Genomic DNA, 115,343 nt, shown 5'->3' on the forward strand with positions numbered 1-115,343 from the left:
CGATGAAGATGGAAAACTCGGAATAGCCCCTCGTCGTGATTTTGTGGTAAAGAATCAGAAATATAATCTTGCTGAAAGCATAAAGGAAGGTTTTAATTATGGATACTGGACCTTGCATGATTATGTAGCTCAGTTTAAATATGTATTTACCCAAAAAGGAGCCACGCAATTAGGTGGTTTTGGAGCTATTGGCGGAATGTTTCCCGATGCCTGGAACTGGCAGCAATTTTGGGCCACCACGGCGCTTATTTCTATTATCCTGGCGTTTATGAATATTTTACCTATCCCAGCTTTAGATGGGGGACACGTCATGTTTTTGTTATATGAAATGGTAACCGGTAGAAAACCGAACGATAAATTTATGGAAGTAGCACAAATGATAGGTTTTTTCATCTTAATTGCATTAGTACTTTTTGCTAATGGAAATGACGTATATCGTTGGTTATTTGAGTGATAGAATTTCGATGAATTCCTTAAATAAAAAAACCTAAAAAAAATTCAATTTTTGTTTTGTGGTGATTTAAAATTTGGTTTATATTTGCAACCGCAAAAGAGCGATACACTCCTCCTTAGCTCAGTTGGTTAGAGCATCTGACTGTTAATCAGAGGGTCCTTGGTTCGAGCCCAAGAGGGGGAGCTTAGTAAAGACAAGCCATTCAAGAAATTGAATGGCTTTCTTTTTTTACTGGGTACAACATAGGTACAACATTTTTTAGAAAAGGTATTTAGTCTTCATAATATATCTCAAAAGTTAAGTCTATATCTAATTGGTGTTGAGAGCCAACTATGTCTTCGAGGGCATAAGCAATCTTTAAGGCATAATTTTTCATATCAGCGGCTATGTTCTGATCTAAATTGCCATATAAAGTTCCCGTCATTGGGCTTTCCTCGAACGAACCAGGATAGGCATCACCAATCACATCAAATGGATACACAGTTTCATTTGGATTTATATTTTCATCGTATCCTATCATAATTCTTTCAAAAGGATTTTGCCCATTTTCCCTGAAAGTTTTAAAAGTAATTGTAAAACCTACAATATTTACTATTCTAATTTTTTCGTATGCAATATCATTAGAATCCGCGATATCTATAAGTCTGTAGTTGGGAATTGTAGTAATTCCTGAATAATAAAAGTGATTTACCTCTTCTGTAACGAAGTTTAAATTATAGGTATCAGAAACGGTTTTCTTATTCAAAAATGAAGTTGGTACAATAGTAAATGATTTTACCTCTGTCCATAAACTATAATCCTTTACCATCTTAACATCGGTAGATCTCGCTCTATAACTCACGAATATTGAATCCTGGAATGATAAGCTTTGAGGACTGTTGTAATAATGAACATATTGATTGCCGTACCCATACCCATCATTATTAAGTTGGTGAAATAAATAATAATAATCACAACTATAAGGAGCATTTGTCTCTATAAATTGTATTTCTGTATTCCATAAATCTCCGGGTAAGCTCCATTCAATATCCATTCTTTCATTGGAATAAAAAATATGATTCTCAGGCAGCATAATCATAGGCTTATCATAAATCGCTTTAAACCTTAGACTATCTGGTGTTGGGGTTATTAATTCACAAGAATCAGTAGAAAAAGGAGATAGTTTTTCGTTTTCTTCATCTGAACTACAGGAAAATAGAATGAATAGGAATAAGAGTAAGATTGGCTTTAATCTTAATTGGCTTTTTTTCATCTCGGATAAAATTAAGTGAATGTTGATTTTGAAAATCTTTTACTTCTTAATCAATTTCATCCTCTTTTTTGAATACTAATTATTCTAGAATTTGGCTAAATTCACCTACTTTGGATATTAACTCAAAAGTAATTCTATCGGCAATTTGAAGAAGTCTTGGTTAAGAATTTCGAAGACGGAAATTAGATAAAAAAACGATTGATTTTTAAAGCATTAAAATTTTTTAAGAGCTCTTGTTTATTACTATTAAGATGTGATTTTAACAGTTCTTTCCGCCGTGTGAATAGGATCAAATTATTGTTTTTGAAAAATCTATCTTTGATAATTTCTCAGTAGCGTTCCGCTATTTACCACTACTAATTAAGAAATACTCTCCATCAAATTATTTTTTTTAGCTATTTAAGAGCCGGATTGAATGTAGACAAAAGAGAAATTTATTCTATAACCTAGAAAAAATATACTGGAAGATGATTGCTCGATTAAATTATATCCTTGAGTATAAAATTGGGTGGATTGCGAAAAATCTTATTCTATTCTTTTTTTGGGATACTATCTTGGAAAGTAGAAAAGCAAAATACCAGGGGTTAGACTTCACAGATTAATATCGGGAGTAAAATCTGGCCCCTTTTTTAGATCGATGGGACCTAATTTAAAATGATACCTTGGTTTCTGCTATTCAGTCATCAAGCTAGTAAACCCTGCTCCTTGTAATTCAAAGTTTACCGTACCATTTTCTACTGATATCGTTTCTATTAATTCATTAGAGCTTTCTATATTAGTAAGGTAAACGTTAAGCCCGCTAATACCTTCTGGAAGCCCGGTTAGGCTTACTTCCCGGGTTGCGCCTTTATTAACCAGGTGAATGGCATAGCTGCCTTTATCCTTATCTCCCAATGCAGCGGGGGTAATAGCTTCGTTGCTGGTAGTTATGGGGAGTGCGAATAGACCTTTTGGGGTATTTCCTAATTGCTGAAGGTTGAAAAAGCGTTGCGTAGGATGCAGTTCTTCCTCATCGTTCCCAAAAATTCCGCCACCAGACATTGGCGAATAATCAGCAGTCAGTTGCCATTGTAAAATTGTTAGAGGTTGAGCTTTATTCAGGATCTTTAAATACACATCAATTTCATCCAGGGCATAAGTAGGTTCTTCCAAAATTTGCGGATAACGCCACGCACCGGCATCAATACTTCCCTCCCCAATAAAGAGTGGTTTGTTTACGCGGTTGGAAATATCGTTCCACTTTGTAAGGTTTTCATCGGTCCACCCTCTCCAGGAATGAAAGGATACACCTCCAATATAAGGCCTGCTTTCAGGATCGGTAGAAGCTTCGGTGGTAAAATCCCAGCCATTGGCATCGGCGGTATCGCCCAGAAGAAAATCGGTTTCCAGCCCGTTTTCTCTGAAATAAACACCCAGTTCCTTGATCATTTCATTGTGCTCTTCTTCCGTCTGCCTCACATCAATACCTAAATCAGCCTCATTAAAAGAAAACATCACTGTTTTGACCCCATATTCGTCCTTTAGATATTTAATATAGGAAGTAAGGGATGCATATATTTCTTCTTTACGTTCAAGGTCAAGTAGATTTCCGCGATTTCCATCCATATCAATTCCGCTGGAAGGTTCACCAATTATTGCCCAACGCGGTGCAAACCATGCAGCCAGGATTACTGGTATCCCTTTTTCGTCAAGCCGTTGTGCCATTTTCATAGCGTCTTCCACTTTCGGGTCCAGATTCCCGTTTTTAGCCTCCTCAATTGGATCTTTAGCAGCATCTGGATGCCATTCCCTCCAGGGCATTTCTACGCGAGACCAAGCCACCCTAAGGTTTTCTAGGCTGTAATCTATCACCTGCGGATCGGTTGTTGGATTTTGTAACCTGAAATTCCCGCCAATGCCATCAAATTTCTTTCCTTCCTGTTCAGGAAAAACCTTTAATTCAACTACAGAATCATCGATATCCCCTGTAGCTTCAATGCTAAATGTATTGCTGAAATTTTTCCCTGAAGGGATTTCGCCTGAAGCGATTTCAAAATTTAATTGAAATGTTCCGTCTTCATTTTTTCTAATAATAACATTGGTTTGTTTTTCAAAATCTATTTGCAGCTGCCGCGAAGCAGAACTTACTAACAAACCTTTGGCCGGGGCATTGTATAATCCACCTAAATTTCCGGAAAAATCATTTCCAGAAATAGATTCTGGGTTTTTAAATTCAAAATTTGTTTCACTCCCAAAGACTGGAGGTAATTCTATTCTGAAAAAAGCTCCAATAAGCGCTAGGGAATCGGGAGATTTGAAGTCGATTTTCAATTTAGCCTTTCCTTCCCCTACATCGCTAATGCTTTGCACCCATTGGGTACTATCCATTTTATAACTGAAAATTTTTGTATCCTTATTTCTTTCAAAATCGATTTTCTGCCCTTCTTTTCGGGTTATCCAGGCGTTATCCCAATCAGACTTCATCAAAACCAGGCTGGAATTGAATTCCATTAACTGATTGTTTACCCGAATTCCGGTCATATTCCCCCAGGTGGTAAATTCGGCCTGAGCGAGGATTGGGGAAATATTTAGAACTAGTAATAGTAGTAAGAGAGAGTAGATTTTATTCATTTTTAGAGTTTATTCGTTTAACAATTTATCGGCCGCCAGCACTAAAAACAGGTAATCTGTAGTGCCGCCGCCTAATACATATTCGGTCTGCTGCCAAAGGAATGGCCATTCCAGTAATTCCGGAAAATCAGGTCGAATCAATGCCGTACCTGAACCAATTCCGCCGGGAGTAAAAGAAAAATCCCCACGGTTCATTCCATACGCCTGGGTCAACGAGCGCGAACCAACTCCCGATGCAAAAGAAGAAGTATTTACACCGGGATGTGTACCTAAAACGAAGTTAAGTGCATTCAGCATATATTCCTTTGGAAAAATATCAGGAAAAGCGGTATGTAAAAAATACTGTTTCATCCCAAAATTCTGAATTCCCCAACCGGCACCCCAAATATCCGGTTCGTAAGGCATTCCATAAGGGGTTTGCGCCCCAAGTTTTTCCACTTCCTGAAAATAATTTTCTACGGCAGTTTTTATTTTATTTCTGAAATTTTCATCCTGGATTTTATCAAAAACCGGCGCGAGAACCCAGCCGGTTTGTGAAATATTTTCTGAGAAAATATCAGTGTTTTCAGTAATGAATTCTTCATATTTCGATTCCGAAGTACTTTTAAAAAGTTCTACACTTAAACTGAGTTTATCTACCGGATTATCGGTGGTCGTGTTTTTCCAGGTTTGTTTGGCGATTTCCAAAGCATCTTCGGCAAGTTCTGGATTAAAATCTTTTAGCGTCCTGTAAGTCGCAGCCAGTGCCGCAGCACTTTGCAATTCCCTACCCGGATTTTCTTCGGTAAACACCCAACGATCATCTGGCGCGCCTTCCTGTCCTAAAGGAATTTCTGCTGAAGTTTCCGTTTCTTTATAAGTTTCTCCATCAGAATGATTTACCGGGTCTCCCAGCAAAACATATTGATCTAAAGTGGGGACGATTACCCCGCGATAAAATCTGCCCAAAGATTTATAGCCATTTACAATATGAATGGTTCCGTGTTCAATTTGCTGAAGAAAATCTGGCTTTCCATCGGGTTTTAGAATATCTACCGTTTTTGTTTCCTGGTTTATCGTGGTATTGTCGTAATCTTCCTGAAAAATCTCGTAAATATGGGAAAGTCCCTGAATGGTAGAAGCTTGTGACTCTATTCTAAGGTCAAAGTCGCCGGCATCGTGCCAACCTCCGGCATCAAGTCCGGGAACGTGTTCTCCGGGTTCGAAAGTGGTAAGGGTTTCGGGGCCTTGCAGGTAGCCATCAAAATGATTGGTATCTACGGGGGCCATTCTTGCATCATCTAAATGGCAGCGGCCGTGCCAGATTTTATACCTATCGTTTACTAACATATGGCACATTTGCACCGGTAAAAAATATTCTAAAGTGGGTTGCCAAACGTCACGTTTGTAAACATCCTTATTAATTTGGAAAGCTTCGGTAGTATAATCGCCATACTTTACCACATACATCCCGGGCTCTTCGATATTTGTAAAATCCAGCTGATAATATTTATACCTAAGAAATTCACCCCATTCTGAAGGATCTTCTGAAATAATTTCCGTGAAACCACCTTTATTATCAAGCCTTAATAATTTGGCTTCTTTCAGGTTAGTGTGATTTTGATCGGTCTCTATAACCGCAATTTTTTCCTGTCCCGGATGATAACCCACCTGGGAAATTTGCACCACGGGCTCATATGTGTAATCTTCTAAAGTATTTGGGGTAATAAGCCATTCTATGGCATTTTTTGTAGCGCCTGAGGGCACCAAAGACCTTACAACATACCAGCCGTTGCTATGTTGAGCCCGGCCGTCAATCAACTGTAACTGATTTCCTCTTAGGTTTTCAATGCGTAAAGTTTGTTTTGGTGTCCCAGGTGCTATAGTAAGTTCTTTACCTGTGGCCATTGGTTCAATTTGATATTCATCTTCACCGTCATAGGATCCGGGTCCATTTGCCTGTCGGTTAAAAAGGCCAAATTCGTTATCCATATAATAGGATTTGCCAAAAAGGTAGCCGGGGAAGAATTCTATATTCATTCCAACTTTTCCAATCCATTCTTCTGGCAAGGCTTCGTCAAGGTCTACGATGATTTTAAAAGATTTTCCCTGCGGAATTATTTTTAAGTTATAGGAAAATTCCAGGTCGGGATATTCAATAGGGTTAAAGCCTTTTCGGTTTTTGGCTTCATCGGGATAAGCCATTTTCACACTAATAGTATTCTTTTCCCTGTCTACAACGCGTTCCCCAACTTTTGGAACGGGTTGCCACTGCCCCGGTGTAGGTTCCAACCTTAAATCGCCATTGGTTGCGACTCTGATTCCATTTTGGATAATTCCAACGCCGCCCTGATGACTTTCCGGGTAAAAATCGTGCGCAAGCATTACGTTTAGCCCACGCATTTCCAAATATTCCTGTTCGTTAATTCTAAGACTGTCTCCAACATTCTGCGCAAAGGAAGATGAGATTGCAAAACAGCAAATTAAAGAGGCGAGTACTAGTGATTTCATTCTTAAAAGATTTAGCTATAAAACTATGGAGATAGGTTTATAAGGATTTATACTATTTTGTCAATTCATTGTATGAATTTTTCAAAACTGTGTAAAACAGGGCTTTTATTCTATCTTTAAATTATCAATATTAAAATTTAACTGTATTAAAAGTCATCAATGAAAAAGCTTATAATATTAATTTGTTGTTTAAGTGTTTTGATCGCCTGTAAATCAGAAAAATCTGGGAAAGACAATGGAGAAGAACTACAAAATCATCCGGATCAAGCACTGATTACCGAGTTTGAAACTGCTGCAAACAAAGATTTATTACAACGATGGTATCCATTAGTGATCGACAAGGAAGACGGGGGTTATTATAGTGAAGTAACGCACGACTTTAAACTGGGAGAAAAACATGACAAAATGGTGGTAACCCAAGCGCGACATATCTGGACGAATGCTAAAGCGGCCGAACGAAACCCAAAAGATTCCTCATATCTGGCAAATGCCGAGCACGGATTTGAGTTTTTCAGAGACGTGTTATGGGATAAAGAAAATGGCGGATTTCATAACCTGGTAAATAAAAAGGGGGAACCCATTATTAAAGAAGGTGAGTCTAAAACCGCTTATGGAAATTCTTTCGCTATTTACGGTCTGGCGGCCTATTATGATGCTTCAGGAAATGAAGAAGCACTCGACTTGGCAAAAGAAACTTTTAACTGGCTCGAAAAACATAGCCACGACAAAAAGTATAAAGGATATTTTCAGCATATGGAAATGGACGGAACGCCTATAGAAAGAGCAGCGAAAATGGCTTCAACTTCAGATATTGGGCATAAAGATCAAAACAGTTCTATACATCTACTTGAAGCATTCACTGAATTATACCGGGTTTGGCCTAATGATCTTCTAGAAGAACGTTTAGAAGAATTACTGGTGATAATCCGAGAAACTATTGTAAATGAAGATAATTATATGAACCTGTTCTTTGAGCGAGACTGGACCCCTGTAACTTTTAAGGATAAGTCTAAAGAAGAAATCGAAACGCATTATTACCTGGACCATGTTTCTGCCGGGCACGATGTGGAAACCGCCTTTTTAATGCTTGACGCTTCCGCAGCACTGGGTTTAAAAAATGATAGCCTAACCTTACAAATAGCGAAAAGAATGGTAGATCACAGCTTAAAAACTGGTTGGGATGCTGATGTAGGCGGGTTTTATGATGGTGGATATTATTTTGAGGGAGAAGATGGAATTACTACGGTAAACGATAAAAAGAACTGGTGGGCCCAGGCGGAAGGTTTAAATACCTTATTAATTATGACTGAGAAATTCCCAGAGGATGAAATGAATTACCGAAAATATTTTGACGAATTATGGAGTTACACGAAAACCTATATGATGGATGAAGAAAACGGTGGCTGGTATGAATGGGGCTTAGATAAATCTCCGGATGCCAAAACTGCTTTAAAAGGACATATTTGGAAAGCAACTTATCATAATTACAGAGCTTTAACTCACGTAGCAGATAGGTTGAAGGAAATGAATTAGAAAAATGAGGATGAAGATTATTTAATTTTCGTCCTCATTTAAAATAGGTTTTAGTTAGTAGATGTTACTTCTTGCTAAGCCTTAAACTCAAGACATCATGTGGATGCACGATGGTTTTAAGCTCTTTCCTGGTAGATTTTAAGTTTTTATTAGCCCAGATATCGTTCACTTGAAATTCTTCTTGCTGAAAGTTTAAAGTGTAATCGAAATCTGGGTCTTCAATAAGGTGTTTTTTCCAATCAAAATTCAGTGTTTTTTCATTGTCTGAACGATTAAGAAAAGTAATAGCCCAATCTCCATTGGCTAAAGGCTTCACCCAGATTTCCAAACCATCTTCAGCTTGGTATTTAAAGGCTTGTACACCTAAAGAATCCTGATTAATCGCAATCATTTCTTTATTGGTAAGAATCTCTATAGTTTTCTTGCTCATGGAATTTAGGTCGTTTCCGGCCATTAGTGGAGCGGCAAGCATTGCCCACATACTAAAATGTGCCCGGTCTTCGCTGGTAGACATTCCATTTCCAACTTCCATCATATCAGGATCGTTCCAATGACCCGGGCCTGCATATTTACGAATTCCTTCCTGCATATCAAGAATTTGAAGTACTCCCCACGAAGACCAGTCGCCATGATCTTCTTCACAATCCCAGCAGTTATAGATATCGCCAGTGGTTCTCCAAAGATGGCCAATATCCTGTGCCCATTCCCATGGCTCATTTTGTCCCCATTCGCAAATACTCAAAACTATAGGTCGTTCTGCTTCATATAAAGCGTTTCTCATAGTTGTATAAGCTCCCTCGGCATTGAGTCCGTCGGTATCACACCAGTCATATTTTAAATAATCCACACCCCAACGAGAATAAGTTAAGGCATCCTGATATTCGTAGCCCCGGCTTCCTGGTCTGCCAGCACAAGTAGTACCTCCTGCATCAGAATAAATTCCAAATTTTAATCCTTTTGCATGAACGTAGTCTACCAAGGCTTTCATTCCAGATGGAAAACGCTCCTTATTGGCAGAAATAAATCCATCTTCATCACGTTCCCCGTGCCAGCAATCGTCTATAACAATATATTCATAGCCCGCATCTTTCATTCCACTAGAAACCATAGCATCTGCAGCTTCTTTAATAAGATCTTCATCTACCTCGCAACCAAATTTGTTCCAGGTGTTCCACCCCATAGGCGGAGTTTGTGCCAATTCCTCAAATTTCTGGGCAAAGCTGTTTAAGCTTAAAAGTAAAGCTAATAATATGTAAATTTTGGTTTTCATTTTTATTAAAATTTATAATGGCAGTAAAAAATATTCCCTGAAAAATTAATCCCAGGGAATATTGGCTAATTTGATCTGAAGTGTTTTAGCGTTCCTCAAATCGAACATTGTCGATAGCAAAATTGAGTAGCACATCGGCGCCTTCAAAAGCCATCCCAAATTCTGCGTCCACCAAACTAAAATCAGGCTGATTTAAAACTGATGCAGGAATACTAACGGTAGTCCAGCTTCCTCCAGTATCAAAGGCTTCTCCCGTTTCGTTCCAAGGATTCCAATCATAGAAAGCGTCAACTCCAGATGATGCATTAAACCTGATCCTAAACATTCCTTCGCTTATGGGTTCTAAAGTATAGATGTCGAATTTCAGATCATAATCATCTAAATCTGCACCTACCATATCGGCTCCATAAAAAGTATCGTCATTTCTCCAAAAAAGGTCTTGCCAACCTGTTCCACCGGTTTGAAAATTAGCTCTTCCGTAATTACTTCCGTCAAGGCTTATAGATGGATCGTTTTCTGCTTCTACACTTCCCCAGTAAGGGTTTTTGCCATCCCAGTCAAAAAATACAGCTTCAGTATTGGCCACCGGCTGCGGGCCACCACAGCCTGGAGTATCGAAACGCACATTATCAATAGCGAAATTCAGTAAAACATCGGCACCTTCAAAGGCCATCCCAAATTCAGCATCTATAAGGCTAAAATCTGGTACTCCTAGTGCAGAAAGTGGAATTTCAACGGTTTCCCAACCATCTGTAGTAAATGGCTCTCCGGTATCATTCCAGGGTTGCCAGTCGTAAAAAGCATCAACGCCATCCGAATCATTAAATCTAATTCTAAACATTCCTTCACTAAATGGTTCTATCACATTGATATCGAACTTCAATACATAATCTTCCAGATTATCGCCGACAATATCTCCCCCGTTAAGGGTGCCACCGTTTCTCCAGAAAAGATCCTGCCAGCCGGTTCCTCCAGTCTGGAAATTAGCTCTTCCGTAGCTACTACCATCAGGACTTAAGGCAGCATCATTTTCTGGTGCCACATTACCCCAATAAATACCTTTATCATCCCAGTTGAAGAAAACGAGTTCTTCATCTCCTACCGGACATTTACCACCTTCATCTGAAGGAATTCCTAATACGGCAACGAGATCATTTGGTATTAAAACCCTATTAATCTCATGAATTAAACCGTTTGTTGCTCCGATATTTGCAGCACTTATCCCTGAAGGTATCGCCTCTGCAAAAGAAGGTCTTAATCTTGCATTTTCCCCACTTAGATCTGCTGTGAAAACATCATCGTATAAAGTAGATATTTCTCCACCATCTGTAAGTTGGCTACTCATTAAATTACCTTCGTGCAGGTGGTACATCAATAGATTTGCCAATGCTTCCAATTCCTCTTCAGATTCAAAATCATCCAGGCTTTCAAAATTTGTAATTTGTGCAAACAAGGCTGTAAAGGCATCGTTATTTGGCACAAATACTGTTAGTTCTTGCTCTTCATCTTCTAAAATACTAGTTAAACCAGCTTTTTCAACGGCAGCTAGAAAGGAAGAATATCCCCTGTCTTCACTACGCTCTTTAAGGTTTAGCGTAGCTCCTAAAATTTGTTGAAACACATCTTCTGGCAATAGCACCTTATCTACACCGTGTACAACGCCATTTATGCCCTGTATATCGGTGGTGGTAAAATTGGTATTAGTGTAACTAGCATCAGATATCACTGCATCAGCACTAATTGTTAGAGTTTCTCCTTGAAGGGTTGTTTGCTCGGTTTCAGCGATGACCGCTGATAAGGTATTAGCTCCTGAAACCACATGATGTTCTAAAACTTCCTGCAGGATGTCAGCAGGGATATCGCTAAGGTTTTCCCAACCAAAAGCTCCGTTAAGTTGCATCATGAAATTTTCAAAAGCTGCATTTGTAGGGGCAAAGACCGTAAATGGATAAAGTTCATTCTCTACATCGGTAGTTGATAAAGCTTCGTCCAATCCGGCGAGCTCAATAGCTTCAGCAAGCATAGAAAAATCGGGGTTAGCTTGAGTATGATTAAAAACCGTTGGTGGTAAAAGAACCGCATCTATTTGATGTAAAACCCCATTGGTGGTTCCAATATCAAAAGAATTACTTACCAAAGTGGCCATACCGTTAAAGCTGGCATCACCATCGGTATTTATAAAAAGGCTTAGGTTATTGCCTTCAGGTCCTGTAGCCATTGTAGGGATGTAACCGGTAGCTAGAGTAGATGAGAAATCGGCAGTGGTCGTGCTAAGCACGTGGTTTAGCAGAGTGTTTGTTAGCTCTTCTTCTGAAAGCCCTCCCAGATCGACCTCACCGAATGCAGCATTATTTGGCGCAAAAACTGTGTAGGTAGATGTACTTCTTAAGGTAGAATCCAGTCCAGCATCGTTTAAAGCCTGAGAAAGCGTAGATAAATCCTGTGTTTCTTCAATTACTTCGCTTAAATTTCTTGGATCATCTCCTAATTGCGGATAAATATCATCGTCATTATCACAAGCACTAAAGCCTGCTATTATGACAATTAAGAGTAAATAGTATAGTTTTTTCATCTGTGGTTATTTTATTATGAAATTTCAGATGGAACCTCCAGTTTGGAACTATCCAGTTTTAAGTGAACAGTTCCAAAGTCTATCAGTTTCATATTTTATTTAAGAGCATTTATAATCAGCATTGAGTCTATAGAAAACCAAAGTCATCTACATAGAAAACATACTGTGCTTTTCCGGTATTAGAAGATTCCTGGAAATCTATCCTGTTTATTACTGCGGGAGCTCCTCCATTAGGAAAGAAATCTGCCAATGGAATAACAACTTTAGTCCATTCTCCGGGAATAAGTTCTACTGTTACCTGGCCTGCAAAATCGTTTATAGCGATGTTTACGGTTTCCCCGGGATCTCCTGTTCCATATAAAGAAACAGTTATATCGCTATATTCATTGAACGGAATATTTGGAGCCAGGAATGTTAATCCAGACCAGGCTTCTCTAACACTCTTAATGGAATATTGACCTAAGGCCTGCTCGGTAGATTGTACATCAAAAGTACCGCCCCATTGGCTCATTTCCCAATCTGGGTTAAGCTCGTCTATATAAATGGAATAGCTAAAGCCATAAGAATCTGATTGGGCAGAAGCACCTCTGGAAGTTTCCAGGTGTATAAATGCTTGCTCAATTCCATCAGGAACTGCTACTGTAACTTCGGTTTCGTTCACCGATAGAATTTCGGCTTCCCGCTCTACTAGTGTTCCTTCTTCCTCGCTACCCGATGCGAATATTACTGCTGATGTTTCTGTAAAATCCCCTCCAATAAGAGTTACTGTTTTTTCACCGGCTTCAGTAGTACTTTCAGTAAAATCTGTAATCGTTAATAATGAGAAATCATATTCTGTAGTACCACTAAGGTTTTCTACCAACATAATGTTATCCTGCCCAACATAAGGAGCTGTCTCTGGAATTGTAACAAAAGCCAATTCATCTGTGCCCAGGGCCGGATTGAAACTTGCTCGTTCCCCATTAAAATATATACCTATTATAGAACTTAGGTTTTCACCTCTTATAATATAGGTGTTTTCTAAAGTACCTTGTGTTACGGGAACATCTTCTCTTGCTTCGCTAACACTGGTAATTACTGGTGGCGCATTGCCTCCTTCAGTTTCTTCAACATCAAACTCACTATCGCAAGAGACTGTAAAGATTGCTGAGAATACCAGCAAAAGCAGACCGAGACGGTTTTTTAAATTAATTTGTAGATTTTTCATAATATTTTTATTGAAAATTTTATTATTCCTCATCAAAATCATAAGGTACCGGTGCCTCTAGTAAAGCCGGGTTGTTTTGTGTTTCGTTACTTGGGTAAGGAAACAATAGATCATCCATATTTGGGGTGAAAGTTTCAGACGCTACAGTAGGAGGTGTGGTATCGTTATTAAAAGTTCCTCGTTCTGTTTGTGCTAAGAAATTTATCGCGAAATCTGGCCCGCGTCTTACCACATCATACCAGAATTCGAACTCAAAAGCTAATTCGATTCTGCGTTCCTGGAAGACATCATCTATTGTAGGGTTTTCTATATTTTCAAGCCCCGCTCTTCTTCTAACCTTGTTAAAAGATTCTGTCCCTTCTGCAACTGAACCGCCTCCCATAAGGGCTGCTTCAGCGTGAATAAGCAAAAGTTCTGCATACCTTAGAATATAGGTGTTGTTGGGGTAGCTTTGCATTCCGCCGCCGCCATTAGAGGCTGCGTTACCTACTACATATTTTTTAATCCCGACATTGGTTCCCTGGTGGTTTACATTTTCTGAAACCGTATAACCATCGTTAAGATCTGGATATACAGCACCTGGGTCCATAATTGTGGCATAATAACGTAGATCTTCTTCCTTATCTTCATAAGCTTCTTGTAAATCTAAAGAAGGTCCAATGGCTGAATATCCATCTGAAAATCCAGTAATACCTGCCTGGGCAAAAAGTGATTGTAACCCATTTCCTTCTGCATATTGTCCGGAAGTACTCCACTGTAATGCAAAAATAGATTCTGGGTTATTATCATTTTCGGTTAAGAAAAGATCGTAATAACTACCTGAAGGATCGCCATCTTCAGCATCGCCACCATAAAGTTTAAATTCTCCTGAATTAATAACTTCATCTGCCAGTCTATATGCTTCTGAGTAATTCTCTTCGTAAAGATAGATTTTCGCCAGCATGGCTTTTGCTGAACCACTGGAAACCCTTGCGTTCTCTTCATAATTTGACCCCCTGGTATTATCGTCCAGGTTTTCCATAGCAAACATCAAATCCCTTTTTATAAATTCATATACATCTTCCTCGGGGTTTCTTGGAACTACAGGCTCTAATACATACTCTGTGTTATCTGCAATAATTGGAACAGAACCAAAGATTCTAACTAAATAGAAGTATGCGGTAGCCCGAACAAATCTTGCTTCTCCAATGGCATTGTTGGTTACCTCCACAGAAACGTCTTCCCCTACAGCTGTGGGTAGTGTATTTATAAGACTGTTAGATTGCGCTATTACTGCATATAAAGATTCCCAGGCCTGTGTTAAAGTACCATGCTCACCGGTAATGGCAAAATTACCAAAATCTGCATTTCGTGGATCCCAGGTTCTTCCATTACCCGAACTTAATTCTCCAATCCCCCAGGCTACGTTACTAATAAAATTGAACCAGGGTTTGGAATATAGGTGGTTGGTTGAAGATATTACCTGATCGTCTGTTTTATAGAAATCTGCTACACTGTAAGAATCTTCTGGCGGCCTTTCTAAAAATTCTTCACTACAAGAAGGGAAAAATAAAAGTAATGCTGCTATCGCTATAATTTTAGCGTTATTTAGTTTCTTCATCATCATATTTTTTATAGTTCAACATTAAGTCCCAGGGTAAAAGTTCTCGGAGAAGGATAGCGTCCATTGTCCAAGCCCATTAATAAGGCATTTTGATTATAAGATCCTACTTCAGGGTCGTAACCTGAGTAGTTGGTAAAGGTGTACAGGTTTTGAACACTACCATAAATTTTTAGTTTATTCAAACCTATTCTTCCTGATAGATCATTAGAAAAGGTATATCCTAGAGTAACATTCTGAATTCTTAAATAAGATCCGTCTTCAATATATCTGTCTGAAATATTAATGTTTGGAGTATCATTTCTTGCCAGCCTCGGGGCTGATGCATCTGGATTATCAACCGACCAGTAATCTAATACTGAAGGGGACTGATTAACGTAATAAGCATTAGCGGCCGTTAGGGTTCGGTTTACGGCGTTGAAAACATCATTTCCATAAGATCCTTGTAGAAATGTAGAAAGATCGAAATTCTTATAACTTACAGAGTTTTGAAATCCAAAAGTAAAATCAGGATGAGGGTTTCCAATTACAGTTCTATCATCATTGTCTATTACTCCGTCGTTATTTATATCGCGGTACTTTATATCTCCAAGCCAGGTTGTGCTAAACAGTGCATCTTCAAACGGTCTTCCAAATTGAACCGCTGCACCCTCGAAATCTGAAGTAGTTCTAAAAAGTCCTTCTACCTGATATCCGTAGAACATTCCCACAGGGTCTCCCACTCTTGTTAAGGTAATGTTTTGATTTGAATCATTTAGGCTTATATCTCCATTAATGGTTAAGTCGCCCAAAAGTTCTGTAACTTCATTCTTATATCTTGATAATGTAAGAGTAGAACTAAAGTTAACATCAGAGTTTCCTAGGGTTTTATAAGATAAAGTAAGATCTACCCCTCTATTTACCATTTCGCCCAGGTTTACCCAGGGAGCCGTAATTGCTCCGGGAGAATTTCCTCCGGTAACAAAATCGGTCACGGCAAGTTGGTATAAGAAGTCTTTAGATACTTTATTATAAACTTCTACAGTAGTACTAAGTCGGTTTTCAAACATAGTGAAATCCAGACCTAAGTTGGTTTGTGTAGATGACTCCCAGGTTAAATCGGGATTTCCGAAATTAGCATATTCGAAGCCAGTTCCCATTCCTGTATTAATGGTATTTAAACTAACTCCGTAAGCGAAGTTTGGAATTGCCTGATTACCAACTTCACCATAACCACCGTATAGTTTAACATTCTCAATAGCCTCTACATCGCTCATAAAAGCTTCGTTGGATAGTCTCCACGCAGCTGAAATAGAGGGAAAATATCCCCACTTATTACCTTCTGCAAATTTTGAAGAACCATCTGCACGAATAGAAGCTGTTACATTATACCTATTATCGAAAGAATAAATAGCCCTACCAAAATAAGATTCGAGAGCATTACTACCCTGATATTGATCGGTGAAATCGTTAGCGTTACCTGTACCCAAAATAGGGACATCATTTCCTACAAAATTACCATCCTGGGCAATTACTCCTTCCCAGGTAGATTGCTGCACTTCCTGACCTACCAGTGCAGTAAGATCGTGCTTATCACCAAAGGTATTATTATAGGTCAAAAGGTTTTTGATTACCCAAAAATCATTGCTTTCCCTTCTTACATTAAGAATGTTTTCTCCACGATTAATAGCTCCATAGCTAAAGGTCGGTTGAAAGCGGTCACTTTGGTTATATCCAAAATCGCCACCAAATTCAGATCTAAAACTTAGGTTTTCGTGAAGTGTGAATTCCGCAAATAAATTACCAAAAAGTCTGTTTCGGGTAAGGGTGTTATCAATATTTAAAGCTTCAGCGATAGGGTTTCTAATGGCAAAAGCGATTTCCTGCGGGGTTTGTGGCCCTGCAAAAGAACCATCGGCATTATAAACGGCCGTAGCAGGATTATTCAAAAGCGATAGTGATATTAACCCATTACTGGCATTGTTAAGTGTAATTTGATCGTTGGTTCTACTTCCGGTTAAAGTTACTCCGGTTTTAACCCAGTCATTAATTTTAGCATTAATGTTGGCCCTTACTGTTGCCCGATCAAATCCGGAACCAATTACAGTACCTTCCTGATCTGTATAAGAAGCTGAAATAAAATAATTTATATCCTCACTTGCTCCCGAAAAGGAAAGCTCATGGTTCTGCTGCATTGCATCATCAAAAATTTGTGCCTGCCAATCTGTACCAGGCCCTAGGAGACTTGGATTTAGAAATTCAATTTGCTCATCCAATCCATAAATTTCTCCGATGGTATTTTGAAGTTGAGCATACTGCTGCAGATTCATAACATCTATTTTATTGGTAGGACGTTGGATAGCCGCATAGGTATTGTAGGTTAGTTTTGCTTTTCCTTTTTTACCTTTTTTAGTAGTAATTATTACTACCCCATTGGAACCCCTCGAACCATAGATTGCAGTTGCAGAAGCATCTTTCAAAATATCTATAGATTCTATATCATTTGGGTTTATGGAAGAGAGCGGGCTAACGTCTGTAGATCCACTACCTGCTCCAATACCTCCATCTGCAACCGAGCGGCCACTTGTTGAAATGTTTTGGGAATCTCCGGAAATTGGAACTCCATCTATAATGTAAAGAGGTTCGCCGGAACCTGTAATAGTGTTCACCCCTCTTATTTTTACTGAAACTGCACTACCTGGCTGGCCTGAGTTTTTAGTAACCATTACCCCTGCAGCACGACCCTGCATAAGTTGGTCTACACTTACTTGCGGAATATTTTCTATAGCCTCGGCATCTATTCTAGATACAGAACCGCTTATATTCTCACGAAGTTGAGAGCCGTAACCTATTACTACCACCTCATCAAGACTGGAAGCATCTTCGGAAAGCGTGACACTTAAATTTTCACCACCGCTTACTTCAACTTCCTGGGTAGCAAAACCTACAAAACTGAATACCAATATTGCATTTTCTCCAGTGGTTATTTCAAAATTGCCATCAAAATCTGAGGTAGTGCCATTGCTGGTGTTTTTTTCTATGACGTTTACGCCCAAAAGTGGCATGCCGTTCTCGTCGGTAATTGTACCGGTAACTGTTTCCTGTGCCTGGCTAAGCTGCGCGGCAGAGCAAAACAGCAAAACCAGTAAAATTTTGCTATAGCTCCATAAACTATAGCAGGAATTAAGTAAAAGTTTGTACATAAATACTAATTTGAATATGATTTTAACAATTAAGGTTTTAGTAATTTTTAAATACTCCTGTTGCAGTATTTAAAATAATAAGCCTAAAATCTAACATATTCAAAATTACACTATAGGTTAAGAAAGTGTTAATAGTATTTTATCATTTAATGATAATATTTTTTCCGTTTATGATTTACATTTATTAATCAGAAAATTATAAGTCAGACTTATTGAGATTTAGGTAGATAAAGCAATACAATTTTGTGAGATTTCTAGTTTTTTAGGCTTGTAAATAAAACCTAACTGTAGAAATTACAATCTAATACTTTAATTTTTCTTTGATGAAGTTCTTAAAATAGACTTAATAAATAAGCCCGATTCTGAGATATTTTTATGTTCTTTTAGTCCTGATGGCAGCGTACCGGGTAATAGGGCTGCCGAAGCTTCGTCTTTATCGGCTATAGACCAGTTGCACCAGGAAAGATTGTGTGTATCCATAAATCTCATCCATTCTTGCGTTTCTTCTTTATAAACCTTTCCGTCACCATCGGCTTCTGTAGTTCCAAATTCGGTAACAAAAATTGGAAGCCCTGCGTTTATCGCCTCTTCTGCTTTATGCATAAGTCCTTCCTGATGTGTGCCCGCATAAAAATGAAGGCCATATGCAATATTTTGTTTCTTTATTGGATTTTTTGCTGCCTCCTCTACATCCTGGGACCAGTTAGGCATTCCGCAAACAATAATATTATCGGTATCAAATTTTCTAATTTCTGCTATAATTTCTTCGTGATAGGGTTTTAAAACCTCATCCCAGGAAACGTCTAATGGCTCATTGTAGGTTTCATAGATAAGGTTTGGATAATCACCATACTTTTTAGCTACCTCAGCAAAGAATTTTTTAGCCTCTGCGGTATGTTCTTCAGCATTATGATCGTGCCAATCTACAATAACATATATGCCATTGGCAATAGCTGCATCTATCACGTTAAATATTTTTTCCTTTTCAATTTCGGGATTTTCCAGATATCCGCCATGCTCTATCCCCATTGCGGCACGTACCACGGTGACATTCCAATCCGCTTTCAAAATATCTATACTTATAGAATTATAATATTGCGGTTGCCACTGGCTCCAAAATAACGACATACCTTTTAACTGGACAGGTTCACCTTGTTCATTCAAAAGCTTTGTGCCCTCAATTGAGAGTTGCCCGTTTTGTGCCACAGCTGAGTTTGAAGATTGCGCAGCAATTTCCAGGCAAGAAAAAAGTAATATTACAAGAAAGCCAAATGATCTGTAAAAATATTTCATAGTTTGATTGTTTTATAGTACTCGTTTAATCCCGCTAAATTCATCACGATATTGACTAGGGGTGCAATTTTTACTCTTTTTAAAAACCCGGTTGAAATTGGCAATATTATTAAAGCCACATTTAAAAGCGATCTCTGCAATGCTTAGATCTTTTTCTATTAACCAGCGCGCCGCATAACCAATTCTGGTATCATTGATATATTCAATAAAGGTTTTTCCGGTTCTCTTTTTTATAAAACGGTTAAATGAAACCTGGCTCATATTAACGAGTTCAGAAATCTCAGCCAGGGAAATTTTATTATGATAATTTTCCTGGACGTAATCGTAAATTATCCTTATTTGATCGCTGTTTTCAAAATCTTTATTGTTCGAAGTGTAAGTTGATAATAGGCGCTGATTCCTGGAAGTAGCAAGATCATGCAAAATAGAAATTAACTCCAGAAAGTAATCTATACTATCTATTTTGGAGAGTTTAAGAAGCTTGGGTTTTATTTCAGTAGAGATTTTCTCTGAAAATAGAATGCCATGTGCAGAACGCTCAAACATATCTTTTATAGGTTTCATAATTCTGCGACTAAGTAATCTCGTATCAAAAAGATCGTCATGAAACTGTATGGTGATCTCGTGTATCTTATCGCTCTTACAATTATGTAACTGCCACCCGTGCTGAATATTGGGTCCTACCAAAACCAGTTCTAAATCACTTATTTCTTCCATACTATCTCCAACCACCCGTCTTACTCCTTTGCCGTTTAGGACGAAATTGAGTTCATATTCCGGATGAAAATGAATTGGAAAATCAAAATCGTTTTTAATTCGGTCAAAAACTAGGAAACTGTCTTCAGGAGCTAAAGGTGTGATTTCGCGATGTATATCTTTATTCATAATAAAAGGACTTTCGGAATAGAGAAAATTTCATCAATAAATGACAAAATCATATTAAGTTAATAAATTGAAGCGTATTATTTTTGGAATTCCTTAACAACTGACTACTTAAAAAATGCAATCACTAATTGGATGGGTTAAATATAAAATAAGATTTAGTAAATCCTAAATCATTTAATCAGATCTATAGTATTAAATAATCTTTTCAATGAATAAATTAATCAAAATCCTGACATTGCTAGTTTTCGGTTTATCTATTTTTTCGTGTAAAACAGCCAAGGATATTGATTTTGATAAAATTCAGCTTGCAGATAAACAAGCCACCAAAGAGACAAAAATCTTATATCAAAGAATCCAGGATATCGCTAAAGAGGGGATCGCTTTTGGGCATGAAGATGCAACAGCCTATGGGGTAAACTGGAAAGATGATGGTAAAAAGATGAATAGTGATGTAAAGAAAATTACCGGAAAATTCCCGGCTGTTCACGGTTTCGATCTTGGACATATAGAATTAGGTCGATCTACAAATCTTGATACGGTTTCTTTTGATCTCATGCGAAGGCATATAAAAAAAATAAATAGAAAAGGGGGTGTTATTACAATGAGTTGGCATCTTGATAATCCGGTAACCGGTGGTGATTCGTGGGATACAGCAACTGCCGTATCTCAAATTCTGAAAAACGGCGGGGAACGTGAAAAATTTGAATTATGGATAAAGCAGCTTTCAAATTTTTTTAAGTCACTAAAAGATGAGAAGGGGAATTACATCCCTGTAGTTTTTAGACCATATCACGAAATGAACGGCAGCTGGTTTTGGTGGGGAGAAGGTATTGTAAGTAATGAAGATTATAAAAACTTGTGGCGGGAAACTATTGCATTGCTTCAGGAAAATCAGGTGCACAATTTACTTTATGCCTATTCACCAAATACCGTAGGCTCTATAGAAGAATTTAATAAATATTATCCGGGAGATGAATTTGTTGATGTTTTAGGAATAGATATTTACAACCATAGTGGAGATGAAGCCTTTACGGAAAGCCTTAAGCAAAATCTGGAAATTTTAAAGAACAAAGCAACTGCCAGCAATAAACCCTATGCACTTACCGAAAGCGGAAACAATAAATTTGGGATGAATGCCGAATGGTGGACCGAAGCGCTTTACCCCGGAATTAAAGATTCCGGTATTGCGTGGGTATTGGTATGGCGTAATGCCCGGCCAGATCATTATTTTGCTTCCTATAAAGGCGATGTTGCAGAGGAAGATTTTAAAGCATTCGAAGCCCTGGAGGAAATACTTTTTTTAAAAGAAATCAGCAAAATTAACTACTAACCAATTTCAATTTATGCTACAAGGCCTGGATATACTTATTATCTTACTTTACCTTACCGGAACTATTTTAATAGGCCTTGCGCTTAGAAAAAAAGCCCAAAAAAGTAAAGATGATTACCTAATGGGAGGCAAAAACCTTCCCTGGTATATGATGGGTCTTTCCAATGCCTCGGGTATGTTTGACATTTCCGGAACAATGTGGCTTGTAACATTAACTTTTGTTTATGGCTTTAAAAGTATCTGGATTCCCTGGCTTTGGCCGGTTTTTAACCAGGTGTTTCTTATGGTTTATCTGTCGGCCTGGCTTAGAAGGTCTAATGTAACCACTGGAGCAGAGTGGATCTTGTTTAGATTTGATAGCGGGCGCGGTGGCCGCTGGTCTCACGCCATAATAGTGGTTTTCGCCATTTTAAGTTGTCTTGGTTTCCTGGCCTACGGCTTTATTGGGTTGGGTAAATTTGTAGAAATATTTATTCCCTGGGATATTGTTTCCGTTTATATCCCTTTTGACGTTCCTCCTTCTTACTTGCCTCATTTCTACGGAATAATCTTTACGCTTTTTGCCGTGTTTTATTCGGTATTGGGTGGAATGTCTGGTATTGTCTGGACAGATGTACTTCAATATGGAATTATGACCATTTCTTCTATTGCCATCGCGGTAATTGCCTGGCAGGCTATGGGAGAAAACACACTTAATGTGCCAGATGGCTGGATGAATCCATTCTTCGATTGGGAGCTAAATATGGACTGGTCTGGAATTATAAGCGATGTTAATACCAAAATCGCTTCAGATGGATATTCCCTTTTCGGAATCTTCTTTATGCTCATGGTTTTTAAAGGTATTCTCTCCAGTATTGCAGGCCCCGCCCCAAATTATGACATGCAGAAAATCCTTTCTACAAAATCCCCTTTGGAAGCTGCAAAAATGAGTGCGTTTTCTATAGCTGCGCTTATACCTACCCGTTATCTTATGGTGGGAGGATTTTCAATTTTAGGAATACTCTTTTATGAAGATCTAAAACTGAGTACAGCGGGAGTTATAGACTTTGAAAAAGTTTTGCCCGCTGCCATAGAACAATTTGTGCCGGTAGGATTACTCGGCTTGTTGCTTGCCGGTTTACTTGCTGCATTTATGTCAACATTTGCAGGTACTTTAAATGCTGCCCAGGCCTATATTGTTAATGATATTTACTTAAAATATAAAAATCCGCTTGCTACATCTTCTAAAATTAAGTTGATGAACTACAGTAGCGGTATAGTGGTGGTTTTAATAAGTATTGTGCTTGGCTTTTTTGTACAGGATGTAAATTCAATTCTGCAATGGATCGTTTCCGCGCTTTACGGAAGTTATGTAGTATCCAATGTTTTAAAATGGCACTGGTGGCGCTTCAATGGAGAAGGATATTTCTGGGGGATGCTTTCAGGAATAATCCCGGCCCTTATTTTCCCGATTTTTACAGATACACTGGATCTATACTATTTCCCTATCATCCTTTTAATATCAATTGCCGGAAGTATTATAGGAACTTATTCTGCCCCGCCAACCAATAGAGCTTTGCTCAAAGATTTTTATAAGAATACAAGGCCCTGGGGTTTTTGGGGACCCATACACCGCGAAATTACCGCTGAAGATCCAAATTTCACCAGAAATAACGGGTTTAGCCGTGACATGATCAATATAGTCGTGGGAACCCTTGGCCAAACTTTACTGGTTGTCATTCCTTTATACCTCATTCTGCATGAAACCCTACCCATGCTGGTGTGTATTGCAATATTAATTGTTTGTATCATTTTTCTTAAAAAGAACTGGTGGGATTATATCAAAAAAGAACCAAACATTACCAATAAATAAGATCGTCTTATGGACACAAAAAACCAAACCCGAAAAATTCCCGGATACGATAAAATTAGGCAGAAACATACAGAATTGCTCGAAACCCCTAATATGCCGGTAGCAGATTCCAATGGAGTATTTATAAGATATCAAAATCCTGTATTAACAGGAGCTCATGCCCCTTTAGAATGGCGGTATGATTTTGATACAAATACCAATCCCTTTGGAATGGAGCGAATAGGAATTAACTCCACATTTAATCCCGGTGCCATTAAATGGAAAGGAAAATATCTTTTAGCTGTTAGGGTAGAAGGTAACGACCGTAAATCTTTCTTTGCCATAGCCGAAAGTCCTAACGGCTTAGATAATTTCAAATTCTGGGAAAAACCTATAGAATTACCCCAGACTGAAATTCCGGATACGAACGTTTATGATATGCGTTTAACACAGCACGAAGACGGTTGGGTTTACGGTATTTTCTGTACGGAAAGAAAAGATACCAAAGCGCCCCAGGATACGACTGCGGCAGTAGCAAATGCAGGAATAGTGAGAACAAAAGACCTTATTAACTGGGAAAGACTGCCAGATCTTATTTCAAATTCAGGACAGCAACGTAACGTAGTGCTTCATCCTGAATTTGTAAATGGAAAATACGCCATGTACACTCGCCCACAAGATGGTTTTATTGAGGTGGGAAAAGGAGGCGGAATTGGTTTAGGCTATATAAGCGATATGGAAAATCCGGTTTTGGAAGATGAAAAAATCATTAATCAAAAGGCCTACCATACGATTTACGAAATGAAAAATGGTTTGGGTCCAGCACCGATTAAAACGAAAAAAGGTTGGTTGCATCTGGCTCATGGAGTAAGAAATACAGCTGGAGGATTGCGCTATACCTTGTATCTTTTTATGACAGATCTTCACCAAATTGATAAGGTGATTTACCAACCAGCAGGCTATTTTATGGCGCCAAATTATGAAGAAACGGTAGGAGATGTTCCTAATGTGCTTTTTGGGAACGGTTGGATTACTGATGATGACGGGAAAGTGTTTATTTACTACGCTTCCTCAGATACCAGGTCTCATGTAGCCGTTTCCTCGGTAGAGAAGTTACTGGATTACGTGATAAATACCAGGCAGGATAAATATACTTCTGAAGAATCGGTTAAAGCAATCCTTCAGCAGGTTGAAAAGAATAAACTGATCACAGAAAAATAAATGCAGGCAGTAACGGGAAAGATTCAACAAGAGTTGGAAATTGAACTTCAAAATATTTTATCCTATTGGAGGGAGTATAGTATTGATGAAGCTCATGGCGGATTTGTGGGCAAAAGAGACCACTATAACAAGCTGGTTGAAAACGCAAATAAGGGTATAATTCTTAATACCCGGTTGCTATGGAGCTTTGCTGCAGCCTGTAATTTTAATGATGATTCCCGATTAAAAACGCTGGCAGATCGTGCTTATGAATATTTGGAAGCCCATTTTTATGATAAGGTAAATAAAGGGTTTTTCTGGAAAGTAGATTATTTAGGAAGTCCTGTAAATAACAGGAAGCAAATTTATGCCCAGGCTTTTAGCATTTATTCTTATGCTGAATATTTTAAATTGTCGGGAGATGAACAGGCAAGAGAAAGAGCGCTGGAAACTTTTTTCCTCATTGAGAAAAACGCCAGGGATTTAAAGGAGAACGGTTATTTTGAAGCTTTTCAGGAAGATTGGAGCCCTATAGAAGATGTGCGTCTTAGTGCGAAAGATCAAAATGCTCCTAAAACAATGAACACCCATTTGCACATTCTGGAAGCTTACACCACTTTACTGCAAATAACTGGTAATACTAGGGTTAAAGAAGCTTTAGAAAACCTGGTGAAGCTTTTTCTTTCAAATTTCCTCGATAATAGATCAGGACATTTTAGATTATTTTATAGCAAAAATTGGTTGTTGCAAAGCCCGGTTATCTCTTACGGCCACGATATTGAAGCCACCTGGTTACTTATAGAAGCCGCGAAAATGACCGGCGATTCGGGATTGATGGATCAAACTACGCAAGCTGCAATTCTTGTAGCAGATAAATTTCTAGAAGAGGCCTATGTGGAGAACAAAGGAGTTATTAATGAAAAGAACCTGGAAACCGGGGAAACTGATTTAGACAGGCACTGGTGGCCGCAAGTAGAAGCTATGCTGGGTTTACAATATGCTTTTAATATTTCTGGAGATAAGAAATACCAGGCTGCGATATTGGATATCTGGGATTTTACTCGAAACAATTTAATAGACAGGCAAAATGGCGAGTGGTTTTTTAGAATAGACCAGACCAATAAACCTTATACACAAGAAGATAAACTAAGCATGTGGAAAGCACCTTACCATAATTCCAGGGCGCTAATGATGCTTTTAAAAGAAAAAAGATGAAAAAACTTAGCTATTTTTTATTGGTATTTGTGCTGTTAACAGCCTGTAGTAAGGATGATGAGATAATTAACGAACCAGACGAGGAACAGGAAAACCCTGAAGAAGAAATTCCAGAAGAACCTGAAGAAGAAACTCCAGAAACTTATGCTTTTGCGCCGGAAGAAACACTAAGTTATATGGTAGATGCATCGGCAACTGCTGAAACGGTTGCTTTATTTTATAACCTAAAATCGGTTTCAGATAATCATTTTATAGTAGGCCAGCAGGATGCATTCAGCTCGTTCTTTGAAGGAAATGATGGTTTTTCTGATATGAAAAAAACAACACTAAGCGATCCCGGCTTGTTGGGTTCAGACTTTATGTTTATAACCGATGATCAAAACGATGGTACTGCACAGAACTGGTTTTTTCAGCAGGAGCAACAAATTATAAATGATGCCTTACGCGCTTATAATAGCGGAATGATTAATGCCTTCACCTGGCATCTTAGGGAGCCCTATGAAGGAGAGGCCTTTTATTCCGATGAAATGACCGAATTTCAAAGGCAAAATGCTTTTAAAAGTATTCTTCCCGGTGGCGCAAATCACGACTACTATAAACAGAAACTGGATAAGGTTGCTGAAGTTTCTCTGAATATGATAGGAGAAGACGGTACGCTTTCTCCCATTATTTTTCGACCATTTCACGAGTTTGAAAAAGACTTTTTCTGGTGGGGTGCTGCTTACAGTACTCCAGAAGAATTTAAAACCGTATGGCGTTTCACGGTAGATTATTTAAAGAATGAAAAAAATGTTCATAACCTGCTTTATGCATTTTCTCCCGATAATTCTTACTTAACCAAATCTGCTTACCTGGAAAGATACCCCGGCGATGAATATGTAGATATTTTGGGAATGGATAATTATGGCGATCTTATAGCCCAGGATGGTTCCGGTTTAAATGCTGCCAACCAAAAATTACAAGTCGTTTCAGATCTTGCCAAAGAGAGGGTAAAAGTGGCTGCACTTACAGAAACGGGTTATTTTGTAACCCCTTCCCAAACCACCCTGGCCGAGAAGTTTTATTCTGAAAACCTTTATGGGGTACTCACAAATAACGAGGTGAATATTGGGTTTTTAATGTTCTGGCAAAATTATCAGGATTCATATAACGTACCGGTGCCCGGAATGGATGGTGCTGAAGATTTTATGGCTTTTATAGAAAAGGAAGAGCCATTGTTATTAGATGATATGCACGATTTCTACAGTCTCCCAAACTAATTTTGTGTCGTAAAACTTGAAGCTGGCAAGCCTGCTGCGTTAAAAATATTGGAGCTTGCTGTATTCTGCCAGGAGTACCTTACAAAAACAGGGCTCCTGATTGCTTTGGCTTTTAAATGAATTATATTGTTTTTAATTTCCATTCTGGCAGGATAGAATTCTTTATTTGATCCGGCAATCTCAAACTGAGATTCTGGATTTTCCGGATCAATTTTTAGTCCTTCTGAATACTTAAAATGTACTTTCACTATTTTTCCTTCAGTGGTTATATGATCAAACTGAGGGGCGTGGGCTTTAATCTTTTTTCCGTAAACTTCAGCTAAAGCCAGGTTAGCAAACCTTATTCCAGGTGTGAGTTTATCTTGTGGATGGATGTCGTGAATATTTCCTACATCACTGGTCATCACCATTCCTGTTTTAGATAATTTTAAAACCTTTCGTTGCGCATCTCTTACCTTTACCCCGGCAAATCCCTCGCCATAATCAAAGGGTGCAATTTGAGCATAGTAGAAAGGTAGATCTTCTTCCCATTTGCTTCTCCAGCTTTTAACTAAACTGGAAAAGATCTTTTCGTAGTAATCAGCATTAGCGGTATTAGATTCTCCCTGGTACCAGAGTATCCCTTTAATCTTCATGGAAGTTAAGGGGTGGATCATAGCATTGTATAACAGGGCAGGTTTGTTTGGGCCCCATTCATTATCATCCAGCATTGCAGCAGCTTTCTTTAAATTTTTATTTTCGTGGAACAATTCCCCGGGCATCCAGACTTCGGCTGGTGTGCCTCCCCAACTGGAATTTATAATTCCAATGGGTACATCCAGATCTTCCTGTAATTTTTTAGCAAAAAAGTAGCCAATTGCGCTAAAATACTTCATCGTTTCCGGTGAACTGTCTACCCAACTCCCTTCTAAATCTATTTGTGGTGAATCGGCTGTTCTGTGATCAACGCTAAAAAACCTAATGTTTTTATTCGTTGAATTTTCAATAGCAGTTTCAGCATTGGTTATACCGGCGGAGGCACTCCATTCCATATTAGATTGCCCGGAAATTAACCAAAGCTCACCCAGTAACAGGTTTTTTAAGCTGACCTCATTATACCCTTGAATAATCAATTCTTGTGGGCCTTCTTTTGAATTCGTTTTAATTTCCAGGCTCCATATCGCATTTTTATCGGCTTTAGTAGTGAAAATTTCATCACTCCAGGTAGAGCTTATTTCAATCTCTTCTCCCGGTTTCGCCCATCCCCAGATTTTTACGTTGGCCTCACGTTGCAATACCATATTATCTCCAAAAATAGCAGGTAGGCTAACATTCGCTCTAGCCGGGAACTGAAAGAAAAGACACGCGGCTAAAAAGAATAATAATTTCTGCATCACTTACGATTTTAAAAGATTTGTAAAAAATGGAATAAGTTGCCTGGCCATTGCTTCGTGATCATTGATGTCCGGATGCCCGGTACAACCTCCTGGTGCAATATTTGTAAATTGAAAAATTGCAATCTCTTTTTCAGAAAATTCATTCTGTATTTCTTTAAAGACTTCGGCAAGCACAGCTTTCTGTTCAGGGTTTAGCATTGGGCTGTCCAATAATGAGATTTTTACATCAGGATATTTTGAAAAAAGCATTTCAACAAAGTTGATATAGGAAGTGGTAAATTTTTCCCTGCTAAAGGTTGTGCGTTCTTTTTCCCCGTCACCCAAAGAAAAATCGTTTGTTCCAAGGGCGATACTTATAATATTAGGGGAATCTTCAAAATTTGCTTTTTCTTCAGAATTGGCGTTTAAATAAAGATTTTCATACACATCTGGCATTACCGGTTGATCCTCATCGTTCCAGTTGCGATACATTCCCATTCCCGAAACACAATTTAGTTCAAAATCAGTATCCAGTGCCCGCGCAATTCTGGGTCCATAAGCCATATAGGCATTGTGCTGATCGTACCATTCTCCATCGCCGCAAGGAATTTCAAGGGTATCTGCGCCCATTCCGCAGGTAATAGAATTGCCAATAAATTCAATTTTCGGCTTTTCGGCAACCTTTATTTCATCAATATCAAATGCTTTTATTTTATTTATAATTAATGCCCCAATAGTAGCTTCTGTAGCTTTGAAAATGGATATTTTATGAAAATCGGTAGTATCGGGAAGGGAAAATTTTAGTGGAATACTGTCTACTTTAAACCTGCCTTTATAGGTTTCATCAATTTCAAGATTGATATATGCATGATCTGTTCCAGTTAGATCGAAATCAATAATCAATGTATCAGATTTTGCTTTAAAATGAATGGCCGAAGCCGAGTTAATCAATACCAGGCTGGAATCATTCTGGACTGAAGTCCTGCCCGAAACTGAAATTTCCTGCAAGGTGGCACTAAAGGAAGTACGTTTTTTTTCTTTTGTTTCATTGCAACTTGAAAGGCTAATAATTAGAGTCAGAAAAGTAACAAATTTATTCATTTAGGCTGTTTTAAGCGAATTTAAAGCTTTTGAGCTATAGTTTTCAGTACGATTTTTTCAATCTTGAATAGCATTTTTTCAATTAATATAAATCCCACTACCACCAAAGTGTTTTGAAAAAAATCATTTTTAAATATTTTTCAATAATTCCAATCATTTACTGATTATATCACACTGTTTTATTTCTTTTGCTGTTAAATATTTCCTCCAATAAGATTTGATTTCTTTTTCTCAATTAGTTTGTTTTCTAAACCAATATTTATTCAAAATGGAAGAAAACAAAAAAATTGAGGATCTCTTAATGGATATTAAAGGCCTCCTGGGAACCAACAAAAAGGTAATGAACGTGGAAGATCTGGCACAATACACCGGACTCTCCAAAAGTAAGATCTACAAGCTTACGCATCTGCGGCTTATCCCGATGGGGAATAATCCTAACATTCGTCAGAAATTTTTCGACAAGGAAAAGATCGATGCCTGGCTCCTGGGAGAGCCGGACCTGTCCGATGCCTTCCTGGAAGATCAGTTCAATAAGGGCCTGATAAAAAACCGGAAATAGGCTCTTGCCTTTTACTCATCCTTTAAAAATTTTAAGATGAAAAAGCTAACCTATATCCGGGTGGGTACTTGTTACTATAAATTAGTTCAGCTGCCCACTATTGCCGGGGATTTTAATGAAATTTTGGTTCCGTGGAGTATTGAGGCCTTGCGTAATGATCACGGAAAGGGTTTTATTGGAAAAATTAGAAAATATGATGGCTTTACCTGTATTCCTAGCCACCTGGATTTTAAGCAAGAGGTCTTTGGGTTTTATAACACCTATGCTCCTTTGCCTCACACGCCGACAAATGGTTCCATCGACTATTCATTGCGATTTGTCAATCATATTTTCGGAAACCAGTTTGAATTAGGACTGGATTATTTGCAGCTTTTATACCTGAAACCTATTCAGATCCTGCCCATCTTGTGTTTGGTTTCAAAAGAAAGGGTGACCGGAAAAACTACTTTTCTCAAATGGTTAAAGGCTATTTTTGATAGTAACCTGACCTACCTTACCAATGATAACTTCAGCAGCCAGTTTAATGCAGACTGGGCAAACAAAATGCTTATTTGTATAGATGAAGTACTGTTCAATAAGGAAGAACTTACCGAGCGAATTAAATACCTCAGTACTACCGATTATAATAAAATGGAGGCTAAAGGCAAAGATAAGCGTGAACTTGAATTTTTTGGAAAGTTTATCCTCTGTAGTAATAATGAAGATAACTTCATAAAGATCGATAGCGATGAAACCCGTTTTTGGGTGCTTAAAATACCTTCCCTTAAAGCTGAAGAAACCCAATTTTTAGAACATCTAAAAAAAGAAATTCCGGCTTTCTTGTTTTACCTGCAGCACCGGGAATTAGCTACAGCCCATAAAACCCGAATGTGGTTTACCCCGGAACAGATTAGGACCAATGCCTTGCAAAATTTAATGCGCAATAACAGGAACCGGGTAGAAAAGGAACTTGCCAGTATGCTTCTAAGTGCTATGGAAACTTTTGATTTGGAAGAAGTACATCTATGCCCTATGGATGCGCTCCAAATTTTAAACCACACCCGGGTTAGGACCGATCTTACCCAGTTGAGACAAATTCTTAAAAATGACTGGAAATTAAAGAACCAGGATAATTCCCGGACCTATCAAAAAATGGTCATGTGGACGAATGGTCTGGCACCAATTCCCGGTAAAGGTCGCTACTATACAATTGAGAAATCATTCTTGCTTGGGAATTTTGAAGATTTGGAAAACGATGAAACGATGCAGAAGTGATGCGGGCCGTGAGATCAATGTTATTAAGGCTTACGGGAAGATCTGCATCAAAGCAACAAATTTTGTATACAACAAAGGAGAAAAGCCTCCGGTAATTTCTTCTTTTTTTGATGAATTGATGCAAGATAGAAATAAGACCAGTAATACTGGGGATTTTCAGCCGCATCGTTTCCGCATCACTTTGTCATCAAAAATCAAACGATGCGGAAACTTGAATCTATATGATAGTATCTAATGGGAAAATGAAAAGTAATGGAAAACACAGAAATAACAAAAAGCTGGGAAAAAGCCCGTAATATTTGCATCGTAAAAACGCTTGCAAAATTAGGGCACTTTCCCAGCAGGATATCGGAAAAAGAAGCTTGGTTTCTGAGTCCCCTGCGGTCAGAAACACAAGCCTCTTTCAACGTCTCTTTACATAAGAACCTGTGGTATGATTTCGGAATTGGAAAAGGAGGTTCTATCATAGATCTTATAATGCTAATGAAATCCTTTTCGATAAAGGAGGCGTTGGAATATTTAAAGAGCGATATGGAGTCATTTTCCTTTAGCTCTATAAAACCTGAAGGTCGTTTGAAACGAGCAAAAATTCGAATCCTGGATATTGAATTTATTTACCTGCAGGGGTTAATTGATTACTTGAAATCCCGGAATATACCTTTTGAGATCGGCAGAAAATACTGCAGACAGATTTGGTATGGATTTAAAACAAAACGATTTTTTGCCATTGGACTCCAAAACCATCTGGGAGGTTGGGAACTTAGAAATAAATACTTTAAAACTTCCAGTAGTCCTAAAACCTTTTCACTTTTTGAAAGAGGAGCCAAACAGCTACTTATCACGGAAGGGATGTTTGATTTTCTTTCCCTGGCAACCATCGATGAAGATTTGGTACAAAACTCAGACTGCATCATTTTAAATTCCCTGGCTTTTTTGGAAAGGATTAAAATGTTCATCCCTAAATATGAAAAGGTCCTGATTTATCTGGATAATGACCCGGCAGGCAAAAAAGCAGCTGGTTCGCTTTTAAATCAATTTGAGAATATTACAGATTGTAGTAATTCCTACTCTGGCTATGTAGATCTAAATGAGAAATTGAAAGCTGAAAAATCCTCGATTTTAAAATAATGATGCGTTGGTAATTGGTAAATGCCTATCGGAGAATTTCAGTTGAAAGGGAAAAGCAAGATGTGTCATTGTAATGACAATCTTGCTTTGCGCCCGATGGTTGCAAAGGTTTTAAAAAGAAAAAAATGAAAAGGGAATACATCCAGGTTCGATGCTCGATCTACGAGAAGAAGCTGCTCCAAAGAAGAGCGGCCAGGGCAGGAATTTCCCTTTCAGAATATATCCGAGCTACGGCCTTTGATAAAAATATTGTGGAACGGATCACTCCGGAACAACTGGAGACTTACAAGATGCTGGTCCAGTACAAGAACAATTTTACCCGCATTGGAAATATGTTTAGAAAGCGAGATCCAAAGCTGGCCAGGGAAGTGGAAGACCTGGCGAAAGAAATCAGAACGCACTTAAAAAACTTTAAAAAATGATTGGGAAGGGACACGCCGTTTCCGGCACCAGGGTATCGATATCCTATGGCTGGAACCAGGAAAAAGAGGCTGAAGTCGTGCTTAGAGAACACGTGGCCGGAGATACTCCCGCTGAGATAGCCGAAGAGTTTAGGATTATCCAGTCGCAAAACCTGCGATGTACCAATAACACCTTAAGCTTTATCGTAAGCCCGACGATTGAGGACGGAAAAGATTTAAGCAAAAAGGAACTGGAAGAACTCGCTAAAAAATTTTTAAAAGAGATGAACCTGCAAAACAATCAATCTATTGGATTTGTGCATCGGGATAAAGCGCATACCCACGTTCATATTTATACCAATAGAATTGGTTTTGATGGTAAAGCCTATAACGACAGCTTTATCGGAAAACGAAGCCAGATCGCTGCCGATAATGTAGCAAAAGAATTAGGGCTGACCAGGGTTCGAGAAGTACAGCAGGAAAGACTTAATGAGTTAAAGGGCCTCAGACAGGAAATCAAAAATATACATGACCGGGTACTTCAGTCGAGGCCAAAATCGCTAGATGAATATATAAGCAAAATGAAAACGCAAAAGGTAGATGTAATCCCAACCATCAATAAATCTAACCAGCTGCAGGGCTTTCGGGTGGAATACAAAGGGGTAAACCTTAAAGCAAGTGAAGTGGACCGATCAATGAGCGGGAATAGGTTAATTCCCGCGATCTCGCAGAACAGAAGTTTAACAAGAGGAATGGAAGCACCAAAAGACCTGCAAGTTTTAAATAAAACGGTAGAATTAAGCAGCAACTTGTCCACCAAAATAGCCAAAGAGCTTATAAAAGGAGCTGTAAAAATAGTAAGGGATACCGGAATAGGATATGGATATTAAAAAGTTGAGTTATGAAAAAACTAGATGAAATTATGGAACTGATGGCCGATGAGATGAAGGATTTCAAAACGGCAGTGCTTGAGCTTCAAAAGCTTTCGGAACAATTAGAAAAGATGAGCATTCCAATTAGCACGGAAGCTTTGGAAAAGAACTTAAACACATTCCTGATAAAGCAGCATGAAGAAAAAGAAAAAACAGATGAAATCCTGAAGGAGATAGACCGGAAATTAAAACACGCTAGGATCATACCCAATTATCTGCTTATCCTTTTCGGGATATTTGGAATTCTTGCACTGGGTTCAGTGGGTTATTTTGGGTATACCTCGAAAGAAAAAGTAGAAGACAATTTTGAAGTTTACCAGACTATTATGGAATCTCAAAATAAATCGTACAAAGATTATTTTGCAACATATCCGGAAATCCACGAGGCGTACTGCGAGTGGCTACAGGGTGGATACCAGGGTTTGTAATGACAAATGACCTGTATCAAAAATTAGTAAAATTGCGGCAAATGCCCTTAAACCCTCAGTAAAACCGTTGAAATTTGCGTCAAAAATTTAGTAAAAAATTACAGCAAGTTTTTAAATCAGTGGATAATGAGTGGATATTCCAGTAAATGAGCTCAAGGGCTCTGATAACAGGTTGAATTTTACTGGTTTTGTAAAAATAAGTAGGTTGCGCCCTATGCTGTTTTTACTTTACGCTTAACTTCCCGTACACTATAAAAACAGCATAGGATCCAGCGCAGGTTATGGTAGATATGGGGGCAGGAGGTAATTAAAGAATTTAGCAACACATTTCAAAGAATCTAAGAATTTTGAGATAAATTACTGAAAATTTATATTTTTTTCAGTTTTCCTTTTAACCCAAAAGTATAAGCAAAAGGCCTTTTTTCTTGATGAACCTTTTCAGAAATTTCGGGCCAGTTCTTTGCCAATGCTTCAACCATTTGCCAGATGCTTAATCCCTGCTTTTTACTAGGACCTCTTAAGAAAAACATCCCGATTTTATTCTTATTGTATAATTCCAGCTCGTGTTTTCGACGATGGATATTTACATCCTGTGTAATCACGCAGGCTCTTTCTTTACCAACTTTTGGTATCCAGTCAACATCTTTTACTCCTGCCCCGTAAATGGTTGGTATATATCGTACCTCAATTAATTGCTTCTTCTTAAAACCTTCAGGATATTGAAGTGTATGGAAACCTTCGGCAAGATGACGGGGCATATTTTCATCCAGATAAATTTTCATGCGGCATCCATATATTCAATCGCATCCCGCACCTCCTTTTCCGTTAGTTCATACACATAAGAAATATACTCTATAGGATCACCTGCCTTGAAATGGTTGAAAATGGTTTCAGGATAGATGTTCTTCATGTCAAGGATAGGATGGCCAAATTTTCTTGTCGGGTCAATAAGAATTGACTTTTCCTTACCAAGCGGCCAAAGTTTAGATGCCAGGTTATTAGCATCAAATTCAAGTTTCTTGAAGAACAGTTTAATAAAGCTAAGGTTTAATTGTTTGGTGCCATCTAGGGTTATCGTGGTGTCATCCAGGTTTAAAAAGATTCGCTTTCCATCTGTATTAATTCCATCCAGGACTTCTTTTAGCGCGAAAGGAAAATGAGTTTTATAAAGTTGGGAAAGTTCTTTATGTGCCTCCAGTACTTTTCTAGTTTTTACCCCCGCATCTGCCAATTGCATCATCACGTAAAATTCCACTAGCGTGTGAAAACTAACAGCTTTAGAGTTTTCGGTTTTCCAGGAATATCTTTTTTCAAACTCATGGCCTAGTTCTCCGTCCCAGTATTTATCAATCCACCTATTTACTTTATAGTAAGGCAAACGGAGTATTTGGGCAATCTCTGCCGGAGTATAAATGCCAAATCCTAACTGTGGTTTATTTTCGAAGATCATAAGTTTTAAGTCTTGCAATTTACTCAATAACGAAGTAAAAGAGATACCTTTTAAATATTTATTAGTAAATCGAAAAAAGAAAGTTGGGAAACTTGTTTGAAAATTAAGTACTTTCGATTAGGCTCTTATACTTCTGTTTCAACAGAAACATCGTATAATCTAAATCGGTTTTCATATCGAACTTGATTAAATAAAGATTGCCTTTTACCCCGCTTTTCCATTCCCAGGAGCGCTCCTCTGCTAAATTCTTCGGGTCATCAAAGTGGAAAAAGTTTTTAGAAGTAGTACCGTCAGTATTTAAATTTCCTCTTTGTATTTCGATTGCAATACTGGATTTCCTGAAATTCAAAAAGGCTACAGATTTATTATTAACCTTGGCATTGATGTACATTTTTTTAGGATCAAGTTCCAAATCGTCAAGTTCCAGAAGTTGTTCCTTTAATTGCTCCCATTTCTCTTTAAATGTTCCTTCTAATTTAGAAGTATGATACTCTTCATCAAAAACCTTTAATTCTTTGCTCACATCCTTTATAACGGATGCAGTTTTGGTATTAGATAGTGAATCTATATTTTCCTTAGAACTAGTTGTTTGTTTATTAAGGATAAAAGTATTGTTCTCAAATCTCTTGATCTCATAGAGCTCAAAAGGAATGTTTTTAAAATTGACACTATCTTTTTGATAAGAATTAAAGGACGGGGAAATAAAGATGATACGCGACTGACTCCAGTCAATATCCTCTGTGCGATAAATCTTGTTCTTCTCCTGAGATAAGGTTAATATAAAATCTGATTTGTTGTTTAATAACAATTGAAGATAGGTGTAGCCCTGATCTATTACAGAGTAACTATTTCCTTTTTTATATTCAATAATCACAAAAGCATTAGTTTCGGGATCATAGCACAAAGTATCTATGCGATATTTTCCCACTGTAAATTCCGAACGCACAAATTCCAATTGAAACAGCTCCTGAGTGTTTGCCTCTATTAAATTTTGGATATCCCTTTCAAATTTGAAAGGTTTGAGTTCAATAGTTTCTATTTTATTATCTTTTATTTGGAACAATTCCATTTTAACTTTAAAGTTTAAGAGGGTTAAAATACCAGTAGCGGTTGTTCGTTTTCCTCTCCACCATTACCTGAGGTATAAGGTAGAGCAAATTTTTCTCGTCTAACTCTCTCAAGAGATTTCTTAAAGGCAGCCCCTCTCTGTGATCCTGATTAAAAAACCCCTTTTCTATTAATAGAGACATGAGATCTTTAGGTTTAGCATCTTTCAAATTGTTTTCTTCCAAATATTGTTGGATGACATATCCCATATTTATAATTTCTTCTTCTGGTTTCATCTAATTATCATTCATCATTTGGGGTAGCACAATTTCTAATTTTTCCAAAATATCTCTTTTTAGTTTACTAAAAGGTCTTTTAGAAAATTGATCTGAGTTATAATACGAACCAAAAACAGTTCTGTATAAATCCTCCACATCTAAACTAACTGAATCAAACGCTCTAATAAGTTCTTCAAAATATCTTTCTGAATAACGATACCTCAAATTGAATAAATCAATAAGCTCTTCACTATGAGCTGACATAATTTTATTAATCTTAAAAATTTCAACGCTCTTGGAAGCAGCCACCTTTTTCTTTTTTGACAATCCGTTATAAGTAATCCAAACATTTATTTCACTGTCCGTTCCTAACAAACTTTCAATATTTTCTGTATCGTAAGTAAAGTGATAGTTATCGATTATGTTATCTATGAAGGGATGAATGTTCGAACTTAAATTAAATTGTTTCTTCCCTTTTAAGGTGGAGTTACAAATTACGCAAGAAGGTACTAAGTTATAGATGGATAAACCTAATAGGGGATTTTTTCCTTTATCAATGAAATGATCGAACTGGGGTCTAGTTATTTTATCTTCCCTTTTTTTTCCAGTTTTTACCGTTAGCGTATACATTCGATTACAGTAGAGACAAGTTCTCACATCTAATGCCTTGGCTAAATCAAATGCATCGTATTTATTTGGATGTTTTTTAGAGAAATTTTCATAATCAAAAATTTTCCGAATCTTAACATCAAGTGACTTTTTATAGTGAGAGTGATTTTTTAGAGTGTGGTTAATTCTATTTAAGTCTTTAGGAGTGCCTGTTAAAATCAGGAGTAAGTTATCTTCAATAAATTTTTTTAAAGTTTTATTGAGAGTACTCTCTTTAATTCTGTCATTTACCCAATCTTCCTGTAGTTTTGTAAAATGGAATTGGATGATTTCAGGTTTTGATTTTAAATCATAAAAAATCATACATCAGAGTTTCCAAATTCATCCTTATATCTTTTCATAAGCGTCTCTAATTCCTTTTTTCGAAACTTCTTGTGGTAATCTGTTTCCATTTTGCGATCATACATTTCTAACAATTTTTTCTTAATTAATGGCTCATCAATAAGATTAATCAGGCGATAATGAAAATCCCCGTTTTCTTTACTTTCAGATTGTAACCAAGAAATTGTTTTATCTATTTTGGCTTTAGAAAAATCACCCATTAACCCGTTCTTAATAAAAAAGGAATCAGCTAAAAGATCTGAAACATTTGCACCAAATGACTTTTTATTGTTGTTTTCTTCTACAATTGTAGCCTTACCGTCTGGATTATTTAAATAAATAATATTTTTATTGGGTAGATCAGATAATGTTAGTGGATCATGAGTAGAAAATAACACCTGTACGTTTGGTGATCTCTTTTTATTACCTTTAACGGGGATCTGACTAAATAAAACTGGAAGAGTAGCAACAATAGCCTGTACAAACTTCTTCTTCCATAAAGGATGATAACCTAATTCTGGTTCATCTAGAAGCAAAAGATAATTTGCATACTGATCATTTTTATTTTTCCGAACTCTCACAATATAATCATGGAGAGAGCTATAAAATGCCAATAATGCTTTTTCTCCAGAAGATAATTTTTTGTTAGGGATAATTTCGAAGATTTTTACCTGAACAGGTAATGTTGAAAAATATTCAAGCACTTTATTGTATTTTTTAATAAATTCATCGAACACTTTCTCATCTAGTGAATCAATAATCAAAGCCACTCGATTTTTACTATCAATTCTATCACGTAAGTTTTCCTGAAGATATTGAAAGAGCATTAGTATATCATAAAACCCATTGAGATCACGGATCATCATTCTTTTAATATCTTTTGTATTAACTCCAGCCTCTGAAGAAAATCTGTCATTTTCAATTATCGATTTAATTTTTTCGTAATCCTGAATTCGAATACCTTTCAGATCATTCTTAATTTTTTCATACAATACCTGATGCCTATTAATGAAATAAAATTCCAGGAAACGGTTTAATTTGGCAGCAAATCCTTCCTCCTCTAAAATCTTTTTTAATTCAAATCCTGCCCCTAAACCGGTCTGTGGAAAAACAGCTCCCAAGAGTAAGTAACTTAGAAGAGTTATTTCAGTATCCTTTAAAAAATCTTTACTATCATGAATATAATCCTGATCATTTGTTGTTCTATATTCATCAAGATTCCAAAGCTTATTGAATTGCTCAATAAAGCTTTCACTTTTTAAAAGATGAATATATCGTTCAAATGTTTTTGATAATTCTCTGGATGAAAAACTTTTTTTAGTTTCATCTCGGATGCCTCTAAGGTCTCGTTCTATTTCGTGTTTAAGAACTTCTCCTCGATGCGGGGTAGCAAAGTTTGCCGTTGCATAGATTGTTGTAAAATCATCTTTTCGATTAGCCTTAGGAGATATCCAGATCAAATCATAGGACGGAAAATCTTCGTAAACTTCTTTCAAAGTTGAAACAATGGGATCTTTTAGAAAAAACACATTTCTTGATACCGTCTCTAAAAAGTAATCATTTAGCGTGTGGTCAAATTTATTTACCAAAGCAATGGGCGACCTGGTATCGGTTAAATCATAATCGATCACAGGAGAATAATAAAGTTTTGCCACCATATTTTCCTGTGGAACCAAATCTTTCAAAGTAAATTTGGCTTTAGATCCTGATATAAGTTTTACCCCTGTTGTATTTTCTATATAGATAATCTCTTTACTATCTTCAAATAAATCTGTTTCATAAATCTGTATGGAAGGTTTGTATCTGATGTCTGCTTGATGATTAATGGCTCTTAAAATGGAAGTTTTTCCAACCCCATTGGCTCCTACTATTGTAGATATTAAGGAAATTCCATCCCCCCAAAATCCTGGAATAAAATCTGTATTTTCTTCTTTAATATTTAATTCTAAACCTTGATTTATTTTTGTGAAGCTGTAAATATTTTTACCTCCTAAATTAATAACCTGACCCGTATGTTCTATTCCAAATATATGGTCTAGCATTTTTTCCTGAAAATAAACTGCCACTAATCTCATTATACTTTAATTACCATGTTATTAAACGAAGTTTACCTCTCCACATCAACATTAAAAATCGGGAAAAGATCTGCCACCATTTTATCTTCTATATAGAATCTATTAACAGCATTATTCACTTTTTCATTATCCTCAAGCTCCAGCCAGGAAATTGCAATGTGGGTTTTAATATAATCCAGAGAATGATCCTGAAAAATTCGTTCCAGGCCAATCCTAAGTTGACTAACAGTATTTGGTTTTCTCTCAAATGAAAATGGCTCTTTTGTTCTATTTTCACCATTTCTATCGGTCCAAATATCTTTAACAGTATAGCGTAAATGGCCAGATATTCTTTGGTTTAAATTCGTAGTTTTTCCGACATAGAGACAAATTCTATTATTTATAGTAGCGGCTTCCAGCCAATCTTTACAGATTTTTATTGGTATTAAATCTTCCCGGTTTGCCGGTCCTTTTAATTTGTACCGTTGCTCATTTATTTTCTTCTTTAATAGCGTTGAATCTCCAACCCACCAAAACGCGTACACTCCTGCAGTTTTGTCCAAACGCGTAAACTCTTTTCGCTGGTCTCCCTCCAGTAAATGTTTGACTAGCACGGGATGAAAGTTTTCTAATTTTTGAACGGATTTCCGTATAGTGACTATATCAAATGTTGCTGTAGCGTTGTCCATTTATTATTCTTTGTAATTCTTTTCAGTCTCAGCAGCTATATTTTGTTTTTCGTTGGTCACACCATATTCATTAGTGAAATTTTTCATTGCTTTACGGCGCGTAGAAACTTTCTTTTCAATATTTTTTGTCTGTAAATCAATCTCCTCCAACAATTCCCTCGCATCTCCATCATTCTCCAATTGCGGCACCAACTCTCCTTTAAAGGCTTTATGCAAAATCGATTGGGGAAGATTTTCTATTTTATTTTTCAATAAATTGTATTTCTGTTGTATGCCATCGACATTTGAGAAAAGCTCCTGTACTTTTTTAACAATTAGCTTTTGATCCTCAATAGGAGGAAGCAAAATCTTTAAATTTTTAATCTCGCTACTATTTATATTATTTACTCCACTTGTAGACCGTGAAGTATTAACAATTTGGCTTCGTAGAAAATTACTCTGGAGGGAGTAATTCAAAAATTCCGGATCTAAAAAATTTTTGCACCTCAAACGTATCAGATAACCTGCATAGGAAAAATTTTCGTGCTTTTTCCTAACAATAGCAGATTTACCTACTAATGAAACACTTCCATTAGACCTTATAATTAAAACATCTCCAGGAAGTAACTTAACTTTTTCAAATTCCTTTTTATCTAACTTCGTATACTTTAAATCTTCATCATAAATTTCCCCATCTTGTATATTGGGTATTCTCAACACGGGAGTTCCTTCTACATCAGGTCTTGATTTCTTGGAAGTGCCATACTTTACTTCAATTAACAGAGAGCCTAATTCTTTTTTCTCTACCTCAGATTTGGTCAGCTTCCCGGTCACCGCCAGAGTAAGCACCTGCTGCCGAAAATTCATAAGCAATACAGGGATTTTTTCTAAACTATTATTAATGACATCCAGCTGCTCGAAAAGCTTATCCAGTTTGGCTACTATTCGTTTTTGTTCGGGAAGAGGAGGAAGAGGAATATCTATATCCCATAGTATTTTAGGATCCACGTGAGGTATTCCGGTACCTCTGGTATTTGTATTTAAAAAATCAAACTTAGATTCTAAAAACTTTAAAAGATAGTTTTCGTTTACTCCGATTGGATCAAGGATAGCAATAGTGGATCCAACGGCACCATACTTACCTTTCGTGACCCAACCGCTTCTTGCTCCATCCCACACAATTCCAATTTGATTCTCCTTAATTATTCTTGAAGATGGTATATCTGCATATCGTCGAATTTCATTCTTCTCAAATGCCCTTATATCTAAATACGGTACAGAATTTTTAAACTCTGAATCCATTAGGGTTTTCGGTTTCTTACCTTTTTTTGAAGTAACTACCTTATCTAATTTTGATTCAATCCAATTTTTCGGCAATTCTTTTTCCATCAACTCAACTCCTTTATCATGGCATTCAACTGCTTTGTTATATTCTGGATTTCCGCCAGGGCCTCTTCGGCTATTTCTACAGGTTCTCCTAAATCTTCTCCATTGCTAATACTGCTGTCCGCAATTAAACCTAAATCAAGGCTGTCGTTCTTTTTAGCTATAGTTTCCCGGGAAATTTTATTCCAGCGTTCATCCTTAATTTTCTCACGTTTTTTCTCGCTTATTAGCCCGTCGTACTTTTCTTCTACTTCATCAAAACCAGTTCCGCCGGTATAAGCCTTTATAAATTCTTCAAAAGCTTTTTCGGTAAATGGGGTACGTTTTCCGTAATTTGGAACGTTAGTTCGCATATCGTAAAACCAAACATTTTTGGTGTTCCCTGTTTCGGTAGTACCACGAGTAAAAAAGAGAACATTGGTTTTAACCCCTGCGGCATAAAAGATCCCTGTTGGTAATCTTAGTATAGTATGTACATTACATTTATCCATTAAATCACGGCGAATCCTTTGGCCATCTCCATCTTCAAAAAGCACATTGTCAGGCAACACGACTGCTGCCCGGGCTTTCCCATCTTTTTTCAGGCTACGATAAATATGTTGTAAAAAGTTTAGCTGCTTGTTACTGGTGGGAAAAGTAAAATCATCCCTCGAAGGTCGCTCCCCACCTTTTTTAGTTCCAAATGGGGGGTTTGCTAACACCCCGTCAAAATTCTTAAGGCTTTTTCCAAATTCTGTTAAGGTATCTGCCAGATAGATTTTACTTTCCATTCCGTGCAGTCGGGCATTCATCAAGGCAAGACGGTGGGCATCGCCTACCAGTTCTACTCCGCTAAAAGCTTCTTCCTCCTGGAACTTTCTTTCTTTATCGGAAAGTTTATAGTAATCGTCATTTTTTGTCCGTAAATAGTGATCTGCAGAAATCATGAAGCCAAAAGTTCCTGCTGCAGGATCGTTCCATTTTTCTCCTAATTTTGGAACCAACAGATCGACCATAACATTAATCAATGGACGTGGAGTAAAATACTGTCCTGCTCCACTTTTTTTCTCGCCGGCATTTTTTTCTAAAAGGGTTTCGTAAATATCCCCCATAGCATCCCGCTCATTCTCTTCATACCAGTCAATCTTATCAATTGCCTGTACAAGGGTGTCAAAATTTACTGGCTTTCTTAAACTAGTGGAAGCATCAGCATAAATTTCTTTGATACTATCGCTACTGGTTTTACTACTTATCTCAGCCAGAAATTTGCGGTAGCGTAAAAAAGCTTCATTATTATCGGGTTCATTTACAAAACTTTTCCAGTGATATTCTTCCGGAAGATGTTCATCGAATCCTTTAACTTCAGATAATTTTAAAAATAATATATAGGTTAATTCATTTAAGTACTGGTGATAGGTTACCCCGTCATCCCTTAATACATTACAAAGTTTCCAGAGTTTATTTGCTATTTCTTGTGAGCTCATTTATAAATTGTGAGATTGTATGGTTGTGAAATTAGAAGATTATTTAAGCAGTATAAAGACTTTCGTTTAATTCTTCTAATATTTGATCCAAATTGTTTTCAAATATTTTATCGAGACGTTTGTAACCACCGTCTCTTTTAAATGGATCCTTATCCAGATCCTGTTTTGTTAAAACCGTTTCCTTTAAAAGTTGGGCTTCAAAACGTTCTATCCATTTTAGCTGGATTTTATTCCAGTTCTTTATCATTTTTATTTTTTCGACTGCATTTTTTATTCGTTGTTCGTGGCTTACAAGGTCTGTGTCTAAAGCCATTGTTCTAATAAAGGAAATTATATCTGCAGCAATATCTTCATTCTTAGTGGACTTCCAGGCAGTGCTCAAGGTGCGTGCATTATATCCTTCCTGGTCTAATGCAATTTTCAATTCCTTTAAGGATTTGCGGTCCAGATCAGCCGGTTTCGTACAAATAATTTCCAGTGCAGAAAGTTTATTACGGTTATCCTTAATAAAGCTTCTGAAATCCTCAATATAGTCTTCAGGCTTTTTTGCTTTTCCATAACCTCTTTCAATTCCAAGAACTTCGTCCTTGTGGTCAGAAACTAACTGAAATTTCGGTTGAAAGATCTTAGAATCCAGAAAATTCCATAATCCTGAATATTCAGTCACTACTCTTTGTACCTGTTCACCCTCAACTTGTTTTAGAGCTTCAATTAATTCCTCCGGGGAATCTCCTTTTGATAGATACATAAACTCTTCAAGACTATGATCGCGTAACTTATTCTTTTTTCGCTGTAGTTTGGCAATGATTTGTTGCAATTGTTTTTCGGCTCGATCTGGAGTTTCGATATAATCCAGCTCCTCCACCAGCTTTTTAAAAGATATCTGCGGATTGGAAACCGTTTTCATTTGGGTATAACCCTCAAGGGCTTCATAAACCCTTACTGCATCGTAAATTCTAAAAAATTGTTTATCAATGTCCGGCGCTAAACGCGTGGCCCGGCCAAGCATTTGTTCAAATAAAATACGTGAGCGAACTCGTCTAATAAATACTAGATTGGTAATGTTGGGCACATCTATACCCGTGGTAAGCAGATCTACAGTTACACCTATAGTAGGAAATTTTTCGTTTTTAAATCGTTTGGTTAAATCTTCCGGATCGTATGTGTTTCCGGTTATTTTTGCAATTGCATCTATTGGTACATCAACGCCAATAGCAGCAAATTCTTCATAAAGTAATCGCACAATAAGATCGGCGTGGCTATCTCTAACGGCAAAAATTAAAGTTTTTTCATCACCTTCAGGATCCAGTTCCTGCACCAGGCTTCTTGCAATCTCCCGATTAAAAGATTCTGTAATTACCAGTTTATTGAACTGTTCAATTTCAATATGAAGCTCGTCCTCCAGTTCTGCCAGTTCTTCTATTTTATTAGATTCAGGGTTGTATGCTTTTGGTTTATCACCTTTTTTCCAAAGAATTCCTTCTTCACTCAATTTTGTCTTAATAAGGTATGGAGGTTCGTGGTCAACAAGAAATCCATCTATAACTGCTTCCCTGTAAGAATAACTATAAACCGGATCTCCAAAAATTTGTTTGGTGTGAAGGGCAGGGGTAGCAGTTAGACCTATAATATAAGCATTGAAATACTCAATCACTCTTTTATATTGCCCTACATAATCTTGTTCATCTTTAAAATGAAGATCGTCCTCATCAATTTCTTTATCCAGGTTGTATCCTCTGTGTGCTTCATCAATAATAATACAGTCATAAGTGTCAATAGGCAAAGGATCATTTTCATTATAGAAAAGTCTTTTTACCATACTTTGGACTGTGGCAAAATGAAGGCGGGTAACATCGTCGGGTATATTCGTTTTGAGATCTTCGATCTGGTACACATTCGCAAAGGTGTTCAGGTTTTCTATTTTGTTATCCTTAAACCCACTTATTGCCTGATTAGCGAGTAATCTTCTGTCAGTTAAAAATAATATTCTTTTAAATCGATTAGATTTAATAAATCTATAGGCTAGCCCTAAAACAGTTCTGGTTTTTCCGGTCCCTGTAGCCATTACCAGCAACGCTCTTTTCTCTTCCGGTTGTTTTACAATTTTCTTCTCAATTGCCTTAATTGCATCAATTTGATAATCTCGCAGACTTAGCCCAGTTTTACTTTGCAAATAATCATACTCACTCTCCTGAAGCTTTCTGTTTGCATTCTCAACATCTCGATTAAAAAAATCTACCAAACCTTTAGGAGAGAACCACCCACGAAGAGCCTCTGCATGATTCCTGTTATTTCTTACGTCCAGAAACCAAATTCCACTTTTTGTTTTTAGTTGTTCTAAAAATGAGCGGCCATTAGTAGAAAAAAGAAATGGAACATTTAAGTTATCCCAAGTGCCCAATAACTGTATCTCCGGATGCTCTTCAATACATCCAGCATATATTTTAGATTGGTGAAGATCTGTTGATATATCGGAAGCATACTTCTTCGCTTCAACAATTCCATACAATTTAGTTCCAACAAAAAGGGCATAATCTGCCCACTTTCCGGCACAAGGCCATTCTGCAATTGCTATATTCCTTCCTTTTTGAGGAAGGGTTTTGTTTTTCTTATGGTTTAATTCTTCGGTGTTACATTCCCAGCCGGCTTCACGAAGCTTTTCATCTATAATTTCCCTGGTTTCTGCTTCTGATTTCTGAAGATTATTTGCAACACGCTCCGATCGTTCTTTTCGCTCTTCAACCACTTCTGGCGAAGCATTTAAAGATGCTATCTTATTTTGATAATCTTTTACTTTTTCGGATAAGAGGTTAAGTTCCTCTTCCAGTTTTTCAACCGATTTCTGCTCTTCCTGAACGGGTAAAGCATATTCTTCTGGCTCTAGATAATCGTTTTCATAAGTTTCATAAAACCACCTGGAAAGTTGGAAACATTTTTTCAGAACAAAGAGCGCTTCCTTATTTGAACTATTACCATGGTGCGTTGCCCTATTCCCTGATTTCCGAATAATATGGAACAAGTCTTTTATAATCTCTGGAATAATATTCCTATAAAAAAGTTGATTTATTCTGTCTACCTGTGTTCCTTCAAATCCATCCAATCCTTCGAATTCCCAAATAATAGCAGCCATTTTTTCGGAAAATAGCCTGGATTTTGCTAATGAAGAACTGGGGTCAATATGAATAAGTTTCTCTGATAATATACTTACCTTGAATAGTTCCGGGTATGAGTTTTGAAGAAAAGAAAATTTTGACATTAGTTTACTTATTTAGACACCTTGAAAAAATTGAACGGCGAATTTGCAAAAATCAATTATGACCTCTTTATCAAGGCCGAACTCTTCTCTTCTTCCAAGCCAGTTTTTTGATTTTGGTGTTATCTCTTTTCCTTCATTTAATTCATCAACAGTTATACATTTTATATGAGATTTGGACACTAGTATAATGTAAGCATTTTGATAAGGATAATCTTTTGGTAGATCTTTCTTTTTGAACTCACCGCTTGCCCTAAATTTGACTTCAATAAAATAAACTTTATTGTCCTTGGGGTTTTGAATTACAAAATCTGGCATTCTTCTTATATCCTGAGCAACATCTGATCTTACATTTTTTAAGAGATCCATAATTCCGGGAATAGTATTTTCCATTCCATAACGAAATACATTATAGCCTAAACTGAGAAAAAGTTCCTGTATTAATGTTTCGGCTATCCGGCCTTTAATCATATTATAACGGTAGCGTTTATCTCTTTCAGATAAACCACCAATTATATAGTCTGCCTCATCAACATCACTTTCCTCATTCTCTACTGCAACTGCAACCTGTCCATTTTTATAACATTTTAGACATAGTCCTCCATTAAATTTTGTAAATGCACCGCATTGTACACAATCTGCCATTTAATATGAATTTTTAAATTAAAGATTGTGAGTATTTTAATTCTCACATTATAATCTACGGTAGGGCGTAGCAGGAATTGGTAGTAAATATAGGAATTCTTATAGAAATGTTAATAATGAAGTTTATTACATATCACATTAAATGAATTTACTCCTAAATTTTTTACAGACAGGATTGGATTTCGGTAATTTTTGGTGAAATGTATATGAGAATATTCTTCCAGTTCAGGAATAGCCTTATACCAAAACTTCTTGCTGCGGGGTATTATAATTTCAGCATTTCTTTCAATAGCTTGTCTTACCAGTTCAAAATTATATTCCTGGCTGGGCAAATAGGAATTAAAACCTTCTTCTTTTATTAACCTCTTATAAAGAGCTTTATACTTGATTGAATGATATGGAAAGAACTGCACTTTCGCTATTTTTTGAGCCACTTTTTCAGCGCTTGTAGCATTTATTAATGGCATTAATTTATTATACCAATAGTCCGATTTTTTTCTATACTCTTCCTCAACACAAAACAAAGGTAAATCGGGAAAAGGAAGTTGATGTTGTATTTGTTGCATCCACCAACTTTCATAGGTTTTGTAATAATTAGTTCCACCGGTATCTTCCTTTTCATCATATCCCGGATTTAACATCAAGATTAAAATAGGAGCAGTTTGTACATCTCCCATAAAGGGGGCTGGAAATATATTTTCATGGACTCTATATGTTGCCGAAACCTTGGTGTTGAACTTTGCAATTAATGCTTGTTCTTTTGGTAAAATAAAGCTTAGTCTATTATTATCCGCAGCTAAGGAGAGCCAGGGGTTATGGTGGGAGGTCATATTCAAATGTTTTTCTAAATATAGCTAACCTTTCAATACAACAAATAATAAGGTCTTTTTTCCGAAATTCTCTTTTAAAAAAGCAATCCATTGTCCAACAAAATTCTTCTATATCGAAAAGAGCTAAGTAGGCTTATACTCTTCTGAAAGGTATTTTTTTAGACAACATTTAAATTATAGCAATCACCTCCGGTTAACCTCCTTTAACCAAATTTCAAACAGATCCCAATGTGATTCATTCCATTGTGCACTTAAAAAGTACTCTTCTCCATATATGTCCTTGTAATACCTGTTTCTTCCGGTATGATCAGCCCGACCTTGAGATTTTTTTCTCAAAACAGGATAGCCTGAGTTTAAGACCCTCTTAGAATAATCTGGACTTAATAGTGCATGGATATCGTTGGAATTTAATTTATTGTTTGTAAACAACTCCCTGAAGGTCTTCTGTACATATGCTCCAATCTTTAATCCATCTTTAGTTCTTTTGGAATTTAATTCATTGTAGTTGAATTGAGAGCGTTTTAATACTATAGAAGAAAGCTTTTCATTATCATAAGAAATTTGATTCTTCGATTTGATCTGAAGTTCGTAGTTTTCTAATACACTATCTACTAAATCAGAATCGTAAACTTCAGTCAGCTTTTCCCTTACCAATTCGAAAATTTCATCATTAAACCCACGTAGACTTATTCTATTTTCAATCTCCTTTACCTTTTGTTTTTCATTATATTTTGTTAATCCATCTTTTATATAGGTTTCAATGAAGTTGTTCGTGCTTTCAGATTTTTTAAAAGATTCCACAAACTTTACGCCTTTATCAGATGATTTTTTCAAAGGAATTTCTTCTATAAGGTGAATTTCATTTGCCCTAGATCTTGGTTTTTCAGTAAAAACTTTAAACCTATCACCAATAAGGATTCCAACTGGCACTCTGAGCATCCTCATATATGAAGATAGTTGATTTACGTGTCCGGAGAAATTTAAATCTTCAGATGGTTTTTTGATTTCGACTACACAAACAGCTTCAGATTTTTCATTCCGAATAATAATATCGGGACACATACGATTTGCAGCGCCAAATTGAATAGATTCCCGCACTGATAACTCTTTTTTGTATTGACTCCATCCTAATTTTTCAAAAATCCTAATAACTTTGTTTTCGTAGACCTGTTCAGATACGTTAGAAGGAATTGTCTCGGTTAGAATAAAACATATTTCTTCCCATAAGTCCTTATCCATAATTTTTGCTTTAATTTCATTTTTACTGTAGGAATTCTAATTTCGTAAATTTCACATAATTAAACAGAAGAAATATTAGAAATACTTCCCAATTACATTTCAAAATTGAAAACTTGTGTTTTCAACAATGGAAACTAGATTTTCTTTTCATTGCCTCCTAAATTTGTTTTCTTAAATCAGCTGCTTATGGAAGATGAAGGTCATTGCAATTTTATGATATCGTTACTTTTAAGAGTATAAAACAGATTGGAATATGTATATTTGTTCATAAATTTACGCTGTTCACGAATCGTGAACAAAGAAAAAACGTGAACAGATGGAAACAGAGATCGTTTACAATGCTTTGAAAAATCTGGAAGATCCTAGGCATATCTATGGTCATTTTGAACAAGGGAAAAAGTTGGATGGGGAAATCACTTTGCATTTTCCTTATCGGCCTCCACTTAGATTAGTAATAGAAATCAAAAAGGAGTTACGCCAACATCAAATCCCCCAGCTTTTAGAGAGAAAGCAGGAATATGAGAATTTTATGCTGGTAGCGGGAAGATTACATCCGGCGATAAAAAAACGCTTGCAGGAAGAAAGGATAACTTACCTGGAAGAGAATGGTAATATATTTATCTTAGATGATGGAATTTATGTCTTTATCGATACCAATAAGCCTTTAAAAACAGAAAAAAGCAGCAGCAAAAAAGCTTATACTAAAACAGGGCTAAAACTGGTTTTTAGTTTTTTAATTGATCCTGAGTTAGTAAATGCCAGGCAAAGAACCATAGCAGAAAAAAGTGGAGTAAGTCTGGGTACCGTGCCTAAAGTAATTAAAACCTTGAAAGAGGAAGGCTATTTAATCGCTCACAAAAACAATTATCTCTGGGAAGATCGAAAGGCTTTATTAGATCGCTGGATTAACGATTATGAACAACAACTGAAACCTAAATTATTCCGGGCGCGTTATGAACTAAGGGAAGATTGGCAAAATCTCAAATTAAATCAGGGAGAAACCCATTGGGGAGGAGAGCCTGCAGGCGATTTACTTACCGGTTATTTAAGGCCGGAAGAATTCATATTGTATAGCAACGAGTCTCCAGTAAACCTGATGAAAAATTATAGCCTTAGACCTAATGCTGAAGGAAAATTATTTGTTTATGAAAAATTCTGGAAGGGAGATTTTGGTGCTGTTGCCCCTCCTTTCCTGGTCTATGCCGATCTAATTCTAAAAGAAGACAAACGTTGCCGGGAAACCGCACAAAAGATTTTTGATGAGTACATCCAACCAGTCCTATAAAGAACTTGCTATCCCTTATTTTAAGGAGGTTTTTGAAATTATCGATGAGATAATGCAAAAGCAGAAGATCCCTTATTACTTAATCGGCGTTAATGCCATTGCGCTGGAATTATTAAAAGAGGGCATTAAACCCAGCCGGGGTACCAAGGATATCGATTTTGCGGTTATGATTTCTTCAGGTGAGGATTATAAAAAAATCACCAAAGGCCTGGAGGAGAAAAATTTTACAAAAGTAAAAGCTCCTTGGACCTTTTATAATAAAGCCTTTAATTCTGTAATAGATGTGCTTCCCTTTGGAGAAATTGAGCAGGAATTCACCCAGAATTTTGATAAACGCCAAATAGATCTTCACGTTGTTGGCCTTAAGGAAGTATTGGAAGATTCGCGGGAGGTGTATATAGACGAAAAATTAGTACAAATTCCTCCGCTCCCGGGAATGATTATTTTAAAACTGGTAGCCTGGAGTGACAGGCCTGAAGACCGGGGCCAGGACCCGGGGGATATCTTAAAGATAATTAAGCATTATTTTGATTATAATTTTGATGAAATTCTGGAAGAACATAATGATGTTTTTCCGAAAAGGGAATTAGATGAAACAGGAAAGTTAAAAATAGCTGCTCGTGTCTTGGGGAGAAATGCCCGCAAGTATCTTAATGCTTCAGAAAGGCTGAAAAAAAGAGTACTGGAAATCCTTGAAAGACATACCTCATCACCTGCCTCCTCCGATTTTTTAAAGAATTGGGCTAGCCAGGAAGATTGGGATCTTGATTTGGCCCAGGAAATCCTCTTTGAATTTAAAACAGGAATTACAGAATGAAGTATCAGGATGAATCAAAAATGCTTAATTATAAAGTCTTATGGAATTTGTCTTACATAATAAGAAGTAATTAAAAAATATAAATCTATACTTCCATTTTAAATGAGATCTGGATATAGTACCATTACAACAATACTTCAAGAGCTTTGTCAACAACCTGAGTATCTAATTCTTTTAAATATGCTTGGGTTACACTTAGGTTTTGATGTCCTAAAGATTCGCTAATCACATCAGTAGCCACACCTTTTTGTTTAAGGCAATTAGCAAAACTATGCCGGGCCACATAACTGCTAACATTTTTTGTGATCTCACAAATTGTAGCCAGTTCCTTTAGATTTTTATTGTAGATCCCTAACATTTTATGTTTTCGATCTGCAAGTTGGGTAGGAGTGTAATTTTCACGATACAGTAATGGAAATACATATTTATTCCCATACCCATTAATTCGATAATAATCAAGAATTTCTCTTACCGGGGGCATTATAGCAATTGAGAAATTTCCTTTGGTTTTAGCCCTGGTGTAATAAATAACATTTTTCTCCACATCTTTCCATTCCAGACCCATCATGTCGGCAAAGTTCATTCCCCGGGTATAGAAACTAAAAACAAAGTAATTTCTGGTATCAATTAAATGCCGATGCTTACTCAGATCCACATTGACAATGCGCATTATTTCTTCAAAATCCAGGGCACGTTTAAAACCTTTGCCTCTCAAACCTGAAATCTTATATTTTTTAAATGGGTATAAGCTTTCTTTAACAATACCGCGCTCTATTGCTTTGTTGAACAATGCCCTTATAGCTCTCATCTTTACGCCAACACCTCCATCGGTTCCACCTCTGGACCTTAAGAACGCATCATATTTGCTCAAAAAGGTAGAGTTAACTTCCCGAAAACTAAGTTTTTTACTCTTATGAAATATTTGCACCGAGGTTTTGGTATCCTTATAAGACTTCGCATTTCCTACACGACCAGCATAGGTCATTTCCTCAACTATTTCATCAAAGAAGGCAAAGACATCATTTTTTACCGGATTGAAGGTAACTCTATAAAGCTTATCAAAATCTTCAAGTGTATAGTCAGGATTTTGAATTTCAATTTCCGATGCTACCTGGTATGCCCGATCCTTAATTTTTACCAGTAACCGATTATACTGAAAATGATTTTTCATCTTTTTGTTAAAGGTTCCTGTTGAAGCTGACCATTCGGAAATCTCTGAACTAAATGGGGTTTTATAATATTTAGTTTGCCGATCTTTGGTCACACGCAAGAAGATTGGGTACAACCCATCGGTTAATTTCTTTGTTCTCTGTACAATTTTTATAGTAATCATGCGGCTTAAATTGGGTACAACATAGGTACAACAAATGGGCAAATAAAGGTAAATATTGTAAAACTAAATGACAAGGAAAAAGTTGTAAAATATTGAATATCAATACATAAGAAGCTAAATGAAATTATCTGAAACACCATTTTCGCGGCTGTTAATCAGAGGGTCCTTGGTTCGAGCCCAAGAGGGGGAGCAAAATAGAAGAAACCAGTCTTAAAAAAGGCTGGTTTTTTTGTTTAAAAGTCTTTCCTAATCGGGGACTTTAGAGGTTAAGCTCTATCAGCCTAATTTTTTTAAAATCATTTTTGGGTACCTAACTTGGAATTAGGTGTTTTTTTCGGGTACGTGTTTTTTTAAAAGGGCCTCATATTATTTCTCAAAGTATGGTAATTGTTTAACCTGGGGCCGGTCTACGGTCAGGATAATCCGGCGGATAAGCTTTTGGAAAATTGCTATAAGAATGCGTTGAAGTGTTCAGAAAAGAAACAGGTGAAGTCTGTAGCTTTTCCGGCTATTTCTACCGGAGTCTTTGGTTATCCTATACAAGAAGCGACCAGGATCAGTTTTAATACAATTTTAGCCGAAATCCCAAAGCTTAAACACCTGCAAAAGCTTAAATTTGTTTTGTTCAGTGAAGCAGATCTTGAGATTTATGAAGCGATGCTTGACGAAGTTTAAACTAACTAAAAGCTATGCTAAATTTTTCAGCTACTTATACCGACCAGTATCAACTGGCGATGGCGCAGGTATATTTTAAAAAAGGCCAAAAAGATTACACCGCAATATTTGACTATTATTTTAGAAAACTTCCTTTTAATGGTGGCTACGCCATTTTTGCCGGACTTCAGGATCTATTGGAGATCATTGAAAACATAAAATTTAGCGATAAAGACCTCGAATATCTTAAAAAGCAAGATTTTGATGATGATTTCCTGGAATATCTAAAAGATTTTAAATTCCACGGAAATATTAATTCGGTTCAGGAAGGAGACTTGGTTTTTCCTACCCGGCCTGTTTTGCAGGTGGAAGCTAATATCATTGAAGCGCAAATAATTGAAACTATTTTACTGAATTTACTCAATTTTCAAACCTTAATTGCAACAAAGGCGAGTAGGATAAAATTGGTTTCTGGAGAGCGCACTTTATTAGATTTTGGTTTGCGACGGGCACAGGGACCTGGAGGGTACTATGCAACCCGCGCTGCTATTGTTGGCGGTTTTAATGGGACGAGCAACGTAATTGCCGGACGGGATTTTGATATTCCGGTTTCAGGAACTATGGCGCACTCTTTTATTCAAAGTTATGATGAGGAAATCACCGCATTTAGAGATTTCGCTGAAGGAAGACCAAAAGATTGTGTGTTGTTAGTAGATACTTACGATACGCTTAAAAGCGGTGTGCCAAATGCGATTACAGTCGCAAAGGAAATGGAGGAGCGCGGTCAAAAATTAATGGCTATTAGGCTTGATAGTGGAGATTTAGCTTATCTCTCTAAACAAAGCAGGAAAATGCTGGACGAGGCCGGACTTGATTATGTGAAAATTGCAGCTTCTAATCAATTAGAAGAAAATGTGATAAAAAGTTTGCTGGAACAAGGCGCCAGGATAGATGTTTTTGGCGTGGGTACCAACCTTGTTATTGGAAGTCCCGATGCCGCTTTAGACGGGGTTTATAAATTGGCTTATTCTCACGGGAAACCAAGAATTAAAATTTCTGAAAGCATAGTTAAGGTGACGCTTCCGCATAAAAAACAAGTGTATCGTTTAAGGGATGCTGAAGGAAATTGCGTTGGAGCCGATCTAATAGCTCTTTTTGAAGAAAATGATATTGAAAATATGATACATCCCTTTGAGCCTTATAAGCAGATGCGAATTGGGGAATTACAAAAAGAACCCTTACTTCAGCCAGTAATGGAAAATGGAGAAAATAAATTAGAGCATAAATCCCTTCAGGAAATTGCTGAATACAGTAAAAACAGGCTTGCAGAGCTTTCAATAGAATATAAACGCTTTAATAATCCGCATATTTATAAGGTGGGGATTACAGAGGCTTTAAAAGCAGAACGGGATAAATTAATTGCTTCTTACCAAAAATAAGATTTATGAAAACGCTAATTATTGTAGATCCACAAAACGATTTTATGCCCGGTGGTTCCCTTTCGGTTCCTAATGGAGATGAAATTGTTCCGATAATAAACAAACTTCAGGAGAAATTTGATCTGGTGATCGCTTCCCAGGATTGGCATCCAAACGGCCACGCCAGTTTTGCCAGTAGTCATAAAGGAAAAAGTGAATTTGAAACTATTGATCTAAATGGAATTGAACAAGTGATGTGGCCGGAACATTGTGTTCAAAATACCGAAGGCGCAGAGTTTCATAAAGATTTGAAAACTGCTAAAATTGAAGCAATTTTTAGAAAAGGAACCAGTCTTGAAATTGATAGTTATAGCGCTTTTTATGATAACAAGCATTTAAAATCTACAGGCCTTTCTGGGTATTTAAAAGAGAAGAATGCAGAAGATCTTTATTTCTGCGGACTTGCAGCTGAAATTTGTGTGCACTTCACCGCTAAAGATGCAATTAAAGAAGGTTTTAAGGCTACAATAATAGAAGATGCTACACGAGCGCTAAACGCTGAAGATTTTGAAAAAACTAAAGCAGAATTAAAAGATTTAGGAGGTAGGATTATTACTGCCGAGGCTATTGAAAATTGATATAATAAACATAGCCGACATTTACCCAAAAGATATAATCGTTAAATTTATTTTGAGGCGCATTAATATTTAGTCCGTCAATCCAGTCGCTACCATAATATTGTCCACGAGCTTCAATGAGAAGATCGTGTCTAAAACCTAATCGGTAACGAACACCAAGCCCGCCAATTATAGAATAGGTGCTGCCGCGTTCAAAATCCATTCCCCCCACAAAGGTTGGAAATACGTTGTTTTGCTCGGTTAGTGGTCCTAAATCAGAATAAGCATCGGGCTTGTAGGAAACAAAGTGACCGCCCAAACTTATATATGGAGAAAACATGTAGCCAGAATGAGTGAAATCCCTAATTCTAAAGGGGTGATACTCAAGATGTAAGCCACCCTCAATAATTTCACTCTCCCCGTGCATTGCTCTTAACAACTGTCCGCCAATTGTCTTTTGTCTGGCTACGGGGCCATAATGTTCCAGTTTGGAATAAAAATAGTCCAGCTCTGTTCTAATTCTAAAATGATTTGTAAAAAATGAAGCGGCTTGAGAGTAATGGCAGTCAGTTTTATAGGCGAAATTCATATAATGTGAAATACCTATTCCGTAGCCTGCGTTATTAAGGTTGTTTCTTACATTCCAACGTTCGCCGTAATCGGTAAAAAATGAGGCTGGGCCAGCCTTAACCGCAATTTCATGAGCAATCCCAAATTGAGAATATGTCTTTACCTGAAATAGCAAAATAAAAACTAAAAAAACTAAAATTTTCTTGTAAGTGTGCATTAATTCAGGCTTGGGGCGAGCAACAAATATATAAAATCTTGTTTAACAAAAAATTATAGTTTCGTGCCCAGGCATAGAGCGATAAAATAAAGACGTTAATTTTATATGAAACTAGAAATATTTGAGGTCGTTTTTTATAGAACCCATATATTTGTAATACAAAACACAGTTTTTATTATAAACTATTTGTAGAATTACACAATATGGAACAAAATATACAAGATTTTCTGGATAAAGTATCGCAAAGAAATCAAAATGAGCCTGAATTTATGCAGGCAGTACATGAGGTTGCTGAGACCATTATTCCCTTTATAGAAAAGAATAAAAAGTATCAGAACATGGAGTTACTGGAGCGTATGGTAGAGCCGGAACGAGTAATTATGTTTAGGGTTTCCTGGTTAGACGATAAAGGAAATATTCAGGTAAATCGTGGTTTTAGAATTCAAATGAATTCTGCAATTGGGCCTTATAAAGGTGGATTGCGTTTTCATCCTTCCGTAAATCTCAGTATCCTAAAATTCCTTGCTTTTGAGCAGGTATTTAAAAACAGTCTTACCACCTTACCTATGGGTGGTGGAAAAGGAGGTTCTGATTTCGATCCAAAAGGGAAATCTGATAATGAAGTAATGCATTTCTGCCAGAGTTTTATGACAGAACTTTATCGCCATATTGGCCCAAATACAGATGTTCCTGCTGGAGATATTGGAGTTGGTGCCCGTGAAGTTGGTTATATGTTTGGCCAATATAAAAGATTGCAAAATGAATTTACCGGGATTTTAACAGGGAAAGGACTTTCTTACGGTGGTTCTCTTATACGTCCTGAAGCTACCGGCTATGGGAATGTATATTTTGCACAGAATATGCTTAGAACAAAAGATGATTCTCTTGAAGGCAAAACCGTTGTAGTTTCTGGATCTGGAAATGTAGCCCAGTATGCTGCAGAAAAAGCACTGGAATTTGGAGCGAAGATCTTAACTATGAGTGATTCTGGAGGTTATATTTATGATGAAGATGGGATTGATGAAGAAAAACTTCAGTTTATCATGGATCTTAAAAATGTAAGACGTGGTAGAATTAGCGAATATGTAGATGAATATTCATCAGCTAAATATTTTGAAGGAAAGACGCCATGGGAAGTTAAATGTGATGTAGCCCTTCCTTGTGCTACCCAGAATGAACTTGAAAAAGCTGATGCTAAGCAATTAGTGGATAATGGATGTATGTGTGTTGGCGAAGGTGCTAATATGCCCTGTACTCCAGATGCTGTAGAGGTATTTAAAGAAGCAAAAATTCTTTTCTCTCCAGGAAAAGCTTCTAACGCTGGTGGGGTTGCTACTTCAGGATTAGAGATGAGTCAAAATTCTATGCGTTACAACTGGACTTCAGAAGAAGTGGATAAGAAGCTGCACGAGATTATGAATGATATTCACGATCGTTGTGTAGAATTTGGAAAAGAAGAAGATGGTTATATAGATTACGTAAAAGGAGCAAATATTGCCGGTTTTGTGAAAGTAGCCGATGCAATGCTTGCCCAGGGAGTAGTGTAAATATTACTTATTAAAACGATAAATTAAGGCCGCTTTTAGCGGCCTTTTTTAATTATCTTCGGAATAAATATTTTTCTAAAATGCTTATTACTACTCCGGCAATTGTAATTAGTGCGTTGAAATATGGCGAAGCCGATTTGATCGTAAAAGCTTATACCTACAGCGACGGCTTAAAAACCTATATGCTTAAAGGAGTGCTTAAATCTAAAAAAGGAAAATTTAAAGCATCCCAGTTTCAATTGCTTACCCAGTTAGAGATCGTTGCGAACCACCGCAATCAGGGAAAAATGGAATACCTCAAGGATGCCAAAGTCTTGCATACTTATTCCAGTTTACATACCAATATGGTTAAAGGCTCGATGCTTATGTTTTTGGCTGAAGTTTTAAAAAATGCAATTAAGGAGGAAGAAACCAATCCGCGGTTATTTGAATATCTTGAAAACTCGTTAATGTGGCTGGATTTGCATGATAAAATTGCCAATTTTCATCTATTGTTTTTATTGAATTTAACCCGATTCCTTGGCTTCTATCCAGATGCTGCTTCAAAAGATTTACCGTATTTCAATCTTTTAGATGGTGTTTTTGAACTAGGTAGTGTAAATAATTATTGTATTGAAGGTCGAAATGTCGAAATTTTACGACAGTTCTTAGGCATAAATTTTGATGCCCTGAATGGAGTGAAATTGAATCAGGAAAGCCGGTCAAATTTTTTAAATATGTTGCTCTTATATTATCAACTGCATATTGAAGGATTCAAAAAACCAAAATCACTTGCTGTACTCAACGAAATTTTTAGCTAAATGCGAATAATCACAGGAGTAATTCTCCTTTTTTTTATGGTTAATAGTATCTACGCTCAGCAGGTACAAGTTTTTGACGAAGAGAGTCATGAGCCTCTTGAAAGCGTAGTTTTATACAATGCTGAAAAATCTAAGAGCACGCTTACAGATTTGGATGGGATGGCAAATATTTCAGCATTTGACGAGGATGAGGTTATTCATCTTAAACACGTGAACTATGTTGATAGAAGTATAAAGAAGGCTAAAATTATTCAGAATAAATATAGGGTATATTTAAAAAGAGATGGTAACGAGTTAGATCAGGTCATACTATCGGTGGCTAAATTCGAAATGAATAAAGATGAAATTCCGCAAAAGATAGTTAGTTTTTCAGCGAGAGATATTATTATGGCCAGCCCGCAAACTTCGGCCGATCTTTTGGAAAGCAGCGGGCAGGTTTTTGTTCAGAAAAGTCAAATGGGTGGTGGAAGCCCAATTATTCGTGGTTTTTCAACTAACCGGCTTCTCATTACGGTAGATGGCGTAAGGATGAATACCGCAATTTTTAGAAGCGGAAATCTTCAAAATATAATCTCAATAGATCCGCTGGCGGTTGAAAGTACTGAGGTGATCCTTGGTCCCGGTTCGGTAGTTTATGGAAGTGATGCTGTTGGTGGTGTAATGAACTTCTATTCTTTAAAACCAAAATTTTCATTTGGTGAGAATGCTGCGGTTTCCGGTAGTGCATATTCTCGTTATGCTTCTGCCAATGACGAAAAAACCGTACATGCTGATGTGAATATTGGATTGGAAAACTGGGCATTTTTAAGCAGTGTTACGTATTCAGATTTTGGAGATTTGAGAATGGGATCTCACGGCCCCGATGAATATTTACGAAACGAATATGTAGTGCGAAGAAATGGGGAAGATGTAATAGTTCCAAATGATGATGCGCAAGTGCAAAAACCCACAGGTTATGAACAAATAAATTTATTGCAGAAGATAAAGTTTATGCCGCATAAAGACTGGGACCTTAACCTGGGCCTTATATATTCTACCACATCAGATTTTCCAAGATTTGACAGGCTTTATCAAAAACGGGATGGCCAGTTGCGTTCAGCAGAATGGTATTATGGCCCTCAAGAATGGTTTATGGGTAATTTTAAGATCAATAAAAAAGGTCATGGTTCTTTATATGATAAAGCACAGATGACTGCTGCTTATCAATTTTTTGAAGAAAGCAGGCACAACCGAGATTTTGGAGAAGACCTGTTATTTAATACCAGGGAAAATGTAGATGCCTATTCAATTAATTTTGATTTTGAAAAGACTTTTGAAGAGAGCCGGTTATTTTATGGAGCTGAATATGTTTTTAATAAAGTAAATTCTACAGGATTTGCAGAAAATATTTTAACTGCAGAAGAAGACATCACTGCGTCACGATATCCAGATGGTTCCACCTGGCAATCTCTTGCGGCATACACTACCTATCAATGGAAGATTAAAGAAAATCTTTCTTTTCAATCTGGACTTCGATATAATCATATTCTGGTAGATGCTGAATTTGATGAGAATTTATATGATTTTCCATTTCAGGAAGCCAATATTAATACCGGTGCCTTAACAGGAAGCGCGGGAATTAACTGGCAGCAAAACAGGTTTATTGGATGGCGATTAAATCTTTCTACAGCTTTTAGAGCGCCAAATATTGATGATATAGGAAAAATTTTCGATTCTGAACCCGGTGCCGTTGTTGTTCCAAATCCAGATTTAAAACCAGAATATGCCTACAGCAGCGAACTTGGTTTTGACTGGAAACCTGCAGAAAATATCAGTTTTATCGCTACTGCATTTTATACTTATTTAAACGATGCGATGGTGCGCAGGGATTTCAATTTAAATGGAGAAACCGAAATAGATTACCAGGGAGAATCAAGCCGGGTGCAGGCGATTCAAAATACAGCAAAAGCCTACGTGTATGGCTTTGAGAGTGGAGTAGAAATTGATCTATCTGTTGCGCTAAGATTCAGTTCCCAAATAAGTATTACTGAAGGAAAAGAAGAGCAGGAAGATGGTTCTACCGCGGCATTACGCCACGCAGCTCCTGTATTTGGAAATACACATTTAATATGGCACAAAAAAAGACTGAAATTCGATCTTTTTGCTGAATATAATGGGCAATTCGATTATGAAGATCTTGCGCCTTCAGAACAGGGCAAAGCCTATTTATACGCCATAGACGATAATGGAAATCCCTATTCACCATCCTGGTACACCATTAACTTAACGGGGCAATATGAACTCAGTAAAAATTTACTTGCCACGGCTTCTTTAGAAAATATCACCGACCAACGATACCGAACTTATTCCTCCGGAATTGCCGCCGCCGGTAGAAATTTAATTTTAGCTTTACGGTATAGTTTTTAATTTCTTTTGGGTTAGCTTTTTCCGTTTTTCTAACCCGCTCTTTTCTTAAAATTGATTATTTTCGCGACTCATTGGAAATTTTGAAAAAATGAGCAATAAGTTCCCTGAATATAAAGGACTTGACTTACCAAAAGTAGCTGAGGAAATCTTAAGTTACTGGAAAGAGAACGATATTTTTGAAAAGAGCGTAACCACCCGAGAAGGGAAGGAGCCTTTCGTGTTTTTTGAAGGTCCACCTTCTGCAAACGGACTTCCGGGAATTCACCACGTAATGGCGCGAGCTATTAAGGATATTTTTTGTCGCTATAAAACCCAAAAAGGATACCAGGTAAAACGTAAAGCCGGTTGGGATACTCACGGTCTTCCGGTAGAACTTGGTGTAGAAAAAGAACTGGGGATTACCAAAGAAGATATTGGGAACAAGATTTCTGTAGAAAAGTATAATGAAGCTTGTAAAAATGCGGTAATGCGCTACACTGATGTGTGGAACGATCTTACCGAAAAAATAGGCTATTGGGTAGATATGGAAGATCCATACGTTACCTATAAATCAAAATATATGGAAACAGTTTGGTGGCTGCTTTCCGAAATTTATAAAAAAGACCTTATTTATAAGGGCTACACCATCCAGCCTTATTCTCCGAAAGCGGGAACGGGATTAAGTTCACACGAGCTCAACCAACCTGGAACTTACCAGGACGTAACCGATACAACGGTAACAGCGATGTTTAAAATTACTGATGCTTCAGCGGCTTCAGTAAAAGAGGATCTGGAAGGTGCATTTTTAATCGCCTGGACCACGACCCCTTGGACCTTGCCTTCCAACACAGCCTTAACAGTAGGGCCAAAAATCGAATATGTTTCAGTAAAAACATATAACCAGTACACTTTTGAGCCAATCACTATTTTGGTTGCAAAGGCACTGGCTAAGGCTCAATTTGATAAAAAGTTTACCCAAGTTGAAACCGAAGAGGAACTTAAAGCTTATACTGAAGGCGATAAAAAGATTCCATTTTTAATCGGGGAAACTTTTACAGGAAAGGATCTTGTTGGGATAAAATTTGAGCAATTGTTGCCTTATGCATTACCTGCAGAAAATCCTGAAAATGCTTTTCGTGTAATTGCCGGAGATTTTGTGACTACAGAAGACGGTACCGGAATTGTGCATACTTCACCAACTTTTGGTGCAGACGATGCGCTGGTAGCTAAACAAGCTACACCGCAAGTTCCGCCATTATTGGTGAAAGATGAAAATGGAAACCTTGTTCCGTTGGTAGATCTTCAGGGGAAATTTAGACCAGAAATGGGCGAATTTGCCGGGAAGTATGTGAAGAACGAATATTATGACGAAGGGCAGGCACCAGAGAAATCTGTAGACGTTGAACTTGCTATAAAACTAAAAGAAGAAAATCGTGCTTTTAAAGTAGAGAAATATGTTCACAGCTATCCAAATTGCTGGAGAACCGATAAACCTATTTTATACTATCCGTTGGATTCCTGGTTCATAAAAGTAACCGAATTCAAGGAACGCATGCATGAATTGAATAAAGGCATTAACTGGAAACCAAAGTCTACCGGTGAGGGTCGTTTTGGAAACTGGTTGGCTAATGCAAACGACTGGAATTTATCCAGAAGTCGTTATTGGGGAATTCCGTTGCCAATTTGGAGAACCGAAGAAGGGAAAGAGGAAAAGCTTATCGGTTCTATTGCAGAATTGAAAGAAGAAATGGCGAAGTCGGTTAAAGCCGGCTTTATGGATAAAGATATTTTTGAAGGTTTTGAACCCGGAAATATGAGTGAAGAAAACTACGATCTGGTAGATCTTCACAAGAACGTGGTTGATGAAATTACGCTTGTTTCAGATTCTGGCAAACCAATGAAACGCGAAGCAGATCTTATTGATGTTTGGTTCGATTCTGGTTCTATGCCTTATGCGCAGTGGCATTATCCATTTGAAAATAAGGAAAAAGTAGAAGAAGGAGAACGTCAGGCCGATTTCATAGCCGAAGGCGTTGACCAAACCAGAGGTTGGTTCTATACCCTGCACGCTATCGCTACGATGATCTTTGATGATGTAGCTTATAAAAACGTAGTTTCTAACGGACTTGTGTTAGATAAAAACGGACAAAAAATGTCTAAACGTTTGGGTAACGCCGCCGATCCGTTTGAAACTTTGGCAGCTTTTGGTCCCGATGCTACGCGTTGGTATATGGTTTCCAATGCGAACCCGTGGGATAATCTAAAATTTGATATTGAAGGAATAGCTGAGGTGCGCCGTAAATTTTTCGGGACACTTTATAATACGTATTCATTCTTCACTTTATATGCGAATATTGATAATTTCACCTATAAAGAAGAGGATGTGCCTTTAGCTGAAAGACCCGAGATAGATCGTTGGATACTTTCAGAATTGCATACACTTATAGAGAAAGTAGATAAATTCTATGCAGATTATGAACCTACCAGGGCAACCCGGGCAATTTCAGAATTTGTGCAGGAAAATCTTAGTAACTGGTTTGTGCGGTTAAGCCGAAGAAGATTCTGGAAAGGCGATTATCAGCAAGATAAAATTTCAGCATATCAAACACTTTATACCTGTTTAGTTGAAGTGACCAAACTGGGTGCACCGGTGGCGCCGTTCTTTATGGATAGGCTTTACAAAGACTTAAACAAGAGTACACAAAAAGAAAACTTTGAATCGGTACATTTGGCTGAATTTTCAAAGTATGATGAGAAATTTGTTGATAAGTCTTTAGAACGAAAAATGGAGAAAGCTCAAACCATTTCTTCATTGGTTTTATCGCTTAGAAAGAAGGAAATGATAAAAGTAAGACAACCGTTGCAAAGAGTAATGATTCCGGTGCTTGACGAAGAGCAACGTGAAGAAATTCAGGCGGTTGAAGACTTGATAAAGTCTGAAGTAAATGTAAAAGAACTTCAGCTTATAGATGATGCTTCAGGACTGCTGGTGAAGCAAATAAAACCAAATTTTAAGGTTCTTGGCCCAAGATTTGGAAAGGATATGAAGCTGGTAGTCAAAGAGATAAATAAATTCACTCCAGAAGATATTACAAAGATAGAGCGAGAAGGAAATATTGCAATAAATCTTAACGGAGAAATGATTAAATTAGCTTCTGAAGAAGTGGAAATCACTTCTCAGGATATTGAAGGCTGGTTAGTTGCAAGCAGTGGTAATATTACCGTAGCTTTAGACGTTAGTATCTCTGAGGAATTAAAAAAGGAAGGAATTGCCAGGGAATTGGTAAATAGAATACAGAATATGAGAAAAGATTCTGGTTTTGAAGTTACCGATACCATTGAAGTGACCCTACAAAGAGACGGTATTGTCGAGGATGCCGTTAACCAAAATATAACCTATATCAAGAATGAAACATTAACTGCAAGTCTCGAATTTGCAGAGGTGGTAACTGAAGGAGCCGAGGTGGCTTTTGACGATATTACCACTAAAATGTTTATTAAAAAACATTAGAATTATGGCAACTGAAGTAAAAGAACGGTATAGCGATGCCGAATTAGCTGAGTTTAAGGCCCTGATTAAAGGCAAAATAGAAAGAGCGCAAGAGCAATTGGCTATCTATCAAAATGCTTATAAAAATGATGGAAACAACGGTACAGATGATACCGCCCCCACATTTAAAGCCTTTGAAGAAGGTAGTGAAACGATGAGTAAGGAAGCGAACTCACAATTAGCTATTAGACAGGAAAAGTTTATTCGTGATCTCAAAAATGCATTAAACCGTATTGAGAATAAAACCTACGGAATATGCCGTGTAACTGGGAAATTAATCGCAAAAGAGCGTTTAAAACTGGTGCCGCACGCTACCTTAAGTATAGAAGCTAAGAATATGCAGAAATAAATGTTCACTGAATATTTTAAAATATAGCGTCCCTTTGCTAGTGCTTTGGGACGTTTTTTTTAAATAAATAATAACCTAAGAAATTGCTTATCAGAAGCTGATTTTTAGCCGGGTAAAAAATAAATAATATTAGTATTTTAGCGGCGTTTTAAATTCCACAGAGTTCATGTCCTTAAAAAAAGCGAGTATTATTATCGTTTTGGTACTTCTAATAGACCAAATTTCAAAATTTTATATCAAAACAAATTTTTCGCTTGGCGAGGAAGTTCCGGTTTTTGATTGGTTCAGGATTTTATTTGTGGAAAATGAAGGAATGGCCTGGGGAACCAAAATTCCTGGGGAATATGGAAAGTTAATTCTTACCCTTTTTAGATTGGTTGCCATTGTTGGTATTGGCTATTGGTTATGGGATTCGGTTAGAAAAAATGGTTCCCGAATTTTAATAACCGCAATAGCCTTAATCTTCGCAGGGGCTTTTGGTAATATTATAGACTCTGTTTTCTACGGAATTATCTTTAACGATAGTTACGGCCAGGTTGCTGAATTTATGCCGGCACAAGGCGGCTACGGCACCTTATTTCACGGTAAGGTGGTAGATATGCTGTATTTCCCGTTATGGCAGGGAAATCTGCCGGAATGGATTCCTTTCTGGGGCGGAAATTATTTCACATTCTTTGAGCCGGTCTTCAATATAGCCGATACCGCAATTAGTGCAGGCGTAATTTTACTATTACTTTTTAATAAGCGTGCCTTCCCTAAAGAAGAGGAAGACTCAAAAGAAAGTAGTAACTAAGCAGCAGCATGACCATTGCGGTCAAAAATCTTCTCGAATTTCTTCAATTCTATTGGTTTGATTAAATAATCTGTAACCAGGTTAAAAGATTTTGCCCTTTCGAGATCTCTAGGATCTATGGAAGAACTTACTACGTACAGCGTGATTTTCTTTTCGAAGTTATTCTTTATCTTAATAAATTCATTTAGAAATTCCCAGCCATCCATAACCGGCATGTTGATATCAAGAAAAATAATGTCTGGAAGTTTTTCTTCGGAAGCATTTTCCAGGATCAATTTAAAATGATCAAAGGCTTCCATGCCGTTTTTAAAAATGAGAAGATTTTTTGATAGTTTTTTAATTTCAATAATCTTCTTAACAAGATTCACGTATATTTTGTCATCGTCAATAATACACGCCAATTCTACTTTTTGCCCCATAAGAATTAGTGTTTAGTTTTTTTAAAATTTAATTTTAAATGTAGTGCCTACATCTACGGTGCTGGTTACCGAGATTGAACCCCCAAGTGTTTCTACCTGATTTTTAGTTATAAAAAGTCCAATGCCCCGGGAATCCAGGTTCTCATGAAAGGTTTTATACATCCCAAACATTTTGTCACCATATTGATCCAGGTCAATGCCTAAACCATTATCACTAACCTCCAAAAAACAGGTTTCGTTCTCAATATAGGTTTGAATATAAATCACCGGTTTTCTACCAGGATGTTTATATTTTATGGCATTTGTGATTAAATTTAGTAAAATACTTTCAAGATACTCAGGTATATAGCTAATTTCTTTTAGGGCGTGAAATTCAGCTACAATTTTGGCATTTTCTCGATTTATTAAGGATGAAGTTGAAGCCATTACCCCACTTAATGCTTTTTCAAAGGAAACTATACGGCGTTCTTTGTGTAAAATTGATTGTTTATTTACAATTTCGTTTAGCTCATTTATAGCTAAATCCAGGTTTTCAGAAATATCCATCACATTTGGAATTAATTCAATTTTATCTTTATCGGTTTTAGCATCTTTAAGCAATTCTACAATTAAACAAAGATTGCTGCTGTGAGACCGTAAATTGTGAGAAACAATATGCGCGAAATTAAATAACCTGGAATTTTGTGTAGCAATGATATCCAGAGAATTCTGTAAATTAAGTTCGTTAATTTTCTGTTCGTTAATGTCCTGAAATACACCGCGAATCCCAATAATATTCTGGTCTTCATTATAAACTGGTTTTCCGGTAGCACGCACCCAAAAATCTTTTTTGTAAAGATTGCGCATCTTTAATTCTACTTTAAACGGAATACCATATTTCTCACATTTTTCAAAAGCAGAAATTACAACTGGATGTTCTTCTGGGGCATAGAATTTAAAATGCTCTTCGTATGGCGGTTGGTAATCTAGCGGGCAATCTATTATTTTTTTAGTAACGGAGTCCCAGTAAATATTCTTATTAACCGTGTCTATATACCAGCCCCCGGTTGTGGTCATTTGGGCAGTCTCTCTATAATAGAAGAAATTTTCTTCTATTGTGTACTGGTCTCGTTTGTTTTGGTGGATATTTACAAATAATAATACAGCTGTTTCCTTGTTGTTTTCTTTGTTTTTGAGATTTCGACACTCAAACCAGCGGTATTTCCCGTTGCTAAGTTTTAGTTTAAGTTCAATGTTGAAGGCTTCATTTTCTTCGGTTAGTTTATCGAAATACACTCTAAAGTCGTAGCGATAATCCTGATGCAGAATTTCCTTCAGAAAAAATTCGAAATGGGATTCAGAAAATTCAGGGTTTCCTACAAGGGTATTAAAATGCTCTGACCAGCTTACCTCTTTATTGAGAAGGCTGATCTTCCAATAAGCGATATCAAAATCTTCAAGAATGCTGTTTAATTGAAGGTCGTTTAGCATTAAAGGGGCGAAAGTTTTGTTAAAAATAACAGAATACTTCCTAATTCCCTAATTTTTAAACCTATATATTTTATTAGGAGAAACGCAGTAATCTAAAGGAATATCACTGCTGAATAATTCTTTAAAAGGGGATTCTGCCTCGAAGAAGGAAAGGCCGATCTTTATAACATCGGGTTTGCATTCACTTAGAAAAGTATCGTAAAAACCCTTACCGTAGCCAATGCGATGACCTTTTTCGTCAAATGCCAAAAGCGGAACAAAAACGACCTCTATTTGCTGCGGTGCTATTGGAATGCCGCCTTCCGGTTCAGGAATATTCCATCTATTTTTTCTAATCACGCTGCTATCGGTGAGTAAAAAATGTTCCAGTTTATGCTCTGCAATATTAGTCTTGGAAAGCACTACATTTTTATCTTTCCCCTGGAGGATATGCAAGATGTTTTCGGTATCAATTTCTTTCTGTTCTGCAATGCTTAGAAAAAGATGGTAGAATTCTTTTTCCCAAATAGGTAATTCCAACAACTTGTTAGCGATTTCCAGGCTTAATTTTTCAATTTCTTCTCTGGAAAGTTCTAAACGTAAAGCTTTGTATTTTTTTCGTAATTCGGCTTTATTCATCTTTTGGCGGTGCTGAAATATGAAAAATGGCATCGCCCTGGTATACAATGGGAGATTCGTTTACATTGATAACATATCCCGAATTTACAGCTTTAATCTTATGCCTAAATTTTCCGTAAGGATCAGTAATAGTGCCAATATATTCACCTTTCTCTACATGTTTTCCACAGGGAATTTTTACGTGCAATAATCCGCTGTATTTGGCGCGCATCCAATTGGTGTTCTCAATAACCACTGTTTCGGTAATAGCATCGGGATAATCAAATCTAGGATTAAGCATTTCGAGATAGCTTAAGATTCTCATTGCTCCTTCTACGCCGTGTTTTGCTATATCTTTATCACTGTTTTGAGATTTTCCACCTTCAAATAGTAAAACCGGAATTCCTTTTTTTGCACAGGTTTCGCGATACGATTTGGTAATTGTTTTCGAGTGGATAGTAAACGGGGCATTAAAGATCCTGGCATATTTTAAACTTTGCTCATCGCCTCGTTTAACTCTTATTTGCGGAGCATTAAATCTGCTCGCGCCACCGGTATGAAAATCTAAACAGAAATTAGCCAGCGGTAATATTTTCTTTACAAATTGAAAGGCGAATCGACCGGCGAGAGAACCGTGTTTTGTGCCAGGGAACATTCGGTTTAGATCACGGCCATCGGGAAATTCACGACGTAAATTGAGAAAACCAAATACGTTTACTACAGGAATACAAATAATAGTTCCCTTTTGAGGTTTATTAATTCCTTTGGAAATAATTTGCCTAACGATTTCAACACCGTTAATCTCGTCTCCGTGAATGCCGGCGGTAAGTAAAACTACCGGGCCGGGTTTTTTTGAACGTTCAATAATTACCGGCACCTCTACCGAAGTAGTGGTATATAACCGGGCCATATTGAAATTGATAGAAGCACTTTTTCCCGGAAGTACTTTTTCTCCCAGTATTTCCAGAACATTGTCACTGGTTATTTTTGCCATAGGCTATACGTTCCGTTCTATATATCTAATTATAGATTTTGCGATATCTTTTCCTGTCGCTTTTTCTATTCCTTCTAATCCTGGAGATGAATTTACTTCAAGAATTAATGGCCCGCGGGCGCTCTGTAGCATATCTACCCCGGCAACACCAAGTCCCATTGCTTTAGTGGCTTTTACTGCCGCAATTTCTTCTTCATCTGTAAGTTCAACAACTTCTGCGCTGCCGCCACGATGAAGGTTAGATCTAAACTCACCTTCTTTTCCCTGTCTTTTCATAGCACCAACTACGTGCCCATCTACTACAAAAGCCCTAATGTCTCCACCTTTGGCTTCCTCAATAAACTCCTGAACAATTACACGAGCCTGTAAACCATTAAAGGCTTCAATTACAGATTCTGCTGCGTTATTTGTTTCCGCAAGAACTACTCCTACTCCCTGGGTTCCTTCTAATAACTTTATTACCAAAGGTGTTCCGCCAACCTGTTTAATAACTCCAGATACATCTCTGGAGTAATTGGTGAAAACCGTTTTTGGCAGTCCAATTTTAGCCCGGGAAAGCACCTGTAAACTTCTTAATTTATCACGGCTTCTTACTAAAGATTCAGATTCTGTAGTGGTGAACGCGCCCATCATCTCAAACTGTCTTACCACCGCAGTTCCATAAAATGTTACTGAAGCTCCAATTCTAGGAATTACTGCATCTACACCTTCTATATACCCTCCTCTATAATAAATATTTGGTTTACGTTTTTCTATAACGATATCACACTTTAGTGGGTCTATAACTTCAACTTCATGTTTGCGTTTGGTAGCAGCTTCTACAAGGCGTTTTGTAGAATACAAATGGCTATTACGCGAAAGGATTTTTATTTTCATTTTTGCTTAAGATTGTAAGAAACGTCAGTTAATTCGGTGTCCACGATAAATTTTTTGGTAAGGAATTTACGGCCAATTAGTACCGGAAACCTCATTTCCTGTCGGGAGGACAAAGAAAGGGAAATTTTATAGACCTTATTAAAAATTTTGATGGTAGATATTACCTGATATCTTTTTTGAATAATTCCGTTACTACTTCTTACAAAAACGATATCATAATCTGTAAAAGTAAATTTTTTTCCGTTGTATAAAGGATGCTCTTCATCAAGAAAAGTACATTCTAAAACTCCATCTTTTTCAACTATATTTTCGCAGTGAATAGAGGAAGTGTAAGCGCCGGTGTCAATCTTAATAGCGATATCATTTAAATGTAAAGCAGGGAAATCTGCTTTATCAAAACGCCCAATAACTTTTTTCTCCATACCGCAAGATAGTAAAATGCACATGTAATCTTTTTATAGAAATTATAAAATTTGAATTGCTTTAACCCGATGCTAAGGAGGTTAAGCGAATGAACTAATTTGATTTAATATAAATTTAACATTTATAAGACCTGGCAAATTTTAATGCTACGCCTAATAAATTCTACCTTTGGGAAGATGGAAACGCCTGCTTTAGAAGTACAATTAAAAACCCTGCCCAATAGTCCCGGAGTCTACCAGTATTATGATAAGAACGGCAAGATCCTCTATGTAGGCAAAGCTAAAAATCTTAAGAAAAGAGTAACCTCCTATTTTACCAAACGCCACGATAGCCACCGTATTGGCGTAATGGTAAAAAAAATCAAGGAGATAAAGCACATCGTCGTAGAGTCAGAAACCGATGCTTTGCTTCTCGAAAATAATCTTATTAAAAAGCATCAACCGCGTTTTAACGTGATGCTAAAAGATGATAAAACCTATCCGTGGATTTGTATTAAAAATGAACGTTTTCCCAGGGTTTTTCCTACTCGAAAATTAATAAAAGACGGTAGCGAATATTATGGCCCTTTTACCAGTTTTAAAACAGTAAATACGTTACTCGATTTAATTAAAGGACTTTATAAGCTTAGAACCTGTAATTATGATCTTTCTGAAGAAAAAATAAGAAACGGGAAATATAAAGTATGCCTGGAATATCATTTAGGAAATTGTAAAGGGCCTTGCGAAGCAAAACAGCCTGAAGCAGAATACAACAGTAATATTGAAGCAATAAGGCAAATTGTAAAAGGAAATTTTAAAGATTCGCTGCAGCAATTTAGGGAACAAATGAAACTGCATGCTGAAAATATGGAGTTTGAAGATGCGCAACGGATTAAAAATAAAATAGATGTACTGGAGAACTACCAGTCTAAATCTACGGTAGTTAACCCTAAAATTACCAACGTAGATGTGTTTTCAATAGTTTCAGATGAAGGTTATGGTTATGTGAATTTTCTTCAGCTTTCTCACGGCGCAATTATCAGGTCGCATACCATAGAAATGAAGAAAAAGCTGGATGAAACCGATGAAGAATTATTAGAATTAGCAATTACCGAAATTCGGCAACGCTTTAGTTCAAATTCCAAAGAAATTTATGTGCCTTTTAAAGTTGATGCTGGTGAAGATGTAAGAGTTACTATCCCAAAGCTGGGAGATAAAAAGAAGATTGTAGAATTATCGCAACGCAACGCCAAATATTACCGCCAGGAGCGTTTTAAGCAAATGAAAATTGTAGATCCAGACCGGCACGTAAAACGAATAATGGCACAAATGAAAGAGGATCTCCGTCTTAGTGTTGAGCCTCGCCATATAGAATGTTTTGATAATTCAAATATCCAGGGCACAAACCCGGTGGCTGCCTGTGTGGTTTTTAAAAATGGAAAACCAAGTAAGAAGGATTATCGTAAATTTAATATCAAAACCGTTGAAGGGCCAGATGATTTTGCATCTATGGAAGAGGTGGTTTTTAGACGTTACAAACGCTTGCTTAATGAGGGTGAAGATTTGCCTCAACTCATCATTGTAGATGGAGGGAAAGGTCAGCTTTCTTCTGGAGTAAAAGCTTTGGAAGATCTAGGATTGCGGGGAAAAATTGCCATTATAGGCATCGCAAAACGTTTGGAGGAAATTTTTTATCCGGGTGATACCATTCCGCTTTATTTAGATAAGAAGTCTGAATCTTTAAAGATCATTCAGCAATTACGGAATGAGGCGCATAGGTTCGGGATTACTTTTCATCGTAACAAAAGAAGTAAAAGCGCGTTAAATACAGAGCTGGAAGAAATTACCGGAATTGGTGAAAAAACCGTGGTAGAATTATTAAAACAGTTTAGATCTGTAAAACGTATAAAAGAAGCTTCAGAAAAAGAGCTGGCTGAAGTTATAGGGGTTTCTAAAGCGGGAATAATTTACAATCATTATAAGGCAAAGAATACACCAGAATAAGCTCACAAAATTATGGATAAATGAAAAAACTACTGCTTTTACTTCTTCTATTTGCAGCCTTTCCGGGGATTTCCCAGGAGCAGGAAGACTTAAAAGTGGGTTTGGTTTTAAGTGGGGGTGGAGCAAAAGGTCTTGCTCACATTGGCGCGCTAAAAGTTATTGAAGAAGCGGGGATTAGAATAGATTATATTGGCGGGAGTAGTATGGGCGCTATCATTGGCGGTCTATATGCTTCAGGTTATACGGCTCACCAGTTGGATTCCATTTTTCACGAGACTAATTTTAATATTTTAATTCAGGATAATATTCCGCGTAGCGCAAAATCTTTTTACGAAAAAGAAGATTCTGAAAAATACGCCATTAGTATTCCCTTTGATAATTTCAAAATTGGTTTACCCTCAGGCCTTTCCAGGGGGCAAAATATTTATAATTTAATGTCACAGCTTACCTTGCATCTTGGTAATTTGGATGATTTTAATGAATTACCTATTCCGTTTTTTTGTGTGGCTGCCGATGTGGAATCCGGGGAAGAAGTTATTTTAGATGAAGGTTCACTGGCGCAGGCGGTTTCTGCCAGTGGCGCGATTCCCTCTATTTTTAGTCCGGTTATTGTAAACGGTAGATTATTGACAGACGGTGGTGTGGCAAATAATTATCCTGTAGAAGAACTTCGAAAAAGAGGGGCTGAAGTAATTATTGGAGTAGATGTTCAGGATAGTTTGGTGAACCGGGAAGATTTACGCAGTGTTTTTGATATTCTTACTCAAATAAGCAATTTCCGTACAATTAGCGATATGAAGGAGAAAGTGCCTAAAACCGATATTTATATCAAACCCGATATTAGTCCGTTTTCGGTGTTATCTTTTGAAAAAGGCGAAGCAATTATAGATTCGGGAAGGGTAGCTACTTTACAAAGAAAAGTAGAGCTTGAAAAAATTGCGGAAAGACAGGGGGAGAAGCGAGAAAAGGTAGTGATTCCTAAAGTAGATACAATTCAAATAAGCACCCTAACCCTGGAGGGCAATAGTACTTATCCTCGTACCTATATTATGGGGAAATTAAGATTGAATTATTTCACTAAATTCACTCTTAAGGATTTAAGTGAAGGTATTAATAATCTTTCAGCCACTGGAAATTTCAATAGGGTAAATTATAGATTAATTCCAAATAATGACGATGGTCTTTATACCCTTGCCTTAAAAATGGAAGAAAGTAAAAATAAGAGTTCATTAAGGCTTGGGCTTCACTACGACGAACTATACCAAATTGGTGCCCTAATTAATTATACCCGAAAAAGTTTACTTCTTTCTAATGATGTTGCGTCTTTAGATTTGATTGTTGGAGATCAATTTCGGTATAATTTTGATTATTATATAGATAAAGGTTTTTATTGGAGTATTGGGGTGAAATCTAGATTTAATAAGTTTGATCATCCGGTTTCCTTTGATTTTGCCCGGGAGAATGCAGAACTTGAAGATGTTGGGGTTAATCGAATTGATATTGATTATCGCGATCTAACCAATCAGTTTTATGCAGAAACTTTATTTAAGCAGGTATTTTCCTTTGGTCTTGGACTGGAACATAAATTTTTGCGAATAGCTTCAGAAACTTTAAACGATCCAGATCCTGAATTTGGAAACAATTCTCTTTTTGAAAATAGCCATTACTACAGTACGTTTGGCTATCTCAAATACGATTCTTACGATAATAAATACTTCCCTTCACGCGGTGTTTATTTTGATGGTGATTTTCATCTCTATTTGTTTTCTTCAGATTTTAATAATGATTTTGCTGAATTTTCTATTGCGAAAGGAACCTTGGGCTACGCTTTTTCTCCTTTCAATAAATTTTCAACTAGAATTGTGACTGAAGCTGGTTTTAAAATTGGAAACGACGGTGTGAATACCCTTGATTTTTTCCTTGGTGGATATGGAAATAATCTCATCAATAATTTTGTGCCTTTTTACGGATATGATTTTATAAGTCTTTCGGGGGATAGTTATATAAAAGGGCTTCTAGAGTTTGACTATGAAATTTTTAGAAAGAATCATATTATATTAAGTGCTAACATAGCCAATGTTGGCAATAAATTATATTCTTCGGGAAATTGGTTCACGATGCCAGATTTTACCGGTTATGCCCTGGGGTATGGAGTAGATACATTTATGGGCCCTTTGGAAGCAAAATATACTTATTCGCCTGAACTTAAGGCGAGTCAGTGGTTTTTTAGCCTTGGTTTTTGGTTTTAATCAATTATTCATTTATTTCTACCAGCTTTTACTAGTGAGATTTTAGTTTTGCTTCCTGTTTTAGATATGTTTTAAGAATGTTTCCTTAAAAATTCCCGATATTTGGATTAAAGTAAAATAACACCGAAAAAAATAACAAATTCTCAATATTCTTTCAGAAATTGGGGATTGAATTAAAAATATCAGATTATGCCTTTTTATCATAAACTCGGTAAGATTCCCCACAAGCGTCACACGGTTTTTAAAAAGCCAGATGGCAGCCTTTATTACGAACAACTTTTTGGTACTATTGGTTTTGATGGGATGTCTTCTAATCTTTACCACGAAAACCGCCCAACCCAGGTGAAAGAAGTGAAAGGAAGCTATAGCGTAAAGCCCAAAATTGCTGCTGAAAACAATATAAAATCCTATCGTTTTAAAGGGTTTCAGATAAAACCCAATCCCGATTACCTGGAAAGTAGAAAAGTGGTTTTAACTAACAGTGACGTAGATATCACCCTGGCTTCTCCTCAAGGTTCTACAGATGATTATTTCTATAAAAATTCAGATTCAGATGAACTGCTTTTTATTCATAAGGGCAGCGGTAAATTAAGAACACATCTTGGAAATCTCGATTTTAAGTACGGCGATTATTTATTGATCCCAAGAGGAACTATCTATAAAATTGATTTTGATGATGAAAACAATCGCCTGTTTATTGTAGATTCAAGAAGACCAATTTATACACCGAAACGCTATAGAAACTGGTTTGGTCAATTATTAGAGCATTCTCCGTTTTGTGAGCGCGATCTAAGGCAGCCACACGAATTAGAAACCAATGATGAAAAAGGCGATTTTCTTATAAAAATAAAAAAGCAGGGCGAGATATTTGATATGGTTTATGCTACACATCCCTTTGATGTTGTGGGTTACGATGGGTATAATTATCCTTATGCATTTTCTATTCATGATTTTGAACCTATAACCGGTAGAATTCACCAACCGCCACCGGTGCACCAAACTTTTGAGACCGATGCTTTTGTGGTATGCAGTTTTTGCCCGCGTAAATATGATTATCACCCTGAAAGTATCCCGGCGCCATACAGCCATAGTAATATAGATAGCGATGAAGTGTTATATTATGTAGATGGTGATTTTATGAGTAGGAACGATATTGAAGCCGGACATATTTCGCTGCACCCGGCGGGAATTCCTCACGGACCGCATCCGGGAGCTGTAGAACGCAGTATTGGCCAGGTTGAAACCGAGGAATTGGCGGTAATGGTAGATACCTTTAAACCATTAATGCTAACCGAAGATGCCATGGAAATTGCCGATGAAACCTACCATAAATCCTGGTTAGATGAAAACCATTAAGAACTATAATTAAAAATTAGCAATAAAAAATATTAAAATGAGTACTGATAATACATCACTAAAATTAGAGAAGGTAATGCAGGATGCCGAAGATTTTCTTCCTATCCTGGGTACCGATTTTGTTGAACTATACGTAGGAAATGCCAAGCAGGCAGCATATTACTACCAGCACGCCTGGGGTTTTCAGCCGGTAGCTTATTCAGGCCTGGAAACAGGAAGAAAAGACAGTGTTTCGTATGTTTTGCAACAAGGCAAGATTAGAATTGTACTTACATCTCCACTTCAGCCGGAAGGCGATATAAATGCACATATCAATAAACACGGTGATGGTGTGAAAATGGTAGCGCTTTGGGTAGACGATGCCAGGAAGAGCTATGAAGAAACCACCAAAAGAGGTGCTAAATCTTATGTAGAACCATACGAAATGGAAGATGAGCATGGTAAAGCCGTAATTTCTGGAATTCATACTTATGGAGAAACCATTCACCTTTTTGTTGAGCGAAAAGATTACGAAGGGCCATTTCTGCCCGGCTATAAAACCTACGCTACAAAAGTGCAGGCTAAAGATACCGGTCTTAAGTTCATAGACCATATGGTTGGAAATGTAGGTTGGAACGAAATGAACAAATGGGTAGAATTCTATGGCAAAGTAATGGGCTTCGCGCAAATGGTTTCTTTTGATGATAAAGATATTTCTACAGATTATACGGCCTTGATGAGTAAGGTGATGAGTAATGGAAACGGAAGAATTAAATTTCCCATTAATGAACCTGCTGAAGGAAAGAAGAAATCACAGATTGAAGAATATATAGATTTTTATAACGGCGCCGGTGTGCAGCATATCGCCCTCGCTACCGATAATATTATTGAAACAGTAACTCAATTGAGAGATAGAGGGGTGGAATTTTTATATGTTCCGGAAACTTATTATGATACATTATTAGATAGGGTTGGAAAAATAGATGAAGATCTTGCACCTTTAAAAGAGCTTGGTGTTTTGGTAGATCGTGATGATGAGGGGTACTTATTGCAGATTTTTACCAAGCCGGTTTTAGATCGTCCAACGATGTTTTTTGAGATTATTCAGCGAAAAGGAGCTCAATCTTTTGGAAAAGGTAATTTTAAAGCACTTTTTGAAGCGATTGAAAGAGAGCAAGATCTACGAGGAACATTGCAATAAACTTAAAAAAATAAAATTAACTAAAATTTATAGTTAAAAAATTGAATTACTCAAAAATATTGAGTTAAACTTTATTTTGGCTTTGTTATTACTTCTTTAAATGCAGACATTTGCGCTCGCATTTTTGGAGTGGTTACCAGGAATGTAATTTTTTTCATAATTTAAGTTTTAGTTGGTTAATAAGACAAAAACCCCATCATTAATTTGATGGGGTTTTTTGTTTTAATACATTTGGAATAGAAATTGTAAATATTCTAATTCCAATCAATCTGTAAATCAGTATTTAAAACTTTGGTATGAAAAAAAGCATATTTACAATATTTCTTTTCCTAATTTCCACAGTCGCTTTTCAAGCCCAGTCTCAAAAAGCTTTTAATTCTGGAGAATGGTTTAAATTCCGAATTCATTACGGGCCTTTCAATGCAAGTTATGCAACCCTGGAGGTAGATGAAACCAGTATAAATGGAACCCCAGTTTATCACGTTGAGGGAAAAGGAAAATCTACAGGTTTATTGCATTGGTTTTTTAAGGTGGATGATAATTACCAGACCTTTATCGATAAGCAAGATGGTAAACCTTATAAATTTATTCGAAAGATTAATGAAGGAGGTTATACAAAAGATCTTGAAATAGATTTTGATCATCGTGAGAATAAAGCCTATGTTTTAGATAAAAAACATAACGAAAATCATACTTATGATACCAAGCCGAATGTACATGATATGTTATCGGCATTTTATTATATTCGCAACAATATTAAAAACGACCAGCTTCAGCCCGGGGATGAAATGCGTCTTAATCTATTTTTAGACGACGAGAATCTTGATTTTAAACTGAAGTTTTTGGGTAAGGAAGTGATAAAAACCAAATTTGGTAAGGTTGCTACATTAAAATTCAGGCCTTATGTAATGGCGGGAAGGGTTTTTAAGGAGCAGGAAAGTCTAACCTTTTGGGTGAGTGATGATGCAAATAAGGTGCCTTTAAAAATTGAGGCAAATCTTGCGGTTGGATCACTTGACGCCGATTTAGATGCTTACAAAGGTTTAAAACATCCTTTTAAAATTGTTATGGATTAATTCATGGAAATAAAGCCGGAAATTGCAGAACGTATTTTTGCACTGGAAGAAAAGTTTAAAAACTCAGGGCAGGATTTGGCGTCTTATTTAGACGGACTTTTGCACGATAGATACCTCACGTATTGGGATTATTTGAGTATTGATACCTTGTTGAGTCTGCAAAAAACCTTAACACATTTTCCAGACGAAAAGATTTTTATTTCTTACCATCAAATAACCGAGATTTATTTTAAGCTCATTATTCATGAGCAAAAACAAATTATTGAAGCCGAATCTCCAGATGTCGATTTCCTGCTTGAAAAATACAATCGATTAAACCGCTATTTTAGAATCCTCATAGATTCGTTTGATGTGATGATTAAGGGGATGGAGCGGGATCAATTTCTTAAATTCCGAATGTCTTTATTACCGGCCAGTGGATTTCAATCGGCACAATTCCGAATGATTGAAATTTACGCAACACCTTTAGAGAATTTGGTTTCTTATAAAATACGGGATCAATTTTCAGAAAAAAATAAGCTGGAAGATTTGTACGAAAATATTTACTGGAAGAAAGGTGGAATAGATCTTAAAACAGGCGAGAAAACCTTAACTCTTAGGCAATTTGAAAAGCGATATACCCCACGTTTTCTAAGGATAGCTTCAGAATATAAAGGTAAAACCCTATTTCATAAATACAGGGAACTTCCAGATTCAATTAAAAATAACAAGTTTTTGAAAGAAGCATTGCGTAATTTTGACGCCAATGTAAATATAAATTGGCCACTTATGCATATGGGTGCGGCTTATAGATATTTAAATAAGGATAAAGAGAGTATTGCTGCAACAGGAGGTACAAATTGGAAAGAGTTTTTGCCGCCAGGATTTCAGAAAAATAGTTTTTTTCCTTATTTATGGAGTGAAGAGGAATTAGAGAATTGGGGACAGGAATGGGTAAACCATAAGTTTAACACAGAGAAAAAAATTGCTAAAAATTGAGAAAATTTAGTTTCCTACTAGTAATGTTATTGGCTTTTACAGCCTGTGAAGATGATGCGAAAGAAACCGCTCTTAATGAAGATAAGGTAGAAAAAAAAGCGCCTAAACCTGTAAAAAAAGAGTTCGGTTTTATTCTTGACGAATATGAAGTTGTAGATGGTACGGTAGAATCTGGAGATAGTTTTGGCTATATCCTGGACCAGCACGGTGTAGATAGAGGCAAAATTTATCAGATCTCAGAAAAAGTAAAAGATACCTTTAATCCTGCCAGAATAACTGCCGGGAAGAAATATAAAATTCTAAAAGCCAAAGATTCAGCCAATACTCCACAATTTTTTATCTATCAAAACGATAAAATTAATTATACTGTTCTGGGAATTGGAGATAGTATTAGTGTAGACCGAAAAAGAAAACCGGTAAGTATAAAAAGGAGAGAGGTTTCTGGGGTAGTTAGTTCTTCCTTATCAGAAGCTATGCTCGCGCAGGGTCTTAGTAATCTTTTGGTTTACGAACTTTCTGATATTTACCAATGGAGTATAGACTTTTTTAAACTTCAAAAGGGAGATCAGTTTAAAATGATCTACTCTGAAAAATATATAGATGATACCATTTTTGCCGGAATTGAAAATGTAGAAGCTGCTGTCTTTAAACACGGGGATCGGCCTTATTACGCTTTTGAATATTTAACTGATTCCTTAACCGGACAACCCAGTTTTTACGATGAGGAAGCTAAAGCATTACAAAGCTTTTTTCTGAAAGCTCCGCTAAATTATAGCAGAATTTCTTCAAGATATACCAAACGAAGGTTCCATCCTGTACAAAAGCGTTGGAAAGCCCACCTGGGTACAGATTATGCTGCATCCCACGGTACTCCAATTGTGAGCACGGCAGACGGGACAGTGATCGCATCAACTTATACTTCAGCCAATGGGAACTATGTGAAGGTAAGGCACAACGATAAATACACTACCCAATATTTACATATGAGTAAAAGAAATGTGAGAAACGGGCAAAGGGTAAAGCAGGGCGATGTGATTGGCTATGTAGGCAGTACAGGATTGGCAACTGGGCCTCACGTTTGTTATCGTTTCTGGGTTCACGGGAAACAGGTAGATCCTTATCGCCAAAATTTACCAACAGCAAAACATATTGAACCAGAACATAAGGAGAAATATTTTGCAGCTATAGAAGATCTAAAAGTTTCGCTGGATAAAATTCCTTATAAGGAGTTTTAAAGAAATCATCTATTGTTTGGTTAAATATTTTTAGCTATCCCGAATTCATACGGGAAGATTTTAAAATTCCAGATAATTAATTAAAGTAGTGCATTCAAATCTTGAATTATCAGGAAAATAAAGAATTTTAAGTTTAGGCCAAAGCCAGAAAAAGATATAATTTAATGAAGAATATAAATCCAACTCATACGACAGCCTGGAAAAAATTAGAAAAGCATTTTAATGAAATCCAAGAGCAGCAATTAAAAGAGCAATTTAAAAAAGATCCTGAAAGAGCTTCAAAATTCACTATTGCCTGGGAGGATTTTTATCTGGATTACAGCAAAAACCGTATTACTACTGAAACTCGAGATCTGCTTTTAGAGTTAGCTCAGGAATGTGATCTCCAATCGGCTATTACTGCCTATTTTAAAGGTGACGCAATTAATAAAACTGAAAATCGTGCTGTACTTCACACTGCGTTAAGAGCACCAGCTGATGCTAAAATAAATTATGAAGGTGAGAATGTAGTACCGGAAGTACAGGAGGTAAAAGAAAAAATTAGAAAATTTTCGGAAAAGATAATAAGTGGTGAGAAGAAGGGATATACCGGCAAGGCCTTTACCGATGTGGTGAATATTGGAATTGGAGGCTCAGACCTTGGTCCTGTGATGGTGACAGAATCACTGCAGTATTATCAAAACCATTTAAAAGTTCATTACGTTTCTAATGTAGATGGTGATCACGTTAATGAAACTATAAAAACATTGAATCCGGAAACAACTTTATTTCTGGTTGTTTCAAAAACCTTCACCACGCAAGAAACCCTTTCTAATGCAACAACATTAAGAAATTGGTTTAGAAAAACAGCACCACGAGAAGCCGTTGCAGAACATTTTGCGGCAGTTTCCAGCAACTTAAAGAATGTTGAAGAATTTGGTATAGCCATAGAAAATGTATTTCCAATGTGGGATTGGGTTGGTGGCCGTTTTTCTCTTTGGAGTGCAGTTGGTCTTTCAGTAAGTCTCGCGGTTGGTTATAACAATTTTGAAGCTTTGTTGACCGGAGCCCAAAAAATGGACGAACACTTTAAAACTTCAGATTTTAAAGAAAATATTCCAGTACAACTCGCCTTGTTAAGTATTTGGTACAATAATTTTTATAAAGCCGAAAGTGAAGCGGTAATTCCTTATACGCAATATTTGCATAGGCTTCCCGCTTATTTGCAACAGGCGATTATGGAGAGTAATGGTAAAAGCGTAGATAGAAACGGGGAGAAAGTAAACTACCAAACCGGAACCCTTATTTGGGGAGAGCCGGGAACCAATTCTCAGCACGCGTTCTTTCAGCTAATTCACCAGGGAACAAAATTAATTCCTGCCGATTTTATTGGTTTTAAAAAATCACTACACCAGGACGAAGATCATCATAATAAATTGATGGCTAATTTCTTTGCGCAAACCGAAGCCTTACTTCAGGGTAAATCTAAAGCTGAAGTTCAGCAGGAACTTGAAGCTCAGGGATTATCTAAAGAAGCGGTTGAAAAATTACTTCCTTTTAAGATATTTGAAGGAAATAAACCTACAAATACTTTACTCATAGACAAACTGAGCCCGGAAAGTTTAGGTAAAGTTATAGCCATGTATGAGCATAAAATTTTTGTACAGGGTGTTATCTGGAATATCTTTAGTTATGACCAGTGGGGCGTAGAATTAGGAAAGCAGCTTGCGAGTAAAATTCTTAATGAAATCGAAAATAAAGCGGTGGATAATCACGATTCTTCTACTAAAAACTTGTTAAAATTCTTTTTAAAATAATAATAAGCCTTTTGTTAACAACCTATGAAAATCAATAGTACTCATAGAATCAGATAATTGAAAATTTGTTTTAGTTTTGCGGCGAAAAAGATGTTAAAGTTAAATTTCTTAACATTCCGATAAACTAGGGTTTGTAGGATTTAGCTTCATTTGCATCGAATTTAAACTCAAAAACAAACAAATTAAAAGAAATGAGGAAATTACTAGCATTAGCGTTGTTTTTAACATCAGCTACAATTTTTGCTCAGGGGGTAACAACATCTTCCCTAAACGGGAGGGTTTTGGACAATAATAATGCACCCCTACCTGGCGCCAATGTTATTGCGGTTCACGAACCTTCCGGTACCCAGTACGGAGCAATGACAGATTTTGAAGGTTATTATCGTATATCAAATATGCGTGTTGGAGGTCCTTACACAGTTACAATTTCATTTGTTGGATTTGAAAATTATGTAGCTAATAACTTAAATTTACAATTGGGTGATTCTAGAAGAATTAATGCTTCTCTAAATGAGTCTTCTAATGAATTGCAGGAAGTAGTTATTACTGGTAGTCAAAATAGTGTTTTTGATTCTGGAAAAACAGGTGCTGAGACTAAAGTGACTCAAAAACAAGTTAATACATTGCCTTCTATTTCGAGAAATATTGCAGATTTTGCCAGGTTAACCCCTCAAGCACAGGTTACCGGTGATGATGTAATTTCTATAAGTGGGCAAAATAATCGCTACAATGCAATTTTTATTGATGGAGCTGTTAATAACGATGTATTTGGATTAGCTGGTAGTGGAACAAATGGAGGACAAACAGGCGTAAGTCCGATTTCATTAGATGCAATTGAATCTTTTCAAATTAACGTAGCTCCTTTTGATGTAAGACAATCTGGTTTTGCAGGGGGTAGTATTAACGCGATTACCAAATCGGGTACCAATAATTTCGAAGGCTCGGTTTATAGCTTTTTAAGAAATGAAAAGCTTGCTGGTAAAACACCTGTTGGGTTAGTAGGAGAGGATGGAGTACGTGAAAGACTAGATGAGTTTTCAGCTGTAACTACTGGTGTAAGAATAGGTGGGCCAATTATTGAAGATAAATTATTTTTCTTTGTTAACTATGAAAGACAGGATAATGAAACTCCTCAACCTTTCGATTTTGTTAACTATAGAGGAGATGCTTCTCAGGCAGATATAGAGGGATTATCAAATTTTTTAGCTAATGAGTACGGTTACGAACCAGGTGCATTTTTAAATACAGCTTCATCCTTGGTTAGTGATAAATTAATCGGAAAAATTGACTGGAACATTAATGAGAGTAATAAGCTATCTTTTAAGCATAGTTATGTTAAAGCGGTTCAACTTCAAGCAAGAGGCTCAACACCGAGCAACATTAACTTTTTTAACGGTGCAGTAAACTTTGAATCTGTTACTAATTCTACAGCCCTGGAATTAAGTTCACAAATCGGTGATAATATGGCTAATAATTTTGTTTTAGGTTGGACAACTGTAAACGATAATAGAGATCCGCAAGGAGGTAATTTCCCAAGTGTGGAGATTATTGACGGCCAGGGAAGTATTAATTTTGGTTCTGAGGCTTTTTCTACCGCTAATGCATTAGATCAAAGCAATCTAACTTTAACCGATAACTTTGATATTTATGCAGGAAAACATAATATAACCATCGGTACCAATAATGAATTTTCTTCTTCAAGAAATGTTTTCTTTAGACAAAACTTTGGAGATTACAGGTTTAATAATTTGAATGACTTTTTAGTAGGAAATAGAGCAAATCGTTATCGTCACGGATACTCTTTGATCGGTGGATCAGGCGATGATTCGGAAGGAGCTGCTGAGTTTGATATTTTTCAGTTTGGATTATATGTTCAAGATGTTTACAATGCAACTGAAAATTTGAAACTTACATTAGGAGCGAGAATCGACGTCCCTTTTTGGGGTGATGGCCTAGTAAATGAAGATTTTAATAACAGAACAATACCTCTTCTAGAGGCTCAAGGTCGTGATTTAAGAGGAGCAAGAGTAGGTGAGGGAATTGATGCAAACATCCACTTCGCCCCTCGCTTTGGGTTTAACTGGGATGTTAATGGAGACCGCACAACTCAGGTGCGAGGTGGTACAGGAGTCTTCACCTCTAGATTGCCGTTAGTTTGGCCTGGTGGAGCATATAATAATAATGGCTTAACTGCAGGATACGTATTCAGAACAGGAGATGGTGTACCTGATTTTGAGCCAAACCCAAACAATCAGCTACAAGATCCACCGCAAGGGTCCGGTCAGGTAGGTGGTGAAATCAATTTATTTGAGAAAGATTTTAAATTACCTCAGGTTTGGAAAACTAATATTGCGGTAGACCAAAGATTGCCTGGAAACTGGACAATTTCTGCAGATTTTATCTATAATGATGATCTTAATGCTGTTGCATACGAGAATATTAATCTTGAAAGTCCAGAATTTACTACCACGGGAGCAGGTTCTCGTTTTCATTACGCAGGCGATAGAATCGATGATACTTATGACGCTGTATATATGGGTTATAATGTAAAAGAAGGACACTCTTATAACGCTGTCGCTACATTGGCTAAAAACTTTTATAGTTCATTTATAGATGTAACCGGCCAAGTCTCTTATTCTTATGGAGAATCCAGTGTATTATTTGATGCAACCTCTTCTCAGAACAGTTCACAATGGAGATTCCAGGAGTCTATTAATGGTTCTAATAATCTTTCGCTTTCTAGATCTGATTTTGCACCAGGACATCGTGTAATTGCGAATTCCACCATAGAATTAAAATGGACAGAAAACTTAAATACTAGAATTGGTTTATTTTATGAAGGTAGACAGGGTGATCCTTTCAGTTATACAGTTTTCGGTGATCGCTTGATCAATGATACGGGTAATAATACCGGTGCATTGCCTTATATACCTTCTAATGAAGCAGAGGCTCACTTAATTGATAGTGATGATTTAACTGCATCACAACAATGGGCCTTGATGGATGCTTTTATAGAAGGGGATGAGTATTTAAGTACTAGAAGAGGACAGTTCGCAGAACGAAATGGTGCAAGAACTGAGTGGTCACATATTATCGACCTTAAATTTGCTCAGGAATTTGCTATTAAAATTAAGGAAACAACTCATAGATTTGAATTTTCTGCTGATATCTTCAACTTTACAAATTTCTTGAATAAAGAATGGGGTGTAAGGCGATTTACAGGAACACAGAGATTTACGAACTTTGAAGGTTTTGCTGAAGATGGAACAACTCCACAATTTACCTTTGATGATAATACGGGCGTTACTCGAAATCAGATTGACGATTCTGGATTACAGTCATCAAGATGGCAAATGCAGGTTGGTTTGAGATATTCTTTTAACTAAGCTCAAGGTTTTAGATTATATGAAAACCACCCCAAATCGGGGTGGTTTTTTGTTTTTGTATAATTTGAAATTTTTTTATTCCTGAACCTGGAAAATTATAGGTAAGGCATAATTTACCTTTACCGGCTTTCCACGTTGTTTTCCCGGTTGCATTTTTGGTAGAGCTTCAATAAGTTTTTTGGCTTCTTCTTCTAATTTTGGATGCGGAGTGCGAGCCTGGATGTTTACGATATTTCCATTGGTGTCAATTTGAAAGAGGATATTAATACGGTTTACTCCAGTGAGCCCCAATTCGCTTCCCAGTTCTTTGTTGAAATTCTTGTTTACATAGCTGGTAATTTTCTCGCTCATACAGGTTTTTCTTTCAGTATTATCTTTCAGATTTTCACAGCCCGGGAATATTGGTACATCTTCAATTAAAGTAAAAGGTACGGTTTCTGGATCTTCATTGGGTGTAGGCTCTATGATATCTTCTGGCTCAACAATATCTTCCAGACTTATTTCAGTCGGCTCAATTTCGTCTTCTTTAACTTGAGAATCATCTTTAATAACATCTATCACATCGGGAATTACCGGTGGTGCTGGAGGTGGAGTCCTGACTAATTCGGTAATTGGGACAACTTCATCCTCCATAGCATCTAAATAAACCTGCTCCCTGGTATATTCTTCCCTGTCATAGGTTTTCCACTCTATCATTAATAGACTGACTAATAAAGCGAGGATAAGTCCTATTGATAAAAACAGGTTTGATTTTTTTCGAAGATCGGCTTTGGCATTTTTCTTAGGTTTCATAAGAGATTAGATTTAATAGTTAGTAATTAAATAAGAAACTTAATAGAATGGCTGGTATTTTGAATTACTATCAATTAAAATGCCAAAAAATAATATAATATTTATCACAATCCCTGTTAAGGTGTAAAAAGTAAACTTAAGGTGTGTTTCTAAACTAAGAAGTATAATCAAGTTGCTTTTTTATAGAAAATCCTATCTTTACTAAAAATTTTACTTCTATGTATGCAACCGTTCAATTTATACACTCTTACTGGGCGTATTTAGTACTTATTGTTTTGTTTGTAGCCTCAATAAATGCCATTATTGGTTTTGCTTCTAATAAAGAATATGCAGCCACTAATTTTAGGATCGCGCTTTTTACGCTTATCACTTCCCATATTCAGCTTTTAATAGGAATTGTTTTATACTTTGTATCTCCTTATTTCTCGGTTCTTTTGGAAGAAGGAATGGGCAAAGTAATGCCAGATCCAACGCTTAGACTTTACCTTATAGAGCATCCACTAATTATGATTATCGCTGTTACATTAATTACCATAGGATACTCTAAACATAAGAGTAAACTAACTTCTAAGCCAAAGTTCAAAATACTTGCTATATTTTATACTATCGCATTGATTTTAATGCTTAGCCGTATTCCCTGGAGTGCCTGGTTTTAGAACGGTTTTCTATCGCTTTTGATAAATTTTTACGCCTCGATGTTTTCCATCGAAATTAAGCTGGAATTTAATTTTCATACCTCTGGCGTGTCATGAGTTATTGGGTTTTACTCCCCTTCTTCAGGGGAACTGACTTCTTTTATTAAGTAAATATAAACTGGAAAATGGTCGCTGTAACCGCCCTGATAGCCACTGTACCCATAACTCCGAAACGGATATCCCTTATATTGTCCTTTTTCTGTAATTAGGTATTTTTTATTAAAAATTCCTGCCTTATAAAACTGAAAACTAGTGTAGTCTTTTTTGGTTAAAGCTCCTGAAATAAATATCTGGTCAAATAAATTCCAGCCGTCTCTATAGGCCAGGGTACCCATTCCCCGTTTTTGCATATTTTCCATGGGATTATACAATTGATGTTCGCTCAAACCTTCCTGATCGGCTTTTGTTGCAAGAATTTCTTTGATACTTTTATTGGTAGGATCGTCGTTGAAATCACCCATACTTATAACTCGAGCAAGTGGTTCCCTTTTAAAAATCGAATCCAGGATTGTTTTATTTAAGTTTGCTGCTTTTTCCCGTTTATAACTGCTAGCTGCTTCACCGCCACTTCGGGATGGCCAGTGGTTCACTATAAAATGCATTTTTTCTCCATCAATTGCTCCACTCACCACCAATTGATCCCTGGTATAAACACGCTTATTCGGTTCACTGCTATTATAGATTACTAACTCGTGAGAAACAGAGTTTTCCAGTCTGAAAATATCCTTTCTGTAAAGTAGCGCTACATCAATCCCTCGGCGATCTGGAGAGTCATAATGCACTATCCCGTAGTTATATTCCTGTAGTATTGGCTCATTTATAAGATCTTCTAATACCTGGCGGTTTTCAATTTCACAAATACCTATAATTTCGGGAGGCTGCTGCGTTGTTTCTCTGCCAATTTCAGAAATCACCCTTGCCAGTTTCTTTAATTTATCTCGGTATTTTTCAATAGTCCAAACATCGTCTCCTTCCGGTGTGCGATCATCATCGAAAGTGAATGGATTATTCTCGGTGTCAAATAGATTTTCAACATTATAGAATGCAATGCTTATAATTTTATAGTCCTGTTTTTCCTGTGAGAAAAGACTTTCAACAGAAAACAAGAATAAAAGACAAAAGCCTAAAAAGGGAAAAACACGGGTAATCATAATCTTACAAAACCTTTAAATTATTCACATAAAACACTGATAAATTGCTATTTATGTAATAAATATCTAAACTTATATTGATTATGCAATTAAAAACTAATGAAATTTGTATTATTTCTTCTCTTTTTGGGGTTGATACACTCAGCCTCCCTCGCGCAGGAAACTTCTCTGGGAGGAACATTAGTAGATGCACAAAATTATAAGAAATTAGCTGGCGCAGAGTTGTTTATTGAGAAAAGCTTTTTTAAAACAATTTCAGATGAAAATGGAGCATTTTTATTTACTTCAAAAAAACTTCCGCTCGGCGAACAGGTTTTAAGAGTAAGCCTCACCGATTATAAAGAACTTCGAATTCCAATAGTTATTGAAACTGGAACCGAAAAAGATCTCGGCTTGATTCTAATGCATCCTATTCTTGCAGATTATGCCAATCAAATTAGCACGATAAGCCTTTCTGATGCTGAGCTGGATGAAGATGAAGCCCAGATAGATAATCTCTCTGGGCTTTTGCAGGCTTCTCGCGATATTTTTCTTAATGCAGCGGCTTTTGATTTTAGTCAAACATTTTTTAGACCACGAGGCCTGGATAGTGAACATGGGAAAGTTTTAATTAATGGGGTAGAAATGAACAAAACCTATACCGGCCGCCCGCAATGGAGTGCCTGGGGAGGCCTAAACGATGTGCAGCGTAACCAGGTTTTTTCTATGGGCTTAACTCCTTCAGATGTAAGTTTTGGGGGACTGGCAGGAACCACTAATATTATTATGCGCGCTTCACAGTACGCAAAAGGAGGGAAAGCTTCTATTGCAGCGGCAAATAGAAGTTATTTTGGAAGGTTAATGGCCAGTTATGGCTCTGGAGAATTAAAAAATGGCTGGGCTTATTCCATTTCTGCTTCTCGTAGATTTGCGAAAGAAGCTTATGTAGACGGTACTTTATATGATGCTAATGCTTTTTTTCTATCTGTTGAAAAAACTTTTAATGAGAAGCATAGTCTTAATTTCACCGGATTTTACACGCCAAATATTCGCGGAAAATCTTCACCCAATACAGCTGAGGTTTTTGAACTAAAAGGAAGAAAGTATAACGCTTATTGGGGCTACCAGGATGGTGAAATTAGGAATTCCAGGGTTAGGGAAATAAAAGAGCCTATATTAATGCTAAATCATTTTTGGGAGTTTTCAGAAAAAATGAGCATTAATAATAATTTCGCTTTTCAGTTTGGGAAAACAGGAAATTCAAGAATAGATTTTGGAGGAACCAGGCTGGCTGAAATTAACGATCAGAATAGTTATGTTGGTGGTGGGACCAATCCAGATCCTACTTATTATCAAAAGCTACCCAGTTATTATTTACGTTTTCCCGATAATCCTAATTATGAAGCGGCTTACCTGGCGCAACAGGATTTTAAAGAAGATGGTCAATTAAATTGGCAGCAGTTATATAATGCTAATACTGCTGCCGGTTATACTGTTTATGCTCTGGCTGAAGATCGTAACGACGACCTGAAATTCGACTTGAATTCAATTATTTCTGCTAAAATTAGCGAGAGTATAAGTCTGGATGGAAAATTGGCTTTTTCATATTTGAACTCTCATAATTTCGCTTCTATAAAAGATATGCTTGGCGGAGCTACTTTTTTGGATGTCGATTTTTTTGCTGAAGGTGACCAGGAAGCCTCCCTGGAACAAAGAGCCCAAAGCGATCTTCAAAACCCAAATCGAAATGTTACCGAAAATGAACCGTATAAATATAATTTCAGGTTATTTGCGAGTAACGTTAATGCTTTTGGTCAATTAAATTTTGATTACGACCGGTTTGATTTTTATTTAGGCACTACCGCATCCCAAACTTTCTATCAACGAAATGGCCTTTTCCAAAACGGGAATTATCCTGATAATTCTTTAGGTAAAAGCGGAAAACTAAATTTTACAGATTTTGGTGGGAAAGCTGGCGCTAATTATAAAATCACTGCAAACCATTTACTGGCCTTTAACGCGGCCTGGTATAGCAAAGCACCAAACCTTCGTAATTCTTTCTCAAACGCTCGCCAAAACAACGAGGTGGTAATTGGTCTACAAAGCGAACAACTGCAGAATGTAGATTTAAGTTACCGGTATAGATCAAGCAATATTAAAGCGAGACTTTCTGCTTACTACACCCAAATCAAAAACGCCACCGAGATATCTTTTTATTATGCCGATGGCCTTTCTGGATTGGGTAGAAATAGTACTACTGCTTTTGTTCAGGAGGTTTTAAGCGGAATTAATAAGCAACATTTGGGCCTTGAAATGGGAATGGAAGCGCAAATAACTTCAGCTATAAAACTTAAGGCAGCGGCAGCAATGGGGCAATTCACCTATAACAATAATCCTTCGCTGTATTTAACTTCAGATGATTTCAATGATATTGTGGATTATGGCACTTCTTACATTAAAAATTATCGGCTTGCCGGTGGCCCGCAAAGAGCTGCTCAAATTGGTTTTGAATATCGAGATCCCGGTTATTGGTGGTTCGGCACTACCTTTAATTTCTTTTCTCATGCCTTTTTAGATGTTAGTCCCTTAACACGAACTTCAAATTTTCTAAATGATACCGATGGCCTGCCTATTTTAAATTATGACGAGAATGTTGCCGCAGGACTTCTCAAACAAGAACAATTTGATAATTATATGCTGGTAAACGTCATTGGTGGAAAATCCTGGCTGGTTAAAGGCAAGTTTATAGGGTTTTTTGTTAGTCTCAATAATATTTTTGATCAGCTTTATAAAACCGGTGGTTTTGAGCAATCCCGAAATGCCAATTATAGAACCCTGAAACGAGACCGCGAGAGAGAAAACCCCATTTTTGGACCTAAATACTGGTATGGTACGGGCGCATCCTACTTTGCTATGATTTATTTAAGATTTTAAAACTTTAGCGATGAAACATTTTAACTTAATAATGTACTTGATTTTTGGGGGTTTATTATTTACTTCCTGCGTGAAAACCGATGATTTTGAACTACCAGAGCCCAAAACTAAAGAGATAAATATTGAAGGAAATATTACAGGAATCTCTGCGGTAAAAAGCAATTTTAACCCTGAAACCAAAGAAATTTATGTCTTTTCTGAAACCAATACCTGGATGGAAGCCTACGTTGTCTCCAGTGATGAAGGTGGAAATTTCTATAAAGAATTGGTTTTACAGGATAAACCTGAAAATCCTATCGCGGGAATCCTTTTGTTGGTGGACGATAACTCCCTGTTTGAAACCTATAATTTTGGTAGGAAAATCTATGTGAAGTTGGACGGGCTCGCTTTATGGTCTAATAATGGCGTGCATCAGCTAGGAGTGCAGAATAGGGGTGATGTTGTGGCGATACCCCCTTCCCGAATTGACGATCATATTTTAAGAACAAGTGAAACTGCTGAAATCGTTCCGCTCCATCTTGAAATTTCTGCTTTTAATGAAACTCACGAAAATTTATTGATTAAAGTAAGTAATGTTCAATTTAACCGTAACCTGCTTAGGGAGCAACATCACTACACTTTTGCTGGTGAGATAACCGATCAATATGATGGAGAAAGGCAACTGGAAAGCTGTCGTACCGGAGCAACCGCTACGCTTAGCACCAGCACTTTTTCTGGATTCAAATCTTTGTATTTGCCTGAGAAATCCGGGAGTCTGAAGGGTATTTTAACTCGAAATTTCTACGATGATTATTTTGTAATTGCAGTAAATTCTCCTGATGATTTTAATTTTGATGGAGAACGCTGCGACCCTAATTTTTTAACCTGTGGGGATAATATTTTTGGGGGTAGCGAAGTAATATTTGAAGAAAATTTCACAGGAATTACCAGTCAAACCACCTTGAAAGATAAAGGATGGATTAATGTAAATGTAAACGGAGGTAAAACATTTGAACCGGGAACTTTTGGTGGAAACCGATATATACGTGTTTCAGCATTTAATACTGAAGAAACACCTATGGAAGCCTGGTTGGTGAGTCCGTTAATAGATTTAGATAGTATTTCTAGGGCAAAATTGTCTTTTGAGATTATGTCATCTTACGATAATGCAACCATTCTTAATGTTTTAGTTACTGAAGAATTTACCGGCAATATACTAACCACAACCTGGAGACCTTTAGATGCAGTAATTCCCATTGGGCCAACAAATCAATACGGAAAAGGTTTTAAAAAAAGTGAGATAGATATTTCCTGTCTAAAAGGAGATATTCGTTTTGCATTTAAGTATTTGGGGTCGGCTCCAGATAAAACCACAACTTATGATATTGATAACATACGCATAAGCGGGAATTGAGTAAATTGGAGAATTATTTTAAAAATTAAAATATGAAGCAAACTTTACCCGACGATCTAAATTTAAACTCTCTTCATCCTGCCTCGAATCGAGATGTTTTACTTTTAAATCTTGTGGGTTTGCCACAAAGAGTTTGTATGTTATTTCTTTTTTTACTTCTAACTACATTTGCAATTGCGCAGCATTCTCAAGATTTTGCCGGTAGCTGGTTTTGGGAATCTCCAGACGGGCAAAATACTATGGAATTACAACTAGAGTATGAAAATCAAAAAACTATTAAGGGGAATCACTGTGTGACTTTTAACCAGGGGAAAAAAACCGATTGTAAGCGAAAAAATGCTGGTACTTTTACAATTAATTTGGTGAAAATCGCCGAAGGGGTTTACGATGGAACTATAGAAAGCGCTGTAAGTTTTACTTCGGGAAAAATACGTTTGCAATATATAGACCGGGAGAAGGCAATTCAGTTTCGTCTAAAAAAAGTGCCTCCTGGCGAATTTTATATGCCAAAGGAGGCTTTCTTAATTAGATAGGTTTACTCGATAATCGAGATTAAATGCTCCTAAGCTTGCCTCAAAATCAAATTATTTTTCAATAATAATGCTTCGTGAGCTTGCTCAGAAGTAGTTTATTTGTTTGAAATAAATTTATTTCTGATAAGCTTTGTTATAGGGAGACCAGATTTCATAAATAGGATCTCCTTTAGAACTTTTTCCTTTATGGTGCCACTTACCATCTTTTACTTCATATTGAAACTCCAGGCTTGCTCCTACACGGCTTGCATCTCTGGAAAAGAATTCAATATTTTCAGTATATACACCATCTTCGGCAGTATAAGTTCCGCCACCAGTGCCATTAAATTCTTTTGTTGCTGAATTAAAAGCGATCCATTGAAATCTTCCACCGCTTAAAATTTTTACTGTACGCCTGTCTCCGGGAGTCATCGAGTTCATCTCGCCGTCTCTTTCACGGCCGGTTATAACCCAGTTTCTTGTAAGTTCATTGGTATCTTCAGAAATTCTTTCCCAAACTTTTGTGGTTATACCATCAGATATTTCCATTTTATTATCCCCTTCCCAACTAATGTTATATTCGTGCTCTGCACCAATTTCTTCCTTTTCGTAAGTGTCAAAATCTCGAATTTCAGTAAAAGTTTCATCGCCCAGGCTCAACTCCCCACCGGCAGCTCCTAAAAATTCGTTATTACTTATGTTTTTAGAACCAAGAGCAAAATAATTATCCTGAATAATTTTAATCACTTCGCGATCTGTAACGGCTTTTCCATCTTTTTGTATAAGCTTCCAGGAACCTTCAATACTTTGTGCTGAGATTAATCCAAAGCACAAAAGAAGCGGGAGTAAGAATATTTTTTTCATTGCAGTAAGTTTATGTTTTCCCTAATTTACGGAATTTTTTATATCTGGAGTACAATCAATTTTCGACTAATTGGTCCTAAATGAAAAGTTAAGAGTAAAGTTAAATTGCATATTATGAAGTTAAAATTCTTAAACTAAATATAAAATTGAATGAAATTCAGAGAATATTAACTTTTGGTGAATATTACTTATTTAGGTTTGTGAATTAATAAGTTTAATCAATTAACAAAACCTATGAAAAATTACAGATTTTATTTAATGAGTTTAGCTACAGTAGGCCTTATGGCGAGCTGTAGTAACGATGATGATGTGGTAGATAATACTGATGATGATATGCCCGGTGAAATGGATCGTGCAGAACTTTATGTTACTAGCGGTAGTAGCGGAAATGTAACGGTTTATAATATGGGCGATACGCCAAGTACTACAACTTTAAATACCAATTCTAGCTCAAATGAAGGTGTTTTTTACGATTCTTCAAACGATGAGTTGCTAGTAGCTTCACGTTCAGATAATCGTATTAATTCTTTTATGGGTATATCTGATATGCTTATGGAACAAACAGCAGATCTTGAACTGAATATAAGTTCAGAAAGTGATCTGGAAAGTCCTAGAAAAATTGCTGTGAATGGTAACACTGTTGTGGTAGCCGATAACGCTGATGTAGATGGAGATGATACTACTGATGATGGAAGATTTTTTATCTATACAAGAAGCGAGGACGGATTAATGCTTAGGAATACAGTAATTGTTGATTTTGCCGTTTGGGGAATTACTTTTAATGGAAATAGTCTTTATGCAGTTGTAGATAAAACAAGCGATCTGGCTATTTTCGATAATTTTTCAGGCACTTTTACTGCAGATGAAGAAATTATGCCTACAAAAAGAATTACCATTGAAGGTATTGTAAGAACCCACGGGATTGCTTACGATAGTGACGATGATGTTCTTGTGATGACAGATATTGGAAGTGCAGATTCAGATTCTGATGGTGCTTTTCATTTTATTGAAGACGCAAATTCAAAAATTGCTGCTGTGGAAGATGGTGGAATGTTGAGCGTTTCTGAGCAAGTAAGAGTTGAAGGTGATAATACTTTTTTAGGAAATCCTGTAGACGTAGTTTATGATGAGGAAAGTGAAAACATCTATATTGCTGAGGTAGCTAACGGTGGCGGTAGAGTTCTTGCATTTGATGATGATGATTATGAAGCCGGTGGGAATATCTCTCCAATTGTTAATAACGAATTGGCTGGAGCTAACTCTCTTTTCTTTCATGAGGAGGACTAAGAAAGTTTAAATTCAAATAAAAAACCCGAATGGAAACATTCGGGTTTTTTTGAATTTATTTCTCTTCACCGTATTTATCATATTCCGGGTAGAGGAAATTATTATAAGGGAAGCGAGTGATATGTATTTTTCTAACCGTTTCATAAACTCTCCTTCTAAAATCTTCCATGTTTTCCTTATTCAAAGCCGAAATAAACAATACGTTTTCTCCCATTTTGTTCATCCAGGTTTGTTTCCACTCTTTAAGGGTATAATGAGCTTTTGTCTTTTCAGTTATTAAATCGTCTTCTTCAATCTCTTCAGCTTCATATTGATCAATTTTATTGAAAACCATAATTGTTGGCTTGTCATTACTTTTGATCTCACTCATAATCTGGTTAACAGATTCTATATGATCTTCAAAATTGGGGTGAGAAATATCTACCACGTGTAACAGTAAATCGGCTTCCCTAACTTCATCTAAGGTAGATTTAAAAGACTCTACCAGTTGTGTGGGGAGTTTCCTAATAAACCCTACCGTATCGGTTAACAAGAAAGGTAAGTTTCGAATCACCACTTTTCTTACCGTGGTGTCTAAAGTTGCAAAGAGTTTATTTTCGGCAAAAACTTCACTTTTACTAATGGTATTCATTAAAGTAGACTTGCCCACGTTGGTGTAGCCAACAAGAGCAACTCGCACCAACTGCCCGCGGTTACCGCGTTGCACTTCCATTTGTTTGTCTATGGTCTCAAGTTTTTTCTTTAAAAGAGAAATTTTATCTCTAACAATCCTACGGTCAGTTTCAATTTCTGTTTCTCCGGGACCACGCATTCCAATACCACCACGCTGGCGTTCAAGGTGAGTCCACATTCCGGCCAGTCTTGGTAATAAGTATTCGTATTGCGCTAATTCCACCTGTGTCCTGGCGTAGCTGGTTTGTGCGCGTTGTGCAAAAATATCTAGAATAAGCGTAGTTCGATCTAAAACTTTACACTTCAGTATTTTCTCTATATTTTTTTGTTGTGCTGGTGAAAGTTCATCATCAAAAATAGCAGTACCTACATCATTCTCATCAACAAATTCTTTTAACTCATTCATCTTCCCTGTCCCAATAAAAGTTTTGGGATTGGGTTTATCCATATTTTGACTAAAACGCTTTATTACTTCTCCTCCAGCAGTATAGGTAAGGAACTCCAGCTCGTCCAGATATTCTTCTAATTTATCATGCCCCTGTTCTTTGGTAACAATACCAATTAAAACAGCTTTTTCGTGGGTTAGGTCGGTTTTTTCAATCATAAATACAAAGTTACATAATAGATTGCTACTGCGTTTTTTGTGGAAATTATTTCAACATATATTTAACTAAATTAACTACTAAAAACAACAAACCCGCCGGATTAAGGCAGGTTGTATTCATTTCATCTTCTGTTACCGTCACGCTGAATTTATTTCAGCGTCTAAGTACTATCCAAAACAAAATAGATAATGAAATCAGCGGGACGCTACGAATTAGTTTTAATTTTAAAATCCATAGTTAAATCCTAAGCCAAAAACTTCTCTAATTTGAAATCCTTTTACAGCATTATCATCATAAATGGCCTGGAAAATTAGATTCGTGGAAAGATAATCGTTAATCTTCATTTTCATGTTCATAGTATAATCTATATCCACATTCTGCGGATCTTCAAGGTAGTTGGAGTATAAATTCAGCATATTTTCCATTCTAACATTATCAATGATATCAAACTTGGCGTATCCAGAAACGGAAGTTCCTAATTCAAATCGCATCGCTTTGTTAGCATCAACGCCAAAATAATCGCCATCAGCATAATCTGGGCCTGAAGTAAAAGATTTATCTACAAAAACCATCCGGCCGGTAGCCGGAGCAATGTTTACGTAAAAATTTTCACTTTTTTTCCAAAGCATACCTGGACCAAACTGAAGGTACCCGGGGGAAAGGAAATGTGTGTATTCAGTTCTGGTAGTTTCTCCAGATTCTGGGTCTTCCCCGAAGTTATAACCTTTTGCAATTTGTGTTCTAAAATTTAAGAAAAGTGAATAAAACCAATTTGAATCCTCTACTTGTTTCCCGGCAATGGAATTAAATTCTAACCTATCACTTGTTTTTCTTTCAAAAGCGTCACCGCGTTGTTTGGTAAGTCCATAGTCTACCATCAATTTATTATCCCAGGTGAAATCGTCTTTTAAATAATTGAAATCATAGTTAAAAAGAAAATTTCCTGCCAGGTTTGATGTTCCGCCTCCGGTCCATTCATCATTAAAAGCCGATTGATTGAAAAGCAGGGAAATACTTCCTTCTTTAGTCCATCCTTCTTGTTGTTCTTCTTCCTCTTCCTGAGCCGACAAATTAAAAATCCCGCCAAAAATGGCGAGAGCAAGTACTAATTTTTTCATTTAATTATTCTTTTCTGTGTATTAATGCGTTATGATCCCAGCATCTCTTGATGCATCTTAATTTTTTGGTTTTTTATATAAAGGCACAGCCGAGCAAGCCTCGCCATACATTAAACTTTTTACAACAGGTTGTAGCTTTTCAATTAATAATAAATATGCATTTTTTGGAACCGGCTTTTGTGAGCAACCTTTTACAATAATTGCTTTATCTTGAAGTTCACTAAGATCCATTTTTTGAATAGCTTCTGTATATAAAACGGTTTCCAGTGTTTCGAGGTCGCCGGTTACTACTTTTTTGACAAAAGGCTGTAAATACGTGGCCAGTAGCATATAAGCCCAGGCAGGAATAATAGCATCAGAAGAGCAGGTGAGCGCTACAAATTTGTTTTTGTACTGGTTCCAATCGTGATTTTTGGCTTGTTCTCTAAATTCTCCTTCACGCAGCACAAAACCTTCAAGTAGCCAATCTTTAACATCAAAAATTACGCGTTCTCCTTCCTGATAATAATCTTCAAGATTGAAAGTAATTAGTTTGCTATTGGCTACTCGGTTTATAATTTCTTCAGCCATAAAATGGGTTAATGGTTAAAAGTTAATAACATTTAAAGCATAAGTTTTTATTCCCCCATTGGGAGCTGGGGGGCTTTTTATAAAAGTCCCAATTCCAGTTTTGCTTCTTCGCTAATAAGATCCTGATTCCAGGGTGGATCAAAGGTTATCTCTACTTCGGCATCTTTTACCGAATCTATAGAAGCTACTTTCTCCTTAACTTCCTGTGGTAGGCTTTCGGCTACCGGGCAGTTTGGTGTAGTAAGTGTCATTAAAATCTTTACTTCGTAATCGGTATTAACCATCACGTCGTAAATGAGCCCTAATTCATATATATCTACAGGGATTTCAGGATCGTAAATGGTTTTTAAAACCTTTACAATTTTCTCTCCTAATTCCTGGGTGTCTATTTCCTGTTCCATCTTAGTTTAATTGTGTTTGGTATGCCACAGCATACATTTTAAGTTGTTTGATCATACTCACCAAACCATTGGCGCGGGTAGGAGACAAGTGCTCTTTTAGGCCAATTTCGTCAATAAATTTCGTGTCGGCTTCAATAATTGCTGAAGGGTGATGATTTGAAAATGCCCTGATTAAAATGGCAACAATTCCTTTGGTGATTATCGCATCACTATCGGCTGTGAAAATTAATTTTTCATCTTCCAGCTCGGCGTGAACCCACACTTTACTTTGACAACCTTTAATAAGGTTTTCGTCAATTTTATATTTCTCGTCTATTAATGGAAGTGCTTTTCCAAGCTCGATCATATATTCATAACGCTGCATCCAATCCTCAAACATTGCGAATTCGTCTACAATTTCTTCCTGTATCTCCTGTATCTTTTTACTCACTTTCTTCTGTTTTTTGCAGGCTTAAAAGCTCTTGATTGTCTTGAGATAAAAATATTAAATCTTTATCGCTAATCTTTACATTTCTAATTTCTGGAATCACCTCTCCAAAAATTTCTTCATATTCCATTTTACCTTCGCAGTACATTTTTGTTCCCAGCGGCGGATTAAATTTTACGATGGAATCTTCAATTTTATAGGTGGCTACGAAATTATTACAACCGGTTTTTCCCGAAAGTCTTTTTTCTTCACCATTAAAATTGAAAATAAAACCTTCTGAAGAAATATCTTCTCCATCCATTTCCAGCAATTCGTAATCGCCATTAAGGGACTTGAGGTCTGCGGGATCTTCTGAAACTTTTTCTGCTGAATTTCCGCAGGAAAGCATTAAAAATATGCTGAGTATAAATAAGATTTTTTTCATTCTTTAGTAATTAAGATAACATCATTTTAGCTTTTTTAACCGCATCAATGAATCGGTGAATTTCCTCTTTGGTATTATAAAACGAGAACGAAGCTCTAACCGTACCCGGAATTTTATAAAAATCCATAATCGGTTGCGCACAATGATGACCGGTTCTAACTGCTATCCCCATTTTGTCGACGAGCGTCCCAATATCATACGGATGAAGCCCTTCAATATTAAAAGAAATTACCGCAGTTTTATCTCTGGAAGTTCCGTAGATCTTCATTCCGTCTATTTCCAGGAGTTTTAAAGTGGCGTAATCAAGTAGATCTTGTTCATATCTCGCAATGGCTTCAAAACCTATAGCGTTCATATAATCTATAGCAGCGCCAAAAGCGATGCCACCGCAAATGTTTGGTGTTCCTGCTTCAAATTTATGCGGAAGATCGGCATAAGTGGTTTTTTCAAAACTTACTGTAGCGATCATCTCCCCACCACCCTGGTAAGGTGGAAGTTTATGGAGCCATTCTTCTTTTCCATATAAAATACCAACTCCGGTTGGACCGCACATTTTATGGGCAGAAACAACATAAAAATCTACATCTAATGCCTGGACATCGGCTTTGATATGGGGAGCAGCCTGTGCGCCATCAATCAAAACGGCGGCGCCTTTTTCGTGAGATTTATCTATAATCTTTTTTATAGGGTTAATAGTTCCCAAAGCGTTTGAAACGTGATTTAAGAAAACCATTTTTGTATTTTCTGAAAGTAAATCCTCAAAGGCTTCATAAATAAGTTCGCCTTCCTGATTCATAGGGATCACTTTTAAAATCGCTCCTGTTTTTTCACAAAGCATTTGCCAGGGCACAATATTAGAATGATGTTCTAATGCCGAAACAAGGATTTCATCTCCCTTTTTTAGAATAGAAGCAAATCCGCTGGCCACAAGGTTAATCCCGTGGGTTGTTCCTGAAGTGAAAATGATTTCGTGCGTTTTTTCAGCATTAAAATGTTGCTGAATCGTCTTTCTTGCGCCTTCGTATTTATCGGTAGCTTCTTGAGAAAGACTATGCACACCACGATGAATGTTGGCGTTGTAATTAGAATAATAATCTACAATAGCATCCATTACCTGTTTTGGAGTTTGCGAAGTCGCCGCATTATCCAAATAAACCAAGGGATAACCATTAACTTCCCTATTTAGGATAGGGAAGTCTTTTCTTATTTCTTCAACATTAAAAGCTATATTATTAGTAGCAATGCTCATTTTATAAAATTGATTTGAGGATTCTAACTTAATGCTACTTTAGATAGCGATTTACAGGTTGAATCCTAATTCTACACCCAATTTATGGGCTATAAGTTTATTGATTCTCTTTTTAATTTCTGGAATTTTCACACTTTCCAGTACATTATTGGCAAAAGCGTACATTAAAAGTCCGCTAGCCTCTTTTTTCGGAATGCCACGGGATTGAAGATAAAATAAAGCCTCTTCGTCTAATTGACCAATTGTACAACCGTGGCTACATTTTACATCATCTGCAAAAATCTCTAACTGCGGTTTTGAGTTTATGGTCGCTTTATCGTTTAATAAAACATTGTTGTTAGACTGGTAAGCGTTTGTTTTCTGTGCTTCTTTCTCAACAACCACTTTCCCATTGAACACCCCAACCGATCTTTCATCAAAAATACCTTTGTAGTCCTGGTGAGATTCACAATTTGGTTCAATGTGATGTACCAAAGTATTATGGTCTACGTGCTGTTTTCCTTCAATAAGGGTTATACCTTTCATCGTAGAATCTATACGTTCCCCTCTTTGGTAAAAATTAAGATTATTTCGGGTCAATTTCCCACCAAGGGAAAAAGTATGTACCGAACAGAAACTTTCAGATTGCTGCTCGATGTAAGTGTTATCTATTAAAGATGCAGAAAGTTTATCGTTCTGGATCTTATAATAATCTACGATTGCCCTTTTATCAGCAAAAATTTCAGTAACTGAATTTGTAAGTACCGGGTGATCGGTCAAACTTTGGTGACGCTCAATAATCTGGCAATGAGAATTCTCATCTACCACGATTAAATTACGAGGTTGGACCAATAAAGAAGATTCATTTCCTGTAGAGAAATTAATGATCTGGATTGGCTTATCTGCCATTGTATTCTTATGAATATGAATAAAAGCTCCTTCTTTGGTAAAAGCAGTATTCAACGAATTCAACCCATTTTTAGGCGCCAGTTTGTTGAAATAATTATCTATTACCGGCTTATAAAGATCTTTATTCAATGCTGAAGACATGAGGCAAACATCAATCTTATCGTGCGTAGTGCTGGATAAGTGCGATGAGTAAATACCATCTATAAACACCAAATCATAAGTATCTATCTCGTGAATAAGGTATTTTTTAATGTCTTTGTATTCTATAGCATTTTCCTTCTTTGGAAAAAGACTGTAGTCTTCTTTCAAAATCGATTTCAAAGAAGTGTATTTATAATCTTCTTCCTTTCGGCTTGGAAAACCTATAGTTTCGAAATCTTTAATCGCCTGATTTCTTATTTTATGTAGATCATCATTAGTTCCTGTGAATTCTTCTTCAAATGCCAGGAATGATGATACTAATTTTTCTTTTAACTCCATCTTTAATTCTTTTGTCATTTCCGCAGCGGCGGAAATCTTCTTAATTGAAAGGGTTTGAATCAACTTTTTAGTTCTATTTAAAAGTTTTCAAACCTTGAACTAAACCGCTTTTTCAGCCTTCACCCATTCATAACCTCTTTCTTCCAGCTCTAATGCAAGTTCTTTTCCGCCAGATTTCACAATTTTACCATCCACCATTACGTGTACAAAATCTGGAACAATATAGTTAAGTAAACGTTGGTAGTGCGTAATTAGCAATACCGCGTTGTCTTTGCTTCTTAATTTGTTTACACCATCTGCTACAACTTTAAGGGCATCTATATCCAAACCTGAATCGGTTTCATCTAGAATTGCTAATTTTGGTTCTAGCATAGCCATTTGAAAGATCTCATTTCTTTTCTTTTCACCACCTGAAAATCCTGCATTTAAAGATCTTGATAAAAATTTGCGGTCTATTTCTAAGTCTGCAGATTTCTCGCGAATTTTCTTCAACATTTCATTAGCCGGCATATCTTCAAGTCCGTTAGCTTTTCTATGCGCGTTGATCGCGGTTTTCATAAAATTGGTAACCGAAACTCCCGGAATTTCCACAGGATATTGAAAAGAAAGAAAGATTCCTTTATGAGCTCTTTCTTCTGGATCCATTTCTGAAATCTCTGTGTTTTCAAAAATTATTTCGCCCTGAGTTTGTTCAAATTCTTCTTTCCCGGCTATTACCGAAGAAAGCGTACTTTTTCCTGAACCGTTTGGTCCCATAATAGCGTGAACTTCTCCCGGATTAATTTCAAGATTAATTCCCTTAAGGATTTCCTTATCTTCTATACTCGCGTGTAAATTCTTTATTTTTAGCATAAATTCTCTGTATGCATCCCGAATAAAACCGGGATTGGTTTAATATTCTTCTTCCTGTTCTTCTGGAGCTTTTTCAGCATCCAGTATTTCTAAAATTTCTCTTATTTCTATATTCTCCTTCCAACCTTCCTGTTTTGGATTTGGAACAATTTTTCCTTTTACCTGTACAGAAACCATATCAAAATCTTCTTTTTTAAATGGTTGCACCTGCTCGGCTAAAACTTTAGACATAGAATCTATAGTTACGCCATAAACAAAGTCGTTGCCCCTTAAAATAGCAGCATCACCTGCATAGATAAATTCACCGGTGAGCGTTTGAATACTATCGGGAATTTTTTCTGCTTCAGGTTGATTCATAAAATCCTGGCGACCTTCGTCCTGGCAGGAAAAAGCCGAAATGGAAAGGGCAAGGATGAGCAAAAACTTCTTCATTTTTTCAATCTTCATTTTCTCTGATTATCCTACAGAACCTTCAAGAGAAATTTCTAATAGTTTTTGAGCTTCCACCGCAAATTCCATAGGTAGTTTATTCAATACCTCTTTACTGAAACCATTTACGATAAGCGCAATAGCTTTTTCGGTATCAATACCACGTTGGTTACAATAGAAAATTTGGTCTTCTCCAATTTTGCTGGTTGTAGCCTCGTGCTCTACCTGCGCCGATTTGTTTTTCACCTCGATATAAGGGAAGGTATGTGCACCACATTTGTTACCCATTAAGAGGGAATCACACTGTGAAAAATTACGGGCATTTTCAGCTCTGCCATTTATTTGCACAAGTCCGCGGTAGGAATTTTGCGATTCACCTGCAGAAATACCTTTAGAAATAATGGTGCTTTTGGTGTTTTTACCAAGGTGAATCATTTTCGTTCCGGTATCTGCTTGTTGGAAATTATTGGTTACTGCAATTGAATAAAATTCACCAATAGAATTATCTCCTTTTAAAATGCAGGAAGGGTATTTCCAGGTTACTGCAGATCCTGTCTCAACCTGGGTCCAGGAGATCTTAGCTCCTTTTTCACAAATTCCCCGTTTGGTTACAAAATTGTAAACGCCACCTTTTCCTTCTTTACTTCCCGGGAACCAGTTTTGAACGGTACTGTATTTAATTTCAGCATCATCTAAAGCAACTAATTCTACCACCGCCGCGTGCAATTGATTTTCATCACGGGTTGGAGCAGTACAACCTTCAAGGTAACTTACGTAACTGCCTGGCTCTGCAACTACAAGTGTTCGTTCAAACTGACCTGTACCGGCCTGGTTGATCCTAAAATAAGTTGAAAGTTCCATTGGGCATCTCACGCCTTTTGGAATGTAGCAAAATGAACCATCACTAAATACTGCGGAATTTAATGCCGCGTAAAAGTTATCGGTTGTTGGTACTACTGAGCCAATATATTTTTTTACCAATTCAGGATGTTCTCTAATTGCTTCAGAAATAGAACAAAAGATAATTCCTTTTTCAGCAAGCGTTTTCTTAAAGGTTGTTGTTACCGAAACAGAATCCATAACGATATCAACAGCAACTCCTGCAAGTTTTTTCTGTTCATCTACAGAAATTCCCAGCTTTTTGAAAGTATCCAGTAATTCAGGATCCACTTCATCTAAACTATCGTATTTAGGTTTTTTGTTAGGAGCCGAATAGTATGAAATATTCTGAAAATTAGGCTTTTCGTAATGTACATTTGCCCATTCCGGTTCTTTCATAGTTGTCCAGTGGCGATACGCTTCCAGTCGCCATTCAGTCATCCATTCTGGTTCTTCTTTCTTTTTAGAGATCGCTCTAACAATATCTTCATTTAATCCCACGGGAAATGTATCCGATTCGATATCGGTATAAAACCCGTACTCATATTCTTTTGTCTCGAGCTCTTTTTTTAAATCATCTTCAGTATATGCCATCTCAATTTTATTCTAAAATTATTTAAGGTTCTAAGTTTAAAAAGTCAAGGTTTACTTTCTGTTTTCAAACTTTGCCCTTTTTAAATTATTTTACAGAGAAAAACTTTCTCCGCATCCGCAAGTTCTTTGGGCGTTAGGATTGTTAAAAACAAAACCTTTACCATTTAAACCGCCAGAAAATTCCAAAATGGTTCCGGCCAGGTATAAAACACTGCGTTTATCTACTACTATTTTTACTTCGTTATCTTCAAAAAGTTTGTCGTCTTCAGCTTTAGCTTTGTCAAATTTTAATTCATAAGACAGGCCAGAGCAGCCTCCGCTTTTCACACCCACGCGAACAAAGTCCTGTAAGTTGTCAAAACCTTCCTCGGTCATTAAAGCGGCAATCTTTGTTTTAGCGCTTTCGCTTACTTTTATCATAGCTAAAAAGATTAATTCTAAATTGGGTACAAATATACTATAAAACAAGCGGTTTACCATAGAGCAGGTATATGTTTTAAGAATAGGTTGATAAGCCCTGCCAATTCTTATTCCCCTTATTTTTTAATTTATAAATAACTGTAAATTAGCCTGTTTTGTGATATTTATAGTATTTTTTATAAACTCCTTTATCTGTCATTTTTTAATCTAAGCTTATCTTTATAATGGCAGTTGAATAATATTCATTTATTTTGCAAATTAAAATAAGAAGTTATGTTTCAGAATAGTCAGGATATGCGCACAAACCTTTCAGAATTAGGTGAATTTGGATTAATAGAACACCTAACCAAAGGTTTTGAGCCCAAGCTTTCTTCTACTGTAAAGGCGATTGGTGATGATGCCGCCGTATTGAATTTTGAAAATAAACACACTGTAGTTACTACAGATCTTTTGGTGGAAGGCGTGCATTTTGATCTCGCTTATATGCCGCTTAAGCATTTGGGGTATAAGGCGGTAATGGTAAACGCATCAGATGTTTACGCGATGAATGCCAAAGCTACTCAAATCACGGTTTCTATAGCTGCTTCTAACAGATTTCCGGTGGAAGCGCTGGAAGAATTATACTCCGGAATAGAACTGGCTGCAAAACTTTATAATATTGATGTTGTAGGCGGCGATACCACTTCTTCAACTTCCGGTTTATTTATCAGTATAACTGCGATTGGAGTTGCTGAAAAAGAAGATATCGTTTACCGAAGCGGCGCTAAACCAAACGATTTGCTTGTGGTTACCGGCGATCTTGGCGCTGCATATATGGGCTTGCAAATTTTAGAACGTGAAAAGGAAGTTTTTAAAGCAAACCCAAACGCGCAACCAGATCTTGACCCTTATACTTATTTAATTGAAAGACAATTAAAGCCAGAAGCCAGAAAAGATATCGCGCCTTTATTAAAAGAACTTGGTGTAAAACCAACCTCCATGATAGATATTAGCGACGGACTATCTTCTGAAATTATTCACTTGTGCAAGAATTCACAGGTGGGCGCCAATTTATTTGAAGAGAAAATTCCTTTAGATCCTGCGGTTATTTCTGTTTGTGAAGAATTCGATATAGACAGCACCACTATTGCTTTAAGTGGCGGGGAGGATTATGAATTGCTTTTTACTATTTCGCAAGATGATTACGATAAAATAAAAGCTAATCCCAGTTTAAGCGTGATTGGCCATATGACAGAGGAAAAGGAAGGCATGCATTTAATAACCCGTGCTAATCAAAAACTTCCTTTAATTGCTCGTGGCTGGAATTCTATGGAAGATAAAAGTGGTAATTCTAACAAAGAAGAATAAGACTTCGAAGAATGATCCGGAAATAGATTAAGAGGCGTGGGCGTAATGCTTGCGCTTTCTTTTTTCGTGTATTTTAGAGATATAATCGTTGGTTTCTTTGAATTTCGGAGTTAAACGAGCTAAAAAACCATTTGCGGTATCGGTCATTTCCATTCCACATTTCTCGCATCTATATTCGTGAACGTGATCGGTAACATTTTTTGATACACGCAGTTTATGTCCGAAAATGCTGCATAAAACTTTTCCGAACGAAAATAATTTAGGGTTTCTTTCTTTCATAAAAGTTTGATTTTCTTTGTTTTGGAAGTCTAAAGTATAAAAAAAAGTTAAACTTTCGACAAAAAGTTAAAATTAATCGATGAATTTCAAAATTTCTAAAAGAGCATTTTTGTTTTCCAGAAATGATAAATGTCCATCTGGAAGACTTTTGAACTCACTTTTGGAACGACTTGCTATATTTTTTATTGTATTGTAATCTAAAATAGGATCATTTTCTCCAGCTACAATAATTTTCTGTCTATTAAATTTTGCGAAATGTCCGGTATTGTCTGTACGAATTTTCATACCTAAAATGGCGGCATAGATTCCTTCAGTAGAAAATTGGAGTGTGCGGTTTTTTAAAACTTCAATTTGAGATTTGAAAACCTTATTGTTTTCAGGCGTTAATAAATTTGAAATCGCCATACTCACAAAAGCTTTTTTGTTTTTTAGAACCAGCGCCGCCGCACGATCGCGATTAGCTTTTCGTTCCTCAGAATCTGCCTGTGGGGTAGAATTAACCAACACCAGACTTTTACATATTGTAGGAAAAATATTTTGGAATTCCAAACTCACATAACCTCCCATAGAATGACCAACAAATGAAGCTTCCTGAACTTTAAGCTTTTCTAAAACTGCTTTTACAGCCTTTGCCATGTCTCTCATAGTATGAGTTTCTGCGAAGTTTCCAGATTCGCCGTGCCCGGGAAGATCTATGGAAATAACCTGTCGTTTTGCTGATAATTCTGCAGCAAAATCTTTCCAAATCTCTTTAGATTCTAAAAAGCCGTGTAGAAGAACGAGTGGATTACCCCGTCCTTTTTCATTATAATGTATTTGTGTGCTTAGATAATCAATATGCATAAGATTGGGTTACATTTTAGTAGTATAGAGAATGCAGAATATGTTTAATTTAGAAGTTAAATTTTATTTTTGAATTTAAAAACCCCTTACCAATTAAATTGATAAGGGGCATAAAATTCAAACAAATAACAGAAATTTACTCGGATGAAACAATTGCTTTTATTCTCTTAACATTGCGCTTTCGTCTAATAATCTTGGTGAATTTTAATTTATAATATTCGTAGCCAATAATTAAACCTATGACCAGGCAAACCATATAAAATACTAGAAAGCCAACTTTTAGATAAATTACTCCTGCAAAAATACCACCGGATAAATATGAAGAAGCCACAGTTAGTAAAACATTCTTTTTTGCAATTAAATCTTTATTTTCTCTAAATCGCTTTTGAGTAAACATGGAGGCCAGTAAGCCAATATCTGTAGTAAGTCCGGTAAGGTGGGTTGTTTTTACCGAAAAGTTTGAAATACTTGCAGTTAAACCATTTTGGATACCCATTGCAAATAGCATGATTCCTACCATTATTTCAGTTTCAGCAAGGGTTTCGGCATAATAGAAATGTCCGTAAGTTCCTACCGCAAAAAGGCATAATATCTCTACTAATAATGGAGTGGAGTGCGCTAAATAGGTGTTTTTCCTGTCAAAATTGATAACAATAAAATTGGAGAAAAAGTTACCAAAAAAGAACATGAAAATCCAACCAAATACAATTAGTGCTTCGTGCCAGTTCCCTTTGGCTATTTCCTCGGCCAGGATAGCATAATGGCCGGTTACGTTAGAAGTAAATGCAAAAAATATGATTACCGATGTTACATTTACCATTCCGGCAGAAAACGCCGTTAGACCACCTAACTGAATGTTATCTTTTACTGTTCTATATTTATTATGTTTTCTCAGCATACTGCTTTGTATCTAATCTCTGAAACTTTAATTTCACGATTCCCTTAGCTTGTAAATCTGTATGAAAATAAAGTACCAGCTCATCTTCGCTTAATTTGTATAAGTTGTAATGTTCTGAATTGTTTTCCTCTCGAAGTTTTAAAATATTACCCCTTCCTTTCAGCGTCCATTCCATTACCTTATTTTCTTCCCCATCTTTTCTAAGAATTACATCTCCATTTGGTAAAAATTGCCATTCTTCGGCTTCGTGTATTACGAGGTTTTTAGTAATAGCATTTTTTTCCTTTTTTGAAAGATCTTTTGAATCTCTTTGGGGTGCTTTTTCGTATTGCCACTCTACCTCTTTCCATTCTCCTATAATGGCATCATTGCGCGTTCCTGTTGAAGAAAGCAGCAGACTAAATATGATGATAACCGTCAGAAAACTTAATATATAGGCTGTGGTATATGAATGTTTGGCCATATTATCGTATTAATAAACGAGAAAGCTGTTGACCTTCATTAATATTGGCAGCCTGGCGATAATCTATTTCCTGGGTTTCTAAATTAGATTTCTTTAAGTAGGGTACTAAATTGAACCCTTTTGATTTATCTACTTTCAAAATGTCATCTCTAAGCGGTACATAAACTTTATCTATTGCATTTCCTTCCAGGAAATTGTGAAAGGCTGCTGTACTGTGACTCATAAAAAGTTCAGTATCTATGCGATGTATTTTTTTTGAATATTTATTTTGAATTATGGAGAGTGCCTCACAAAAATTAGGTTCGCGAAGTTTATCCAGGCAGGCACTTTTTGAAAAAAACAGAAGGTCACAAATGGAGTTTGAAAGGCTGGCGCCGTAAACCAGGGTTACTCTTATTCTCTCCTCCGGTTCGTTTTGAATTGCGATCTTTAGCAGTTCCAAAGAATCTACAGTAAAGTCTGTAGGGATTAAAATATTTTTCATGATAGCTATTTTTATTTGGCGTCAAAACTATCATTGCCATCTTATAACCACTTTAGCCTAAGATTAGAATTAGATAAGAAAGTGTTAATCTGTGTTAAGAAACTGGAATTTTGATCTCTACGGTGGTTCCTTGCTGATCTATAGAGGAAACATTTAGAACGCCGTGGTGAATTCTAATAATATTTCGGCTAAGAGGTAAGCCTATTCCATAGCCTTTATATTTAGTGGTATTTGAAGCCCGAAAAAATGGATCATAAATATGATTCAGCTCGTCTTTAGGGATTCCAATTCCCCTATCTTTTATTACAATAATAATGTTCTCACTGGAAACTGCCAGGGCAACATTTACCTTCTGATGATTAGAGTATTTGCTGGCATTCATTATTATATTGAATAACGCGAGATGAAGTAGCTGTTTATTACCACAGAATTTTAACTTTTCCGGGGTGTCCGGTAAATGACTAAAATCGATGTGTATTTTAGCTTCAGGGTATAGTTTTATGATATTTTCTTTAACATCTATTAAAAGCTCATCAAGCCTTATTTCCTCAAAAAGATGATGGGAATTATTATAGCTGGTTTGCGCCAGTGATAGTAAAGCTTCGGTCTTTAGGCTAAGTTTTTCTGCGTCTTCGAGGATTGCATAAAGACTTTTAATATAAGCTTCAGCAAGTCTTGGTTTAGAAAGAGCTATTTCAGCCTGACCAATTATTGAGGTTAGTGGCGTATTAAGTTCGTGCGAGGCATTACTAATAAAATTCTTTTGTATTTCGAAAGAGGTTTCCAACCTATTAAGCATCTCATTAAAAGTATTGGTCATGGCGGCCAATTCGTTGTTATTTTTAGGCATTGGCAAACGTTCGTTGAGATTTTCGGTGCTTATATTTCTCATTCGTCTAACTATATCCTCCACCGGGGCCAAAACCTTTCTTGAGAATAAATATGCAATGATAAAAATGATAATACAGGAAGTGATTAGCCCAACAATAAGTAAATTCCTAAGGTATAAGGTGTGGTGAGAGCTATAATAATTCTCAGCACTGGCAATTACATAATAGGTTTTTCCGTTAGTTTCATATTTTATACCTGAATAGTACGTGTTATTTCGATTAAAAGATGCCCTGTTTTTTGATTCAATTTCATTAAAAAAACTTTTACTTAACTTAAATCTTTCAAGTTCATTTGTTAGCTCATCTTCCGGGTCAATAATTATTATCTTCTCTTCAGGTAGAATTTCAAGGTATTCCTGTCTAATTTCTCTAACCGCATCAATATCGGTTCTGTTTTCCAGCTCTATTTTAGCTGCAGTTGCAGCTCTTATTTCAAGGCGCTTATAGAAATCGGTGTAAAAATAATTGTTTAGCGTATAGTATATAAACCCACTAAATAATAGTAGGTAAAAGAAAAAAACCGTGGTTAAAAAAAGGATTATTTTATTTTGAGTTTTCATTCTTCTTTCAATACATAGCCTAAGCCTATTACAGTTTGAATTACACGCGGACTTCCGGCTTTTTCTATTTTCTTACGAAGATAGTTTACATAAACATTTACCACGTTAGTCCCAATATCGTAATCCATTCCCCAAACTTTTTCCAGTAATTCTGGTTGAGAAAATACCTTGTTAGGAGATTGAATAAAAACCAGCATCAATTTATATTCGGTATAGGTGAGTTTGACAGGTTTCTTATTTATTTTTAGCGTTTTAGTGGTATTATTGAGTTCTAAACAGGAAAAATGGAAAATATCGCGGTCTTCTATAGCCTGCATTGTCGAATCTGAAGATCTTCTAAGTAAGCTATTTATCCTGGCAATAAGTTCAATAAATTTGAAGGGTTTGGTTAGGTAGTCGTCACCACCGCTATTTAATCCCAAAGCAATGTTTTCAGTGCTTCCCAGGGCGGTTAGAAACAAAATAGGGATTTTGGTGTCGGTTTTTCTAACCTCGGCACATATCTCAATTCCGTTTTTGTCTGGCAACATAATATCGAGAATTAGGAGGTCAAAAGGCAAATCTTTTGCTGTGGCCATTTTAACCCCCTGGTTCCCGTTAAATGCTATACTTACTTCAAAACCAGCTTCTGTGAGGCCTTGATTTATAAAATCACACACTTTAGTGTCATCTTCAATAAGGAGAATTCTCTTTTTCATAAAGCTGGTCTGAATAAAAACCTAAGAATTCATAATTTCTTCAATTTCCTCAATTTCTATTGGAATATTGCGCATTAGGTTGAAAGGCTGACCTTCCGGCTGAATTACCACATCGTCTTCCAAACGAATTCCGAAACCTTCATCTGGTAAATAAATTCCCGGTTCTACCGTGAAAACCTGGTTAGGCTTCATAGGTTCGGTTAAAATCCCGTAATCGTGGGTGTCCAGTCCAATATTATGCGCGGTCCCGTGCATAAAATATTTTTTATAAGCCGGCCATTTTGGATCTTCATTTTGAACATCGGCTTTATCAAGCAGTCCTAAATCCAATAATTCTGAAGTCATTAATTTACCAACTTCCTTGTGGTATTCTGCCCAAATAGTTCCTGGAACCAACCATTTTGTGGCTTCTTTCTTTACCTTATTCACAGCATTGTAAATCTTTTTCTGCCTATCTGAAAACTTCCCTGAAACGGGAATAGTTCTTGTCATATCACTAGAATAGTTAGCATATTCTGCACCGGTGTCTAAAAGGATTAAATCTCCTTCTTTACATTGCTGGTTATTCTCAGTGTAATGCAGTACGTTAGCGTTATTTCCGCTGGCAATAATTGGTGTGTAGGCGAATCCACGGCTGCGATTTCTAATCATTTCGTGCCAATATTCAGCTTCAATTTCGTGTTCCCAAACTCCCGGCTTGGTAAATTTTAAAGCCCTGCGGAAAGCTTTTTCAGTAATATCACAAGCTTTTTGCATTAGATCCAGCTCAATTGGGTCTTTTACTGAACGTAGACGTTGCAAAATGGGGTTGCTTTTCGCTACCTGGTGTGCAGGATATTTTTCTTTACACCATTTTATAAATCTTTCGTCACGAGTTTCAGTTTGTACATTCGCACGATAATGCTCGTTGGTATTGAAATATACTGTTTCGCATTGAGACATAACTTCAAAGAAGATTTTTTCAAAATCCTGAAGCCAGTAAACCGTTTCTATGCCGCTAACTTCTAATGCTTTTTCCTTATCTAATTTTGCGCCTTCCCAAACTGCGATATGCGGATTGGTTTCAGTAAGGAATAAAATCTCACGATGTTCCGGTTTTGGAGCATCCGGGAAAAGTACCAAAATTGCTTCTTCCTGGTCTACACCGCTTAAATAAAATAAATCCCTGTTTTGCTGAAAAGGCATGGTGCTATCGGCGCCAATCGGGTAAATATCGTTAGCATTAAAAACCGCAAGGCTGTTAGGCTTCATTCCCGCTGTAAAGCTTTTTCGGTTTTTTATAAATAATTTACTGTCTATTTGATCGTATCTCATTTGTTTATATTTTAAACCTCACAGGTTCTGGAAAACTGTGAGGTTTGTTCGTTTGTAAAGTCTTCCTGCAAAGTTATCATTATCTCCCAGAGGAAAAAACCTCCGGGCAAGCCTACAAGTTATTATCTGGAAACTATAATTTGATTTCGAGAGAAGTCCTGGCGTATTCAATCTCGATTATCGAGTAAAAAGTTCCTGGCTTACTCATAAAAACCCAAACGGTTTTTAAGTTCAAGATTTTGTTTTTGTAATTTTCGTACCTGCTCCAATAAATGCTGAATAGCTTCAAGTCCTTCCAAATTTATATCGAGATCGTAATGCAGTCGCCATAACCTTTCAAATTCCGAAATCTCATCGCAATGCACATATTCTGTTTCTTCTACGGTAATAATTTCAATCAAACCGCTTTCGTATAGTGAGCTTACAAAAGTGCTTTCAACACGGTATCTTGCGCAAATCTCATCAGTTGGTATTAAATCTTCTAAATTCATGAGCGTAATTTTTGAAGTTCTTGAAACAGTTCTTTTTCTCTCGCGCTTAAGTTTTTCGGCATTTTTACATCATAAGTAATAATTAAATCCCCAAACTGATTGTCTTTTTTATACTTCTGAAAGCCTTTGCCTTTTAATTTTACTTTAGTTCCGGTTTGGGTTTCAGGCTTTACTTTTAATTTAACCTTTCCGCCAAAAGTTTCTACGGTGAGTTCCCCGCCAAGTAAAGCGGTATATAAATCCAGGTTTACAGTGCTGAATAAATTCTCTTTTTCTCTTTTGAATTTTGTGTTGTTTACAATATTAAAAGTAATATAAAGATCGCCTTTAGGGCCACCCTGCACGCCCGGCCCGCCGTGACCTTTAATTTTAATGGTTTGCCCATTCTCAACTCCGGCGGGTATTGTAAGTCGGATATTCTTGCCGTTTACTGTTAGCGTTTGTTTGTGACTGGTATACACATCGCTTAGGTTTAGCTGAAGCTCCGCATTAAAATCCTGGCCTTTAAAATGACGGCCGCGCCCTGAACCGTGAGCTCTTGCGCCACTGCCAAACATTTCCTCAAAAAAGTCTGAAAAAGTATCATCGTCAAAATTCCCTGAATAGGAATAACCACCCTGGCCGCCACCAAATCCGCCGCCCGAATAAGTTCTGCCACCAGAGGCTTGCTGTTGTTTTTTAGCTTCTTCGTAGGCATCGGCGTGTTGCCAGTCTTTCCCGTATTGATCGTATTTTTTTCGTTTTTCGGGATCACTCAAGACTTCGTTGGCTTCATTTATTTGCTGAAACCGGAGCTGAGCTTCCTTATTATTGGGGTTGAGATCTGGGTGATATTTCCTGGCCAGCTTTCTGTAGGCTTTTTTAATATCGGCCTGGCTGGCAGATTTATCTAATTCCAGCAGTTTGTAGTAGTCTATAAAATCCATGAAAACTTATGAATTAATGTTGAAATTCTATCTCCTGAAATTACTAAAAAGCTGGCTTACTTCCCATTAAGTTTTTGCAAAATCGGAGAAATTAGGAGAAATTCGACAAAGGATGATTTTCTGAATCTTCAATTTTGGGAATATTATTTTTAATGTTTCCTGAAAATTTACTGCTGAAATTAAATCCTAATTATTATTAAATTTTATTTTTAATATGAAGTTAATATTGAATTTTAAATTTTCATGTGTAACCAAATACCCTTTATTAGCTTTTTTAATTAAATATTAATCCAATATTTGTTTCAATATTAATACTTAAAATTTTAAAGCTGTGTGTGGAATTGTTTGTGCTTTCGATTTAAAAGAGAAGTCTGAAGACTTAAGACCTCAAATATTAGAAATGGCTAAATGTTTAAGACATCGTGGCCCAGACTGGAGTGGAATTTACAGTGATGAAAAGGCGATTTTGGCGCATGAGCGTCTCGCTATTGTAGATCCAATTTCTGGTGGACAGCCATTATTATCTGACGATAAACAGC

Annotated in this window: 99 protein-coding genes and 1 tRNA gene (2 of these 100 running past the window's edge); 42 read left to right on the forward strand and 58 right to left on the reverse strand. The window is 36.7% G+C overall.

Translation table 11 applies throughout. The features are described from left to right. Positions 1 to 454: the final stretch of an RIP metalloprotease RseP gene (gene rseP / locus FG27_RS09910; RefSeq protein ID WP_037318559.1), read on the forward strand. The gene continues 863 nt to the left of window position 1, outside the view; the window shows 454 of its 1,317 coding nt (coding positions 864–1,317); the start codon falls outside the window, past its left edge; the stop codon is at positions 452 to 454. A 109-nt stretch (positions 455 to 563) separates the two neighbouring features. Then, positions 564 to 637: transfer RNA gene (locus tag FG27_RS09915), tRNA-Asn, on the forward strand. Positions 638 to 725: 88 nt separating this feature from the next. Here the strand turns inward: FG27_RS09915 and FG27_RS09920 are convergent. The 3 genes from FG27_RS09920 to FG27_RS09930 all read right to left on the reverse strand — a co-directional run bounded on the left by FG27_RS09920 (position 726) and on the right by FG27_RS09930 (position 6,806). Next, on the reverse strand, positions 726 to 1,706 hold the full coding sequence (locus FG27_RS09920; protein WP_037318561.1) for a hypothetical protein: 981 nt from the start codon (positions 1,704 to 1,706) through the stop codon (positions 726 to 728). A 672-nt stretch (positions 1,707 to 2,378) separates the two neighbouring features. Continuing rightward, on the reverse strand, positions 2,379 to 4,316 hold the full coding sequence (locus tag FG27_RS09925) for a hypothetical protein (RefSeq protein WP_037318564.1): 1,938 nt from the start codon (positions 4,314 to 4,316) through the stop codon (positions 2,379 to 2,381). Positions 4,317 to 4,325: 9 nt separating this feature from the next. Beyond that, positions 4,326 to 6,806, reverse strand: coding sequence for a glycoside hydrolase family 9 protein (locus tag FG27_RS09930; protein ID WP_037318566.1), 2,481 nt, complete (start codon positions 6,804 to 6,806; stop codon positions 4,326 to 4,328). 159 nt (positions 6,807 to 6,965) lie between these two features. On the opposite strand from FG27_RS09930, the gene FG27_RS09935 reads away from it, so the two are divergent. After that, a complete protein-coding gene (locus FG27_RS09935) occupies positions 6,966 to 8,339 on the forward strand; it encodes an AGE family epimerase/isomerase (RefSeq protein WP_037318570.1) in 1,374 nt (457 codons plus the stop codon). A gap of 64 nt (positions 8,340 to 8,403) precedes the next feature. Here the strand turns inward: FG27_RS09935 and FG27_RS09940 are convergent, their stop codons facing one another. The 7 genes from FG27_RS09940 to FG27_RS09970 all read right to left on the reverse strand — a co-directional run bounded on the left by FG27_RS09940 (position 8,404) and on the right by FG27_RS09970 (position 20,348). Continuing rightward, positions 8,404 to 9,609, reverse strand: a complete 1,206-nt coding sequence (locus FG27_RS09940; protein ID WP_037318572.1) for a glycoside hydrolase family 27 protein — start codon at positions 9,607 to 9,609, stop codon at positions 8,404 to 8,406. Positions 9,610 to 9,694: 85 nt separating this feature from the next. Further along, positions 9,695 to 12,181 carry a glycan-binding surface protein gene (locus tag FG27_RS09945; RefSeq protein ID WP_037318574.1) on the reverse strand — a complete coding sequence of 829 codons (2,487 nt, stop codon included), beginning with the start codon at positions 12,179 to 12,181 and terminating at the stop codon, positions 9,695 to 9,697. A gap of 127 nt (positions 12,182 to 12,308) precedes the next feature. Then, a complete protein-coding gene (locus FG27_RS09950) occupies positions 12,309 to 13,388 on the reverse strand; it encodes a hypothetical protein (RefSeq protein WP_156101222.1) in 1,080 nt (359 codons plus the stop codon). Between the two features lie 22 nt (positions 13,389 to 13,410). After that, positions 13,411 to 14,994 carry a RagB/SusD family nutrient uptake outer membrane protein gene (locus FG27_RS09955; protein WP_197051683.1) on the reverse strand — a complete coding sequence of 528 codons (1,584 nt, stop codon included), beginning with the start codon at positions 14,992 to 14,994 and terminating at the stop codon, positions 13,411 to 13,413. 5 nt (positions 14,995 to 14,999) lie between these two features. Then, positions 15,000 to 18,170: a TonB-dependent receptor gene (locus FG27_RS09960; protein WP_037318583.1), complete on the reverse strand. Its 3,171-nt coding sequence runs from the start codon at positions 18,168 to 18,170 to the stop codon at positions 15,000 to 15,002. Between the two features lie 309 nt (positions 18,171 to 18,479). Next, on the reverse strand, positions 18,480 to 19,463 hold the full coding sequence (locus FG27_RS09965) for a glycoside hydrolase family 5 protein (RefSeq protein WP_051935814.1): 984 nt from the start codon (positions 19,461 to 19,463) through the stop codon (positions 18,480 to 18,482). Between the two features lie 12 nt (positions 19,464 to 19,475). Beyond that, positions 19,476 to 20,348 (reverse strand): AraC family transcriptional regulator, encoded by an 873-nt coding sequence (locus FG27_RS09970; RefSeq protein ID WP_037318586.1) that lies wholly within the window; start codon positions 20,346 to 20,348, stop codon positions 19,476 to 19,478. Positions 20,349 to 20,556: 208 nt separating this feature from the next. Here FG27_RS09970 and FG27_RS09975 point away from each other — a divergent pair, with 208 nt between their 5' ends. The 5 genes from FG27_RS09975 to FG27_RS09995 are packed head-to-tail and all read left to right on the forward strand — an operon-like array spanning position 20,557 to position 27,183. Beyond that, the gene (locus tag FG27_RS09975) at positions 20,557 to 21,678 is read left to right on the forward strand and encodes a glycoside hydrolase family 26 protein (protein ID WP_037318588.1); all 1,122 of its coding nucleotides are present in this window, start codon (positions 20,557 to 20,559) and stop codon (positions 21,676 to 21,678) included. A gap of 13 nt (positions 21,679 to 21,691) precedes the next feature. Continuing rightward, positions 21,692 to 23,530, forward strand: a complete 1,839-nt coding sequence (locus FG27_RS09980) for a sodium:solute symporter family protein (RefSeq protein WP_037318590.1) — start codon at positions 21,692 to 21,694, stop codon at positions 23,528 to 23,530. A 9-nt stretch (positions 23,531 to 23,539) separates the two neighbouring features. Continuing rightward, positions 23,540 to 24,730, forward strand: a complete 1,191-nt coding sequence (locus FG27_RS09985) for a glycosidase (protein WP_051935815.1) — start codon at positions 23,540 to 23,542, stop codon at positions 24,728 to 24,730. Further along, entirely contained in the window at positions 24,731 to 25,924 is a 1,194-nt protein-coding gene (locus FG27_RS09990; RefSeq protein WP_037318593.1) for an AGE family epimerase/isomerase, read from the forward strand. Then, the gene (locus tag FG27_RS09995) at positions 25,921 to 27,183 is read left to right on the forward strand and encodes a glycoside hydrolase family 26 protein (protein WP_051935816.1); all 1,263 of its coding nucleotides are present in this window, start codon (positions 25,921 to 25,923) and stop codon (positions 27,181 to 27,183) included. Before FG27_RS09990 ends, FG27_RS09995 begins: the two co-directional genes overlap by 4 nt. Here the strand turns inward: FG27_RS09995 and FG27_RS10000 are convergent. Together FG27_RS10000 and FG27_RS10005 are read right to left on the reverse strand one after the other, a co-directional pair. Next, on the reverse strand, positions 27,180 to 28,556 hold the full coding sequence (locus tag FG27_RS10000; protein WP_037318596.1) for a sialate O-acetylesterase: 1,377 nt from the start codon (positions 28,554 to 28,556) through the stop codon (positions 27,180 to 27,182). The genes FG27_RS09995 and FG27_RS10000 overlap by 4 nt on opposite strands. A 3-nt stretch (positions 28,557 to 28,559) precedes the next feature. Continuing rightward, entirely contained in the window at positions 28,560 to 29,639 is a 1,080-nt protein-coding gene (locus FG27_RS10005) for an SGNH/GDSL hydrolase family protein (RefSeq protein WP_051935817.1), read from the reverse strand. A 268-nt stretch (positions 29,640 to 29,907) separates the two neighbouring features. On the opposite strand from FG27_RS10005, the gene FG27_RS10010 reads away from it, so the two are divergent. The 7 genes from FG27_RS10010 to FG27_RS10040 all read left to right on the forward strand — a co-directional run bounded on the left by FG27_RS10010 (position 29,908) and on the right by FG27_RS10040 (position 34,341). Beyond that, positions 29,908 to 30,198 (forward strand): AlpA family transcriptional regulator, encoded by a 291-nt coding sequence (locus tag FG27_RS10010; RefSeq protein WP_037318599.1) that lies wholly within the window; start codon positions 29,908 to 29,910, stop codon positions 30,196 to 30,198. 36 nt (positions 30,199 to 30,234) lie between these two features. Then, positions 30,235 to 31,452 (forward strand): primase-helicase family protein, encoded by a 1,218-nt coding sequence (locus FG27_RS10015; RefSeq protein WP_037318600.1) that lies wholly within the window; start codon positions 30,235 to 30,237, stop codon positions 31,450 to 31,452. Continuing rightward, complete coding sequence (locus FG27_RS10020) at positions 31,433 to 31,687, forward strand: hypothetical protein (RefSeq protein WP_037318602.1); 255 nt, start codon at positions 31,433 to 31,435, stop codon at positions 31,685 to 31,687. Before FG27_RS10015 ends, FG27_RS10020 begins: the two co-directional genes overlap by 20 nt. 17 nt (positions 31,688 to 31,704) lie before the next feature. Then, the gene (locus FG27_RS10025) at positions 31,705 to 32,580 is read left to right on the forward strand and encodes a toprim domain-containing protein (RefSeq protein ID WP_037318606.1); all 876 of its coding nucleotides are present in this window, start codon (positions 31,705 to 31,707) and stop codon (positions 32,578 to 32,580) included. Between the two features lie 125 nt (positions 32,581 to 32,705). Beyond that, complete coding sequence (mbpA, locus tag FG27_RS10030; protein ID WP_037318608.1) at positions 32,706 to 33,002, forward strand: mobilization protein MbpA; 297 nt, start codon at positions 32,706 to 32,708, stop codon at positions 33,000 to 33,002. Beyond that, complete coding sequence (locus tag FG27_RS10035; RefSeq protein WP_037318610.1) at positions 32,999 to 33,871, forward strand: relaxase/mobilization nuclease domain-containing protein; 873 nt, start codon at positions 32,999 to 33,001, stop codon at positions 33,869 to 33,871. The genes mbpA and FG27_RS10035 overlap by 4 nt, the downstream gene beginning before the upstream one ends. Before the next feature lie 11 nt (positions 33,872 to 33,882). After that, on the forward strand, positions 33,883 to 34,341 hold the full coding sequence (locus FG27_RS10040) for a DUF6730 family protein (protein WP_037318613.1): 459 nt from the start codon (positions 33,883 to 33,885) through the stop codon (positions 34,339 to 34,341). A 368-nt stretch (positions 34,342 to 34,709) separates the two neighbouring features. Here FG27_RS10040 and FG27_RS10045 read toward each other — a convergent pair whose 3' ends face one another. The 13 genes from FG27_RS10045 to FG27_RS10105 all read right to left on the reverse strand — a co-directional run bounded on the left by FG27_RS10045 (position 34,710) and on the right by FG27_RS10105 (position 49,644). Beyond that, a complete protein-coding gene (locus tag FG27_RS10045) occupies positions 34,710 to 35,123 on the reverse strand; it encodes a hypothetical protein (protein ID WP_037318616.1) in 414 nt (137 codons plus the stop codon). Further along, positions 35,120 to 35,791: a DUF433 domain-containing protein gene (locus FG27_RS10050; protein ID WP_037318619.1), complete on the reverse strand. Its 672-nt coding sequence runs from the start codon at positions 35,789 to 35,791 to the stop codon at positions 35,120 to 35,122. Before FG27_RS10050 ends, FG27_RS10045 begins: the two co-directional genes overlap by 4 nt. Before the next feature lie 103 nt (positions 35,792 to 35,894). Next, the gene (locus tag FG27_RS10055; protein ID WP_037318622.1) at positions 35,895 to 36,860 is read right to left on the reverse strand and encodes a hypothetical protein; all 966 of its coding nucleotides are present in this window, start codon (positions 36,858 to 36,860) and stop codon (positions 35,895 to 35,897) included. 7 nt (positions 36,861 to 36,867) lie between these two features. Continuing rightward, a complete protein-coding gene (locus FG27_RS10060; RefSeq protein ID WP_037318624.1) occupies positions 36,868 to 37,134 on the reverse strand; it encodes a hypothetical protein in 267 nt (88 codons plus the stop codon). Next, positions 37,135 to 38,088, reverse strand: coding sequence for a hypothetical protein (locus FG27_RS10065; RefSeq protein WP_037318625.1), 954 nt, complete (start codon positions 38,086 to 38,088; stop codon positions 37,135 to 37,137). After that, on the reverse strand, positions 38,085 to 40,181 hold the full coding sequence (locus FG27_RS10070; protein WP_037318627.1) for an AAA family ATPase: 2,097 nt from the start codon (positions 40,179 to 40,181) through the stop codon (positions 38,085 to 38,087). Before FG27_RS10070 ends, FG27_RS10065 begins: the two co-directional genes overlap by 4 nt. Before the next feature lie 32 nt (positions 40,182 to 40,213). Continuing rightward, the gene (locus FG27_RS10075; protein ID WP_037318630.1) at positions 40,214 to 40,849 is read right to left on the reverse strand and encodes a GIY-YIG nuclease family protein; all 636 of its coding nucleotides are present in this window, start codon (positions 40,847 to 40,849) and stop codon (positions 40,214 to 40,216) included. Between the two features lie 3 nt (positions 40,850 to 40,852). Continuing rightward, on the reverse strand, positions 40,853 to 42,217 hold the full coding sequence (locus FG27_RS18675) for a restriction endonuclease subunit S (RefSeq protein WP_051935818.1): 1,365 nt from the start codon (positions 42,215 to 42,217) through the stop codon (positions 40,853 to 40,855). Next, positions 42,217 to 43,677 carry a type I restriction-modification system subunit M gene (locus tag FG27_RS10085; protein WP_037318632.1) on the reverse strand — a complete coding sequence of 487 codons (1,461 nt, stop codon included), beginning with the start codon at positions 43,675 to 43,677 and terminating at the stop codon, positions 42,217 to 42,219. Before FG27_RS10085 ends, FG27_RS18675 begins: the two co-directional genes overlap by 1 nt. 43 nt (positions 43,678 to 43,720) lie before the next feature. Continuing rightward, the gene (hsdR, locus tag FG27_RS10090) at positions 43,721 to 46,933 is read right to left on the reverse strand and encodes a type I restriction-modification system endonuclease (protein WP_037318634.1); all 3,213 of its coding nucleotides are present in this window, start codon (positions 46,931 to 46,933) and stop codon (positions 43,721 to 43,723) included. Positions 46,934 to 46,945: 12 nt separating this feature from the next. Beyond that, complete coding sequence (locus FG27_RS10095; protein WP_037318637.1) at positions 46,946 to 47,575, reverse strand: hypothetical protein; 630 nt, start codon at positions 47,573 to 47,575, stop codon at positions 46,946 to 46,948. 110 nt (positions 47,576 to 47,685) lie between these two features. Continuing rightward, complete coding sequence (locus FG27_RS10100; protein ID WP_037318639.1) at positions 47,686 to 48,405, reverse strand: hypothetical protein; 720 nt, start codon at positions 48,403 to 48,405, stop codon at positions 47,686 to 47,688. Between the two features lie 183 nt (positions 48,406 to 48,588). Continuing rightward, complete coding sequence (locus tag FG27_RS10105) at positions 48,589 to 49,644, reverse strand: type I restriction enzyme HsdR N-terminal domain-containing protein (RefSeq protein WP_037318641.1); 1,056 nt, start codon at positions 49,642 to 49,644, stop codon at positions 48,589 to 48,591. Between the two features lie 316 nt (positions 49,645 to 49,960). Here FG27_RS10105 and FG27_RS10110 point away from each other — a divergent pair, with 316 nt between their 5' ends. Beyond that, positions 49,961 to 50,929 carry a type IV toxin-antitoxin system AbiEi family antitoxin gene (locus FG27_RS10110; RefSeq protein WP_037318644.1) on the forward strand — a complete coding sequence of 323 codons (969 nt, stop codon included), beginning with the start codon at positions 49,961 to 49,963 and terminating at the stop codon, positions 50,927 to 50,929. Continuing rightward, positions 50,904 to 51,746: a hypothetical protein gene (locus tag FG27_RS10115; RefSeq protein ID WP_037318646.1), complete on the forward strand. Its 843-nt coding sequence runs from the start codon at positions 50,904 to 50,906 to the stop codon at positions 51,744 to 51,746. Before FG27_RS10110 ends, FG27_RS10115 begins: the two co-directional genes overlap by 26 nt. Before the next feature lie 124 nt (positions 51,747 to 51,870). On the opposite strand, the gene FG27_RS10120 is transcribed toward FG27_RS10115, so the two are convergent. Beyond that, positions 51,871 to 53,079, reverse strand: a complete 1,209-nt coding sequence (locus FG27_RS10120; RefSeq protein ID WP_037318648.1) for a site-specific integrase — start codon at positions 53,077 to 53,079, stop codon at positions 51,871 to 51,873. A gap of 387 nt (positions 53,080 to 53,466) precedes the next feature. On the opposite strand from FG27_RS10120, the gene FG27_RS10125 reads away from it, so the two are divergent. The 3 genes from FG27_RS10125 to pncA are packed head-to-tail and all read left to right on the forward strand — an operon-like array spanning position 53,467 to position 55,789. Further along, positions 53,467 to 53,754, forward strand: a complete 288-nt coding sequence (locus tag FG27_RS10125; protein WP_051935819.1) for a macro domain-containing protein — start codon at positions 53,467 to 53,469, stop codon at positions 53,752 to 53,754. A gap of 14 nt (positions 53,755 to 53,768) precedes the next feature. Then, positions 53,769 to 55,172, forward strand: a complete 1,404-nt coding sequence (locus FG27_RS10130; protein WP_037318650.1) for a nicotinate phosphoribosyltransferase — start codon at positions 53,769 to 53,771, stop codon at positions 55,170 to 55,172. Between the two features lie 5 nt (positions 55,173 to 55,177). Continuing rightward, the gene (gene pncA / locus FG27_RS10135; RefSeq protein ID WP_037318652.1) at positions 55,178 to 55,789 is read left to right on the forward strand and encodes a bifunctional nicotinamidase/pyrazinamidase; all 612 of its coding nucleotides are present in this window, start codon (positions 55,178 to 55,180) and stop codon (positions 55,787 to 55,789) included. Here pncA and FG27_RS10140 read toward each other — a convergent pair. Next, positions 55,776 to 56,555: a hypothetical protein gene (locus FG27_RS10140; protein WP_037318654.1), complete on the reverse strand. Its 780-nt coding sequence runs from the start codon at positions 56,553 to 56,555 to the stop codon at positions 55,776 to 55,778. The genes pncA and FG27_RS10140 overlap by 14 nt on opposite strands. Positions 56,556 to 56,758: 203 nt before the next feature. On the opposite strand from FG27_RS10140, the gene gdhA reads away from it, so the two are divergent. The 6 genes from gdhA to FG27_RS10170 all read left to right on the forward strand — a co-directional run bounded on the left by gdhA (position 56,759) and on the right by FG27_RS10170 (position 65,979). Beyond that, complete coding sequence (gdhA, locus tag FG27_RS10145) at positions 56,759 to 58,102, forward strand: NADP-specific glutamate dehydrogenase (protein ID WP_037318656.1); 1,344 nt, start codon at positions 56,759 to 56,761, stop codon at positions 58,100 to 58,102. 80 nt (positions 58,103 to 58,182) lie between these two features. After that, entirely contained in the window at positions 58,183 to 58,902 is a 720-nt protein-coding gene (gene recO / locus FG27_RS10150; RefSeq protein WP_037318659.1) for a DNA repair protein RecO, read from the forward strand. Beyond that, entirely contained in the window at positions 58,903 to 61,308 is a 2,406-nt protein-coding gene (locus tag FG27_RS10155) for a TonB-dependent receptor (protein WP_037318662.1), read from the forward strand. It abuts the gene before it with no gap. An 88-nt stretch (positions 61,309 to 61,396) separates the two neighbouring features. Further along, positions 61,397 to 64,798, forward strand: coding sequence for an isoleucine--tRNA ligase (ileS, locus tag FG27_RS10160; protein ID WP_037318664.1), 3,402 nt, complete (start codon positions 61,397 to 61,399; stop codon positions 64,796 to 64,798). A 4-nt stretch (positions 64,799 to 64,802) separates the two neighbouring features. Further along, positions 64,803 to 65,186, forward strand: a complete 384-nt coding sequence (locus FG27_RS10165) for a TraR/DksA C4-type zinc finger protein (protein ID WP_037318666.1) — start codon at positions 64,803 to 64,805, stop codon at positions 65,184 to 65,186. Positions 65,187 to 65,352: 166 nt separating this feature from the next. Beyond that, positions 65,353 to 65,979 (forward strand): lipoprotein signal peptidase, encoded by a 627-nt coding sequence (locus FG27_RS10170; protein ID WP_037318668.1) that lies wholly within the window; start codon positions 65,353 to 65,355, stop codon positions 65,977 to 65,979. Here the strand turns inward: FG27_RS10170 and FG27_RS10175 are convergent. The 6 genes from FG27_RS10175 to FG27_RS10200 are packed head-to-tail and all read right to left on the reverse strand — an operon-like array spanning position 65,976 to position 70,757. Next, entirely contained in the window at positions 65,976 to 66,398 is a 423-nt protein-coding gene (locus tag FG27_RS10175; RefSeq protein WP_037318671.1) for a response regulator, read from the reverse strand. The genes FG27_RS10170 and FG27_RS10175 overlap by 4 nt on opposite strands. A 21-nt stretch (positions 66,399 to 66,419) precedes the next feature. After that, a complete protein-coding gene (locus FG27_RS10180; protein ID WP_037318674.1) occupies positions 66,420 to 67,868 on the reverse strand; it encodes a PAS domain-containing sensor histidine kinase in 1,449 nt (482 codons plus the stop codon). A 48-nt stretch (positions 67,869 to 67,916) separates the two neighbouring features. Further along, a complete protein-coding gene (locus FG27_RS10185; protein ID WP_037318677.1) occupies positions 67,917 to 68,486 on the reverse strand; it encodes a 5-formyltetrahydrofolate cyclo-ligase in 570 nt (189 codons plus the stop codon). Beyond that, positions 68,479 to 69,459: a succinylglutamate desuccinylase/aspartoacylase family protein gene (locus FG27_RS10190; protein WP_037318679.1), complete on the reverse strand. Its 981-nt coding sequence runs from the start codon at positions 69,457 to 69,459 to the stop codon at positions 68,479 to 68,481. The genes FG27_RS10185 and FG27_RS10190 overlap by 8 nt, the downstream gene beginning before the upstream one ends. Before the next feature lie 3 nt (positions 69,460 to 69,462). Then, positions 69,463 to 70,335, reverse strand: a complete 873-nt coding sequence (gene rimK / locus FG27_RS10195) for a 30S ribosomal protein S6--L-glutamate ligase (protein WP_037318681.1) — start codon at positions 70,333 to 70,335, stop codon at positions 69,463 to 69,465. Continuing rightward, the gene (locus tag FG27_RS10200; RefSeq protein WP_037318683.1) at positions 70,332 to 70,757 is read right to left on the reverse strand and encodes a RimK/LysX family protein; all 426 of its coding nucleotides are present in this window, start codon (positions 70,755 to 70,757) and stop codon (positions 70,332 to 70,334) included. Before FG27_RS10200 ends, rimK begins: the two co-directional genes overlap by 4 nt. A gap of 177 nt (positions 70,758 to 70,934) precedes the next feature. Here FG27_RS10200 and uvrC point away from each other — a divergent pair, with 177 nt between their 5' ends. The 9 genes from uvrC to FG27_RS10245 all read left to right on the forward strand — a co-directional run bounded on the left by uvrC (position 70,935) and on the right by FG27_RS10245 (position 85,996). Then, positions 70,935 to 72,740: an excinuclease ABC subunit UvrC gene (gene uvrC, locus FG27_RS10205; RefSeq protein WP_037318685.1), complete on the forward strand. Its 1,806-nt coding sequence runs from the start codon at positions 70,935 to 70,937 to the stop codon at positions 72,738 to 72,740. A gap of 20 nt (positions 72,741 to 72,760) precedes the next feature. Then, complete coding sequence (locus FG27_RS10210) at positions 72,761 to 74,989, forward strand: patatin-like phospholipase family protein (RefSeq protein WP_037318691.1); 2,229 nt, start codon at positions 72,761 to 72,763, stop codon at positions 74,987 to 74,989. Positions 74,990 to 75,178: 189 nt separating this feature from the next. Next, the gene (locus FG27_RS10215; protein ID WP_037318693.1) at positions 75,179 to 76,345 is read left to right on the forward strand and encodes a homogentisate 1,2-dioxygenase; all 1,167 of its coding nucleotides are present in this window, start codon (positions 75,179 to 75,181) and stop codon (positions 76,343 to 76,345) included. Between the two features lie 37 nt (positions 76,346 to 76,382). Next, entirely contained in the window at positions 76,383 to 77,525 is a 1,143-nt protein-coding gene (gene hppD / locus FG27_RS10220) for a 4-hydroxyphenylpyruvate dioxygenase (protein ID WP_037318695.1), read from the forward strand. A 296-nt stretch (positions 77,526 to 77,821) separates the two neighbouring features. Continuing rightward, positions 77,822 to 78,601, forward strand: coding sequence for a DUF3108 domain-containing protein (locus tag FG27_RS10225; RefSeq protein WP_037318697.1), 780 nt, complete (start codon positions 77,822 to 77,824; stop codon positions 78,599 to 78,601). Positions 78,602 to 78,604: 3 nt separating this feature from the next. Next, positions 78,605 to 79,579, forward strand: a complete 975-nt coding sequence (locus FG27_RS10230) for a tryptophan 2,3-dioxygenase family protein (protein WP_037318699.1) — start codon at positions 78,605 to 78,607, stop codon at positions 79,577 to 79,579. Beyond that, positions 79,576 to 80,814, forward strand: a complete 1,239-nt coding sequence (locus tag FG27_RS10235; protein ID WP_037318702.1) for a peptidoglycan DD-metalloendopeptidase family protein — start codon at positions 79,576 to 79,578, stop codon at positions 80,812 to 80,814. The genes FG27_RS10230 and FG27_RS10235 overlap by 4 nt, the downstream gene beginning before the upstream one ends. Before the next feature lie 164 nt (positions 80,815 to 80,978). Beyond that, entirely contained in the window at positions 80,979 to 82,610 is a 1,632-nt protein-coding gene (gene pgi / locus FG27_RS10240; RefSeq protein ID WP_037318704.1) for a glucose-6-phosphate isomerase, read from the forward strand. A gap of 191 nt (positions 82,611 to 82,801) precedes the next feature. Then, positions 82,802 to 85,996, forward strand: a complete 3,195-nt coding sequence (locus FG27_RS10245) for a carboxypeptidase regulatory-like domain-containing protein (protein ID WP_037318706.1) — start codon at positions 82,802 to 82,804, stop codon at positions 85,994 to 85,996. A 75-nt stretch (positions 85,997 to 86,071) separates the two neighbouring features. Here FG27_RS10245 and FG27_RS10250 read toward each other — a convergent pair whose 3' ends face one another. Continuing rightward, positions 86,072 to 86,788, reverse strand: coding sequence for an energy transducer TonB (locus FG27_RS10250; protein ID WP_037318709.1), 717 nt, complete (start codon positions 86,786 to 86,788; stop codon positions 86,072 to 86,074). Between the two features lie 218 nt (positions 86,789 to 87,006). Between FG27_RS10250 and FG27_RS10255 the strand changes: the two genes are divergently transcribed. Next, positions 87,007 to 87,444: a hypothetical protein gene (locus FG27_RS10255; RefSeq protein ID WP_037318711.1), complete on the forward strand. Its 438-nt coding sequence runs from the start codon at positions 87,007 to 87,009 to the stop codon at positions 87,442 to 87,444. Positions 87,445 to 87,551: 107 nt separating this feature from the next. Here FG27_RS10255 and FG27_RS10260 read toward each other — a convergent pair whose 3' ends face one another. Continuing rightward, entirely contained in the window at positions 87,552 to 88,634 is a 1,083-nt protein-coding gene (locus FG27_RS10260) for an endonuclease/exonuclease/phosphatase family protein (RefSeq protein ID WP_037318714.1), read from the reverse strand. A 99-nt stretch (positions 88,635 to 88,733) separates the two neighbouring features. Between FG27_RS10260 and FG27_RS10265 the strand changes: the two genes are divergently transcribed. The 3 genes from FG27_RS10265 to FG27_RS10275 are packed head-to-tail and all read left to right on the forward strand — an operon-like array spanning position 88,734 to position 93,473. Next, on the forward strand, positions 88,734 to 91,547 hold the full coding sequence (locus tag FG27_RS10265; RefSeq protein ID WP_037318716.1) for a TonB-dependent receptor: 2,814 nt from the start codon (positions 88,734 to 88,736) through the stop codon (positions 91,545 to 91,547). A 10-nt stretch (positions 91,548 to 91,557) separates the two neighbouring features. Further along, on the forward strand, positions 91,558 to 92,940 hold the full coding sequence (locus tag FG27_RS10270; protein WP_037318717.1) for a DUF5689 domain-containing protein: 1,383 nt from the start codon (positions 91,558 to 91,560) through the stop codon (positions 92,938 to 92,940). A 32-nt stretch (positions 92,941 to 92,972) separates the two neighbouring features. After that, on the forward strand, positions 92,973 to 93,473 hold the full coding sequence (locus FG27_RS10275; RefSeq protein ID WP_037318718.1) for a hypothetical protein: 501 nt from the start codon (positions 92,973 to 92,975) through the stop codon (positions 93,471 to 93,473). 114 nt (positions 93,474 to 93,587) lie between these two features. Here the strand turns inward: FG27_RS10275 and FG27_RS10280 are convergent, their stop codons facing one another. Further along, complete coding sequence (locus tag FG27_RS10280) at positions 93,588 to 94,316, reverse strand: hypothetical protein (RefSeq protein ID WP_037318719.1); 729 nt, start codon at positions 94,314 to 94,316, stop codon at positions 93,588 to 93,590. Between the two features lie 234 nt (positions 94,317 to 94,550). Between FG27_RS10280 and FG27_RS10285 the strand changes: the two genes are divergently transcribed. Next, positions 94,551 to 95,603 (forward strand): hypothetical protein, encoded by a 1,053-nt coding sequence (locus FG27_RS10285; RefSeq protein WP_037318720.1) that lies wholly within the window; start codon positions 94,551 to 94,553, stop codon positions 95,601 to 95,603. Positions 95,604 to 95,658: 55 nt separating this feature from the next. On the opposite strand, the gene hflX is transcribed toward FG27_RS10285, so the two are convergent. The 12 genes from hflX to FG27_RS10345 all read right to left on the reverse strand — a co-directional run bounded on the left by hflX (position 95,659) and on the right by FG27_RS10345 (position 105,611). Beyond that, complete coding sequence (gene hflX / locus FG27_RS10290) at positions 95,659 to 96,879, reverse strand: GTPase HflX (RefSeq protein WP_037318721.1); 1,221 nt, start codon at positions 96,877 to 96,879, stop codon at positions 95,659 to 95,661. 225 nt (positions 96,880 to 97,104) lie between these two features. Then, a complete protein-coding gene (locus FG27_RS10295) occupies positions 97,105 to 97,998 on the reverse strand; it encodes a DUF3078 domain-containing protein (RefSeq protein WP_037318723.1) in 894 nt (297 codons plus the stop codon). A 57-nt stretch (positions 97,999 to 98,055) separates the two neighbouring features. After that, positions 98,056 to 98,568 carry a DUF2480 family protein gene (locus FG27_RS10300; protein WP_037318725.1) on the reverse strand — a complete coding sequence of 171 codons (513 nt, stop codon included), beginning with the start codon at positions 98,566 to 98,568 and terminating at the stop codon, positions 98,056 to 98,058. 77 nt (positions 98,569 to 98,645) lie between these two features. Continuing rightward, the gene (locus tag FG27_RS10305) at positions 98,646 to 98,969 is read right to left on the reverse strand and encodes an iron-sulfur cluster assembly protein (RefSeq protein ID WP_037318727.1); all 324 of its coding nucleotides are present in this window, start codon (positions 98,967 to 98,969) and stop codon (positions 98,646 to 98,648) included. A gap of 1 nt (position 98,970) precedes the next feature. Then, the gene (locus tag FG27_RS10310; RefSeq protein WP_369794114.1) at positions 98,971 to 99,399 is read right to left on the reverse strand and encodes a SufE family protein; all 429 of its coding nucleotides are present in this window, start codon (positions 99,397 to 99,399) and stop codon (positions 98,971 to 98,973) included. Then, a complete protein-coding gene (locus FG27_RS10315; protein WP_081912611.1) occupies positions 99,392 to 99,820 on the reverse strand; it encodes an META domain-containing protein in 429 nt (142 codons plus the stop codon). Before FG27_RS10315 ends, FG27_RS10310 begins: the two co-directional genes overlap by 8 nt. Positions 99,821 to 99,830: 10 nt before the next feature. Next, a complete protein-coding gene (locus tag FG27_RS10320) occupies positions 99,831 to 101,069 on the reverse strand; it encodes an aminotransferase class V-fold PLP-dependent enzyme (RefSeq protein WP_037318731.1) in 1,239 nt (412 codons plus the stop codon). Positions 101,070 to 101,120: 51 nt separating this feature from the next. Then, a complete protein-coding gene (sufD, locus tag FG27_RS10325) occupies positions 101,121 to 102,437 on the reverse strand; it encodes a Fe-S cluster assembly protein SufD (protein ID WP_037322163.1) in 1,317 nt (438 codons plus the stop codon). Positions 102,438 to 102,536: 99 nt separating this feature from the next. Continuing rightward, positions 102,537 to 103,289, reverse strand: a complete 753-nt coding sequence (sufC, locus tag FG27_RS10330) for a Fe-S cluster assembly ATPase SufC (RefSeq protein ID WP_037318733.1) — start codon at positions 103,287 to 103,289, stop codon at positions 102,537 to 102,539. Between the two features lie 39 nt (positions 103,290 to 103,328). Then, positions 103,329 to 103,736 (reverse strand): hypothetical protein, encoded by a 408-nt coding sequence (locus FG27_RS10335; RefSeq protein ID WP_051935821.1) that lies wholly within the window; start codon positions 103,734 to 103,736, stop codon positions 103,329 to 103,331. Between the two features lie 9 nt (positions 103,737 to 103,745). Continuing rightward, positions 103,746 to 105,191, reverse strand: coding sequence for a Fe-S cluster assembly protein SufB (sufB, locus tag FG27_RS10340; protein ID WP_037318735.1), 1,446 nt, complete (start codon positions 105,189 to 105,191; stop codon positions 103,746 to 103,748). A gap of 90 nt (positions 105,192 to 105,281) precedes the next feature. After that, positions 105,282 to 105,611, reverse strand: a complete 330-nt coding sequence (locus tag FG27_RS10345) for an iron-sulfur cluster assembly accessory protein (protein ID WP_037322167.1) — start codon at positions 105,609 to 105,611, stop codon at positions 105,282 to 105,284. 273 nt (positions 105,612 to 105,884) lie between these two features. Between FG27_RS10345 and thiL the strand changes: the two genes are divergently transcribed. Continuing rightward, positions 105,885 to 106,958 carry a thiamine-phosphate kinase gene (gene thiL / locus FG27_RS10350; RefSeq protein WP_037318738.1) on the forward strand — a complete coding sequence of 358 codons (1,074 nt, stop codon included), beginning with the start codon at positions 105,885 to 105,887 and terminating at the stop codon, positions 106,956 to 106,958. Between the two features lie 27 nt (positions 106,959 to 106,985). Here the strand turns inward: thiL and FG27_RS10355 are convergent, their stop codons facing one another. From FG27_RS10355 to FG27_RS10400, 10 genes are all read right to left on the reverse strand, one after another. Next, the gene (locus FG27_RS10355; RefSeq protein WP_037318740.1) at positions 106,986 to 107,237 is read right to left on the reverse strand and encodes a DUF1660 family phage protein; all 252 of its coding nucleotides are present in this window, start codon (positions 107,235 to 107,237) and stop codon (positions 106,986 to 106,988) included. A gap of 72 nt (positions 107,238 to 107,309) precedes the next feature. Continuing rightward, positions 107,310 to 108,080, reverse strand: coding sequence for an alpha/beta fold hydrolase (locus FG27_RS10360; protein ID WP_037318742.1), 771 nt, complete (start codon positions 108,078 to 108,080; stop codon positions 107,310 to 107,312). 136 nt (positions 108,081 to 108,216) lie between these two features. Beyond that, on the reverse strand, positions 108,217 to 108,978 hold the full coding sequence (locus FG27_RS10365) for a YoaK family protein (protein ID WP_037318744.1): 762 nt from the start codon (positions 108,976 to 108,978) through the stop codon (positions 108,217 to 108,219). After that, entirely contained in the window at positions 108,962 to 109,441 is a 480-nt protein-coding gene (locus FG27_RS10370; protein WP_037318747.1) for a lipocalin family protein, read from the reverse strand. The genes FG27_RS10365 and FG27_RS10370 overlap by 17 nt, the downstream gene beginning before the upstream one ends. A gap of 1 nt (position 109,442) precedes the next feature. Beyond that, positions 109,443 to 109,925, reverse strand: coding sequence for a hypothetical protein (locus FG27_RS10375; protein WP_037318749.1), 483 nt, complete (start codon positions 109,923 to 109,925; stop codon positions 109,443 to 109,445). Between the two features lie 94 nt (positions 109,926 to 110,019). Continuing rightward, positions 110,020 to 111,375: an ATP-binding protein gene (locus FG27_RS10380; protein WP_037318752.1), complete on the reverse strand. Its 1,356-nt coding sequence runs from the start codon at positions 111,373 to 111,375 to the stop codon at positions 110,020 to 110,022. Then, the gene (locus tag FG27_RS10385; protein WP_037318754.1) at positions 111,372 to 112,073 is read right to left on the reverse strand and encodes a response regulator transcription factor; all 702 of its coding nucleotides are present in this window, start codon (positions 112,071 to 112,073) and stop codon (positions 111,372 to 111,374) included. Before FG27_RS10385 ends, FG27_RS10380 begins: the two co-directional genes overlap by 4 nt. A 21-nt stretch (positions 112,074 to 112,094) precedes the next feature. Continuing rightward, on the reverse strand, positions 112,095 to 113,387 hold the full coding sequence (locus tag FG27_RS10390; RefSeq protein ID WP_037318756.1) for an aminopeptidase P family protein: 1,293 nt from the start codon (positions 113,385 to 113,387) through the stop codon (positions 112,095 to 112,097). 200 nt (positions 113,388 to 113,587) lie between these two features. After that, positions 113,588 to 113,878 carry a chaperone modulator CbpM gene (locus FG27_RS10395; protein ID WP_037318759.1) on the reverse strand — a complete coding sequence of 97 codons (291 nt, stop codon included), beginning with the start codon at positions 113,876 to 113,878 and terminating at the stop codon, positions 113,588 to 113,590. Next, entirely contained in the window at positions 113,875 to 114,804 is a 930-nt protein-coding gene (locus tag FG27_RS10400) for a DnaJ C-terminal domain-containing protein (RefSeq protein WP_037318763.1), read from the reverse strand. The genes FG27_RS10395 and FG27_RS10400 overlap by 4 nt, the downstream gene beginning before the upstream one ends. Positions 114,805 to 115,135: 331 nt before the next feature. On the opposite strand from FG27_RS10400, the gene asnB reads away from it, so the two are divergent. Continuing rightward, positions 115,136 to 115,343, forward strand: the 5' portion of a protein-coding gene (gene asnB / locus FG27_RS10405; RefSeq protein ID WP_037318767.1) for an asparagine synthase B. 1,463 nt of this gene lie beyond the right edge of the window; only the first 208 of its 1,671 coding nucleotides appear in the window; it begins with the start codon at positions 115,136 to 115,138; its stop codon lies off the right edge, out of view.

It is taken from the genome of Salegentibacter sp. Hel_I_6 (assembly GCF_000745315.1).
Lineage (GTDB): Bacteria > Bacteroidota > Bacteroidia > Flavobacteriales > Flavobacteriaceae > Salegentibacter.

Excerpts from the sequence above, each read along its gene's own strand:
- FG27_RS10095 (WP_037318637.1), bottom strand. The coding sequence starts at position 47,575 with ATGGCAGATTGTGTACAATGCGGTGCATTTACAAAATTTAATGGAGGA.
- FG27_RS09990 (WP_037318593.1), top strand. The coding sequence starts at position 24,731 with ATGCAGGCAGTAACGGGAAAGATTCAACAAGAGTTGGAAATTGAACTT.
- FG27_RS10015 (WP_037318600.1), top strand. The coding sequence starts at position 30,235 with ATGAAAAAGCTAACCTATATCCGGGTGGGTACTTGTTACTATAAATTA.
- sufC (WP_037318733.1), bottom strand. The coding sequence starts at position 103,289 with ATGCTAAAAATAAAGAATTTACACGCGAGTATAGAAGATAAGGAAATC.
- FG27_RS10295 (WP_037318723.1), bottom strand. The coding sequence starts at position 97,998 with ATGAAAAAATTAGTACTTGCTCTCGCCATTTTTGGCGGGATTTTTAAT.
- FG27_RS10320 (WP_037318731.1), bottom strand. The coding sequence starts at position 101,069 with ATGAGCATTGCTACTAATAATATAGCTTTTAATGTTGAAGAAATAAGA.
- hppD (WP_037318695.1), top strand. The coding sequence starts at position 76,383 with ATGAGTACTGATAATACATCACTAAAATTAGAGAAGGTAATGCAGGAT.
- FG27_RS10390 (WP_037318756.1), bottom strand. The coding sequence starts at position 113,387 with ATGAGATACGATCAAATAGACAGTAAATTATTTATAAAAAACCGAAAA.
- FG27_RS10255 (WP_037318711.1), top strand. The coding sequence starts at position 87,007 with ATGTATGCAACCGTTCAATTTATACACTCTTACTGGGCGTATTTAGTA.
- FG27_RS10040 (WP_037318613.1), top strand. The coding sequence starts at position 33,883 with ATGAAAAAACTAGATGAAATTATGGAACTGATGGCCGATGAGATGAAG.
- FG27_RS09965 (WP_051935814.1), bottom strand. The coding sequence starts at position 19,463 with ATGAAATATTTTTACAGATCATTTGGCTTTCTTGTAATATTACTTTTT.
- FG27_RS09950 (WP_156101222.1), bottom strand. The coding sequence starts at position 13,388 with ATGAAAAATCTACAAATTAATTTAAAAAACCGTCTCGGTCTGCTTTTG.
- FG27_RS10395 (WP_037318759.1), bottom strand. The coding sequence starts at position 113,878 with ATGAATTTAGAAGATTTAATACCAACTGATGAGATTTGCGCAAGATAC.
- FG27_RS10305 (WP_037318727.1), bottom strand. The coding sequence starts at position 98,969 with ATGGAACAGGAAATAGACACCCAGGAATTAGGAGAGAAAATTGTAAAG.
- FG27_RS10365 (WP_037318744.1), bottom strand. The coding sequence starts at position 108,978 with ATGCTGAGAAAACATAATAAATATAGAACAGTAAAAGATAACATTCAG.
- FG27_RS10110 (WP_037318644.1), top strand. The coding sequence starts at position 49,961 with ATGGAAACAGAGATCGTTTACAATGCTTTGAAAAATCTGGAAGATCCT.
- FG27_RS10380 (WP_037318752.1), bottom strand. The coding sequence starts at position 111,375 with ATGAAAACTCAAAATAAAATAATCCTTTTTTTAACCACGGTTTTTTTC.
- uvrC (WP_037318685.1), top strand. The coding sequence starts at position 70,935 with ATGGAAACGCCTGCTTTAGAAGTACAATTAAAAACCCTGCCCAATAGT.
- pncA (WP_037318652.1), top strand. The coding sequence starts at position 55,178 with ATGAAAACGCTAATTATTGTAGATCCACAAAACGATTTTATGCCCGGT.
- FG27_RS10215 (WP_037318693.1), top strand. The coding sequence starts at position 75,179 with ATGCCTTTTTATCATAAACTCGGTAAGATTCCCCACAAGCGTCACACG.
- FG27_RS09930 (WP_037318566.1), bottom strand. The coding sequence starts at position 6,806 with ATGAAATCACTAGTACTCGCCTCTTTAATTTGCTGTTTTGCAATCTCA.
- FG27_RS10010 (WP_037318599.1), top strand. The coding sequence starts at position 29,908 with ATGGAAGAAAACAAAAAAATTGAGGATCTCTTAATGGATATTAAAGGC.
- FG27_RS10370 (WP_037318747.1), bottom strand. The coding sequence starts at position 109,441 with ATGGCCAAACATTCATATACCACAGCCTATATATTAAGTTTTCTGACG.
- FG27_RS10385 (WP_037318754.1), bottom strand. The coding sequence starts at position 112,073 with ATGAAAAAGAGAATTCTCCTTATTGAAGATGACACTAAAGTGTGTGAT.
- FG27_RS10085 (WP_037318632.1), bottom strand. The coding sequence starts at position 43,677 with ATGAGCTCACAAGAAATAGCAAATAAACTCTGGAAACTTTGTAATGTA.
- FG27_RS10185 (WP_037318677.1), bottom strand. The coding sequence starts at position 68,486 with ATGAATAAAGCCGAATTACGAAAAAAATACAAAGCTTTACGTTTAGAA.
- FG27_RS10300 (WP_037318725.1), bottom strand. The coding sequence starts at position 98,568 with ATGGCTGAAGAAATTATAAACCGAGTAGCCAATAGCAAACTAATTACT.
- FG27_RS10335 (WP_051935821.1), bottom strand. The coding sequence starts at position 103,736 with ATGAAGATTGAAAAAATGAAGAAGTTTTTGCTCATCCTTGCCCTTTCC.
- FG27_RS09985 (WP_051935815.1), top strand. The coding sequence starts at position 23,540 with ATGGACACAAAAAACCAAACCCGAAAAATTCCCGGATACGATAAAATT.
- FG27_RS10070 (WP_037318627.1), bottom strand. The coding sequence starts at position 40,181 with ATGAGATTAGTGGCAGTTTATTTTCAGGAAAAAATGCTAGACCATATA.
- FG27_RS10075 (WP_037318630.1), bottom strand. The coding sequence starts at position 40,849 with ATGGACAACGCTACAGCAACATTTGATATAGTCACTATACGGAAATCC.
- FG27_RS10245 (WP_037318706.1), top strand. The coding sequence starts at position 82,802 with ATGAGGAAATTACTAGCATTAGCGTTGTTTTTAACATCAGCTACAATT.
- FG27_RS10170 (WP_037318668.1), top strand. The coding sequence starts at position 65,353 with ATGTCCTTAAAAAAAGCGAGTATTATTATCGTTTTGGTACTTCTAATA.
- FG27_RS10265 (WP_037318716.1), top strand. The coding sequence starts at position 88,734 with ATGAAATTTGTATTATTTCTTCTCTTTTTGGGGTTGATACACTCAGCC.
- FG27_RS10200 (WP_037318683.1), bottom strand. The coding sequence starts at position 70,757 with ATGGAGAAAAAAGTTATTGGGCGTTTTGATAAAGCAGATTTCCCTGCT.
- FG27_RS10130 (WP_037318650.1), top strand. The coding sequence starts at position 53,769 with ATGCTAAATTTTTCAGCTACTTATACCGACCAGTATCAACTGGCGATG.
- FG27_RS10260 (WP_037318714.1), bottom strand. The coding sequence starts at position 88,634 with ATGATTACCCGTGTTTTTCCCTTTTTAGGCTTTTGTCTTTTATTCTTG.
- FG27_RS09940 (WP_037318572.1), bottom strand. The coding sequence starts at position 9,609 with ATGAAAACCAAAATTTACATATTATTAGCTTTACTTTTAAGCTTAAAC.
- FG27_RS09975 (WP_037318588.1), top strand. The coding sequence starts at position 20,557 with ATGAATAAATTAATCAAAATCCTGACATTGCTAGTTTTCGGTTTATCT.
- FG27_RS10355 (WP_037318740.1), bottom strand. The coding sequence starts at position 107,237 with ATGAAAGAAAGAAACCCTAAATTATTTTCGTTCGGAAAAGTTTTATGC.
- FG27_RS10060 (WP_037318624.1), bottom strand. The coding sequence starts at position 37,134 with ATGAAACCAGAAGAAGAAATTATAAATATGGGATATGTCATCCAACAA.
- FG27_RS10140 (WP_037318654.1), bottom strand. The coding sequence starts at position 56,555 with ATGCACACTTACAAGAAAATTTTAGTTTTTTTAGTTTTTATTTTGCTA.
- FG27_RS10270 (WP_037318717.1), top strand. The coding sequence starts at position 91,558 with ATGAAACATTTTAACTTAATAATGTACTTGATTTTTGGGGGTTTATTA.
- FG27_RS09925 (WP_037318564.1), bottom strand. The coding sequence starts at position 4,316 with ATGAATAAAATCTACTCTCTCTTACTACTATTACTAGTTCTAAATATT.
- FG27_RS10050 (WP_037318619.1), bottom strand. The coding sequence starts at position 35,791 with ATGATCTTCGAAAATAAACCACAGTTAGGATTTGGCATTTATACTCCG.
- FG27_RS10230 (WP_037318699.1), top strand. The coding sequence starts at position 78,605 with ATGGAAATAAAGCCGGAAATTGCAGAACGTATTTTTGCACTGGAAGAA.
- thiL (WP_037318738.1), top strand. The coding sequence starts at position 105,885 with ATGTTTCAGAATAGTCAGGATATGCGCACAAACCTTTCAGAATTAGGT.
- hsdR (WP_037318634.1), bottom strand. The coding sequence starts at position 46,933 with ATGTCAAAATTTTCTTTTCTTCAAAACTCATACCCGGAACTATTCAAG.
- FG27_RS09920 (WP_037318561.1), bottom strand. The coding sequence starts at position 1,706 with ATGAAAAAAAGCCAATTAAGATTAAAGCCAATCTTACTCTTATTCCTA.
- FG27_RS10100 (WP_037318639.1), bottom strand. The coding sequence starts at position 48,405 with ATGACCTCCCACCATAACCCCTGGCTCTCCTTAGCTGCGGATAATAAT.
- FG27_RS10345 (WP_037322167.1), bottom strand. The coding sequence starts at position 105,611 with ATGATAAAAGTAAGCGAAAGCGCTAAAACAAAGATTGCCGCTTTAATG.
- FG27_RS10285 (WP_037318720.1), top strand. The coding sequence starts at position 94,551 with ATGAAAAATTACAGATTTTATTTAATGAGTTTAGCTACAGTAGGCCTT.
- FG27_RS10175 (WP_037318671.1), bottom strand. The coding sequence starts at position 66,398 with ATGGGGCAAAAAGTAGAATTGGCGTGTATTATTGACGATGACAAAATA.
- FG27_RS10275 (WP_037318718.1), top strand. The coding sequence starts at position 92,973 with ATGAAGCAAACTTTACCCGACGATCTAAATTTAAACTCTCTTCATCCT.
- FG27_RS10000 (WP_037318596.1), bottom strand. The coding sequence starts at position 28,556 with ATGCAGAAATTATTATTCTTTTTAGCCGCGTGTCTTTTCTTTCAGTTC.
- FG27_RS09960 (WP_037318583.1), bottom strand. The coding sequence starts at position 18,170 with ATGTACAAACTTTTACTTAATTCCTGCTATAGTTTATGGAGCTATAGC.
- FG27_RS09945 (WP_037318574.1), bottom strand. The coding sequence starts at position 12,181 with ATGAAAAAACTATACTATTTACTCTTAATTGTCATAATAGCAGGCTTT.
- FG27_RS09970 (WP_037318586.1), bottom strand. The coding sequence starts at position 20,348 with ATGAATAAAGATATACATCGCGAAATCACACCTTTAGCTCCTGAAGAC.
- FG27_RS10115 (WP_037318646.1), top strand. The coding sequence starts at position 50,904 with ATGAGTACATCCAACCAGTCCTATAAAGAACTTGCTATCCCTTATTTT.
- FG27_RS18675 (WP_051935818.1), bottom strand. The coding sequence starts at position 42,217 with ATGGAAAAAGAATTGCCGAAAAATTGGATTGAATCAAAATTAGATAAG.
- FG27_RS10315 (WP_081912611.1), bottom strand. The coding sequence starts at position 99,820 with ATGAAAAAAATCTTATTTATACTCAGCATATTTTTAATGCTTTCCTGC.
- FG27_RS09935 (WP_037318570.1), top strand. The coding sequence starts at position 6,966 with ATGAAAAAGCTTATAATATTAATTTGTTGTTTAAGTGTTTTGATCGCC.
- mbpA (WP_037318608.1), top strand. The coding sequence starts at position 32,706 with ATGAAAAGGGAATACATCCAGGTTCGATGCTCGATCTACGAGAAGAAG.
- FG27_RS09995 (WP_051935816.1), top strand. The coding sequence starts at position 25,921 with ATGAAAAAACTTAGCTATTTTTTATTGGTATTTGTGCTGTTAACAGCC.
- FG27_RS10210 (WP_037318691.1), top strand. The coding sequence starts at position 72,761 with ATGAAAAAACTACTGCTTTTACTTCTTCTATTTGCAGCCTTTCCGGGG.
- recO (WP_037318659.1), top strand. The coding sequence starts at position 58,183 with ATGCTTATTACTACTCCGGCAATTGTAATTAGTGCGTTGAAATATGGC.
- rimK (WP_037318681.1), bottom strand. The coding sequence starts at position 70,335 with ATGAAAATAAAAATCCTTTCGCGTAATAGCCATTTGTATTCTACAAAA.
- sufD (WP_037322163.1), bottom strand. The coding sequence starts at position 102,437 with ATGGAGTTAAAAGAAAAATTAGTATCATCATTCCTGGCATTTGAAGAA.
- FG27_RS10120 (WP_037318648.1), bottom strand. The coding sequence starts at position 53,079 with ATGATTACTATAAAAATTGTACAGAGAACAAAGAAATTAACCGATGGG.
- FG27_RS10155 (WP_037318662.1), top strand. The coding sequence starts at position 58,903 with ATGCGAATAATCACAGGAGTAATTCTCCTTTTTTTTATGGTTAATAGT.
- FG27_RS10065 (WP_037318625.1), bottom strand. The coding sequence starts at position 38,088 with ATGATTTTTTATGATTTAAAATCAAAACCTGAAATCATCCAATTCCAT.
- FG27_RS10375 (WP_037318749.1), bottom strand. The coding sequence starts at position 109,925 with ATGAAAAATATTTTAATCCCTACAGACTTTACTGTAGATTCTTTGGAA.
- FG27_RS10250 (WP_037318709.1), bottom strand. The coding sequence starts at position 86,788 with ATGAAACCTAAGAAAAATGCCAAAGCCGATCTTCGAAAAAAATCAAAC.
- FG27_RS10400 (WP_037318763.1), bottom strand. The coding sequence starts at position 114,804 with ATGGATTTTATAGACTACTACAAACTGCTGGAATTAGATAAATCTGCC.
- FG27_RS10025 (WP_037318606.1), top strand. The coding sequence starts at position 31,705 with ATGGAAAACACAGAAATAACAAAAAGCTGGGAAAAAGCCCGTAATATT.
- FG27_RS10020 (WP_037318602.1), top strand. The coding sequence starts at position 31,433 with ATGAAACGATGCAGAAGTGATGCGGGCCGTGAGATCAATGTTATTAAG.
- FG27_RS10165 (WP_037318666.1), top strand. The coding sequence starts at position 64,803 with ATGGCAACTGAAGTAAAAGAACGGTATAGCGATGCCGAATTAGCTGAG.
- FG27_RS10190 (WP_037318679.1), bottom strand. The coding sequence starts at position 69,459 with ATGGCAAAAATAACCAGTGACAATGTTCTGGAAATACTGGGAGAAAAA.
- FG27_RS09955 (WP_197051683.1), bottom strand. The coding sequence starts at position 14,994 with ATGATGATGAAGAAACTAAATAACGCTAAAATTATAGCGATAGCAGCA.
- FG27_RS10280 (WP_037318719.1), bottom strand. The coding sequence starts at position 94,316 with ATGAAAAAAATATTCTTACTCCCGCTTCTTTTGTGCTTTGGATTAATC.
- ileS (WP_037318664.1), top strand. The coding sequence starts at position 61,397 with ATGAGCAATAAGTTCCCTGAATATAAAGGACTTGACTTACCAAAAGTA.
- FG27_RS10055 (WP_037318622.1), bottom strand. The coding sequence starts at position 36,860 with ATGGAATTGTTCCAAATAAAAGATAATAAAATAGAAACTATTGAACTC.
- FG27_RS10105 (WP_037318641.1), bottom strand. The coding sequence starts at position 49,644 with ATGGATAAGGACTTATGGGAAGAAATATGTTTTATTCTAACCGAGACA.
- FG27_RS09980 (WP_037318590.1), top strand. The coding sequence starts at position 21,692 with ATGCTACAAGGCCTGGATATACTTATTATCTTACTTTACCTTACCGGA.
- FG27_RS10360 (WP_037318742.1), bottom strand. The coding sequence starts at position 108,080 with ATGCATATTGATTATCTAAGCACACAAATACATTATAATGAAAAAGGA.
- pgi (WP_037318704.1), top strand. The coding sequence starts at position 80,979 with ATGAAGAATATAAATCCAACTCATACGACAGCCTGGAAAAAATTAGAA.
- FG27_RS10045 (WP_037318616.1), bottom strand. The coding sequence starts at position 35,123 with ATGAAAATTTATCTGGATGAAAATATGCCCCGTCATCTTGCCGAAGGT.
- gdhA (WP_037318656.1), top strand. The coding sequence starts at position 56,759 with ATGGAACAAAATATACAAGATTTTCTGGATAAAGTATCGCAAAGAAAT.
- hflX (WP_037318721.1), bottom strand. The coding sequence starts at position 96,879 with ATGATTGAAAAAACCGACCTAACCCACGAAAAAGCTGTTTTAATTGGT.
- FG27_RS10005 (WP_051935817.1), bottom strand. The coding sequence starts at position 29,639 with ATGAATAAATTTGTTACTTTTCTGACTCTAATTATTAGCCTTTCAAGT.
- FG27_RS10225 (WP_037318697.1), top strand. The coding sequence starts at position 77,822 with ATGAAAAAAAGCATATTTACAATATTTCTTTTCCTAATTTCCACAGTC.
- FG27_RS10035 (WP_037318610.1), top strand. The coding sequence starts at position 32,999 with ATGATTGGGAAGGGACACGCCGTTTCCGGCACCAGGGTATCGATATCC.
- FG27_RS10180 (WP_037318674.1), bottom strand. The coding sequence starts at position 67,868 with ATGCTAAACGACCTTCAATTAAACAGCATTCTTGAAGATTTTGATATC.
- sufB (WP_037318735.1), bottom strand. The coding sequence starts at position 105,191 with ATGGCATATACTGAAGATGATTTAAAAAAAGAGCTCGAGACAAAAGAA.